This window comes from Streptomyces sp. NPDC043738 (genome assembly GCF_056436545.1).
This window is the reverse complement of the sequence record NZ_JBWKCJ010000001.1, coordinates 113,676-204,863: the sequence shown is the minus strand read 5'-3', so window position 1 is coordinate 204,863 and position 91,188 is coordinate 113,676. Positions and strand designations below refer to the sequence as shown.

General features: G+C 73.1%; 81 protein-coding genes, 1 tRNA gene and 1 pseudogene (1 of these 83 cut by a window edge). 45 read left to right on the top strand and 38 right to left on the bottom strand.

The window, feature by feature from the left end:
- Nucleotides 1–78 precede the first annotated feature (78 nt).
- Nucleotides 79–624: pseudogene (locus tag AC0680_RS00920) on the top strand (class I SAM-dependent methyltransferase); the annotation flags it as partial.
- A 27-nt stretch (nucleotides 625–651) separates the two neighbouring features.
- Here AC0680_RS00920 and AC0680_RS00915 read toward each other — a convergent pair.
- Nucleotides 652–1,164 (bottom strand): DUF6314 family protein, encoded by a 513-nt coding sequence (locus AC0680_RS00915; RefSeq protein WP_478623708.1) that lies wholly within the window; start codon nucleotides 1,162–1,164, stop codon nucleotides 652–654.
- A gap of 216 nt (nucleotides 1,165–1,380) precedes the next feature.
- Between AC0680_RS00915 and AC0680_RS00910 the strand changes: the two genes are divergently transcribed.
- Genes AC0680_RS00910 through AC0680_RS00900 form a run of 3 tightly spaced genes read left to right on the top strand, consistent with a single transcriptional unit; the run spans nucleotide 1,381 to nucleotide 6,007 of the window.
- Nucleotides 1,381–2,850 carry an aldehyde dehydrogenase family protein gene (locus AC0680_RS00910; protein ID WP_478624451.1) on the top strand — a complete coding sequence of 490 codons (1,470 nt, stop codon included), beginning with the start codon at nucleotides 1,381–1,383 and terminating at the stop codon, nucleotides 2,848–2,850.
- Complete coding sequence (locus AC0680_RS00905; protein ID WP_478623705.1) at nucleotides 2,847–4,430, top strand: APC family permease; 1,584 nt, start codon at nucleotides 2,847–2,849, stop codon at nucleotides 4,428–4,430. Before AC0680_RS00910 ends, AC0680_RS00905 begins: the two co-directional genes overlap by 4 nt.
- A gap of 14 nt (nucleotides 4,431–4,444) precedes the next feature.
- Complete coding sequence (locus AC0680_RS00900) at nucleotides 4,445–6,007, top strand: GMC family oxidoreductase (RefSeq protein ID WP_478623703.1); 1,563 nt, start codon at nucleotides 4,445–4,447, stop codon at nucleotides 6,005–6,007.
- Nucleotides 6,008–6,403: 396 nt separating this feature from the next.
- Here the strand turns inward: AC0680_RS00900 and AC0680_RS00895 are convergent.
- Nucleotides 6,404–6,491: transfer RNA gene (locus AC0680_RS00895), tRNA-Leu, on the bottom strand.
- 105 nt (nucleotides 6,492–6,596) lie between these two features.
- Here AC0680_RS00895 and AC0680_RS00890 point away from each other — a divergent pair.
- Nucleotides 6,597–7,934 (top strand): DUF2254 domain-containing protein, encoded by a 1,338-nt coding sequence (locus AC0680_RS00890; RefSeq protein ID WP_478623701.1) that lies wholly within the window; start codon nucleotides 6,597–6,599, stop codon nucleotides 7,932–7,934.
- Between the two features lie 76 nt (nucleotides 7,935–8,010).
- On the opposite strand, the gene AC0680_RS00885 is transcribed toward AC0680_RS00890, so the two are convergent.
- Nucleotides 8,011–9,570 carry an aldehyde dehydrogenase family protein gene (locus tag AC0680_RS00885; RefSeq protein ID WP_478623698.1) on the bottom strand — a complete coding sequence of 520 codons (1,560 nt, stop codon included), beginning with the start codon at nucleotides 9,568–9,570 and terminating at the stop codon, nucleotides 8,011–8,013.
- Between the two features lie 462 nt (nucleotides 9,571–10,032).
- Nucleotides 10,033–10,503, bottom strand: coding sequence for a pyridoxamine 5'-phosphate oxidase family protein (locus tag AC0680_RS00880; protein WP_478623696.1), 471 nt, complete (start codon nucleotides 10,501–10,503; stop codon nucleotides 10,033–10,035).
- A 147-nt stretch (nucleotides 10,504–10,650) separates the two neighbouring features.
- Here AC0680_RS00880 and AC0680_RS00875 point away from each other — a divergent pair, with 147 nt between their 5' ends.
- Nucleotides 10,651–10,812, top strand: a complete 162-nt coding sequence (locus AC0680_RS00875; protein ID WP_478623693.1) for a hypothetical protein — start codon at nucleotides 10,651–10,653, stop codon at nucleotides 10,810–10,812.
- Between the two features lie 129 nt (nucleotides 10,813–10,941).
- Here the strand turns inward: AC0680_RS00875 and AC0680_RS00870 are convergent, their stop codons facing one another.
- Nucleotides 10,942–11,328: a chorismate mutase gene (locus AC0680_RS00870; RefSeq protein ID WP_478623690.1), complete on the bottom strand. Its 387-nt coding sequence runs from the start codon at nucleotides 11,326–11,328 to the stop codon at nucleotides 10,942–10,944.
- 137 nt (nucleotides 11,329–11,465) lie between these two features.
- Nucleotides 11,466–12,149, bottom strand: coding sequence for a GntR family transcriptional regulator (locus tag AC0680_RS00865; RefSeq protein WP_478623687.1), 684 nt, complete (start codon nucleotides 12,147–12,149; stop codon nucleotides 11,466–11,468).
- A 300-nt stretch (nucleotides 12,150–12,449) separates the two neighbouring features.
- On the opposite strand from AC0680_RS00865, the gene fdhD reads away from it, so the two are divergent.
- A complete protein-coding gene (gene fdhD, locus AC0680_RS00860) occupies nucleotides 12,450–13,307 on the top strand; it encodes a formate dehydrogenase accessory sulfurtransferase FdhD (protein WP_478623684.1) in 858 nt (285 codons plus the stop codon).
- Nucleotides 13,308–13,442: 135 nt separating this feature from the next.
- On the opposite strand, the gene AC0680_RS00855 is transcribed toward fdhD, so the two are convergent.
- Nucleotides 13,443–13,886: a MarR family winged helix-turn-helix transcriptional regulator gene (locus tag AC0680_RS00855; RefSeq protein ID WP_478623681.1), complete on the bottom strand. Its 444-nt coding sequence runs from the start codon at nucleotides 13,884–13,886 to the stop codon at nucleotides 13,443–13,445.
- A gap of 146 nt (nucleotides 13,887–14,032) precedes the next feature.
- Between AC0680_RS00855 and AC0680_RS00850 the strand changes: the two genes are divergently transcribed.
- Entirely contained in the window at nucleotides 14,033–14,974 is a 942-nt protein-coding gene (locus tag AC0680_RS00850; RefSeq protein ID WP_478623678.1) for a quinone oxidoreductase family protein, read from the top strand.
- Nucleotides 14,975–15,232: 258 nt separating this feature from the next.
- Entirely contained in the window at nucleotides 15,233–17,200 is a 1,968-nt protein-coding gene (locus AC0680_RS00845) for an exo-alpha-sialidase (RefSeq protein WP_478623675.1), read from the top strand.
- On the opposite strand, the gene AC0680_RS00840 is transcribed toward AC0680_RS00845, so the two are convergent.
- Entirely contained in the window at nucleotides 17,083–18,288 is a 1,206-nt protein-coding gene (locus AC0680_RS00840) for a bile acid:sodium symporter family protein (RefSeq protein ID WP_478623672.1), read from the bottom strand. The genes AC0680_RS00845 and AC0680_RS00840 overlap by 118 nt on opposite strands.
- A 140-nt stretch (nucleotides 18,289–18,428) precedes the next feature.
- Here AC0680_RS00840 and AC0680_RS00835 point away from each other — a divergent pair, with 140 nt between their 5' ends.
- The 5 genes from AC0680_RS00835 (at nucleotide 18,429) to AC0680_RS00815 (ending at nucleotide 24,373) form a co-directional block, all read left to right on the top strand.
- Nucleotides 18,429–19,292: a LysR family transcriptional regulator gene (locus tag AC0680_RS00835; RefSeq protein WP_384432803.1), complete on the top strand. Its 864-nt coding sequence runs from the start codon at nucleotides 18,429–18,431 to the stop codon at nucleotides 19,290–19,292.
- A gap of 264 nt (nucleotides 19,293–19,556) precedes the next feature.
- On the top strand, nucleotides 19,557–21,383 hold the full coding sequence (locus AC0680_RS00830) for an AMP-dependent synthetase/ligase (RefSeq protein WP_478623669.1): 1,827 nt from the start codon (nucleotides 19,557–19,559) through the stop codon (nucleotides 21,381–21,383).
- Nucleotides 21,384–21,501: 118 nt separating this feature from the next.
- A complete protein-coding gene (locus AC0680_RS00825) occupies nucleotides 21,502–22,509 on the top strand; it encodes a hypothetical protein (RefSeq protein WP_478623667.1) in 1,008 nt (335 codons plus the stop codon).
- Between the two features lie 14 nt (nucleotides 22,510–22,523).
- The gene (locus tag AC0680_RS00820) at nucleotides 22,524–23,357 is read left to right on the top strand and encodes an aldo/keto reductase (protein WP_478623664.1); all 834 of its coding nucleotides are present in this window, start codon (nucleotides 22,524–22,526) and stop codon (nucleotides 23,355–23,357) included.
- A gap of 218 nt (nucleotides 23,358–23,575) precedes the next feature.
- On the top strand, nucleotides 23,576–24,373 hold the full coding sequence (locus tag AC0680_RS00815) for a VOC family protein (protein ID WP_478623661.1): 798 nt from the start codon (nucleotides 23,576–23,578) through the stop codon (nucleotides 24,371–24,373).
- Between the two features lie 102 nt (nucleotides 24,374–24,475).
- On the opposite strand, the gene AC0680_RS00810 is transcribed toward AC0680_RS00815, so the two are convergent.
- Entirely contained in the window at nucleotides 24,476–25,390 is a 915-nt protein-coding gene (locus tag AC0680_RS00810) for a class I SAM-dependent methyltransferase (protein ID WP_478623658.1), read from the bottom strand.
- Between the two features lie 120 nt (nucleotides 25,391–25,510).
- Here AC0680_RS00810 and AC0680_RS00805 point away from each other — a divergent pair, with 120 nt between their 5' ends.
- Nucleotides 25,511–26,557: a DUF1266 domain-containing protein gene (locus AC0680_RS00805; RefSeq protein WP_478623656.1), complete on the top strand. Its 1,047-nt coding sequence runs from the start codon at nucleotides 25,511–25,513 to the stop codon at nucleotides 26,555–26,557.
- Between the two features lie 204 nt (nucleotides 26,558–26,761).
- Complete coding sequence (locus AC0680_RS00800; protein WP_478623654.1) at nucleotides 26,762–27,706, top strand: YihY/virulence factor BrkB family protein; 945 nt, start codon at nucleotides 26,762–26,764, stop codon at nucleotides 27,704–27,706.
- A gap of 8 nt (nucleotides 27,707–27,714) precedes the next feature.
- Here AC0680_RS00800 and AC0680_RS00795 read toward each other — a convergent pair whose 3' ends face one another.
- Nucleotides 27,715–28,026: a 4a-hydroxytetrahydrobiopterin dehydratase gene (locus AC0680_RS00795; protein ID WP_478623651.1), complete on the bottom strand. Its 312-nt coding sequence runs from the start codon at nucleotides 28,024–28,026 to the stop codon at nucleotides 27,715–27,717.
- Nucleotides 28,027–28,200: 174 nt separating this feature from the next.
- Between AC0680_RS00795 and AC0680_RS00790 the strand changes: the two genes are divergently transcribed.
- Nucleotides 28,201–29,151 carry a Rho termination factor N-terminal domain-containing protein gene (locus AC0680_RS00790; RefSeq protein WP_478623649.1) on the top strand — a complete coding sequence of 317 codons (951 nt, stop codon included), beginning with the start codon at nucleotides 28,201–28,203 and terminating at the stop codon, nucleotides 29,149–29,151.
- A gap of 709 nt (nucleotides 29,152–29,860) precedes the next feature.
- Here the strand turns inward: AC0680_RS00790 and AC0680_RS00785 are convergent.
- Entirely contained in the window at nucleotides 29,861–31,225 is a 1,365-nt protein-coding gene (locus tag AC0680_RS00785) for an amino acid permease (protein ID WP_478623646.1), read from the bottom strand.
- A 371-nt stretch (nucleotides 31,226–31,596) separates the two neighbouring features.
- On the opposite strand from AC0680_RS00785, the gene AC0680_RS00780 reads away from it, so the two are divergent.
- The gene (locus AC0680_RS00780) at nucleotides 31,597–32,436 is read left to right on the top strand and encodes a hypothetical protein (RefSeq protein ID WP_478623643.1); all 840 of its coding nucleotides are present in this window, start codon (nucleotides 31,597–31,599) and stop codon (nucleotides 32,434–32,436) included.
- Between the two features lie 29 nt (nucleotides 32,437–32,465).
- Here the strand turns inward: AC0680_RS00780 and AC0680_RS00775 are convergent, their stop codons facing one another.
- Entirely contained in the window at nucleotides 32,466–35,348 is a 2,883-nt protein-coding gene (locus AC0680_RS00775) for an AfsR/SARP family transcriptional regulator (protein WP_478623640.1), read from the bottom strand.
- Nucleotides 35,349–35,657: 309 nt separating this feature from the next.
- Between AC0680_RS00775 and AC0680_RS00770 the strand changes: the two genes are divergently transcribed.
- Nucleotides 35,658–36,638: an alpha/beta hydrolase gene (locus AC0680_RS00770; RefSeq protein ID WP_478623638.1), complete on the top strand. Its 981-nt coding sequence runs from the start codon at nucleotides 35,658–35,660 to the stop codon at nucleotides 36,636–36,638.
- 15 nt (nucleotides 36,639–36,653) lie between these two features.
- Here AC0680_RS00770 and AC0680_RS00765 read toward each other — a convergent pair whose 3' ends face one another.
- Entirely contained in the window at nucleotides 36,654–38,741 is a 2,088-nt protein-coding gene (locus tag AC0680_RS00765) for a phage holin family protein (RefSeq protein WP_478623636.1), read from the bottom strand.
- A 146-nt stretch (nucleotides 38,742–38,887) separates the two neighbouring features.
- Between AC0680_RS00765 and AC0680_RS00760 the strand changes: the two genes are divergently transcribed.
- Together AC0680_RS00760 and AC0680_RS00755 are read left to right on the top strand one after the other, a co-directional pair.
- Entirely contained in the window at nucleotides 38,888–39,664 is a 777-nt protein-coding gene (locus AC0680_RS00760; RefSeq protein WP_478623634.1) for an MBL fold metallo-hydrolase, read from the top strand.
- A complete protein-coding gene (locus tag AC0680_RS00755) occupies nucleotides 39,661–40,347 on the top strand; it encodes a DedA family protein (protein ID WP_478623632.1) in 687 nt (228 codons plus the stop codon). The genes AC0680_RS00760 and AC0680_RS00755 overlap by 4 nt, the downstream gene beginning before the upstream one ends.
- 24 nt (nucleotides 40,348–40,371) lie before the next feature.
- On the opposite strand, the gene AC0680_RS00750 is transcribed toward AC0680_RS00755, so the two are convergent.
- From AC0680_RS00750 to AC0680_RS00740, 3 genes are all read right to left on the bottom strand, one after another.
- Nucleotides 40,372–41,601: an MBL fold metallo-hydrolase gene (locus tag AC0680_RS00750; RefSeq protein WP_478623630.1), complete on the bottom strand. Its 1,230-nt coding sequence runs from the start codon at nucleotides 41,599–41,601 to the stop codon at nucleotides 40,372–40,374.
- Between the two features lie 80 nt (nucleotides 41,602–41,681).
- Nucleotides 41,682–42,884 carry an aminotransferase class I/II-fold pyridoxal phosphate-dependent enzyme gene (locus tag AC0680_RS00745; protein WP_478623628.1) on the bottom strand — a complete coding sequence of 401 codons (1,203 nt, stop codon included), beginning with the start codon at nucleotides 42,882–42,884 and terminating at the stop codon, nucleotides 41,682–41,684.
- A gap of 115 nt (nucleotides 42,885–42,999) precedes the next feature.
- A complete protein-coding gene (locus AC0680_RS00740; RefSeq protein ID WP_478623626.1) occupies nucleotides 43,000–43,443 on the bottom strand; it encodes a GNAT family N-acetyltransferase in 444 nt (147 codons plus the stop codon).
- Between the two features lie 48 nt (nucleotides 43,444–43,491).
- Between AC0680_RS00740 and AC0680_RS00735 the strand changes: the two genes are divergently transcribed.
- From AC0680_RS00735 to AC0680_RS00725, 3 genes are all read left to right on the top strand, one after another.
- Nucleotides 43,492–45,006 carry a phosphatase PAP2 family protein gene (locus tag AC0680_RS00735; protein ID WP_478623624.1) on the top strand — a complete coding sequence of 505 codons (1,515 nt, stop codon included), beginning with the start codon at nucleotides 43,492–43,494 and terminating at the stop codon, nucleotides 45,004–45,006.
- 77 nt (nucleotides 45,007–45,083) lie between these two features.
- Nucleotides 45,084–45,899: a class I SAM-dependent methyltransferase gene (locus AC0680_RS00730; RefSeq protein ID WP_478623623.1), complete on the top strand. Its 816-nt coding sequence runs from the start codon at nucleotides 45,084–45,086 to the stop codon at nucleotides 45,897–45,899.
- A 125-nt stretch (nucleotides 45,900–46,024) separates the two neighbouring features.
- A complete protein-coding gene (locus AC0680_RS00725) occupies nucleotides 46,025–46,393 on the top strand; it encodes a VOC family protein (RefSeq protein WP_478623621.1) in 369 nt (122 codons plus the stop codon).
- 42 nt (nucleotides 46,394–46,435) lie between these two features.
- Here the strand turns inward: AC0680_RS00725 and AC0680_RS00720 are convergent, their stop codons facing one another.
- Entirely contained in the window at nucleotides 46,436–47,359 is a 924-nt protein-coding gene (locus AC0680_RS00720; RefSeq protein ID WP_478623619.1) for an NADP-dependent oxidoreductase, read from the bottom strand.
- 97 nt (nucleotides 47,360–47,456) lie between these two features.
- Nucleotides 47,457–48,113 carry a TetR/AcrR family transcriptional regulator gene (locus AC0680_RS00715; protein ID WP_478623617.1) on the bottom strand — a complete coding sequence of 219 codons (657 nt, stop codon included), beginning with the start codon at nucleotides 48,111–48,113 and terminating at the stop codon, nucleotides 47,457–47,459.
- 64 nt (nucleotides 48,114–48,177) lie between these two features.
- Between AC0680_RS00715 and AC0680_RS00710 the strand changes: the two genes are divergently transcribed.
- Complete coding sequence (locus AC0680_RS00710; RefSeq protein WP_478623615.1) at nucleotides 48,178–49,506, top strand: aldehyde dehydrogenase family protein; 1,329 nt, start codon at nucleotides 48,178–48,180, stop codon at nucleotides 49,504–49,506.
- A 17-nt stretch (nucleotides 49,507–49,523) separates the two neighbouring features.
- Here AC0680_RS00710 and AC0680_RS00705 read toward each other — a convergent pair whose 3' ends face one another.
- The gene (locus AC0680_RS00705) at nucleotides 49,524–51,590 is read right to left on the bottom strand and encodes a DUF5107 domain-containing protein (protein WP_478623613.1); all 2,067 of its coding nucleotides are present in this window, start codon (nucleotides 51,588–51,590) and stop codon (nucleotides 49,524–49,526) included.
- A gap of 108 nt (nucleotides 51,591–51,698) precedes the next feature.
- Entirely contained in the window at nucleotides 51,699–52,607 is a 909-nt protein-coding gene (locus AC0680_RS00700; RefSeq protein WP_478623611.1) for an arginase family protein, read from the bottom strand.
- Between the two features lie 119 nt (nucleotides 52,608–52,726).
- On the opposite strand from AC0680_RS00700, the gene AC0680_RS00695 reads away from it, so the two are divergent.
- Complete coding sequence (locus AC0680_RS00695; protein ID WP_478623609.1) at nucleotides 52,727–53,065, top strand: DUF6204 family protein; 339 nt, start codon at nucleotides 52,727–52,729, stop codon at nucleotides 53,063–53,065.
- Here the strand turns inward: AC0680_RS00695 and AC0680_RS00690 are convergent.
- Genes AC0680_RS00690 through AC0680_RS00680 form a run of 3 tightly spaced genes read right to left on the bottom strand, consistent with a single transcriptional unit; the run spans nucleotide 53,046 to nucleotide 54,968 of the window.
- Complete coding sequence (locus AC0680_RS00690; protein WP_478623608.1) at nucleotides 53,046–53,444, bottom strand: glyoxalase superfamily protein; 399 nt, start codon at nucleotides 53,442–53,444, stop codon at nucleotides 53,046–53,048. The genes AC0680_RS00695 and AC0680_RS00690 overlap by 20 nt on opposite strands.
- A 13-nt stretch (nucleotides 53,445–53,457) precedes the next feature.
- The gene (locus AC0680_RS00685) at nucleotides 53,458–54,027 is read right to left on the bottom strand and encodes a GNAT family N-acetyltransferase (RefSeq protein WP_478623606.1); all 570 of its coding nucleotides are present in this window, start codon (nucleotides 54,025–54,027) and stop codon (nucleotides 53,458–53,460) included.
- Nucleotides 54,028–54,050: 23 nt separating this feature from the next.
- A complete protein-coding gene (locus tag AC0680_RS00680) occupies nucleotides 54,051–54,968 on the bottom strand; it encodes a DUF2867 domain-containing protein (protein ID WP_478623604.1) in 918 nt (305 codons plus the stop codon).
- Between the two features lie 45 nt (nucleotides 54,969–55,013).
- On the opposite strand from AC0680_RS00680, the gene AC0680_RS00675 reads away from it, so the two are divergent.
- Nucleotides 55,014–55,619: a TetR/AcrR family transcriptional regulator gene (locus AC0680_RS00675; RefSeq protein WP_478623602.1), complete on the top strand. Its 606-nt coding sequence runs from the start codon at nucleotides 55,014–55,016 to the stop codon at nucleotides 55,617–55,619.
- A 66-nt stretch (nucleotides 55,620–55,685) separates the two neighbouring features.
- Here the strand turns inward: AC0680_RS00675 and AC0680_RS00670 are convergent, their stop codons facing one another.
- A complete protein-coding gene (locus AC0680_RS00670) occupies nucleotides 55,686–55,886 on the bottom strand; it encodes a hypothetical protein (protein WP_478623600.1) in 201 nt (66 codons plus the stop codon).
- A gap of 66 nt (nucleotides 55,887–55,952) precedes the next feature.
- On the opposite strand from AC0680_RS00670, the gene AC0680_RS00665 reads away from it, so the two are divergent.
- On the top strand, nucleotides 55,953–56,147 hold the full coding sequence (locus AC0680_RS00665) for a ferredoxin (protein WP_384491206.1): 195 nt from the start codon (nucleotides 55,953–55,955) through the stop codon (nucleotides 56,145–56,147).
- 11 nt (nucleotides 56,148–56,158) lie between these two features.
- Here AC0680_RS00665 and AC0680_RS00660 read toward each other — a convergent pair whose 3' ends face one another.
- From AC0680_RS00660 to AC0680_RS00640, 5 genes are all read right to left on the bottom strand, one after another.
- Entirely contained in the window at nucleotides 56,159–57,982 is a 1,824-nt protein-coding gene (locus AC0680_RS00660; RefSeq protein ID WP_478623597.1) for a CocE/NonD family hydrolase, read from the bottom strand.
- Nucleotides 57,983–58,142: 160 nt separating this feature from the next.
- On the bottom strand, nucleotides 58,143–59,075 hold the full coding sequence (locus tag AC0680_RS00655) for a S66 peptidase family protein (RefSeq protein ID WP_478623596.1): 933 nt from the start codon (nucleotides 59,073–59,075) through the stop codon (nucleotides 58,143–58,145).
- Nucleotides 59,072–61,099, bottom strand: coding sequence for a prolyl oligopeptidase family serine peptidase (locus tag AC0680_RS00650; protein ID WP_478623594.1), 2,028 nt, complete (start codon nucleotides 61,097–61,099; stop codon nucleotides 59,072–59,074). Before AC0680_RS00650 ends, AC0680_RS00655 begins: the two co-directional genes overlap by 4 nt.
- 43 nt (nucleotides 61,100–61,142) lie before the next feature.
- Complete coding sequence (locus AC0680_RS00645) at nucleotides 61,143–62,507, bottom strand: M20/M25/M40 family metallo-hydrolase (RefSeq protein ID WP_478623592.1); 1,365 nt, start codon at nucleotides 62,505–62,507, stop codon at nucleotides 61,143–61,145.
- A complete protein-coding gene (locus AC0680_RS00640) occupies nucleotides 62,500–63,333 on the bottom strand; it encodes a M55 family metallopeptidase (RefSeq protein WP_478623590.1) in 834 nt (277 codons plus the stop codon). The genes AC0680_RS00645 and AC0680_RS00640 overlap by 8 nt, the downstream gene beginning before the upstream one ends.
- Before the next feature lie 358 nt (nucleotides 63,334–63,691).
- Between AC0680_RS00640 and AC0680_RS00635 the strand changes: the two genes are divergently transcribed.
- The 3 genes from AC0680_RS00635 to AC0680_RS00625 all read left to right on the top strand — a co-directional run bounded on the left by AC0680_RS00635 (nucleotide 63,692) and on the right by AC0680_RS00625 (nucleotide 66,553).
- Complete coding sequence (locus tag AC0680_RS00635; protein WP_478623588.1) at nucleotides 63,692–64,570, top strand: helix-turn-helix domain-containing protein; 879 nt, start codon at nucleotides 63,692–63,694, stop codon at nucleotides 64,568–64,570.
- Nucleotides 64,571–64,706: 136 nt separating this feature from the next.
- Nucleotides 64,707–65,582 (top strand): serine hydrolase, encoded by an 876-nt coding sequence (locus AC0680_RS00630; protein WP_478623587.1) that lies wholly within the window; start codon nucleotides 64,707–64,709, stop codon nucleotides 65,580–65,582.
- Nucleotides 65,583–65,677: 95 nt separating this feature from the next.
- Nucleotides 65,678–66,553, top strand: coding sequence for a class I SAM-dependent methyltransferase (locus AC0680_RS00625; protein WP_478623586.1), 876 nt, complete (start codon nucleotides 65,678–65,680; stop codon nucleotides 66,551–66,553).
- Nucleotides 66,554–66,613: 60 nt separating this feature from the next.
- On the opposite strand, the gene AC0680_RS00620 is transcribed toward AC0680_RS00625, so the two are convergent.
- Both AC0680_RS00620 and AC0680_RS00615 read right to left on the bottom strand, forming a co-directional pair.
- Complete coding sequence (locus tag AC0680_RS00620) at nucleotides 66,614–69,073, bottom strand: MFS transporter (protein WP_478623584.1); 2,460 nt, start codon at nucleotides 69,071–69,073, stop codon at nucleotides 66,614–66,616.
- A 305-nt stretch (nucleotides 69,074–69,378) separates the two neighbouring features.
- A complete protein-coding gene (locus AC0680_RS00615; protein ID WP_478623582.1) occupies nucleotides 69,379–69,822 on the bottom strand; it encodes an SRPBCC family protein in 444 nt (147 codons plus the stop codon).
- 158 nt (nucleotides 69,823–69,980) lie between these two features.
- On the opposite strand from AC0680_RS00615, the gene AC0680_RS00610 reads away from it, so the two are divergent.
- Entirely contained in the window at nucleotides 69,981–71,018 is a 1,038-nt protein-coding gene (locus AC0680_RS00610) for an Rv2578c family radical SAM protein (RefSeq protein ID WP_478623580.1), read from the top strand.
- 55 nt (nucleotides 71,019–71,073) lie between these two features.
- Here the strand turns inward: AC0680_RS00610 and AC0680_RS00605 are convergent, their stop codons facing one another.
- Both AC0680_RS00605 and AC0680_RS00600 read right to left on the bottom strand, forming a co-directional pair.
- Nucleotides 71,074–71,433 (bottom strand): MerR family transcriptional regulator, encoded by a 360-nt coding sequence (locus tag AC0680_RS00605; RefSeq protein ID WP_478623579.1) that lies wholly within the window; start codon nucleotides 71,431–71,433, stop codon nucleotides 71,074–71,076.
- A gap of 87 nt (nucleotides 71,434–71,520) precedes the next feature.
- Nucleotides 71,521–72,312 (bottom strand): SDR family NAD(P)-dependent oxidoreductase, encoded by a 792-nt coding sequence (locus tag AC0680_RS00600; RefSeq protein ID WP_478623577.1) that lies wholly within the window; start codon nucleotides 72,310–72,312, stop codon nucleotides 71,521–71,523.
- 194 nt (nucleotides 72,313–72,506) lie between these two features.
- On the opposite strand from AC0680_RS00600, the gene AC0680_RS00595 reads away from it, so the two are divergent.
- The gene (locus AC0680_RS00595) at nucleotides 72,507–73,046 is read left to right on the top strand and encodes an N-acetyltransferase family protein (protein WP_478623575.1); all 540 of its coding nucleotides are present in this window, start codon (nucleotides 72,507–72,509) and stop codon (nucleotides 73,044–73,046) included.
- Here AC0680_RS00595 and AC0680_RS00590 read toward each other — a convergent pair.
- A complete protein-coding gene (locus tag AC0680_RS00590; protein WP_478623573.1) occupies nucleotides 73,013–73,708 on the bottom strand; it encodes a HEAT repeat domain-containing protein in 696 nt (231 codons plus the stop codon). The genes AC0680_RS00595 and AC0680_RS00590 overlap by 34 nt on opposite strands.
- 394 nt (nucleotides 73,709–74,102) lie before the next feature.
- Between AC0680_RS00590 and AC0680_RS00585 the strand changes: the two genes are divergently transcribed.
- The 9 genes from AC0680_RS00585 to pssA all read left to right on the top strand — a co-directional run bounded on the left by AC0680_RS00585 (nucleotide 74,103) and on the right by pssA (nucleotide 85,757).
- Nucleotides 74,103–75,923 carry a 3-hydroxyacyl-CoA dehydrogenase family protein gene (locus AC0680_RS00585; protein ID WP_478623571.1) on the top strand — a complete coding sequence of 607 codons (1,821 nt, stop codon included), beginning with the start codon at nucleotides 74,103–74,105 and terminating at the stop codon, nucleotides 75,921–75,923.
- 136 nt (nucleotides 75,924–76,059) lie between these two features.
- A complete protein-coding gene (locus tag AC0680_RS00580; RefSeq protein WP_478623569.1) occupies nucleotides 76,060–76,863 on the top strand; it encodes a TetR family transcriptional regulator in 804 nt (267 codons plus the stop codon).
- Between the two features lie 1,087 nt (nucleotides 76,864–77,950).
- Nucleotides 77,951–79,288 carry a crotonyl-CoA carboxylase/reductase gene (gene ccrA / locus AC0680_RS00575; RefSeq protein WP_478623567.1) on the top strand — a complete coding sequence of 446 codons (1,338 nt, stop codon included), beginning with the start codon at nucleotides 77,951–77,953 and terminating at the stop codon, nucleotides 79,286–79,288.
- 78 nt (nucleotides 79,289–79,366) lie between these two features.
- Complete coding sequence (locus AC0680_RS00570) at nucleotides 79,367–81,379, top strand: protein meaA (protein ID WP_478623565.1); 2,013 nt, start codon at nucleotides 79,367–79,369, stop codon at nucleotides 81,377–81,379.
- Complete coding sequence (locus tag AC0680_RS00565) at nucleotides 81,376–82,347, top strand: HpcH/HpaI aldolase/citrate lyase family protein (RefSeq protein WP_384432932.1); 972 nt, start codon at nucleotides 81,376–81,378, stop codon at nucleotides 82,345–82,347. Before AC0680_RS00570 ends, AC0680_RS00565 begins: the two co-directional genes overlap by 4 nt.
- Nucleotides 82,348–82,352: 5 nt before the next feature.
- Nucleotides 82,353–82,877: a MaoC family dehydratase gene (locus AC0680_RS00560; RefSeq protein WP_384432935.1), complete on the top strand. Its 525-nt coding sequence runs from the start codon at nucleotides 82,353–82,355 to the stop codon at nucleotides 82,875–82,877.
- 6 nt (nucleotides 82,878–82,883) lie between these two features.
- A complete protein-coding gene (locus AC0680_RS00555) occupies nucleotides 82,884–84,089 on the top strand; it encodes an acyl-CoA dehydrogenase family protein (RefSeq protein WP_478623561.1) in 1,206 nt (401 codons plus the stop codon).
- A gap of 170 nt (nucleotides 84,090–84,259) precedes the next feature.
- Nucleotides 84,260–84,907 carry a phosphatidylserine decarboxylase gene (locus tag AC0680_RS00550; RefSeq protein ID WP_030079423.1) on the top strand — a complete coding sequence of 216 codons (648 nt, stop codon included), beginning with the start codon at nucleotides 84,260–84,262 and terminating at the stop codon, nucleotides 84,905–84,907.
- Nucleotides 84,894–85,757: a CDP-diacylglycerol--serine O-phosphatidyltransferase gene (gene pssA, locus AC0680_RS00545; protein ID WP_478623558.1), complete on the top strand. Its 864-nt coding sequence runs from the start codon at nucleotides 84,894–84,896 to the stop codon at nucleotides 85,755–85,757. The genes AC0680_RS00550 and pssA overlap by 14 nt, the downstream gene beginning before the upstream one ends.
- Nucleotides 85,758–85,855: 98 nt before the next feature.
- Here the strand turns inward: pssA and AC0680_RS00540 are convergent, their stop codons facing one another.
- Entirely contained in the window at nucleotides 85,856–86,980 is a 1,125-nt protein-coding gene (locus AC0680_RS00540) for a glycerate kinase (protein ID WP_478624449.1), read from the bottom strand.
- A gap of 193 nt (nucleotides 86,981–87,173) precedes the next feature.
- Here AC0680_RS00540 and AC0680_RS00535 point away from each other — a divergent pair, with 193 nt between their 5' ends.
- Together AC0680_RS00535 and AC0680_RS00530 are read left to right on the top strand one after the other, a co-directional pair.
- Nucleotides 87,174–87,680, top strand: coding sequence for an NUDIX domain-containing protein (locus tag AC0680_RS00535; RefSeq protein ID WP_478624447.1), 507 nt, complete (start codon nucleotides 87,174–87,176; stop codon nucleotides 87,678–87,680).
- A gap of 123 nt (nucleotides 87,681–87,803) precedes the next feature.
- Nucleotides 87,804–88,592, top strand: a complete 789-nt coding sequence (locus AC0680_RS00530; RefSeq protein ID WP_478624446.1) for a nucleotidyltransferase domain-containing protein — start codon at nucleotides 87,804–87,806, stop codon at nucleotides 88,590–88,592.
- A gap of 18 nt (nucleotides 88,593–88,610) precedes the next feature.
- Here the strand turns inward: AC0680_RS00530 and AC0680_RS00525 are convergent, their stop codons facing one another.
- Nucleotides 88,611–89,246, bottom strand: a complete 636-nt coding sequence (locus AC0680_RS00525) for an NAD(P)-dependent oxidoreductase (RefSeq protein WP_478623556.1) — start codon at nucleotides 89,244–89,246, stop codon at nucleotides 88,611–88,613.
- A 121-nt stretch (nucleotides 89,247–89,367) separates the two neighbouring features.
- Here AC0680_RS00525 and AC0680_RS00520 point away from each other — a divergent pair, with 121 nt between their 5' ends.
- On the top strand, nucleotides 89,368–90,021 hold the full coding sequence (locus AC0680_RS00520; RefSeq protein WP_478623554.1) for a TetR/AcrR family transcriptional regulator: 654 nt from the start codon (nucleotides 89,368–89,370) through the stop codon (nucleotides 90,019–90,021).
- A gap of 50 nt (nucleotides 90,022–90,071) precedes the next feature.
- Here the strand turns inward: AC0680_RS00520 and AC0680_RS00515 are convergent, their stop codons facing one another.
- Together AC0680_RS00515 and AC0680_RS00510 are read right to left on the bottom strand one after the other, a co-directional pair.
- Nucleotides 90,072–90,632 (bottom strand): methylated-DNA--[protein]-cysteine S-methyltransferase, encoded by a 561-nt coding sequence (locus AC0680_RS00515; RefSeq protein ID WP_478623552.1) that lies wholly within the window; start codon nucleotides 90,630–90,632, stop codon nucleotides 90,072–90,074.
- 9 nt (nucleotides 90,633–90,641) lie between these two features.
- Nucleotides 90,642–91,188, bottom strand: the end of a protein-coding gene (locus AC0680_RS00510; protein WP_478623550.1) for an AlkA N-terminal domain-containing protein. It continues 926 nt past the right edge of the window; only the last 547 of its 1,473 coding nucleotides appear in the window; its start codon lies beyond the right edge, outside the window; it ends in the stop codon at nucleotides 90,642–90,644.

The following is a 91,188-nucleotide window of genomic DNA, read 5'->3' as shown; positions in this document are numbered from 1 at the left end:
AAGCCCGAATCACGTGGGGGGCTATCCTCCCCCCCGTTGGGTGTGGCGGCTCCCCGCCCCCCCCCCCCCCCCCCGTGCCGCCGGGTGGAGTTCGTCCAGGCGGATGTGCACCGGGCCGTGGAGGCACTGGGCGGCCGCCGGTTCGACGTGGTCTACACCGGCAAGGGGGCGCTGTGCTACCTGCCGGATCTGACGGCCTGGGCGGGGATCGTCAGCGCGCTGCTCCGGCCCGGCGGGACGCTGTACCTGGTCGAGTTCCATCCGCTGCTGGACGCCCTCGGTCCGGCGCCGAGCCCGGACCCGCGGCGCCAGCAACTGACGCTCCGTTACGACTACTTGGCGGGGCGCGGCGCCATCCGGAGCGATGCGCCCAGCACCTACACCGACGGGCCGCCGGTGCGGGGGGCGACGACCAGTTACGAATGGCGGCACGGGCTCGGCGAGGTCGTCTCCGCCGTGGTGGGCGCGGGGCTGACCGTCCAACTGGTGCGGGAGACCGAGCTGTTGCCCTGGAAGCGGTTCGACTCGATGGTGCCGGCCGACAACGGCTGGTGGCGGCTGCCGCCCTCGGAGCCGATCATCCCGCTGCTGTACGCCCTGCGTGCGGTGAAACCGGCGGCCTGAGCCAGCGGACCGGGCCCGCCGGGCGCCTCACGCCCGCCGGTAGAGCGAACGCAGCAGCTGGTCCTTGGCCGGCCCGGTGACCCGCCACCGCAGGTGCCACTCGTCGGCCGCGACGGCGGTGAAGGTCCCCGCGTAGCGGTCCGCGGAGCAGGGGTGGACGGCGTTCCACCGTCCGCCCCTGAGGTCGAGGTCGTGGAAGGGCCGGCCGTCGTCGAAGCGGATCTCGGCGGTGCCGTCGGGGCGGGGGCGAAGGCGCAGCGTGCGGCTCGCCGGGTACTCCGTGCCGTCCCACGTCAGCCGCCCCTCCTCGACGTGCAGCAGCTCCTCGCCCGCCGACGGCTCCCCGCCCCCGCCCGGCCGGAACTCCGCGGTCCCGCGGAAGCGGCCCTCGACGCCGGCTCGCAGGTCGTACACGGTGCGCTCGACGCGCCAGCAGCCGGCGAGGTATGCGGCGACGTCGGCGACCGGGTAGGGCACCACCTCCGGCGCGCACCGCGTCCCCGCCTGTGGCACCGGCCCGCTCGACGACATCCCCGACATGCCCCCATTCTCCCGCCCGCCCCCTGCCGTCACCCCATCGGCCCCGCCCCGCGCCGCGCTCCCCTCTCCCCGGCCCCTCGTACCGTGCGGACCCGCGGTGCCCGCCTTACGCTCGGTGCAGTGATCGTCACCGAGGTCCGGTGGCCGTACGCCGTCGGCCAGGGCGGCACGCCCGCTCGCCGCCGCCTCGTACGAGCCCGGAGACCGGAGGCCCCCATGCCGGAGCTGTTCATCGGCGGTCAGTGGACCGCAGCGGCCGACGGGCAGGTGCGGGAGATCCGCTGCCCGGCGGACGGCACGCTGGTCGCGACCGTCGACGAGGGCGGGCCGAAGGACGCGGCGGCCGCGATCGCCGCCGCCCGTCTGGCCTTCGACGACGGGCCCTGGCCGCGGACCCCGACCGACGAGCGCGGCCGGCTGGTGCTGCGCGTCGCCGAGCTGCTGGAGCGCGACAAGGACGCGCTGGCCCGGGCGGAGTCGCTGGACACCGGCAAGCGGCTGGTCGAGAGCGTCTACGACATGGACGACATCGCCAAGTGCTTCCGCTACTTCGGCAACCTGGGTGCGGCCGGCGGCACCGACCGGGTGGTGGACACCGGCATCGCGGAGACCGACAGCACGGTGCGGCACGAGCCGGTCGGCGTCTGCGCGCTGATCACCCCGTGGAACTATCCGCTGCTGCAGACCGCCTGGAAGGTCGCGCCCGCGCTGGTCACGGGCAACACGTTCGTCCTCAAGCCCAGCGAGCTGACCCCGCACACCGCCATCCACCTGATGCGGCTGCTGGCCGAGGCCGGGCTGCCGGCCGGCGCCGGCAATCTGGTGCTGGGCACCGGCCCGGAGGTGGGCGCGCCGCTGACCGAGGACCCGCGGGTGGACATGGTGTCGTTCACCGGTGGTCTGGCCACCGGCCGGCGCATCATGGCCGCGGCCGCCCCCACGGTGAAGAAGATCGCCCTGGAACTGGGCGGGAAGAATCCGAACATCGTCTTCTCGGACGCCGACTTCGACACCGCGGTCGACTACGCCCTGACGGCGGTCTTCCTGCACTCCGGGCAGGTCTGCTCGGCGGGCGCCCGGCTCCTCGTCCAGGACGAGCTGCACGATGCGTTCGTCGACGAGCTGGTCTCCCGCGCCCAGCGGATCCGGCTGGGCGGGCCGTTCGACGAGCACGCCCGCACCGGGCCGCTGATCTCGGCCGCGCACCGCGCGAAGGTCGAGGCGTATGTGGCGGCCGGGCTCGACGAGGGGGCCGTGCTGCTCTGCGGCGGCTCGGCGCCCGACGACCCGTCGCTGGCGCACGGCTTCTACTACCTGCCGACCGTCCTGGACGAGTGCACCCCGGACATGTCCGTCGTACGGGACGAGTCGTTCGGGCCGGTGCTGACCGTCGAGCGGTTCCGCGACGAGAACGAGGCGGTCTCGCTCGCCAACGACACGGTCTACGGGCTGGCCGGGGCGGTGTGGACGCAGGACAGCGAGCGCGCCCACCGGGTGGCGGCCCGGATGCGCGCGGGGACGGTGTGGATCAATGACTTCCATCCGTACGTGCCGCAGGCGGAGTGGGGCGGGATGAAGCAGTCGGGCGTGGGGCGGGAGCTCGGGCCCGCCGGGCTGGCGGAGTACCAGGAGGCCAAGCACGTCTGGCGCAATACCGCGCCACGGCCGCAGAGGTGGTTCGAGTGACGGATCCCGGGTCCGTGCACCCCCCGGCAGGGGACGATCACTCGCACGACGACGCCTCGCTCGCCGAACTCGGCTACAAGCCCGAACTCAAGCGCACCCTGGGCAACTTCCACACCTTCGCCGCCGGCATCAGCTACATCTCGATCCTCACCGGCACCTTCCAGCTGTTCTACTTCGGTGTCGCCCACGGCGGCCCGGCGTACTGGTGGTCCTGGCCGATGGTCTTCCTCGGGCAGCTGATGGTGGCGCTGTGCTTCTGCGAGCTGGCCGCCCGCTATCCGGTGGCCGGCTCGATCTACAACTGGGCCAAGAAGCTCGGCGGCCCGCACATCGGCTGGCTCGGCGGCTGGATGATGCTCACCGCGACCATGGTCTCGCTGTCGGCCGTGGCGCTCGCCTATCAGGTGACGCTGCCGCAGATCTCGTCGTGGTTCCAGTTCATCGGCGACGGCACCGGGCAGTCGGCGGCCGCCAACGCGGTGGTGCTCGGCACCGTACTCGTCACCTTCACCACCCTGGTCAACGCGTTCGGCGTCAAGCTGATGGCGCGGATCAACTCGGCCGGCGTGGCCATCGAGCTGATCGCCGCCATCGTCCTGATCGTGCTGCTCGCCGCGCACATCACCCGCGGCCCGGGAGCGGTGACCAACACCTTCGGGCTGGGCGAGGGCGAAACCCTCGGCTACTTCGGGGCGTTTCTGACCGCGTCGCTGGCCTCGGCGTATGTCATGTACGGCTTCGACACGGCCTCGTCGCTCGGCGAGGAGTCCAAGGACCCCGGCCGCAACGCGCCGCGGGCGATCCTGCGCGCGCTGGTCGCGTCCTTCCTCATCGGCGGGCTGATCCTGCTCTTCGCCCTGCTCTCGGTGCCCGACCTGCACGCCGAGGAGCTGTCCGTGGACGGACTGCAGTACGTCGTCCTCGCCACCCTCGGCTCTACGGTGGGGCAGATCGTGCTCTGGTGCGTGGTCATCGCGATCACCGTGTGCGAGCTGGCGGTGCACACCGCGGGCATCCGGCTGGCGTTCGCGATGGCCCGGGACAACAATCTGCCGGCCGCCTCGCTGCTCGCCAAGGTCAGTCCGCGCTTCCAGACGCCGGTGCTGCCCGCCGTCGTGATCGGTCTGGTGGCGATCGGCATCCTGGTGCTCAACGTCAACCAGCCGCAGATCTTCTCGGTGATCACCAGCATCGCGATCATCATGATCTATCTGGCGTATCTGTCGGTCACCCTGCCGATGCTGATCCAGCGGCTGCGCGGCAAGTGGACCCCGCTGGAGGGGAGGTTCTCGCTGGGCAGGTTCGGCGTGCCGATCAACGTCCTCGCCGTCCTCTGGGGCATCGGGATGTCCCTCAACCTCGCCTGGCCGCGCGCCGCCGTCTACAACGCGACCGGCCCGCAGCACTGGTATCTGCGCTGGGGCGCGTTCCTGTTCATCGGCGTCGTGGCGATCGGCGGCTTCACCTACTACTGGTTCGTCCAGCGCAAGCGGACCGGCGTCCTGGCCATGCACGCCGCCGTCGGCCCCGACGACGGCGGCCCGGGCGGCCCGGGCTCCCCCACCACCCCCACCCCCTGACGGGAGACGGCGCGATGCCCCAAGAGACCCCCGTGGAAGAGTTCGACTATGTCGTGGTCGGCGGCGGCACGGCCGGCGCCGTCGTGGCGGCGCGGCTGAGCGAGGACCCCTCGGTCACGGTCTGTCTGCTGGAGGCCGGTCCGTCCGATGTCGGCGACGACAACGTGCTGCGCCTGGATCGCTGGATGGGCCTGCTGGAGTCCGGTTACGACTGGGACTACCCCGTCGAGCCGCAGGAGAACGGCAACGACTTCATGCGGCACGCCCGTGCCAAGGTGCTCGGCGGCTGCTCCTCGCACAACTCCTGTATCGCCTTCTGGGCCCCGGCCGAGGACCTCGACGAGTGGGCCGCGCGGGGCTGCCAGGGCTGGAGCGCGGCCGACTGCTTCCCGCTCTACCAGCGACTGGAGAGCAACGACGCACCGGGCGACCACCACGGCCGCTCCGGCCCGGTCACCCTGCGCACCGTCCCGCCGCGCGACCCGTGCGGGGTGGCCCTCCTGGAGGCCTGCGCGGCGGCCGGCATCCCCACCACCCCGTTCAACACCGGCAGGACCGTCGTCCGCGGCGCCCACTGGTTCCAGATCAACTGCCGCCCGGACGGCACCCGTTCCTCCGCGTCGGTCTCCTACCTCCACCCCGTCATGGACACCCGCCGCAATCTCGACGTGCGCACCGGACTGCAGGCCAAGCGCCTGAACTTCACCCCCTCCCGGCGCTGCACCGGTGTGGAGTACCTCGCCCCCGACCTCTTCCACAGCCGTACCGTCAACGCCCGCCGCGAGGTCGTCGTCTCCTGCGGGGCCATCGACACCCCCAAGCTGCTGATGCTCTCCGGCATCGGCCCGGCCGACCACCTGAGGTCGATCGGCATCGAACCGCTCGTCGACGCACCGGGCGTGGGCGACAACCTCCAGGACCACCCCGAGGGCGTGATCATGTGGGAGGCCAGGCAGCCCATGGTGACCTCCTCCACCCAGTGGTGGGAGATCGGCGTCTTCGCCGACACCGAGCCCGGCCTGGACCGCCCCGACCTGATGTTCCACTACGGCTCGGTGCCCTTCGACATGAACACCTACCGCCGCGGCTACCCCACCTCGGACAACGCCTTCTGCCTCACCCCGAACGTCACCCGCGCCCGCTCGCGCGGCACCGTCCGCCTGCGCACCCGCGACTTCCGCGACAAACCCAAGGTCGACCCCCGCTACTTCACCCACGAACACGACGTACGGGTCATGACCCACGGCCTCCGCCTCGCCCGCGAGATCGTCGCCCAGGCCCCGATGGCGAGCTGGGCCGGCGTCGAACTCGCGCCCGGCCCCTCCGCCCACTCCGACGAAGACCTGCTCGCCTACATCCGCGACACCCACAACACCGTCTACCACCCGGCCTGCACGGTCCAGATGGGCGCTCCCGGCGACGACGCGGCCCCGCTCGACCCACAGCTGCGGGTCAAGGGCGTCACCGGCCTGCGGGTGGCCGACGGCTCGGTGATGCCGTTCCTGACGACCGTGAACCCCTGCATCACGACGATGATGATCGGGGAGAAGTGCGCCGACATGATCCGGGGCGGCTGATCGCGGCACCGCCGGCCGTCCTTGCGGATCCCGGCCGACGCGCGGATCCTGGGCGGGCCCAGCGGATCACGGCACGACCGGCACGACAAAGACCTACGAGGTGGGCTCCCTTCGCCGGCATTGTCCGGATCAGGTGCTTGGGGGTCGCCGTCCGGTCTCACGACCTTTCAGCCTCTCAGCCCGACCTTTCTTCTAGTCCTCGGCGAGAGCCAGAGCTCCCTTACCCCGAGGCCAGTCCGGTCGAACTCCCTCGCTCGCCCCGTAGGCCGGTCTTCAGGATACTCCCGGACAAGGGGAATGGAACAGTCAAATCGGATAAGTTGCCGGGATTTCCCGAAGGGCGCTCGCCCCGACCCCCAAAACGAAGAAAACCCCTGATCAACAGGGGTTTTTCGCTGGTGTCCGAGGGGGGACTTGAACCCCCACGCCCGATAAAGGGCACTAGCACCTCAAGCTAGCGCGTCTGCCATTCCGCCACCCGGACTAGGTGTGATCTTCGCGGGGCGTTCCCCGCGGCGACATGGACAACAATACCAAGGTTTCGGAGTGCCTTTCACCTGCGTATCCGTGCGGGGCATAACCTCGGTTTATGGGCAATGACGGACACATCGCTCATCTCACTGGGCCGCGCAGGCCACGGGCTCTCTCACCGCTGCGGGAGCATCTGCGGGACACCTTCTGGTTCGCTCCGACCGCGGGACTGCTCGGTGCGGTGCTGCTGTGGTGGGCGGCGTCGGCCGTCGACCTGGAGATCGTCGCGCTGCTGCAGCGCGAGCGGGCGTACGGCGCGGTCCGGGAGCTGATGGCGATCGCGGACGACGCCAAGACGATCGTGACGACGATCAGCGCGGCGATGATGACCTTCATCGGCGTGGTCTTCAGCATCTCGCTGGTCGCGGTGCAGATGGCCAGCGGGCAGCTCACCCCGCGGGTGGTGCGGATCTTCGTCCGGAGCCGGATCAGCAAGATCACGCTCACCGTCTTCCTGGCGACGTTCCTGTTCTCGCTGCTGGTGCTCACCTCCTACGAGAGCGAGAGCAGTGCGCGGGAGATCACCTCCGTACCGGTCGTGCAGAGCCTGCTGACGCTGGTGCTGGTCGGGCTGAGTCTGGTGCTGTTCATCGCGTATGTGTCCGCCACGCTGCGGCTGATGCAGGTGGGGCCGGTGGTGGACCGGATCACGCGGGAGACGCTGCGGATGCTGGCGCGGCAGGCTCCGGGCAGCGAGGACGGCGAGGACGATGCGGGGGTGCGGGCACCGGAGACCGGCTGGCTGGCGCATGAGGGGCGGGCGGGGGTGGTGCGGGATGTGCATGTGGCGCGGCTGGTGCGGGTGGCGCGGCGGCAGGGCGTCGTACTGCGGCTGATCCCACGCATCGGGGACTTCGTGACGCCGGGGACGCCGGTACTCGCGGTGCACGGCGGGACGCCGCCGCGGCGGGCGCTGTTGCGGTACACGGTCTCGGTCGGCGTCGAGCGCACCTTCCACCAGGATCTCGGGCTGGGGCTGCGGCAGTTGGCGGACATCGCGCTGCGCGGGCTGTCGCCGGCGGTGAACGATCCGACCACGGCCGTGCAGTGCCTGGACCGGATCGTGCAGATCCTGGCGGTGGTGGTGCACCGGCCGCTCGGGTCGGTGCACCACCGCGACCGCCGGGGTGTGGTGCGGCTGACGCAGCGGGTCCCGGGGTGGGCGGATCTGGTGGATCTGGGGCTGACCGAGGTCCGGGCCGCCTCCGTGCACAGCCCGCAGGTGACGCGACGACTGCTGGCCGGCATCGACGATCTGCTGCTGCTCGCACCGCAGGAGCGGCGGGAGCCCCTGGTGCGGCACCGCGAACTCCTGCTGAGGGCGCTGGAGCAGGCGGTGCCGGAGGCGGCGGACCGGCGGTTCGCCGCGCACCCCGACCGGCAGGGCATCGGTTAGGGGCGGGCTGGATGCGCGGTCCGCCCCGGTCCACCGGGCGGGCCCAGGGTGCCCGCCCCCCGTGGCCGGCGGCCGGCTACGGCATCAGGTGGTAGTCCGGGAAGTTGCCCGGCAGGCGCTCGGTGGCCGGACCCTCGGTCACCGCTCGGACCAGGAGCTCGCCGCCGACGAAGGCACCGCTCCAGGAGTTGCCGAAGCCGCCGAAGAGCTCATCGCGGTCGCCGCGGGAGCGGGGCTTGTTGTGGCCGACCTTGAAGGCGCGGATCTGGGGCGCGAGGCGGTCGTAGGTGTCCTTGTCGTCACAGGAGAGGCTCGCGACCAGGGCGCCGTTGCTGGCGTTCATGGCGGCGAGCAGTTCGGCTTCGGTGTCGACGAGGACGACGGTGTCGACGGGGCCGAAGGGCTCGGCGTGGTGGAGGGGCGAGGAGGGCGGCGGGGCCAGGAGGGTGGTCGGCGGGAGGTAGGCGGAGGTGTCCTGGTCGGGCAGGAAGTGGCCGTCGCCGAGGGCGCCCCGGTGCAGGGGGACGGCGCCCCGGGAGACGGCCTCGGTCGTGAGGTCGGCGAGTTCCTTGGCCTTGGCCGCGTTGATCAGGGGGCCGAAGTCGAGTTCGGGGAGCGGGTCGGCGGGGGCCGCGACGGCCAGGGGGTGGCCGAAGCGGACGCTGCGTACGGCCGGGAGGTAGGCGGCGAGGAAGTCGGCGAAGGCGTCGCGCTGGACGACGAAGCGGGGGTAGGCGGTGCAGCGCTGTTTGGCGTAGTCGAAGGTCTTGCGCAGCAGGGGGGTGAGGGCGGACCAGTCGGTGTAGTTCCAGATCCCCCAGGTGTTGAGGCCCTCCTGTTCGAGGATGTGGCGCTTGCCGAGGTCGGCGACGGCGGTGGCGACGCGGGCGCCGGTGTCCCGGCCGCCGACGAAGGAGACACAGCCGATCTCGGGCGAGCGGACGAGGGCGGGCGAGAGCTCACCGCCGCTGCCGCTGACGAGGGTGGCCGGGACCCCTTCCCGGGCGGCCAGCGCGCAGGCCAGGGTGAGGCAGACCAGGCCGCCGTCGGTGGGTGTCTTGGCGATCACGGCGTTGCCCGCCAGCGCCTGGACGAGCATCGCGTGGATCAGGACCGACATGGGGTAGTTCCAGCTGGCGATGTTGCTGACCGGTCCGGGCAGCGGGGTGCGGTCGGCGAGCATCCGGTCGATCTCGTCGACGTACCAGCGGACGCCGTCGATGGCGCGGTCGACATCGGCCTGGGCGAGCTTCCAGGGCTTGCCGATCTCCCAGACCAGCAGCAGCGCGAGCAGTTCGCGGTGTTCGGTGAGGGCGTCGAGGGTGGCGGAGATCCGGGCCTTGCGCTCGGCCAGGGGGACCTGTCGCCAGACGCGGTGCTGGTCGAGGGAGGCGCGTACGGCCTGCCGCGCGGTGTCCGCGTTCAGGCGGGGCGGGCCGGCGATGGGGGTGCCGTCGATCGGGCTGGTGGCGGGCAGCGGATCTCCGTCCGGGTGCCAGGAGGCGGCCCAGAGGTTGAGGGCGTGATCGTCGCGGAACGCCTCGGGGGCGGCCGCCAGGCTGCGTTGCCAGGCGTCCGGCCAGGACGTGCCGGGCTTCAGGGCCAGGGTCGGGGTGGTGTCGGGGGTGGGTGCCATCGGTTGTCTCCGCTCTCGGTGCACGGCCGGAGGGGCAGGGTGGTGGCGCTCGGGCGGCTCCCTGAGAAGCCGTTACCGGACGGTAGTGGGCGGGGTGGCACCGGGGGGCGGTCCGGCGTCAGGTTATGGCGAGTGTCACTCTTCGTGGGCGGCGGGGCCACCTGGGTGAGGCGAGTGGTGGGCGGATCGCTCCCGCCCCCTGGCCGGACGGCACCCACCCGCCCTCCGGCCGCCGGTGGCTCGTCCCCTGCCCACCCCGTGCGAGCAGGCCCGTGCCGGCCGCTCGACCCGACTGCTCGGCCCGACCGCCGCCGCCCCACCGGACATCGGCGATCCGATGCGGGAACCACACCTTCGACACCGGGAATCACGCCGAGGTGCTCGATCTCGTCGGCGTCCGCGGACTGCTCGTGGTGGCGATCCGCGCGTGCTTCTTCGAGGGCCCGCCGAAGAACTGAGGCCCTAGACCAGCCACTTCCCCTCACGCATGAGAGTCCGCCCCGTCATCTCCGGGACCGTTCCCCACGCCTGCAGAACCTCCGGCGTGACCTCGAAGAAGACATAGGAGGAGTGATCCTTCCGAGGATCCCAGCCGTCCTTGGCCGCGAAGGCATCGCCCACCTCGGCCGGCAGCTCCTCGCGGGTCAGCATGCGCGCGGTGCCGTGGACCAGGACCACGTCCCGGGTATGGCCGAAGGAAAGACGGACCCGTCCGTTGGCGGAAAGGTTGCGCCCCGTCGGGTTGGTGACGCGGGTGGCCAGCCACACGGCCTCCCCGTCCCACCAGAAGGCAAGCGGAACGAGGCACGGCTCGCCGGTGGCGTCGGCCGTGGCGACCCATACATCGTTGTCCCGCACGAGCCGTTCCAGCGCCTCGCGCTTGCGCTGCTCCGGGCTCCGGGGTCCGCGTGGAGGAGAATCGACTGACGTCATGGAGCGAGGTTATGGCGGGTGGCACCACCGCACATCGGTCAGCGGAACTAGGACTCGGGGCCGAGAGCCGGAGGGTCCGCACCCCGAACAGCCCAAGGGCGAGTAATCCGTGTGCGCTTGTCAGTGACTGGCCGTACGATTCGCGCCATGGCGACCACATGCGTCCCAGATGCCGCCGAGGCCAACGAGCGCATACGCGCGTTCATGGCCGCCCGCACCGGTCGGCCCCTGTGGCCCGACGAGCAGGCCGAGTACGAGCAGTTGCTCGCAGCATGGGCCGCTTCGGCACGAAGGGGAGCGAACCGCTGACGCCGAGCCGCCGCGGTTCGGAGCGTCTCCACGGTTGAACACCAACGCGCGGTCAGCGAGCTGACGGTGGGAAGGCTACGAGCCGGCCGTTCGTGATGCGACGTACGTCATGGTCACCGCGCCGCGTGATCAGCTCTCGGGTCCTGCGCCTGCGCCCTCGCGAGATCCGTTCGCGGCGGCGCCCTGGTTCGCGATCGCCTTATGGTGGCGCACCACTTCATCGATGATGAAGTTCAGGAACTTCTCGGCGAACGCCGGGTCCAGTCGGGCGTCCTCGGCCAGTCGGCGCAGCCGCTCGATCTGGGCGGCCTCGCGGGCCGGGTCGGCGGGCGGCAGGCTGTGCCGGGCCTTGAGCTCGCCGACCTGCTGGGTGCACTTGAAGCGCTCGGCGAGCAGATGGACCAGGGCGGCGTCGAGGTTGTCGATGCTGCTGCGCAGGTAGCCCAGCCGCTCGCGGGCCGCCTCGTCGGCGACGGAGGCCGCTTCGCCGGCCGCCGGTGCTGTCCCTTCGCTCATGTACCTCTCGCCATTCATGGTCGGTCGTGCGGTGCTTCGGTCCTGATCGGGTGAAGATTACCCGGCCGGCGGCAGGCGCCCGGGGCTGGTCTCGCGGATCGGACGCGTGGCGGGCGGGGGCCCGGGGCGGACCGTCCCTACTCCGTCTCGCGCACCCGCTCGTGGTACGTACGGCGGGTGTGCTCGGTGTGGGCGCGCATGAGGGCCGTGGCGCGCTCCTCGTCGCGGGCGGCGATCGCCGCGATCAGCTCGCGGTGCTCGATCCACGACGTGTTGCCGCGCTGCCGGGCGACCGGCGTGCAGTACCAGCGCGCCCGCCGCCCGACCTGTGCGGAAAGCTCCGCCAGTACCGCGTTGCCGGCCAGCTCCAGCACCTTGGCGTGGAAGGCGGCGTCGGCCGCCACCGCGTCGTCCACCGCGTCGTCCGCCACCGCGCGCTCGCCCTGGGCGCACAGCCGCTCCAGCTCGGCGATCCCCGCCGCGCCGGCGTTGGCCGCGGCAAGCCGGGCGGCCTCCGCCTCCAGCAGCGTACGGACCGTCAGCAGCTGGTCGGCCTCCTCCTCGGTGGGCTCGTGGACGAACGCCCCCTGTGCCGGCCGCAGATCCACCCAGCCGTCGGTGTGGAGCCGTTGCAGCGCCTCGCGGACCGGCTGCCGGGAGACGCCGAGGTGCCTCGCGAGCTCGCTCTCGACCAGATGCCGGCCGGGCCGAAGCGCACGGGTGGTGATCAGTTCGAGCAGCGCCTCATAGACGCGCTCGCGCAGCGGACCGGGGCGTTCGAGCTTCGGCACGGTGCCCTGCGGCAGCCCTTCGGACGGCATCGAGGTCCCCCTCTGTGGACGCGTGCGGCACCCTGCGGGTCGGCGAACGGCTCTTGCCGATGAGCGATTGGCTATCGTCTACAGTCTACCGGCGCGCCCCTCCACCATGCCGGACGACCGGGGCCACCTGCCCACCGCAGGCACCGCGCCCCGGTGGCGGCCAACCCCTGGGGGAACGAGGCTGGTTGGGCCCGGCCGGCCGAGGCGGCCGCACGCCGCGCCGCCGGCGGCCGGCACACCCGCCATATGCAGGACAATGGGGGCGCCAAGGTCACCGGAACGAGTGGGACTGATCAAGCCATGGGACGTGTCACGGAACGACGCAAGGTGATCCGTATCCGCGACGGTGCCGTGAGCACCCGCCCGGACACCCTCGTCGCCGAGGAGCCGATGGAGATCCGGCTCGGCGGCAGGCCGCTGGCGATCACGATGCGCACGCCCGGTGACGACTTCGCGCTGGCCGCGGGCTTCCTCGTCAGCGAGGGCGTCCTGGCGCGCGCCGACGAGCTGGCGAACATCGTCTACTGCGCGGGGGCGACCGGCGAGGGCGGCGCCAACACGTACAACGTCGTCGATGTGCGGCTCGCGGACGGGGTGCCGGTCCCGGACATCACCCTGGAGCGCAACGTCTACACGACGTCCTCGTGCGGGCTGTGCGGCAAGGCCAGCCTGGAGGCGGTGCGCACCACCACCCGCTGGCCGCTGGACGCCTCCCCCGGCACCCCGGCCCGCCTCGCACCCGCCACCCTCGCCGCCCTCCCCGACCGGCTGCGGTCCGCCCAGCGGGTGTTCGACCGGACCGGGGGTCTGCATGCCGCGGCGCTGTTCACCACCGACGGGGAACTGCTCGACGTACGGGAGGACGTGGGGCGGCACAACGCGGTGGACAAGATCGTGGGCCGGGCGCTGCAGCAGGGGCTGCTGCCGCTGTCCTCGTGCGTGCTGATGGTCTCCGGGCGGGCGTCGTTCGAGCTGGCGCAGAAGGCCGTGATGGCGGGGATTCCGGTGCTGGCCGCGGTCTCGGCACCGTCCTCGCTCGCCGTCGACCTGGCGCAGGAGACCGGGCTGACCCTGGTCGGGTTTCTGCGCGGCTCCTCGATGAACGTCTACGCGGGTGAGCACCGCCTCGCCCTGAGCGCCGCGGCCGCCACCGGCTGAGGCGGCACACCGGGGCCGGGCGGCCGGCTTCGCCGCCGGCAAGACGCGCCCCTGCGCACGTCAGCCGGGCGGTGTCCGTACCTCCCGTACGTCATCCGGAGCCCACCGGGCGGCAGCCGCTCCCCCAGCGGCAGCTCACTCCCCCGGCAGCGCGATCCGGGTCAGCAGCGCGATCAGCTGCTCGCGCTCGGCGGGGGTGAGCGCCGCGGTCAGCTCCGCGTTGGCCTCGTCGCCGAGCCGCTGGGTGCGGCGCAGGCGCCGCCTGCCGTCGGCGGAGATCTCGACGGCGTTCTTGCGCCGGTCCTTGGGGTCGGGGGTGCGGGTGACCAGGGCGTCCTTCTGCAGGTCGTTGACGATCGCGACCATGTCCTTGGGGTCGATGCCCAGGGTCCGGCCGAGCTCCGCCTGGGAGACCGGACCGAGCTCGTCGACCGCCGACAGGACGGCGTGGTGCATCATCCGCATGCCCTCGGCGGCGAGGGCATCGGCGACCAGGCGGTGGCCGCGGGCGGCGGCGCGGCCCAGGAGCCAGCTGGGGAGCGCGCGGATGCGGCTGGGGGCGTAAGAGGTGTCGGCCATGGATCCACCGTACCGAGAATCCATTGGGTCTCCCTACGAAAAGTCGCGGAAATCCATTGGCTTCCCCAACGACTTCGGCTTATCGTTGGGGGACCCAATGAAACGGCCGGTGTCCGCCGGTCCGACTCCCACGGAGGTGGCGACCCATGCGCCGAGTCCGATTCCATGCCTACGGCGGTCCGGAAGTCCTGCGCGTCGAGGAGGCCGAGCCCCCGGTGCCCGGCCCCGGTGAACTCCTGGTGCGCACCGAGGCGATCGGTGTGACGCTGCCGTGCGTACGGCGACTGCGCGGCGACGGCAAGGGCGGCGGCGATCCGCTCCCCAGTACGCCCGGCGGGGAGATCGCCGGCGAGGTCGTGGCGCTCGGCCCGGACGTCACCGGCTTCGCCGTCGGCGATCGTGTCACCTCGCTCACCCTCACCGGCTCGTACACCGAACTCGCCCTCGCGCCCGCCTTCCTGGCGAGCCGGATACCCGAGGGGGCGAGCGCCGTGGAGGCGGTCGCGCTGGTGCGCAGCGGGCATGTCGCGCTCGCCGCGCTGAGCACCGCCGCACCGCGGGGCACCGAATCCGTACTGATCACCGGTGCGGCCAGCGGCACCGGGCACCTCGCCGTCCAACTGGCCAAGCTCCAAGGGGTGCCGCGGGTGGTCGCCGCGGTCGGTTCGGCCGCCAAGGCGGAGTTCCTGCACGGGCTCGGGGCCGATGAGGTGGTGACCTACGACCAGGAGTCCTGGGGCGAGCCGGTCGACATCGTCCTGGACGGCGTCGGCGGGGAGCTGCTGCCGCGGGCGCTGGCCGCCCTGGCGGAGGGGGGCCGGCTGGTCTTCTTCAACTCCGGTGGCGGCACGGTCCCGGCGTATGAACTGCTGGCCGGCTCCAAGACGGTCACCGGACTGACGATGCGCCGGTTCGCCGCCGTCCACCGGGAGCTGTACGAGCAGCACCGCGCGCAGCTGTGGGAGCTGGCACGGTCCGGCCGGCTGCGGGCCGCCGTCCACGCCGAACTGCCGCTGGCCCAGGCCGCCAAGGCGCACGAGATCATCGAGGCCAGGGCCAATCTCGGCAAGGTGGTGCTGCGGCCGTGACGCACCGCGGGGGCGGACCGGGCGTGCCGTGTCACCCGCTCCTGCGGCACACCCGGCGCACCCGGCTCGCGCAGCGCACCAGGCCCACCCGGCGCAGTGCCTGCGGGCCGGGTGAGTGAATTCCGGCTGTGGCGCCGAGAACCGATGCAGGCTCCTTGTCGCGGTCCACACGCGGCAGTAGCTTCCGTCAGGGATGCACATAGGACGTGGGATGTCCTGATGACCCGACCGCCGATCCCTCGAAGGGCAGGCCGGACCATGACGTCAGTTCTCCGCGCACACCCCAGCCCCCGCCGCAGACCCCGGCACCACCGCACCACCGCCGCGCTCGCCGTGCTGACCGCCTCGGTCCTCGCGCTGCTGCCGACCGCCCCCGCACACGCCGTGCCTGACGGGACGTCGGGCGGCGGACCCGCCGCGACGGCGCCGCCCGCGGGCGGTTTCGAGCAGCAGATCCTCTTCAAGGCCTCCCAGGAACGGGGCTACTTCTGCTTCCGGATACCAGCCGTCGTGCGGTCCGCGCGCGGCACCCTGCTCGCCTTCGCCGAGGGCCGCCGGCACGACTGCGGCGACTCCGGCGACATCGACCTGGTGCTCAAGCGCTCCACCGACGGCGGCCGCACCTGGGGCCCGCTCCAGGTCGTCAACCAGGGCGGCGGAGACACCCACGGCAACCCGGCCCCGATCGTCGACCGCCGCACCGGCCGGATCGTCCTCGCCGAGACCTACAACAAGGGCCGCGACGACGGCCTCAGCTGCGATGTCCCCTGCGACCGCACCCCGCACCTCCAGTACAGCGACGACGACGGCGCGACCTGGTCCGCGCCCCGCGACCTGACCCCCGGCATCCGTCCCCCGCAGTGGAACTCCTGGTACGCCACCGGGCCCGTGCACGGCATCCAGCTCACCCACGGGCGGCACACCGGCCGGCTGGTCTTCGGCATCAACGCCGAGAGCTACGCGGACAACCGGGTCACCGCCAACCACGCCGCACTGATCCACAGCGACGACGGCGGCGCCACCTGGAAGGTCGGCGCGCTGGACAGCTGGCCCATCGCGGCGAACGGAACGTTTCGTCAGAAGCCCTCGGAGATGACCCTCCTGGAGCGCTCCGACGGCTCGATCTATGTCAACGGCCGTGAACAGGACGGCACCGACCTGGGCCATCGTGACGCCGCGGTCAGCCGTGACGGCGGCGAATCCTTCACCGCGCCGTTCCGCGCCCTGCCCGACCTCTACTCCCCCATGGTGCAGGGCTCGGCGCTGCGGCTGCCGCATCCGTACGGCGGCCGCGGCCGCACCCTGTTCGCGGCGCCCGCCGATCCCGACCGGCGCCGGACCATGACCATCCGCTCCTCCTGGGACGAGGGCCGCACCTGGGAGGGCGTCGACCGGGGCGCCCGGGTCACCACGGACTGGTCCGGCTACTCGGACCTGGTCGCCGTCTCACCCGACGTCATCGGCCTGATGTACGAGGGCGGCGCGGTCGACGCCCGGGACGAGATCCGCTTCGTCCGCTTCACCGAGGGCTGGCTCGGCCCGCGCCGCGCCCCGGACCCCACCACCCGCGACGCCGCCCCCGGCGCCCGGCCGGCCCTCGTCCTCGGCGGCGCGAGCACCACGGGCGGCCGGTTCGGCCAGGCCCTCTCCTTCGACGGCAGGGACGACGCCGTACGCCTGCCGTTCCGCGCCTCCCTCCCCCTGGGCGCCCACGACTTCACCTGCAGCCTGTGGTTCCGCTACGACGCCCGGACCGGCGAGCAGCCGCTGCTGTGGATGGGCGGCGTGGGCACCAGGAGCCCGCAGGTCGCGCTGACCGGCGACCCCCGCAACGGCCGGCTGCTGGCCCGCGTCACCGCCGTCGACGGTGCCTCTTCACCCGCCACCGCCCAGGCCGCGACCGCGGCGGCCTACAACGACGGCGACTGGCACCATCTGGCGCTGCGCCGCACCGGCGGCCGGCTGCTGCTCACCGTGGACGGCACCGAGACCAGCGTCGTGGCCGACGTCCCGGGCTCGGTCAGCCGCGGGTCGGTCTTCGGCGTCCACCTCGGTCAGAAACCGGACGCCCGCGCCCAGTTCACCGGTGCGCTGGACGCGGTACGGGTCTACCGGCGGGCGCTGACCGACGCCGAGCTGTCCGCCGTACGCACGGACGACGCCTCGGTGCCCGCGCCGCTGGTGCTGGGGCTGTCGCTGGACCGGGTACGCGGACCGGGCCGGTAGTACGCGTCCGCGACCGCCGCCGCGGCGGGACCGGCCTCCCGCCGCGGCTCCGGCTCCGGCTCCGCACCGGCCGCATACCGCCGCGCCAGCACCGCGCACACCATCAGCTGCATCTGGTGGAACAGCATCAGCGGCAGGACCATCAGGCCCGCCTGGGCGCCGAAGAGGACGCTGGCCATGGGGAGGCCGGCGGCCAGGCTCTTCTTGGAACCGGCGAAGGTGATGGCGATGCGGTCCGCACGGGGGAAGCCGAGCCGCTTCGCGCCGTACGAGGTGAGGGTCAGCATCAGCGCGAGCAGCACGGCCTCCACACCGAGCAGGCACAGCAGTCGCAGCCAGGAGACCTGGTGCCAGATGCCCTGGACCACGCCGGCGCTGAACGCGGCGTAGACCACCAGGAGTATCGAACCGCGGTCCACATAGCCGAGGGCCTTCTTGTGGCGGGCGAGGAAGCCGCCCTCCGGTCGCCCGCCGGCGTCCCGCCCGCCGCGCCGCGTCCGGCCCCTCCGGCTCCACCAGCGGCGCAGCACCTGCCCGGCGGCGAACGGGAGCAGCAGCCGGCCGACGATCGAGAGCAGCGAGTCGGCGGAGAAGCCGCCGCCGTCCCCGTGCAGCACGAGCCCCGCCAGCAGCGGTGTGAGGACGATGCCGGCGAGGCTGGAGAACGAGCCGGCGCAGATCGCCGCCGCCACGTTGCCGCGGGCGAGGGAGGTGAAGGCGATCGAGGACTGGACCGTGGAGGGCACCAGGCACAAGAACAGCAGCCCGGTGTAGAGGGTGGGCGGCAGGACGTACGGGACGAGGCCGCGGGCGGCCAGGCCGAGCACCGGGAAGATCACGAAGGTGGCGGCCAGGACGGTGAGGTGGAGCCGCCAGTGGCGCAGTCCGTCCATCGCCTCGCGGGTGGAGAGCCGGGCGCCGTAGAGGAAGAAGAGCAGTGCGACGGCTCCGGTGGCGGCGCCGTCGGCGACGGTGGCGGCCACTCCGCGGGCGGGCAGCAGCGCGGCCAGCGCGACGGTGCCCACCAGGGCCAGGAGGTAACCGTCCACGGGCAGCCAGGAAGGCGGCTTGAGGGAAGGGCGGCGCATGGTCTCTCTTCGGTCGTCGGACGGCTCTCGGGCGGCGGCGTGGACGGCGCCCTCGTCAGCGTGCCGGTCCGTGCGGCGATCGGGAACCCCTCTTACCGTGGTGACTGTCATCGCAAAGCATGATGAGCACCGGAGGGCCCATGTTCGAGCCCGCGCAGCTGCGCACCTTTCTGGCCGTGGCGCAGACGCTGAGCTTCACGCAGGCCGCGCACCGGCTCGGGCTGCGGCAGTCGACCGTGAGCCAGCACGTACGGAAGCTGGAGGAGGCCGCCGGCCGGCGGCTGTTCGCACGCGACACCCACGGCGTGGAGCTGACCGAGGACGGCGAGGCCATGCTCGGCTTCGCCCGCACGATCCTGGAGGCGAACGAGCGGGCCGCGGGCTTCTTCGCGGGTACCAGGCTGCGCGGCCGGCTCCGCTTCGGCGCGTCCGAGGACTTCGTGCTGACCCGGATGCCGGAGGTGCTCGAAGGGTTCCGCCGGGAGCACCCCGAGGTCGATCTGGAGCTGACCGTCGAGCTGTCGGGGACCCTGCACGAGCTGCTGGCGGCCGGGCGGCTCGATCTCGTCCTCGCCAAACGCCGCCCGGAGGACTCGCGCGGGCGCCTGGTGTGGCGCGACCGGCTGGTGTGGGTGGGCGCCGAGCGGCTGCGGCTGGACCCGGAGCGGCCGGTCCCGCTGGTGGTCTATCCGCCGCCGGCGGTGACCCGGGCCCGTGCGCTGGAGGCACTGGAGCGCCAGGGCCGGCAGTGGCGGATCGCCTGCACCAGCGGAAGCCTGAACGGACTGATCGCCGCAACCCGGGCGGGTCTGGGCGTCATGGCGCATACCAGAGGCATGATCCCGCCTGGTCTGGTCCAGATCCCGCCACGTGCCGGACTGCCGGAACTGGGCGGGGTCGACTTCGTCCTCCTGCACGGGGAGCGCGACCGCGCGGCGCGGGGCCCGGCGGAGGCGCTGGCGGACGCGATCCTCGCGGGCGGCGACCGACTGCAGCTCCCGTAGCCGCGGGCCGTTCCGGGCGGTTCGGACGACCGGGCGTCAAACCAGGTGTCAGGTGCAGAGATTTGGTGCAGATATGGTCCCGGCGTCGTGATCGTACGGCGTCGAAGTACCCGGATCATGTCCGCTCTTCTCCGAAGTAGCCCGATTTCTTCGCTTGGCCAGTTCCGGTGGGGGCGCGTTCACGCCGTGGTACTGCCCTGCCGGATGCCGTCCCCGTGGGGTACGGTCGCGGCCTTGTGAGCAACACCACGAGGAGCTGGGTCATTGCGCGAGTTCACCGTCCCGCCTTTGGCGACCGCGCCCCGGGTCGGCGGGCTGGCGGATGCCGTCTACGACCACGCCGAGGCCGACCCCGGACACATCGCCCTCGGGCGTAAGGACGACGCGGGCAACTGGCAGGACGTCACCTCCGGGCAGTTCCGCGACGAGGTCCTCGCGCTGGCCAAGGGCCTGCTCGCGCAGGGCGTCCGGTTCGGCGACCGCGTCGGGATCATGTCCCGTACGCGCTACGAGTGGACCCTGTTCGACTTCGCGCTGTGGTCGATCGGCGCGCAGTCCGTACCGCTGTATCCGACGTCCTCGGCCGAGCAGGTCTTCTGGATGCTGCACAACGCCGGCGTCTCGGCGTGCCTGGTCGAGCACGAGGACCACGCGATGACCGTCGGCTCGGTCATCGACCGGCTCCCGCACCTGCGCAAGCTGTGGCAGCTGGACGCCGACCCGCTGGCCGAGCTGACCGCGGCCGGCGCGCACATCGAGGACGACGTGGTGCACCGGCACCGGATGGCCGTCACCCCGGACGCCACCGCGACGATCATCTACACCTCGGGCACGACCGGCCGCCCCAAGGGCTGTGTCATCACCCACGCCAACTTCATGGCCGAGGCCGACAACATCGTCATGCGCTACGAGACGGTCTTCACCTCGAAGGGGGGCGAAGAGGCCGCGACCCTGCTGTTCCTGCCGCTGGCGCACGTCTTCGGGCGGATGGTGCAGGTCGCCGCGGTCCGCGGCCGGGTCAAGCTGGGCCACCAGCCCGAGCTGGCGGCCCGGGCCCTCCTGCCCGACCTGCAGGCCTTCCGGCCCACCTTCATCCTCGCGGTGCCGTACATCTTCGAGAAGGTCTTCGCCGCGGCCCGGCGGCAGGCGGAGACGGACGGCAAGGAAGGGCCCTTCGACAAGGCCGTCGACATCGCGGTGCGCTACGCCGAGGCGCAGGAGAACAAGGCGTTCGGCACCGGGTCCGGCCCCAGCGCCGCACTGCGGATGCAGCATCAGCTCTTCGACAAGCTCGTCTACAGCAAGGTCCGTACGGCGATGGGCGGCCGGATGCGGTACGCCATGTCCGGCGGCAGCGCGATGGAGCGCCGCCTGGGGCTGTTCTTCGCCGGCGCCGGAGTGCGGATCTTCGAGGGCTACGGCCTGACGGAGAGCACCGCGGCCGCCACCGCCAACCCGCCCGAGCGGACCCGCTTCGGCTCCGTCGGCACCCCCATCCCCGGCACCACCGTGCACATCGCGGAGGACGGCGAGATCTGGCTGTACGGCGGCCAGGTCTTCCAGGGCTACCACAACGACCCCAAGGCGACCGACGCGGTGCTGCACGACGGCTGGTTCGCCACCGGCGACCTGGGCGCCCTCGACGAGGACGGCTATCTGACCATCACCGGGCGGAAGAAGGAGGTCCTGGTCACCTCCGGCGGCAAGACGGTCTCGCCGGTGGGCCTGGAGGAGCGGGTGCGGGCGCATCCGCTGGTCGCCCAGTGCATCGTCGTCGGCAACGACCGGCCGTTCATCGCCGCGCTGGTGACGCTGGACCCGGAGGCGGTCGCGCACTGGCTGGCCATGCGCGGCAAGCCGGAGATGCCGCCGACGGACCTGGTGCGCGACCCGGACCTGGAGACCGAGATCCGACGCGCCGTCGTCGCCGCCAACACCCTGGTCTCCCAGGCCGAGTCGATCCGTACGTTCCGGATACTGGCCAACCAGTTCAGCGAGGAGCAGGGGCTGCTGACGCCGTCGCTGAAGCTCAAGCGCAAGGCGATCGAGACGGCGTACTCGGTGGAAGTGGACGCGCTGTACGGGTCGTGAGGGGGCGACCGGCCGCCCCGGCTCGTCGGTGCCGTGTGCCGCACCTCCGCCGCACGGCGGAGCCGGATCGTCCGCACGCCCGACGCCGACCGCACCGGCGCTCCGCAGACTCCGTTGCATGCCCTCTCGCCGTCTCACACTCCTGGGCCGGACGGCCGTCCTGGCCTGCGCCCCGTACCTGACCCTCAAGCTGCTGTGGGTGCTGGGCTTCGACGTCGGTGTCGTCGATCCGGATCGCATCGGCCGCGCCGTCTGGGTCGCGGCCAACGCCTTCACCTTCCTCCTCGACGCGATCGCGGCGGTGGTGGCCCACACCCTCACCCGCCCGACCGGCCGGCGGGCCCCGGCGTGGCTGCTGCTCCTGCCGCTGTGGGCGGCCTCCGGGCTGCTGGTCCCGCTGATCACCGGCGTCGTGGGCGGCAGCCTCGCCGGCCTGGTCACCGGCGCCCACAACCCGATGGGCTCCGACGACCTCATCGCCCCCTGGGTCTTCGGCGTGGTCTACGGCGGCTTCCTCGTCGAGGGAGTCACCCTGCTCGGCGCCTTCGCGGTGTACGCGCACCAGCGCTGGGGCGGTCTGCTGCGCGCCCCGCTGGGCGGACTCGCCGACACCGGTACCCGGACCGTGCAGCGGATCCTCCTCGCGCCGGCCGCGGTGCTGCTGGCGGCGCTGGGCTCGGTCCACATCCTGTGGGGCGCGGGCTCGACGCTGGGCGTGGACGCCTCCGAGGCGGCCGCCGGGACCGTGATCAGCTCGGCTTCGGACTGGTCGCAGGGCCTGCTCCTGCTCCTCGCCGCCGCCGGACTGCTGCTGCTCCTGTTTCCCCGCCTGACGCCCGGACTGCGGGTGCTTTGGCCGCTCGCGGCGGCCTGGACGGGCGGTGGCACGGCGTTCGCCTGCGGGGGCTGCATGTGGCTGGTGCGGGCGGTGACCGACGGCCTCCTCCCCGGCGCGCCCGCCGTCTCCGGTGGGCTTGCCGGCCTGGTCGGCGCGCTGGAACTCTGCGCCGGGCTGACGGTGCTGTGCGCCGGCGCCTTCACGCTCGGCGAACTCACCACCGACGTGCGCGGGAATGCACAGCGGCGGATGATCGTTGAACGACCTGGAACACGAACGTATACCTAAGGATCGATCCCCTCGTGAGCAAGGTTCCGTCCATCACGCTCAACAACGGCATCGCGATGCCCCAGCTCGGCTACGGTGTCTGGCAGGTCCCCGACGAAGAGGCGGCCACCGCGGTCGGCCACGCCCTGGCCGCCGGGTACCGCAGCATCGACACCGCCGCGATCTACGGCAACGAAGAGGGCACCGGCAAGGCGCTCACCGCCTCCGGCCTCCCCCGTGACGAACTGTTCGTCACGACCAAGCTGTGGAACTCCGAGCAGGGCTACGACTCCACGCTCCGCGCCTTCGACGCCTCCCTGGCCAAGCTCGGCCTGGAGTACGTGGACCTCTACCTGATCCACTGGCCGCTGCCGGCCAAGGACGCGTACGTCGACACGTACAAGGCCCTCGAGAAGATCTACGCGGACGGCCGCGCCAAGGCCATCGGTGTCTCCAACTTCCAGCCCGCCCACCTGGAGCGGCTGCTGGACGAGACCTCCGTCGTCCCCGCCGTCAACCAGATCGAGCTGCACCCACAGTTCCAGCAGGCCGAGTCCCGCGCCGTCCACGCCCGGCACGGCATCGCGACCGAGGCCTGGTCGCCGCTGGGCCAGGGCAGGGGCCTCCTCGAGGACCCGACGATCGCCCAGCTCGCCGCGAAGCACGGCAAGACCCCCGCCCAGGTGGTGCTGCGCTGGCACCTCCAGATCGGCAACGTCGTCATCCCGAAGTCCGTCACGCCCTCGCGCATCGCCGAGAACATCGACGTCTTCGACTTCACGCTGGACGACGCGGATCTGGCCACCCTCGCCGGTCTGGACACCGGCAACCGCCTCGGCCCGGACCCGGCCACGTTCGACATGGCCTGACGGCCCCGGCCCGACCGCCGCGCTCCCACGGCGCCGTCCGCTCGTACGGGCGGCGCCGTGGCGTACCCGAGTGGCGGGCTCGGCGGACGGCGGGAAGTGTGGAGGGTGAGCGCCACGCGGCCCCGCGGCGCGCCGGCGGGACCGACGAACGTGGCGCCCTGCCCTGCTTCCCTCCCCGCCGCACGGACGCGGCAGGCGCCCCCATCCAGGAGGCCACGATGCCCGAAGTCACCTCCGCCTATCAGCCCGGGACCCCCTGCTGGGTCGATCTCGCGGCCCCGGACCAGCAAGCCGCCATCGACTTCTACGCCAGCGTCTTCGGGTGGACCGGGGAGATCGGGCCGCCCGAGACCGGCGGCTACGCCGTGTGCGAGCTGAACGGCAAGCCGGTGGCCGGCATCATGGCCGCGATGGCCATGGGCGGCCAGCCCCCGCCGCCCACCGTGTGGACCACGTACCTGGCGGCGGCGGACGCGGACGCCACCTCCCAGGCCGTGAGCGACTCCGGCGGCACGATCCTGATGCCGGTGATGGACGTGATGACGCTCGGCCGGATGTGTATCGCCGCCGACCCCACCGGCGCGGTGTTCGGCGTCTGGCAGGCGGTGGACTTCCCCGGCGCGGGCATCGTCAACGAGCACGGCGCGCTGATCTGGAACGAGCTCAACACCACCGACCGTTCCGCCGCCGCTGCCTTCTACCAGGCCTCCTTCGGCATCGAGAGCACCGCCATGGAGATGGAGGGCGCCGAGAACTACTACGCGCTCAAGGTGGGCGACCGCCCGGTGGGCGGTATGCAGCCGATGTCCGAGCAGATGCCGCCCGACACGCCCTCGCACTGGCTGGCGTACTTCTCGGTGGCCGACACCGACGAGACCGTCGGCAAGGTGACCGCGGCCGGCGGGGCGGCACTTCAGGAGCCCTTCGACATGATGGCCGGCCGGATGGCCGTGGTGACCGATCCGCAGGGCGCCACCTTCGCCGTGATCACCCCGAAGCCGATGGGCCAGGGGTGACATCGCCGCGCCCCTGATTCCCTGTCCGACCGTCCTCCTCGGGCCCGGCCGGCGTACTTCCCGGCCGGGCGCCGGGTGGCGGGGCGGTCGGATCGGTCCGGCCTACCGCGCGCAGGCCGTGTGCACGGTCTGCGCGGACAGCAGGAAGACGTCGGGGCGGCGGGTGACGCCGGCCGCGTCGTCGGGGTCGGTGAGCCGGGCGAGGGTGGTGCGGTCGTCCGCGTCGAGGCGGTCGCCGTAGAGGTCGACGGAGCGGGTGAGACGGCTCTGGACGTATGCGCGGGCCTCGGCGGAGAGCGGGGCCGGGAGGTCCAGCAGGAAGCTGCGGGTGCGCGGGGTGCGCAGGCCCGCGTCGGCGAGGAAGGCGGGCCAGTCCTCGATGTCGTCGGCGGCGTCGGGCAGCGCCGTCCGCATCGCGCTGAACCACTCCTCGCCGGCCGCGTCGAGCCGGGACTGCAGCCCCGGGCGGCCGATGCCGATGTCGCGCGGCAGGTAGCGCGGGGCGAGGCCCCCCTCGCAGACGGCGAGCAGTCCGCCGGGCCGCAGATGCCCGGCGAGGGCGGCGACCGCGGCGCGCTGGTCGCCCACGTGGTGCAGGGCCTTGCTCGACCAGATGAGGTCGGCGCCGCCGAGGGCGTCGAGCCCGTCCGGGACCTCGGCGGAATGGGTGTGGATCCGGTCGCCGAGCCCGAGGCGGCCGGCCCGGGCGCGGGCCCGCTCCAGCAGCGCCCCGGCCGCGTCCACCGCGACCACCTCGGCCGCGGGGAAGACCTGGGCCAGCAGGCAGCTGACGACGCCCGGCCCGCTGCCGACGTCAAGCACCCGGCGCACCCCGTCGGGGCCGGTGCCGGCCACCCCGGTGAGCAGCTCCCGCAGCCAGGCCGCGATCTGCTGATGGAGCGGTGTGTGCAGTTCGGCGCCCCGTTCGAGGATCGGGCCGAGCGCCTCCCAGTCGATCTGCGCGCTGTCGTGGCGGGCGTGGCGGTGCCCGGGTCCGGTGCGGTCGTGGTCGCTCATGACATCGAGCCTCCGTTACGGGTGGCTTCGGTGCAATCTCCCCTGACGTCCCGGCAACCCCCGGTTCCGGCGGGCCGGGAGGTGATCGTAGGGTCTTGGCCTGTGGCTACTCCGGGATGGATGCCGCCGACCGATACCGAGCGGCGGCTGTGCGAAGCGACGGCGCGTGGTGATGTGGACGGCCAGGTCGCCGCGGTCGCCGGCGAGGACCTGTATTTGGCGGCGCCGCAGCCGGGGCAGGACCCGCTGCCCGTCTACGACGACCCGGTGACGGGCGGTAGGTGCATTCCCGTCCTGACCCGCGGCATGCTGCCGCCGTGGCAGCCGCAGCAGTTCTTCGACCGGGTCTCGCTGGAGGAGCTGGCGCAGGACTGGCCGAACGACAAGTGGCGGCTGGCGATCAACCCGGGGACGGGGTGCGCGGCGTATCTGGCGGCCGTCCCCCAGGCGCGCGCCGGCTGGCTGCGGCTGCGCGCCCAGGTCGGGGTGCGGCCCGGCGGTCTGCTCGTCACCCACTTCGGGGGCCCGCTGCACGGCCCCGTCGCACAGGGACTGGCGTGCGGCGCGCCGCTCGCGGTGCACCACAGCGTGCCGTGGAACGAGCTGGGTACGGCCTTCCTCGACCACGCCGCGGACGCCCGGACGCTGCACGACCAGTGGTCGGTGACCGACCCCGCCGGCTGGCAGCAGCGTCTGGACCAGCTCCTGGCCGGGCAGTTCGTACCGGCCGACACCGAACAGGCGCTGCGCGCACGGGCGGCGGCGGACCCGGAGGAGGAGAACGAGGGCGCCGCCGACGCGCCGGAGCTCCCCGAACTCGTCGCCCGCTACGAGGAGCGGTTCCGCACGGACGGGCTGCTGCCGGCCGGTGGCCGGGTGGTGTCCCTGCTCGCGCTGGATCTCGTGCACGCCGTCAATCTCGTCCGCTGGGGCCTGGGCGCCCGGCTGTGCGCGCCGCCGCAGGCCGAGCAGGCGGTGCAGCGGGTCGGCGCGCGGGCGAGGGAGGTCTACGGCTCGTGGGCCGAGTTCGCCGCGGGCTATCTGCTGGGCCGGATGCTGGCGTTCGACCACGGCTGGTTCGGCCCGCAGTACGCCGAGGCGGCGCACCTGCACCGCGTCCTCACGCAGGACCCGTCCTCGCCGTGGCAGGTGCTGCCCTTCGCGTGAGCGTGCGGGCGGGCCGCCGGCCCCTCGTCCATACGGGGGATCCGGCCGCGGAGAGCTGACGGGTGGCGGTGCGGACCGGGACCGTGAGGTGTGTCCACCGCCGGACGCGGCGGTGCCCCCGGCGGGCGGTGGCCGCCCGGTCGTCTTCGGACGGTCCTGGCGCGGGGGATGATGCAGGACGTATCGAGGAGAGGACGCAACGACATGGGCGACAGCGGTACGCGCCGGGGGATGAACCGGGCGCTGCTGGATCGTGCGCTCGGCGCGGCCGGGCCGAAGCCGCCGGCCGCCCGGCCGACCTGGGCCCAGTGCCGTACCGCGCTGCGCCGTACGCCGCTGTCCGTCTGGCACGACGATGTGACGGACTGGGCGGCGAGCCTGACGTACTACTCGGTGCTGGCGCTGCTGCCGTCGCTGATCGTCACGGTGTCGCTGATCGGGCTCGCCGACCCGGCGGCCACCGAGCAGCTCATCAACCAGATCAGCGCCATCGCCCCGGCCGAATCGGGCCCGACCGTCCGCCGGGCGCTGGTCGTCATGGCGCACCAGCGCACCGCCGCGTGGGTGGTGGTGGGCGGCGCCCTGGCCAGCGCCCTGTGGTCGTCGTGCAGCTATCTGGCCGTGTTCCGCCGGGCACTGCACGCCATGCACCGGACGAAGGACGACCGGCCGCCGTGGCGCAAGGCACCGCGGATCCTGGTGACGGCGCTGCTGCTGATGGCGCTGCTGATCAGCAGTGCGGTGGCGCTGCTGGTGAGCGGGCCGATCGCGACCGCGCTGGGCCGGGCGCTCGGGTTCGGTGAGGCGGGCGAGGCCACCTGGAACCTGCTGAAGTGGCCGCTGCTGCTGCTGTTGGCCACGGTGCTGGCGATGGTGCTGTTCCGTTCCGGGCCGCCCAGCTCGCGCGGGGTGCGGCGGGCGGCGCCCGGTGGTGTGGTCGCGGTGCTGCTGTGGCTGGTGTCGTCCGCGGGCTTCGCGCTCTACGCCTCGTACGTCGGCACCTTCAACCGGCTCTACGGCTCGCTGGCCGGACCGGTGGTGTTCCTGATCTGGCTGTGGTTCTCCCACCTGTCGCTGCTGTGCGGCGCCCAGTTCAACGTGGAGCTGGCGCGCGCGGGCCGGGTGGTCAGGCCGCGCTCGGGCGACTGACCCGCCGGTCAGCGGGCGCCGTGGGCCGCGGCGATCTCCTCGATCCTCCGGGCGAGGCCGAAGTCGAGGTGGGTGATCCGGCCGCCGGCGCTGTGGGTGTTCACCGCGACGGCGAGCCGGTCGTAGCCCAGGGTCAGCTCGGCGTGGTGGTCCAACTCCTGCTGGATCCGCGCGATATGGACGACCATCACGGCGGCCGGCAGGTGCCCCTGGAAGGAATAGGTCCGGCGCAGCAGGTCGTTCTCGGCGGACCAGCCGGGCAGCTCCGCGAGGCGGTCGTCGATCTCCTGGGCGCTGAGCGGTGCGGGCCGAGCGTTCACGGTGTTCTCCTCGCGCGGTGTGTCGACTGCCTCACGGCTCCAGCCTGCCACGACGCGGACGCTTCCGCCGGGTGCCGGGGATGCCGCGTCCGGCCGTCGGGGTGAGACGCAGACCATATAATCGGCGCTGACGGCCGATCAGTTTCGCTTCACCCCGGCACCTCGGAGATCAGCTTGGCAGCTTCCAGCCTTCCGGAACCTGATCAGGAATGCTTCTTCATCGCCCCCATCGGAGAAGAGGGTTCGGACATCCGCAACCGCTCCGACGGCATTCTTGAATTCATCGTGCAGCGTGCCGCACAGGAGATAGGTCTCACGGCGGTCAGAGGAGATCAGATCGCCGAACCGGGGCAGATCAATCTGCAGGTCCTGGACCACATCCTGCGGGCGAAGGTGGCGGTGGCGGATCTCACGGGGCTCAACCCCAACGTCTTCTACGAGCTGGCGGTGCGGCACACCGCCAAGCTGCCGGTGGCGCTGATCGCGGACAAGGCCTGCGACCTGCCGTTCGACATCGCCCAGATGCGCGTCATCCTCTTCGACCACACCGATCTGCGCAGCGCGGACAACTGCCGGCAGCAGATCGTCACCCATCTGAACCAGGCACTGACCAGCGGCAATTCGGAGAGTCCGATCTCCACCACCCTCGACGTGCAGTCCATGCAAATGGGCAGTCCCGTGGAGCGGAGCGTGGCGGAGATGGTGACCAGCGTCGAGGAGATCGCGCGGGCCCAACGCCATATCGCGGTGGACCTGAACCGTATCGCGCAGGGGCGGAAGGAAGCCGAGCGCGAGGATTTCGCGCTGCGCTACGCCCTCAAGAAGCTGAAGACGCTCCGCGAGAACGTCGCCGATATGAGTCCGGGCGAGATCGAATACGTCCTGGGTCAGGCGGCCGAGGCGATCTGGTCCGCGACGTCCCCACGCATGCAGTTGAACCCGCTCAACGAGCGGACCACCGGGCGCGTGCCCGAGGAGCGGACGTCTCAGCCGGACAACCTCAACTCGCTTGTTCTGGCGGAGCTTCAGCAGGTGGCCTCGGCGCTCGGCATCAGGGGCACGGCACGCATGCGGAAGTCCCAGCTGATCACGTCGATCAGGGAGATGCAGAGCAACAAGAACTGACCGGGCGGGCGGGGTGGAACGGCCGCCGCGCCGCGGAACGACGACGGCGGGGTGGAGCCAGCCCCACCCTTTGGTGGCGGTAACCCCCCGGCCGGTCCGGGGGTGCGCCGGCTGTCGGGCCGCGGGCCGGGGCGGAAGACTCGCCGGTATGACGACGGGGCTTGGGCGGCGGTCATTGGCGGGTGCGGAGCTCGCCGGGGGCTGGGCGGTGTTCTTCACACTGGGCGACAGCTGGTGGCAGCCGGCGGTGGCCGGGCTCGTGGCGCTGGTGTCCGGGCAGGTCGCGCTGGTCATCCGGGAGACGGCGGGTCGGCGGGTGCGCCGGGGCCGGCGGTCGAGCGGGATCGGCGGGCGGCTGTGGGGGAACCTCGGCATGGGGATGTCGTACGGCTGGTGGATGAGCGTGCGGCCCCGGCACCCGGACGGGGCGCCCCGGCTCCGCGGGCGCCCTCAGGCGGGGCTGCCCCTCCCGCTGCTGGCGCTGGAGGGGTTCCGGCTGCGGGTGGCGAGCGTCAGGGCGCTCCGTTCCCCCACGATGCCGGCATGGGGGACGGAGGCGGTGCTGCTGCTGGCGCACATCACGCTCTACCTCTGCGCACTGTTCCTGGTGCTCTCGCCCGGCAAGGCGCTGGTCTTCCTCCTGGTCCATCAGGGCGCCTTCGGCGTCTGTCTGAGCCGCCACAGCGGCTCGGACGGCTGGACGCTCCCTTCAGGAGACCTTCTCGGGGACCGCGTCACGGTGCGGCCGGTGGGCGGGCTGCGCCTCCGAGGCGCCCGCCTGGTCCTGACGGGCCGCCCGGCGGGCCGCCATCAGGGCGTAGACGAGGATGCCGGCGAAGAGGAACAGCACGCCCTGGTAGATCGCGGCGTAGCCGGCCCCGGCGACGAGCCAGAAGGTGAAGCCGAACGCGACGAGGGCGAGGGTCAGGTCCCGGGCGAAGCGGGCGGGGCGGACCTTGTCGCGACGGCCGGTGAGCAGGAAGTAGACCTGCGCGCCGGCGGCGAGGAGGTAGGGCACGGTGGCGGAGAAGGTGGTGATCAGGACGAGGATCTCGAAGACGCCGCCGCTGCCGATGAAGTAGTTGATCACCGTCAGGACACTGGCCAGGACGGCCGCGGCCAGCACGCCGAAGGTCGGTACGCCGCGCCGCTTGGTCAGGAACGGGGCCGGGAAGAGGCCGTCCTTGGCGGCGGCGTACGGCGACTGGGCGCTCATCAGGGTCCAGCCGTTGAGCGCGCCGATGATCGAGACGACGGCCGCGCCGGCGACGAGCGTGCCGCCCCAGTGGCCGCCGAACATCGCGTCCACCGCGTCCGAGAACGGCGCCTTGGAGTTCACCAGCTTGTCGTGCGCGACGGTGCCGAAGACGGCGAGGGTGCCCAGGAGGTACACCACGGCGGCGCCGATGGTGCCGAGGACGGTGGCCCGGCCGACGTTCCGCTCCGGGTCGCGGACCTCGCCGGCGCTCATGGCGGCGGACTCCACACCGACGTACGAGTAGAGGAGGATCGCGGCGGCCGCCGACATCCCGCCGACCGCGCTGCCGCCGCCGGCGTTGAAGGAGCCGAGGTTGTCGGGGTCGAAGAAGAACAGTCCGACCACGGCGATGAAGAGGAGCGGGACGAACTTCAGGACGGTGGAGACCAGCTGCACGGCGCCCACGTAGCGGGTGCCGGCGAAGTTGGCGACGGCGGGGAGCCAGAGCGCGCCCAGGGCGACCGCGAGATCGGTGCCGGCCGAGGCACTGCCGGGGAAGAGGACGTGGACATAGCCGACGGCGGCGACCGCGAGGGCGGCGTTGCTGACCCAGGTCATGGTCCAGTACGACCAGGCGGAGAGGAAGCCGGCGAAGTCGCCGAACGCCTCGCGCGCGTAGACATACGGGCCGCCGGTGTCCGGATGGCGCTCGGCGAGCCGGCCGAAGACCAGGGCGAGCGCGACGGCGCCGATCGTCAGGACGCCGAAGGCGACCAGGCTGACGGTGCCGAACGGGGCCACCGAAGCCGGCAGCAGAAAGATGCCGCCGCCGATGATGTTGCCCATCACCAGGCAGGTGGCTGTCAGCAAGCTCATCCGAAACGGCTGCTTGGCTTGATTGTGCAGGTCAGAGCCGGTCTCGGGGTCCTGAGCGGCAGGGCTGCGGTGCATGGATCGTGCGTCTCTCGTCGTGCCGGTGCCCGAGGTCGCCGGGCCATGGCACATGGTCACTGTCTGGAGGGCACGCTCCAAATCGCCGGTAATACTCCGGCCGCGGGCACCTCGGAGCGAAGGATCTTCGGCCCGACGGGCACCCGGCAGCAAGCCCCACCCGGACCGCGCACCGGGCCGACCGGCGCCGACCACTGCCACCGGCACTACTATCGGCCTTCGTCCTACGGGCGGGCCCCGGAGGGGCGCGGCCCCGAAGACGGGCTTCCAGCGCCGTCCGCCCTCCGGGAGTGCCCGTGTTTCCCCCCACCGTCGTCATCGGCCTGCACGGGACCCTCACGCGGCATCCGTGGTTCGACCGGGTCGTCGAGCAGGACGCCGGAGGCACCGTCGAGGAGGACCTGCTCGGCCGGGCCGTCGATCGGGCCGGCTCCTACGGCTGGCAGACCGTCAGCAGCGCGCTGCACGAGGACGGACGGATCACGGCCCGCCATGAGCCCACGGCGTGGGCCCATGAAGAGGTCGGCGGCGACTGGACCCAGGACGGCGCGGTCCGCCAACTGGCCTGGCTGCAGGCGGGGGTGCTGACCGATCCGCCGCGCCCCGGTCTTCCCGTCCGGCCCGTCGTCCTGGTCCTGTCCGAGACGCTGGCCCGTGTGGGTGCGGTGACGTTCACCGGTCTGCACGCCTTGCTCCCGTTGCAGGCGGTCGGGCGCAACACGGCCTTCCACCAGATCGAGTTGGCGGCGTGGTTCGGCCTGGCGGATCCGGACGCCCGGCACGAGGTGGTGGTCACGGTCGCGCGCCGTACCGGCGTCGCGGGCGGGGTGGGCGCCGACGACGCGGTGGCCGTGTGCGAGGCGGTGCGGCACATGGCACAGGGGACGGTGGAGGTCTTCGTGCCCGTGGCTAAGGACACCGCGGCCGGCGGGGACCTCGCGGGAGTGGACCTCGACCTCGACGGTGCCCTGCACACCGAGGGGATGCGTGAGGTGCTGCGGCTGGGCTGCCGTACGCGGGAGTGGTCGCCGGATGTCGCGGTGTGGCTGCTGGAGATGGTGGCCGAGGGGGTGCGCGGGGTGGGGCGGCCGGCGCCGGTGGTGGTGACCGTCTCGCTGGTGTCCTCGCCGGCGTAACCCCTCCGGGCGGTGGGCGCGGCGCGCGTTCAGTCGTCGCCGCACTCGTCGAGCCCCGCGGTCGCCAGCGCGTGCTCCACGGGGTGGTCGGCGGCTCCGGGCACGGCGAGCGCCGTCCGGAACTGCGCGCGTGCCTCGGCGACGCGGCCCGCCGCACGGTAGGCGCGGCCCAGCCTGGAGCGGATGTCCATCTCCAGCCGGTCGTACTGGGGTTCGGTGAGCGGGGACAGCGTCTGGTGTCGGGAGAGGGCCTGGTGGTGGAGGGCCGTGGCGGCGCTCAGGTTCCCCTCGCCCTGCTCCGCCGTGCCCAGCCGGGTCAGGACGATCGCGTACAGGAGGGCGTCCCCGACCCGCTGCGCCAGCTCGGCCGCGTGGCGGTACAGGGTCTTGGCCTCGCCGTAGTGGCCGAGGTCGAGGTGGACGCCGGCGGCGTTGGCCAGCGCCATCCCGATCACCCGCGGCCGGCCGTTGGTCTCGGCGTGGGCGCGGGCGGCGGCGAAGCAGCCGAGCGCCTCCTCGGAGCGCTGCCGGCTGTGGTGGACGGCGCCGAGGAGGGAGAGTCCCATGGCGGCGACCCAGTCGTCGTCGAGCCGCCGGGCCAGCTCCACCGCCTCGGTCAGCGGGGGGATCGCCTCGTCGGCCCGGCCCAGGTTCAGGTCGGCGGCCCCCAACCCGCCCAGGGCCACGGCCTCTTCGCGCCGGTCCGCGCGGCGGCGGCTGAGGTCCAGCGCCTCGGCGAACCAGACCCGCCCCTGGGGAATGCGCCCCTGGTAGATGTCGGCGATGCCCAGGCAGTTGCGCAGTGCGGGGGCCATCCGCCGGTCGGTGGCCCGGTCCGCGTGCGCGAGCGCGCTCTCCAAGGCCGTCCGGCCCTCGTGGTAGCGGCCCCGGCGGGTGAAGTAGTCGCTCAGGGCCTCGGCGATCCAGCACGCGTAGTCGGCTTCACCGCGCGCCGCGGCGTGCCCGACGACATCGGCGAGCTCCGCGCCGGCCGCGTCCAGCCAGCCCTCGGCCTCCTTCCAGTCCGCGAACGGCGCACCGCCGGGTCGCGGCCCGGTGGGGAAACCGCCGGGGCCCCAGTCGCTGGTGGTCCGGGCCGCGTCCAGGTAGAGCCGGAGGGCGGCGGTGCGCGCCGCGCGGGCTTCGGCGGGTGCGGCCTCCGCGAGCCGCCGTGCGTGCACCCGGACCAGGTCGTGCAGGCGGTAGCGGCCCGGGCGGGGTTGCTGCACCAGGCTCGCGTCGACCAGGCTTTCCAGGATCCGCTCGGCGTCCCGGGGGGACCGGTCCAGCATGGCCGCCGAGGTCAGCGCGTCGAACTCGACCGTCGGCGACAGACCGAGGGTGCGGAAGGCGAGCCGCTGCTCCGGCGTGAGCTGGTCGTACGACAGGCGGAAGGCCGCCTCCACGCTGCGGTCCCCGGCAGTGAGCTCGCCGAGACGGTGCTCGTCGCCCGCCATCCGCTCCACCAGGTACGCCAGCGTCCAGGCCGGACGGGTCTGCAGCCGCGCCCCGGCGATGCGCAGTGCCAGCGGCAACCCGTCGCACAGCCGGACCAGTTCGCGGGTCGCCGCCGGCTCCCGGTCCGCGCGCTCCTCCCCCACGATGTGCCTGAGCAGGGACAGCCCCTCGCCGGTCTCCAGGGGTTCCAGGGTGACCCGTCGGTCGGCGTCCAGCCCGGCCAGCCGCCGCCGGCCGGCCACCAGCACCGTGCTGCCCGGTCCGGCGGGCAGCAGCGGCCGTATCTGCCGCGCGCCGGGAACGTCGTCCAGCACGAGCAGCAGCCGCAGCGGACTGGTCGCGGCCCGCCACGCCGCGGTGAGCTCGTCGGGGTCGTCGGGCACCTCGCTGTCGGCGGCGCCGAGCGAGCGCAGCAACCTGCGCAGCACGCGCTGCGGGGAGACTCTGTGCCGTCCGGCGCTGTGCGCCCGCAGGTCCACGAACAGGCAGCCGTCCGGGTGGTGGGCACGCAGCACACCGGCCGCGTGGACGACGAGCGCGGTCTTGCCGACCCCGGCGGCCCCGTCCACCGCCACGACCGACACGGATGCGGACGGCGAGGGCGCGGTCAGCAGCGCCAGCTCGCGCTCCCGGCCGATGAGGCGGCCGGTGCCGCCCGGCAGTTCGTTGACCGCGCGGCGCGGCCGGCGCGGCACGGCGGCCGGGCGTGCCGCCGGGCCGAGGAGCCGTGCGTCGTCCCGGCGCAGCACCGCCTGGTGCACCCGGCTGAGTTCCTCGCCGGGATCGACCCCGAGTTCGTCGCGCAGCCGCGTGCGCATGTCCTGATAGGCGCTCAGCGCCGCGGCCTGGTGTCCGCTGCCGTACAGGGCGCGCATCCGCAGCGCGGTCAGCGACTCGTCGTACGGATCGGACGCGGACAGGGCGGCGAGGCCGTCCAGGGCGTCGGCGGAGCGGCCGAGCAGGACCAAACATTCGAGGTTGTCCCGCCGCAGGGCGCGCCGGCGCTGCGACAGCCGCCGCCGCTCGTCCTGCGCGAACGGCCCCGGCAGCCCGGCCAGCGGCTCGTCCCGGAACAGACCGAGCGCCTGGGAGGACCGGGCCATCGCGGTGGCCGGGTCGTCCGACGCCCGCGCGCGCTGCACCTCGCCCAGCCGTTCGGCCAGTTCGGCCACGTCGAGCCGTACCCCGTCGCCGACGAAGCGGTACCCGCCCCGGCCGCCGCGGATCACCGACCCGGCCGGTCCGGCGCCCGCCGCGTCCAGCGTCTTGCGCAGCGGATAGACGTAGCTGGGCAGTACCCGGTGACCGGTCTTCGGCGGCTGGGCGCCCCACACGTCGACGAGCAGCTGCTCATGGCTGACCAGCGTGCCCGGCCGCAGCACCAGCGCGGCCAGCACCGCCTGCCGCCGGATCGGACCCAGGTCAAGTGGCGTACCGTCACGCCAGGCACGCACCGGGCCGAGCACCTCGATCCGAAGCCGCTGGGGGGATCCCCCGTCCACAGCCAACCCCTCCGCCCCCCGTGCCGCCGTCGGCATCACCGCGATTTCATCGGCATTTCAGCGTCTCCCGCAAGGGTTGGCAAGTCACCACCGAGAACCGCGGGGAAGCGGGGGGATGGGCGCGGGCGGGAAGGGACCGGGCGTGGCGCGGTGCCTTCCCGCCCGCGACACGCCGGGCGTCGCGCCGTCCCTCCGCGGAGATCACCGCGGCGGCCGACGGCACGCCATGCGTATGTGTCACATCCCGACCTGGAGGTCATCTTGAGCGAGCACCGCCCCACCCGCAGAAGCGTCTTGAGGGCCGTCGGCGGGGTCTCCGCTGCGATGGCCCTCGGCGGCGCGAGCGTCCTCGCAGCGGCCTCGCCGGCCGGTGCGGCCGACGACGGGCTGCGCGTCGTGGACCGCAGGGAGGACGACCCCCGCATGTGGTACTACCGCTTCGCGACCGACGCGATCGGCTGGGAGCCCGCCGTCAACGTCCTGCTCCCCGACGACTACCACTCCGGCGGACGCACCTACCCCGTCCTCTACCTGTTCCACGGCGGCGGTACCGACCAGGACTTCATGACCTGGGACCGCGCGGGCATCCGCGACCTGACCGCCGGCAAGCCGATCATCGTGGTGATGCCCGACGGCGGTCACGCGGGCTGGTACTCCAACCCGGTCAGCTCCCACACCGGCCCCCGCAACTGGGAGACCTTCCACATCGCCCAGCTGCTGCCGTGGGTCGAGGCGAACTTCCGGACGTACGCCGAGTACGACGGCCGCGCCGTCGCCGGGTTCTCGATGGGCGGCTTCGGCGCGCTTAAGTACGCGGCCAAGTACTACGGCCACTTCGCCTCGGTGAGCGCCCACTCCGGCCCGCCCAGCCTGCGTCGCGACCTCGGTGCCGTCGCGCACTGGGCCAATGTGTCCTCCGCGGCCCTGGACCTGGCCGGCGGCACGATCTACGGCGAGCCGTGGGACGAGGCCAGGGTCAGCGCCGACAACCCGATCGAGCACATCGAGCGCTACCGCGACAAGCGGGTCTTCCTGGTCGCCGGTACCAGTCCCAATCCGGTCGACCCGTTCGACCTGCTCAACGAGACCGAGGTGCTCGCCGGCCAGCGGGAGTTCCGGGCCGAGCTCGACAAGGCCGGCATCCCGCACGAGTCGCACGAGCAGCCCGGCGGGCACTTCATCCGCCCCGAGATGTTCACCCGCGACCTCGACGGCATCCTCGACCGGCTCCGCAAGGCATAGGCCGCGCGCGGGCGGTCACCCCTGGTCCGGTGGTGGCACACCGTCGGGGGCGGCCGCCCGGTGCCGGGCCGCGTCCCGGGCGGGGCCGACGGACCGTTGCGGGCCGTCGGCCTCGCGCAGCCAGCGCCGCAGCACCCGGTGCACCTCCTCGGCGCCGGTCGGCGTCCGGCCCTCCGGGGCCGGCGGGGTCAGTTCGGCGGGCCAGAGGAGGAAGGGCCGGCTCTGGGCGCCGCCCAGCCCGCCGTGTGAGCCGATCTGCTCCTCGAAGGCGTGGACCGCGCCGGTCGCCGGGTCGTAGGCGGAGTTGACCATGAGGTCGGCGGCGTGCGGGAAGCGGGCGGTGCGGCGTACGGCCTCGGCCGCGCCGGCGCCGAAGGGGGCCAGCGGGTCGCTGCCGGTGATACGGCCGGTGTCGAGGTGGTGCTCGGCGCCGGCCGGGCCGAGCACCACGGGGCCGTGCGCGGCCGAGCGGATCAGCAGGAAGCCGATGCCGGGGTGGTTGGCGAGGGTGCCGAGCAGGGCGGGGTGCCGCCGGTCCAGCTCCTCGCGGGTGATCCGGCCGGGCACGTCCGGGAAGGACACCAGCCCCAGGTTTCCGGAGGCCAGTACGACGGGCTGGGTGGTGGCGCGGTGGCCCTGCGCCCCCTCGGGGCGGTGGAGGGCGGCGCGGGCGGCTTCCCTGGCCTCGGCCCCGCTCGGGGTGCGTCCGGCGCGGCGCGGCACCGGCAGGCCGCACCCGGCGCGTACCAGGTCGCCCAGGCTCAGCCCGTAGCGCTCCAGGAAGGTCGGGCCGTGGCTCTGTCCGTGGTCGGAGAGCAGCACGATGCGGTACGGGCGCGGGGCGTGCCGGGCGGCCTTGGCGATCAGCGCGACGGCCCGGTCGAGGCTGCGCAGCACCTGGTGGGTGTCGCGGTGCGCGGGCCCGGAGTGGTGGGCCACTTCGTCGTAGCCGACGAGGTCGGCGTAGACGGCGCGCCGGCCGGCGATCAGGTCGCCGATGACGGCGGCGACCACCACGTCGCGCTCGACGACGGTGGCGAAGGCCCGGATGACGGGGTAGAGGCCGCCGCGCTTGACCCGTGGCCGCTCGCGCCGCAGGCGGCTGCGCAGCGACTGGACGATCTCGCGGACGACCTCGGCGCCGAAGGAGACGGCCGTGCGGGTGGCGTTGGCGGGGTCGGAGAAGTAGGCGAAGTATCCGGCCCGGGAGCGGTTGTGCCGACCGCGCCGGGCGGCCACCGACATCACCAGCGCGACCTGGCCGGCGCCACCGCTGAAGAGGTTGCCGCGGCTGGCACCGTCGTGGGCGAGCAGTCCGCCGTCGCCGGTGCGCTCGACGGCGCGGCGCTGCAGTTCGGCGGCGCTGCTGGGCCGGTTGCTGACGACGAGGGTGCCGGTGTCCTTCTCGTACCAGCGGAAGGCGGGCAGGTCCTCGTTGCTGCCGTGCAGGATGGCGAGCTGGCTGGCGCCGGTCTGGCTGGACCAGTCGGTGCGCCAGGGGGTGAGGCGGTGGGTGTCGCCGATCCAGCGGGCGACGGTCGCCATCAGCGGCCGCTCGCCCCGGGTGGCCTCCCGCAGCAGCTCGTGGCCCAGGCCGTCGAGCTGGAGGAAGAGCGTGCCGGGGGTGTCCGGGCGGGGTGCGGCGCCGCCGCGGCGGCGGCCGGCGAGCCGTACCAGCCGGCGGTGGTAGGCGTCGTCGTTGCGTACGGCGAGGAAGGCGGAGGTCGCCGAGGAGGCCGCGGACATCGCCGCCGCGACGATCACCGCGGTCTGCGGGGCGGCCTGGCCCTGCCCCTCGGGGATCAGATCGAGCGCGAGCAACAGCAGTGAGCCGTTGAGGACGAAGACCAGCAGACCGAGGACGAGCGCCGGCACCAGCAGCAGCGCGCGTACGAGGATCGGCCACACCAGTGCGCTGAGCAGGCCGAACGCTCCGGCGCCCAGGGCGGCGGCGAGGGCGGTACGGGTGAGGCTGTCCCCACCGGCGGACTGCAGCCGGAAGTCGGGCAGCAGCGCGGCGAGCACGAGCAGGGTGAGGCTGGAGACGACCCAGACCGCGAGCACCCGGAACAGGGCGCCGCTGAGGGACTTCCACCGCGGCATCCGCAACGCCGTCCCTCCTCCCGCCCCGGCCCGCACCGGCTGCGCGGACCCGCCGCCCAGCGTGTCACAAAGCGTCTGACACCCGAGTTATGCCCGGTGTACGGCGTACGCCCGTCGTTCCCGGCCGGATGGTGGAAGATCGAGGGATGGAGGTCACCTGGTGGGGGCACGCCACCACGACGGTCGAGGACTCCGGGGTGCGGGTGCTGACCGACCCGCTCTTCGTGCGCCGGCTGGCTCATCTGCGGCGCCGCCGGGGCGCGCTGCCGCCGCCGGAGGCCGCGCGGGCCGATCTCGTCCTGGTCTCGCATCTGCACGCCGACCACCTCCACCCGGCGTCGCTGGCCCGGCTCGCGCCGGGGACCTCGCTGGTGGTGCCGCGCGGGGCGATGGCGGCGGTGCCGGGGCTGCGCAGGGTGGCCGCGGCCCGCAGGCTGCGGGTCGTCGAGCTGCGGGCGGGCGAGGAGTGCCGGGCCGGTGCGGTGACGGTACGGGCGGTGCGGGCGGCGCATGACGGACGGCGGCTGCCCTGCGGGCCGCGCCGGGTGCCGGCGCTGGGCTATGTCGTGCACGGCCAGGCGCGCACGTATTTCGCGGGCGACACCGGCCTGTTCGAGGAACTGGCGGAGGAGGTCGGCCCGTGCGATGTGGCGCTGCTGCCGGTGGGCGGCTGGGGGCCGTTCCTCGGACCGGGCCATCTGGACGCGCGGCGGGCGGCGCAGGCGGCGGCCCGGCTGGCGCCGAGCTGCGCGGTCCCGGTGCACTACGGCACGTACTGGCCGATCGGGCTGGACGCCGTGCGGCCGCATGAATTCCATGCGCCGGGCCTGGAGTTCGAGCGCCACATGCAACTGATGGCGCCGCAGGTGACGGTCCATCGGCTGGGGCACGGGGAGTCGGTGCGCCCGGAGGCGGTGCGATGAGCGCGCCGGCGGCGCTGACGGGGCTGGTCGCGCTGACACCGGCCGGTGGGCTGCTGCGGAGCGTGCCGCCGGAGTCGACGCAGCAGGCGGTGGGCTACCCCTCGTTGTTCCTGCTGGTGATGCTGGGGGCGCTGGTGCCGGTGGTGCCGACCGGGGCGGTGGTCAGCTCGGCGGCGGTGGTCGCCTTCCACCACGCCTCGCCGTTCTCCCTGCTGATGGTCTTCGCGGTGGCGTCGTGCGCCGCGTTCCTCGGCGATGTGCTGCTGTACTGCCTCGGGTCGCGCGGCAGTCACTCGCGGGGCGGCTCGCGCTGGCTGTCGCGGCTGCGCGCCCGCGCCGCGCCGGAACGGCTGGAGGTGGCCCGGCGCAAACTGCGCGAGCACGGGGTCCTGGTGCTGGTGCTGTCCCGGCTGGTGCCGGCCGGACGGATCCCGGTCATGCTGGCGTGTCTGCTCGCGGCGATGCCGCTGCGGCGGTTCGTCCGGGGTGCCGCTCCGGCGTGTCTGGCCTGGGCGGCGACGTACCAGCTCATCGGGCTGCTGAGCGGTTCACTGTTCAGCAAGCCGTGGGCGGGTGTGGCCATGGCGATCGTGGTGACGATGGCCATCGCCGCCGTGCCGGCCGTCTGGCGGCGCGTCAGACCGGCCGGGGACGGGGACGGAAACGGGGGCGGGGACGGCTAGCCGGAACCCGGCCCGTACCTTCCGTCAGCGCTCGGCCAGCACCCGTGACGCGCCGACCGGCAGATCCCACAGTTCCTCGCGGGGCCGGCCGGTGGCGGCCCAGGCGGCGCGCACCCGGTGCAGCGGCTCCAGGGGCGGCTCGCCGGAGAGCAGGAAGGTCGACCAGTGCATCGGGACCAGGGACCGGGCGCCGAGGTCCTGGCAGGCGCGTACCGCCTCTTCGGGGTCGGTGTGCACCGGGCGCAGCATCCAGCGCGGGTCGTAGGCGCCGATGGGCAGCAGCGCCAGGTCGATGCCGGGGTAGCGGCGGCCGATCTCCTCGAACCAGTGGCCGTAGCCGGTGTCCCCCGCGAAGTGGATCCGCCGCCCGTCGGGGGCGGTGAGCAGCCAGCCGCCCCACAGGGAGCGGCAGGTGTCGGTCAGGGTCCGCTTGCTCCAGTGGTGGGCGGGGACGAAGTCGAGGCGTACGGGGCCGCCGGGGGCGGGCAGTTCGACCGCCTCCCACCAGTCCAGGTCGGTGACGTGGGTGAAGCCCCGCCGGCGGGCCCAGCGGGCGAGTCCGGCGGGGAGCAGCAGCGGGGTGTGGCGCGGCAGCCGCTTGAGGGTCGGCGCGTCGAGGTGGTCGTAGTGGTTGTGGCTGATCAGGACGGCGTCGACCGGTGGCAGGTCCTCCCAGCGGACGCCCACGGGGGTGACCCGGGCGGGGGTGCCGAGGATCTTGCGGGACCAGACCGGGTCGGTCAGCACCGTCAGACCGGCGATCCGGATGACCCAACTGGCGTGCCCGGCCCAGGTGAGGGCGATGGTGGTGGCGGTGGCGGCCGGCATCGGGCCTGGTTCGAAGGGGAGTTGCTGGATCTCCAGGAGCGTCTCGGGGGGCGGGCGCAGCTTGCCCTCCCGGGCGATCCTGGCCAGTGCCCGCACTCCGGGCAGGGGTGCGGTCAGCCGGTCGGTGAAGTCCCGTGGCCAGCTGCGTGGTGCGTTCAGCGGGCGGGGTTCGGCCAGCGGGGGCGGGGTGGCGTGCGGCAGGGCCGGCGCGGCGACGGCGGCGGGACCCTCGTCGGCGGTGGCGGGACCCGCGGCGGCCGGGCTCCGGCTGCGGTCCGCTCCCCCGCCCGCCGCGCCCTCGCCCTGATCCGTACCGGTTCCTGCGCCGGCATCGCCGCCCCGGTCGGCGCTGCCGGGCTGGGCGTGCGGGAGTCGCTCGGTGCCGGAGGACTGCTCGGCGAGGGAGCGCTCGGTCTGCTCGGTCATCGAGGGGCCCTTTCGGTGGACGGAACGATGGTGGGTGCGGGGCGGTTCGGGGGCGTGGGCGGCGTTCGCGGGCGGGCGGATCAGCCCGCCGCGGATGCCGTGAGGGCGGCCAGTGCGCGCGACAGCGCGGTCAGCGCCTCGGTGATGTGCGGCAGGTCCAGCGGATCCGGCGCGTCCAGGACGCGTTGCCGCAGCTCCCGTTCGGCGCCCAGCAGCGCCTCGGCGCCCAGCCGTACCCGCAGGGCGCCCGGGTCGTCGCCGAAGCGGTACCCGCCCAGCGCCGCCCAGGGAGCCAGCCTCCGCTCCAGCGCGGTGGATTCGACGATGCCTCGGGCGGCCAGGGGGCGGCGCAGCGGTTCGAGGTCGGCGTAGAGGTGGCTGCCGGAGCGGGGCGGGCGGCAGACCGCACCGGCCTCGGTGACGACGTGGTGCAGGGCCGCGGCGAGCGTGCCGTAGACCCGGGCGGTCGCGGCCGTTCTGGCGCGCAGGGCGTCGGGCTCGCCCAGTGCGTGGGCGACGACGCAGCCGACGGGGCCCGGCAGCGGCGTACCGAGCGCGGTGAGCGCGTCCAGCGCGGCGGCCCGCAGGACGGCGCCGGGGTCGGTGGCCGGGAAGCGGGCCAGCGCGGCGGGCCAGGAGGCGGGCACGAGCGTGGCGCCCAGGTCGGTCAGCACCACGACCTCGTCGGGCAGTATCTCGGCGGGGCTGAGCAGCACGGTGTCGTGCGGATCGTGCAGCAGATCGCGGCGGCTCTCGTCGCTGAGGACCCACATCCCCTCCCCGGCCGCCGCCTCGCAGACCTCGTGCAGCTGTTCGGGGGCCGGGCAGGTGCCGGTCGGGTCGTCGGCGACGGACAGGACCAGGACGCGTGGGGTGTCCCCGTGCATCCGGGCCCGTCGGACGGTCTCCAGCAGCGCGAACGGGTCGGGCACCCCGCCCGACTCCGCCGGTACGGGCGCCAGGTGCACCTGCCGCCCGAGCAGCCTGGCGGGTGGCGCGTACACCTCTGAGCAGGGGCGCGGCAGCACCACCCCGCCGTCGGCCGCCGCGTACAGCGCGAGCAGCAGGGCGGCCAACCCGGGTGCGGCGAGCACCTGAGCGGGGTCGGTGACCAGGCCGCGGCGGGCCCAGTAGCCGCAGGCGGCGGTGCGCAGGGGGGCGGCACCGCCCGGGGGTTCGGGTTCGGTGCGGTCGGCGGCCGCGGAGAGGTGTGCGGCGAGGTCCGGGAGGACCGGCAGGCCCACCGGCGGTTCCGGCCGCGGATCCGGGGCGGTCCGCTGCATCCGTACCTCCACTCCACGACGGCGGGTCGATCGTGGGCCCATCACATGATGGGCGGCCCCGACCACCTTTGCAGATCCTTGGGGTGGCGCCCGGGGACGACACGTCAGCGGCGGCCTAATGGCCCGAGCGCGCCCTCTCATAGCGGTGCACCGCCACCACCTCGCCCGCGCCCCACTCCTGCCGCTCGGTGGCGCGGCGGACCCAGCCCAGGCGCTCGTAGAGGGCGATGGCCGCGGTGTCGGTGGTCTTCACCTCCAGTACGGGGCGCAGCCCGCGGGCGGCCGCCTCCTCCTCGACGGCCCGCAGCAGGCGGCCGCCCAGGCCCGCGCCCCGGGCCGCGGGGGCGACGCAGAGCCGGCTGACCTCGCGGCCGCACAGCGCCACATGGCCGACGACCCGGCCGGCCGTCTCGGCGACCCAGGCCGCGGTCAGTCCGTCGGGGGTCAGCCAGCGCACCGGGTCCTGCGGCCAGTGGTGCGGATAGCCGCTGTGGGTGTGCACCTGGGCCAGAACGTCCACACAGGCCTCGAGGTCGGTTTCGTGTCGTCTCCGGATCATCGGGGAATCGAAGCACGGTTTCACACCCCACGGGGTACAAGGAGGCCCATGCGATCACTACTGACCCGTCTCGACCGTCGGACCTTCGCTCTCATCGCGGCCCGCGAGTGGCCGGGGGCCCAGCAGGTGCTGCCCCGGCTGACCCGCAGCGCCAACCACGGATTGCTGTGGTTCGGCATCGCGGCCGGTGCGGCCGCGCTGGGCGGGCGGCCGGCCCGCCGTGCCGCGCTGCGCGGTGTGGCCTCGCTGGCCGTGGCGTCGGCGACGGTGAACACGCTCGGCAAGCGCTCCGTACGGCGCCGGCGCCCGCTGCTGGACCCGGTGCCGGTGATACGGCAGCTGACCCGTCAGCCCTTCACCTCCTCCTTCCCGTCCGGGCACGCGGCCTCGGCGGTGGCCTTCGCGTCCGGCGTCGCGTTCGAGAACAAGTGGTGGGGTCTGGCGCTGGCGCCGCTCGCCGTGTCGGTGGCGTTCTCCCGCGTCTATACGGGCGTGCACTATCCGGGTGATGTGCTGGCGGGGGCCGCGCTGGGGGCGGGTGCGGCGTTCGCGGTGCGGGGCATCGCGCCGACCCGCGCCCAGTTGGCGCCGCCCGCCCGGCCGCGGGCGGAGGCGCCCGCGCTGCCCGGCGGGCGCGGCCTGGTCGTGGTGGCGAACCAGGGCTCGGGGCAGCGCACCGGCCCCCGCCCGGACCGGGTCGGTGAGGTGCACGGGGTGTTGCCGGACGCCGAGGTGACGGTGTGCGGCGGGCCGGGCGGCCTGCCGCTGGACGAGGCGCTCACCCGGGCCGCGGAGCGGGCCCGGGAGCTCGGCGGCGCGCTGGGGGTGCTCGGCGGGGACGGCAGCGTCAACGCCGCGGCGGCGGTGGCGGTGCGGTACGGGCTGCCGCTGGCTGTGCTGCCCGGCGGGAGCCTGAACCACTTCGCGTACGACCTGGGGATCGAGACGTATGCGGCGGCGGCGCACGCCGTGGAGAGCGGGGAGGCCGTCGCGGTGGATCTGGCGCGGTTCGGGGGCGGTCCGCATCGGGAGACGCGGTACTTCCTCAACACCTTCTCGGTCGGCGTGTATCCGGAGCTGGTGCGGATCCGGGAGCGGTGGGCCGGCCGGATCGGGGCCTGGCCGGCCGGGGTCCTCGCGGCGTGGGAGGTGCTGCGCACCGCCGAGCCGCTGACCCTGCGGATCAACGGTGAGCGGCGCGCCGTGTGGATGGTGTTCGCGGGCAACTGCCAGTACCGGGGGCTGGGGGTGTCGCCGGTGCGCCGGCACGACCTGGCGGACGGGGTGCTCGACGTGCGGGTGGTGCACGGCGGCCGGCTGGCCCGCACCCGGCTGCTCGTCGCCGCCCTGACCGGCTCCCCGCGCAGCACGCCGGTGCTCGGCGAGGCGCGGTTGACGCGGCTGCGGCTCTCCGGGCTGCCGCAGGGCGCGACCGTCGCGTTCGACGGCGAAGTTGCTTCCGGGGAAGGGGAGTTGACGCTGGAGAAGGAGCGCGAGGCGCTGACGGTCTATCGGCTGCTGCCCGACCGGCCGACCGCCACCCACCCTTCGCTGCCCGAATAGCGAGACGCCACTCTCATGATGCGAGATACGCGCGTACGGTGAAGACACCCGCCGGAGCACGCGAAGGAGAGTCGGTCATGCCGCAGGAGTCCGCCGTCTACACCCACGGCCACCACGAGTCCGTACTGCGCTCCCACACCTGGCGCACTGCCGCCAACTCGGCCGGATACCTGCTGAGTTCCCTGAAGCCGCATATGCAGGTCCTGGACGTCGGCTGCGGTCCGGGCACCATCACCGCCGATCTGGCGGCGCTGGTGCCGCAGGGGCGGGTCACCGGGCTGGAGCGGGCGCCTGAGGTGCTGGCGCAGGCGCGCGACACCGCCGCCGGGCGCGGCCTGGGGAACGTCCGCTTCGAGGTCGGTGACGTCCACGCACTGGACTACCCCGATGACACCTTCTGTGTGGTGCACGCCCATCAGGTCCTACAGCACGTGGGCGACCCCGTCCAGGCGCTGCGCGAGATGCGCCGGGTCACCAGGCCCGGCGGGATCGTCGCCGTCCGCGACGCGGACTACTCGGCCATGACGTGGTACCCCGAGGTCGCGGGGATGGCCGACTGGCAGCGGCTGTACCTGCGGGTGGCCCGCGCCAACGGGGGCGAGCCGGACGCCGGACGCCGGCTGCACGCCTGGGCCCGGCAGGCGGGTTTCGCGCCGGACGCCGTCACCGCCACCGCCGGCACCTGGTGCTACCGGACACCGGACGAGCGGTCCTGGTGGAGCGAGTTGTGGGCGGACCGCACGGTCGGATCCGGGTACGCGCGGATCGCGGTGGAGGGCGGACACGCCACCGAGGAGGAACTGCGGCGGATCGCGGCGGCCTGGCGGGCCTGGGGCGCCGAGGAGGACGGCTGGTTCGCCGTCCTGCACGGCGAGATCCTGTGCCGCGTCTGAACGGACTTGCGCCACCCGGCTCTTGGGCTCCGTCCGACGGGTCATGCCGGGGTCCGCGGCGAAGATCGGATGGATGCGGCCCAAGTGATCGCGTACCGGCGGGCCGCCCAACTAGGGTTGCCCGTATGGACATTCTGGGGACCTCATTGCGGGTGTGCGTCGGTGATCTCAATGCCGCGATCGGCGTCTACGAGCGGCTGACCGGCGCCGAGGCGATCCGCTTCCAGCGCGGCGGGGTGGCGGTCGCGGCCGTCGGGTGCTTCTTCCTGATGAGCGGGCCGGAGGCGGAGTTGTCGGTACTGCGGAAGATCACCGCGACCCTCGCCGTCAAGGACGTGGACGAGGCCCTGGCCGATCTGACGGCGGTCGGCGCGGACATCATCGCCGGCCCGCTGCCGACCCCCATCGGCCGTAATCTCGTGGCCCGCCACCCGGACGGTTCGATCTTCGAGTACGTCGACCGCAAGGACGGAGAGCAGGGTGCGGAGGCCTGAGCGGCCTCCGCACCGTCCCGGCCCGTCGTCGCCGACCGGCCGTCAGGACACCTCAAGGACGATCTTGCCGCGGGACCGGCCGGCCATGCTCCGCCGGAACGCCTCGGCGGCCTCGGACAGCGGGAAGACCGCGTCGATGGGAACGGTCAGCTTCCCGGAGTCCGCGAGCGCGCCGAGCGCGGCCAGGTCGTCGGCGTTCGGGCGCACCCACACCATGTGGCCGCCCTTCGCCGTGACCTCGCCGTCGGCGACGGACACCACCCGGCCGCGGTCCTTGAGCAGCTCCTGCGAGACGTCCACGGCGCCGCCGCCGACGAAGTCCAGGGCCACATCGACGCCTTCGGGTGCCAGCGCCCGCACCCGGTCGACGAGTCCGTCGCCGTAGGTGACCGGCTCGGCGCCCAGGGACCGCAGGAAGTCGTGATTGGCCTCGCTCGCCGTGCCGATGACGCGGGTGCCCTGGGCGACCAGGATCTGCACGGCGAGCGACCCGACGCCGCCGGCGGCCGCATGCACCAGGGCGGTCTCGCCGGCCTTCGTGCCGACCCGCTTGATCGACTGATAGGCCGTCAGTCCGGCGAGCGGCAGCCCGGCGGCCTGCTGCCAGCCGAGCGCGGCGGGCTTGGGCGCCAGGGTGCGCACCGGCGCGGCGACCAGCTCGGCGAACGTGCCGTGCTGGACCTCGTCCTTGCGGACATAGCCGATGACCTCGTCACCGACCTTGTACTCGGTCGCGTCGGCGCCGACCGCCTCGACGACGCCCGCCACGTCCCAGCCGGGGACGAGCGGGAAGTGGCTGTTCATGATCGGGTCCAGATAGCCGGCGACGATCTTCCAGTCCACGGGGTTGACCCCGGCCGCCCTGACCCGGATCAGGACCGAGTCCGGAGCCACCTTCGGGTCGGGCAGGTCGGAGTGGACGAGGACTTCGGGGCCGCCGTAGCTGTTGGTGCTGATTGCCTTCATGGTCCGCCCCAACGCGGGACGGCCGGGGAACATTCCGGCGGGTGCCGACGATCACTGGATCGGCGTACGAGGTGGCACCGAGCCGTCGGAGCGGCCCTCATCGGCCCGGCTGCGCCCCCAGCGAGCGCAGCAGGAACGGCAGCAGCTCGCGGATCGCGGCCTCGCCGGAGGAGGGGCCGTCCGCGGCCGGGCGGTGCGCCGCGTCGGGCGTCAGGAACAGGCGGCTGACCATCGAGCCCACCACCAGATCGGCGAGCACATGGGCGTCCTCCAACGGCGGGATGTCCCCTCGGGCGACCGCGCGGCGCACCACGGTGGCGGCCCGGTCGCGGACCGGCTGGATGATCGCGGTGTCCAGCACCCGGGCCAGCGCCTCGTTGTGCGCGGACTCGCCGATCAGGACGTGCAGCAGCCGGCCGCCGGGACCCTCCAGCGTCTCGGCCTTGTCCCGCAGCAGCGCCGCCAGGTCGCCTTCGAGGGCGCCGGTGTCCGGCTGCGGTCCGAGGTCGCTCACCCAGCGGACGGCGGTGCCCACGACCAGGTCCTCCTTGGAGCGCCAGCGGCGGTAGAGGGTCGCGGTGGAGACGCCGGCCCGCTTGGCGACCGCCGCCGTGGTCAGCCCGCCGTAGCCGCTCTCCTGGAGGACCTGGACGGTGGCCTCCAGCAGGGCCCGGTCGCGTTCGGCGTCCCGCGGGCGCCCCCGGCCGCGCGTCGGCCCGGCTGCGGTCTGGTTGCTCTCGGTACGTTCGCCCACACCGGGAGTCTACCGACCTCCAATTGCGAAACGAAAAATTTTCGTTTCGTGTAGCCTCGGCGCCATGACATCCCACGCCTCCACCCCCGACCTGGACGCCGCCGCCGTCGTCGAGCGGCTCCGCGCCACCTTCGCCACCCGCCGCACCGCCTCCCCGGACTGGCGGCGCGGACAGCTGACGGCGCTGCGCACGCTGCTCACCGACCACCGCGACGACCTCCTCGCCGCGCTCGCCACCGACCTCGGCAAGGGCCCCGAGGAGGCCTACCGCACCGAGATCGGCTTCACCCTCAACGAGATCGACCACACCCTCGGCCGGCTCGACGACTGGCTGGCGCCGCGCCCGGCGGAACTGCCCGAGCGGCTGCTCCCGGCGACCGCCCGGGTCGTCCGCGAGCCGCTCGGCGTCGTCCTGGTGATCGCCCCCTGGAACTACCCGCTGCAGCTGGCGCTCGCCCCGCTCGTCGGCGCGCTGGCCGCGGGCAACTGCGCCGTCGTCAAGCCCAGCGAACTCGCCCCCGCGACCTCCGCCGCGATCGCCCGGCTGCTGCCGCGCTATCTGGACCCCGAGGCGGTCACCGTCGTCGAGGGGGCGGTCCCGGAGACCACCGCCCTGCTGGCCCAGCGCTTCGACCACATCTTCTACACCGGCAACGGAGCCGTCGGCCGGATCGTGATGGCCGCCGCCGCCCGGCATCTGACGCCCGTCACGCTGGAGCTGGGCGGCAAGAGCCCAGTCGTCCTGGACGCCGGCACGGACCTGGCCGCGGCCGCCCGGCGGCTGGTGGCCGGCAAGTTCCTCAACGCCGGCCAGACCTGCGTCGCCCCCGACTACGTCCTGGCGATCGGCGAGACCGCCCGGGCCGTCGAGCCGCACCTCGCCGAGGCCGTACGCGAGGCGTACGGGACCGATCCGGCCGCCGCGCCCGAGTACGGGCGGATCGTCAACGAACGCCACTTCGACCGGCTGACCGCGCTGCTCGACAGCGGCCGCACGGTGGTCGGCGGCACGCACGACCGCACCACCCGCTATCTGGCGCCCACCGTCCTCGCCGAGGTCTCCCCCGACTCCCCCGTCATGCGGGAGGAGATCTTCGGCCCGGTCCTGCCGATCGTGGCGGTGCCCGACCTGGACGCGGCGATCGCCTTCATCAACGACCGCGACAAGCCGCTGGCCCTGTACGCGTTCACCGACTCCGACGACACCAAGCACCGGCTGCTGACCGAGACCTCCTCGGGCGCGCTCACCTTCGGCCTGCCGGTCGCCCATCTCACCGCGCCCGGCCTGCCGTTCGGCGGGGTCGGCGAGAGCGGCATGGGCAGCTACCACGGCGAGTACTCGCTCGACACCTTCAGCCACACCAAGGCGGTGCTGGACAAGCCGCTGGGGTGACGGCAGGGGCCCGGCGATCAGCCCCCGGCGGGATCCGGCTCGGCCCCACCCGGTGCCGGCACCGGCCGCATCCGGTACTCGTACCGCTCCGGGAGCGGATGTACGGACCGGGCCGTGGCGCGGACCTCCTCGGTGACCGGCCCGCCGGCCGCGACCAGCTGCTCGGCGACGGCGTACCAGGTGTCGCTCAGCGTCTCGTCGCCCTCCCGCAGACCGGCGATCTCGAAGCCGGCGTCGAAGACCGCGCGGGCCGCGGCCGGCCGTCCCTGGGCGAGCGCCACCCGTGCGGTCAGCAACCGGAAGCGGCCGTCGGCCAGTTCGGCCGGCGGCAGCCCGGACAGCAGCCGGGCGGCCTCCTCGGTGCGGCCGGCCGCGAGCAGCGCCGGCACCGCCTCCCGGGCGAGCGCGGTGCGTACCGCACGCCAGGCGCGCGCCCGGGGGCCGTTCGCCGCGGCCGCCTGTGCCGCCACGGCGCAGGCCTGCGCGAACCGGTCGGCCGCACGGGCCGGCTCGCCCGCCGCCAGCTCCGCGACGGCCAGGCAGTACATCGGCAGCGCACCACCGCCGCACCCGGTCGCGCGCTCCCAGCTGCGGACGGCCTGGGCACGGTCGCCGGCCTGCCACTGGGCGAGGCCCAGGTGGTAGTCGGTGGCCGGGCCCGGCGGTGCGGACTCCAGCAGATCGCGCCAGGCCGGTGCGGTCAGCACCGGTCCGGGCGCCGGCCCGGCGGCCGGCAGGTCACCGGTCCGCAGCAGCGTCAGCCACGGCTCCTGCTCCGGGCCGAGGGTGGCCGCGTCGAACGGCGTGCCGGGCAGGTCGAGGCCGGCCCGGGCGACCTCCAGCGCGCCCCAGCCCGACCCGGTGGCCAGCGGCTCCTTGGGGTCCCGGTCCGCGTACGGAAGCCAGGCGGCGTGGGCGGCGTCGACGTCGGCGCGCGGCAGGGCCTTCTCCAGTCGGGCGGCGACCTCGCCGCGGGCCGCCGCCCAGTCGGCGCCGTGCACCGCCGAGGGATCGGCGGCCAGCGGCCCGTAGGCCTCCAGCCAGGTGAACTCCCCGCCCCCGTCGAGCAGCAGATGCTCCAGCTGGGTGCGGGCCAGCCCGGCCTGGATCTCCGCGTAGCCGCCGGTACCCGGCTCGGTGAGCCACCGCTGCCAGCGGCGCCCGGCCCGCCCGGCACCCCACAGGAAGAGCTTGCGGCCGCGCAGCGCGTCCGTGGAGGTCTGCACCAGCCCGCGGCCGTCCTCGCCGAGCGCGGTGACCCAGCGGCGGGCGCCGTCGGGCACCTCGTAGAAGTAGTCCGCCGGAAACTCGCTGCGCAGCGGGTAGGTCCGGTCCACGCCGCCGGAGTCGGGGACCGGCACCCGGCGCAGCACCCGCTCGTAGCCGAAGTGCCAGGCCTCGTCGGCGGGCGCCAGTACCCGGCTGCCGGCCGCCTCGGGGACCGCGATGTTGGACCACCAGTAGACCGGGACGGTGTGGTGGTGCGGATTGCGGATCCGCACGCCCACGTACAGGAAGTCGGAGCCCTCCGGGAGCCACAGGTCCACTTGGAAGGGCAGATCGCGCAGCCGCTCCCACTCCCACAGGCGCAGCATCTCCCCGCCGTCCGGCGCCGGGACGCGGGCGGCGTGCAGCGGGGCGCAGGAGAGGGTGGTGTGGCCGGTGGCGCCGATGTTCCATTCGATACCGCCGGAGAACCAGGCGCCGTTGAGCGCGAAGGCGGCGGGCTGCAACACCGGGTTGCGGTAGAGCAGTTCGCGGTCGGTGGGCTTGTGGTGCAGGGAGTACACCCGCCCGCCGAGGCCGGGCAGGACGGTGGCGCGCAGCCGGTCGTTCTCGACGACCAGCGCGTCGAGGTCGGTGCTGCGGCGGGTACGGCCGTATCCGTCGCGCATGGCGGTCGGCAGGATCGAGCGCAGCGGCCGACAGCCGATCTGACGGGCCATGTCGGCGGGCAGCCGGGCGTCCCGGGGGATCTCGACGCGGTGCGGGTCCTGGCCGCCACCGAGCGCCGGAAGGGGGTTGTCCGGACCGAGGGGGGCGGCGGGGAGGGTCAGGGTGGTGCGTCGCACAGTCGTGGCCACGGCTGCCTCGCAATGCTGGACCGGGCCGCCTCGGCTGCGGCGGCCTCCGATTGCCCATGGAACCGCGCGATCGCCGGTCTGAACAGGCCTTCTTGCGGCCGGCGGAGGTCAGGGTTGCGCAAAGACACCCTCAAGGAGGCCGGTGAGCAGGGCGGCGCCGGTCCCCTCGGGGTCGCGGTCCGGGTCGTAGATGGTGACGTTGATGCCGACGCAGCGCGGCGACGCGGCCAACGGGCCCAGCAGTTCGGCGAGTTCGCCGGTCAGCAGGCCACCCGGATCGGGACTGTCGACGGCGGGCATGACGGACGGGTCGAGGACATCGGCGTCGAGATGGATCCAGAAGCCGTCCAGCGGCGGCTTCTGGAGGTGGGCGAGCGCCTCCCGCGCCACCGCTTGTGCGCCGCGCCGCCGGATCTCGCCGACCGGGGTGTGGCTGATGCCCAGCCCCGCCAGTTCCTCCTGGTCCTCGTCCGCGTCCCTGATGCCCAGCAGGCTCACGTCCTCGTCCCGCACATACGGCCGCAGCCCGTCGATGTCCGTGAGATCCGCCTGCCCCCGCCCGGTGATCTGCGCGACGCCCTCCCCGGCCGCGGCCCCCAGCGGTCCGCACAGCGCCACGTTCCCCGGATGCCGGAAGTCGCCGTGCCCGTCCAGATAGGCCACGCCGTACCGCCCCAGCCGCCGCAGCGCGAGCACCGCCCCGAGCAGGATGCTGCAGTCACCGCCGAGCACCACCGGGAAGTCCCCACCGCGTACGTGCCCCTCGACCCGCGCCGCCAGCTTGACGGTGTACGCGGCGATGGCGGCGGCGTTGAAGTCCCCGTCCTCGCCCTCCCGCCAGTCCCCCAGGTCGTAGCGCGGCGGCACCACCACACCGCCCTCCAGCGCCCCGAGCCGGCGCAGCAGTCCCTGTTCGCGCAGCGCGCCGGCGAGCTTGTGGCAGCCGGGCACGGTACCGGGCGCGGGCGGGCGCAGTCCCAGGTTGGAGGGGGCATCGATCACTACGGTGCGGCGCATGCGGAAATCGTCACACAGGGGCCCCGGGAAAATGGAGCGCTCCCGGAAGATCAGCCGAAATACCCTGTCGGTCCGACCCGGTCACCAACAGCCGCACAGGCGGACGGAAGAGGACACCGATGAGCAGCACCCAGCACACCTACCGAGTGATCGTCCGCGGCAGGTGGGACGGTCTGACGGACGGGGCCCGGGCGAAGCTGCTCTCGGAGGCGGCCGACCACGGTCTCGCGCAGCTGCGGTTCACCCCCGAGGGCTCGCTGGCCTACGACGCCACGCTGACCTCCTTCACCTACCGCTACGTCGTCGTCTCCGACGCGGCGGACGGCGAGGAGATGGCGGCCGCACTCGCCGAGGACCGGGCCGAGACCGCGCTGCGCGCCGCCGGCCTGGGCTTTCGCGAACTGCGGTCCACGGCCACCGACATGGACACCATGAAGATCAATCGCAAGGGCCGGTAGCACCGGCGTCGTCCGGACCCGGCTCGTTGAATCGCAGCCGGTTGCCGAAGGGGTCGGTCAGGGTCAGGCAGGTGCCGATCTCGTCGTGCTCCAGTCCGGGGCGCAGATACGGATAGTCCTTGCCGGCCAGCTCGGCGTGCAGCGCGCGTACGCCGCTCAGCTCGGTGTAGACGGTCGAACCGGGCGTCGCGTCACCGTGGTGCTCGGACAGGTGCAGCACCAGGCCACCACGGGAGACCTGCGTGTACAGCGGCATGCCCGGCTCGAAGCGGTGCTCCCAGTCGACGCTGCAGCCGAGGTAGTCGACGTAGAACTCGTGGGCCTTGGCCACGTCGAAGATCCGGAAGACCGGCACGGTGCGGCGGAAGACGATGTCCATGCCGGACAGGCAATCACATCTGCTCGCCGGGTGCCTGCTCGGCGTCGGGCAGCATCTCGGCGGTGATCGCCCAGCGCTCGTGGTCACGCCAGGCGCCGTCGATGAACAAGAAGTCCGGGGAGAAGCCCTCCAGGCGGAAGCCGGCCCGTTTGACCAGGGCGATCGACCGTTCGTTGGCGGGCTGGACGTTGACCTCCAGCCGGTGCAGGCCCAGTTGCCCGAAGGCGTGGTGGAGCACGAGCCGCAGGCCCTCGCCCATCAGTCCGCGACCCGCCGCGTGGGCGAAGGCGCCGTAGCCGAGCGCGCCGCAACGGAACGCGCCGTGCACGATGTTGTTGATCGTGACGTAGCCCGCGATCCGTCCGCCGGCGAGCTCGCAGACCAACAGGCCCTCGCGGGACGGCTCCTGGAGCCTTTGCAGATAGGCGTCGTAGGCGGCGTCGGTGGCCGGCGGGAAGAGCCACGGGTGGTGTATCCCGGCGCTTTGGCGTGCGGCGGCGGTGAACTCTTCCCGGTCGGCGGCGGTGAAGTGCCGGATGCCCACCCGCGGGCCCCGTGCCAGGTAAGGGTCGCTGATCGTCATCGGCAGATCGTACGCGCCCGATGTCAGCCGTGCGCCGCGTCCCGTTCCGCGGCGCTCGGTGCGGTGAGCGCCAGCCGGCGGTGGGTGCGGCGCAGCATCGTCCGGGCCATGAAGGGGTGGATGCGGCGGACGACGGCGAAGTAGAGCCGGCCCGCGGTGTTGTGGACCCGGACGACCGTGCCGAGCGTGACCCGGCCGTCGGCGACCAGGATCGAGGCGCGGAAGTCCAGGTGCCGGGCGTCCTCGCCGAGCAGTATCTCGCCCCCGGCCGCCGCGGGGTCCCCGAAGTCGGCGCGCCCGACTTCGGGGAAGGACGCGCCCCGCAGCACGCCCCGCCAGGCCGCCGGCTCGTGCGGCATGCCGGGCAGCAGCTCCATCTGCCAGGCATCCTGGAAGTCGGTGCGCGGGAAGGCCTGGTGGGCCAGTCGGGCGGCGGCGGGCAGCGCGACGGCCCGGGGCCGGGCCCACAGCAGGCGGTGGAGCAGCCGGACGCGCGGTGAGCGGCGGACCGGTGCGGCGAGGCGGCCGGTGGCGGCCCGTTCGATGTTGTCGAAGACCTCCTCGACCATGGTGGCGTGCACCGGGCGGATCGCCGTGCTCCACAACAGCAGCCGCCCGAAGGGGAGCCGGTCCTCCAGGACGTGTTCCACCCGGCAGCTGTCGGGCCCCAGGGGCCGCACGCCGATCTCGTGCCGGCCGCCCGCTCCGTCGGTGAAGTCGAAGCGGATCCGGCGGCCGGGCTCGTAGGCGCCGACGCGGTAGCGGATCCGGCCGTGCCCGCCGTCGGCGCCGACGCCCAGCGGGCGGTCCAAGCGCAGCGCCGGCCACACGGGCGTCGGGAAGAGCGGGTCGCGGTCGCTGCCGATCCGGTCGAGCAGGGCGCCGACGGATGCGGCCGGGGCGGCGACGGTGCGGACATGGACGTCTCGGACGGTACGCACGGGACACCTCCATACGGTGGCGTATGTTTTTCCATACGGTACCGTATGGACATGGTGCGACAGCGAGCGAAGGAGACCGGCGGCAGCGGCGCACGGCGGCGGCTGACCGCCCGGGACTGGGCCGATGCCGCCCTGGCGGCCATCGGCGAGGGCGGACTCGCGGCGGTGGCGGTGGAGCCGCTGGCCGCCCGGCTGGGCACCACGAAGGGCAGCTTCTACTGGCACTTCGCCAACCGGGACGCACTGGTCGAGGCCGCGCTGCAGCGCTGGGAGGAGCTCGGCACGGAGGCCGTGATCAGCGAGGTCGAGGCCGAGCCCGACCCCGTCGAGCGGCTGCGCCGGCTGCTGCACCGCGCCACGGACTCGGCCGCCGAGGACCCCCTGGAGGTCTCCCTGCTGGCGACCGCCGCGCAGCCGCGGGTGGCCGCCGCGCTCGCCCGGGTGACCGAGCGGCGCATCGGCTATCTCGCCTCGCTCTTCACGGAGCTGGGCTTTTCGAAGGACGAGGCACGGCGCCGCGGCCTGATGGCCTACACCGCCTACCTGGGGCACACCCAACTGGGGCACGCGGTCCCGCAGTCCCTGCCGGCCGGCGCCGCACGCGACCGCTACCTGGACGGCGTGATCGACACCCTGGTGCGCCCGGCTTGACCGCCACCGGGCGACGGGATCTCGCCGACCGTCCCCCTGATCAACCGCGACGCATCCGTCTGTGCGTCACCCGACCGGCTGGACCTGCACCGTTCGGCCCGCCACCACCTCGCCTCCGGCTTCGGCAGCCACCAGTGCCCGGGCCGGAACCTGGCCCGCGCGGAGCCGGGGATCTCGCTGCGCGCCCTGTTCACCAGGATCCCGGCTCTGCGACTCGCCGTACCGGCCGACGAGGTCCTCCACAAGTCCGGTGACGATACTGTGCAAGGCCTGATCGAACTGCCGCTGACCTGGTAACAGCCAGGTCGGGAGACGGAAGGAAAGGGGTCAGGAATGCGGATCACCATCGACAGCGAGGTCTGTATCGGCTCCGGTCAGTGCGCTCTGACCGCGCCGGAGGTGTTCACCCAGGACGACGGCGGATACGGCACGGTGCAGCCCGGCCGTGAGGACGGCGCGGGCGACCCGCTGGCGCGCGAGGGCGCCCGTGCCTGCCCCGTGCAGGCCATCACGATCACGGACGACTGAGCCACCGTCCGCTATCGCAGTGCCCCTCGGGTGACGGGGAGTTCGAGGACGCCGGTGTCCTCGGGCGTGCTGGTGACGGTCACCGGCTTCACCCCCCGATTGCCCGCATAGGCGTCGTCGCTCGCGGCGATGACGAAGCCGAGCCGGTGCCCCGGCTCGTAGCGGTGCACGATCCCCGGCAGCTCGACGGAGAAGCTCCGGGTCACATCGGACACCCGCGCCGGGGCCACCAACCGGTGCACCAGGGTCTTCGTGCCGTCCGGCGCGATGTCGTAGAGCTTGGCGAAGAGCACCAGCCGGTCGGCCGCGTCCGGGGATTCCTGGGCCCGCTCGGCTGCCGGTGAGTCCACCTTGAGCGTCACCCTGGGCGCGCCCACCACGTCCACCGGACGGCCCACCACCGGCTGGGAAGTCCAGGCCAGATGGGTGCCCGCGGCGTCGGACGGCGGCGGGTCCGGCAGCCCCAGCATGCTGGACAGCGAGCTCTCCGAATGGCTGGTGGCCATCGGCAGATTGCGGTACGTACGGCTGCCGGGCACCACCTTGGCGCGGTCGTCGACGAGCGTGCCGTCCCCGGAGAGGTACAGCCGCTGGCCGTCGCCCGCCGGGACGGTCGACGAGGTGGCGTAGGCGGGCCCGTCGGTCACCCAGTCCCGGTAGTAGGCGAAGGCCGGGCCGGTGTCGGTCTTCTTGTGGTGGTGCAGATAGCGGTCGAACCAGGCGAGGATCCGCCGCCCTACGTAGCTGCTGCGCATGTTGCCCTGGGCCAGGTCCAGTTCGCCCGCCGCCGGCTTGCGCATCCCGCCGCTGTGGCCCCACGACTGCCAGATCATCTTGGCCGGGGTGCCCTGTGCGGCCAGGGTGCGGTAGGTGGCGGTGGCCTCGTTGAGGTTGAACAGGGTGTCCGCCTGCCCCTGGACCAGCAGCGTCGGTGCCGTGACCGACTTCAGGTACGAGACCGGGGAGACGCTGCGCGCGTAGCCGAGCATGGCCTGGGTCTGCTCGGCCGGGTACGACCCCGAGTCCAGCAGCCGCTTGGTGGCACAGGCCCGCTCGACGAAGTGCAGACACCCCGCGCCACCGGTCCGCGACACGTCCAGATTCGGGTGGAGGAGCCCCTGCGACTCCCCCAGGAGGAAGAACGCGTTGGTCCACTGCCACTTGTAGGCGCCGGGCAGCGGCCCGCTGACGCCCTCGGTGCGGCCGGCGTGGTTGGGGGCGAGGGAGTAGGAGAGGTCGTTCCAGGTGATGAGCGGGACCAGGGCGTCGACGCGGTGGTCGACGGCGGCGGTGGCCATCTGGATCGCCCCGCCGTAGGACGCGCCGATCATGCCGACCCGCGGATCGCTGTCGCCGTCCTTGGTGACGTAGTCGACGCGGGTCCCGTCGTCGGCCTTGCGGGTGCCGGCCAGCATGTCGAGCAGCCGGCTCGCCGTCCGGCCGTCGACCCGCGGGTCGTCCAGCGAGATCGGGCAGCCGGTCTTGCCGAAGCCGAGGCCGGAGTAGGCCAGCGCCACGTAGCCGCGCGAGGCGAAGGCCCTGGCGATGGCGTCGGTCGCGCCGTCCGCCTTGCTGCCGCCGAAGCCGTTGGTGGTCAGCACGGCCGGCGCGGGGTGTGCGGCGTCGACCCCGGCCGGGCGGTAGACGTCGGTGTCCAGGGTGCAGCGGCGGTCGCCGGCCCGGACCGTGACCTTCAGCTGGGTGACGGTGTACGGGTCCGCGGCGACGACCGCGGCCGCGGGGGCGGAGAGCGGCGCAGCGAGGGCGGTGCCGGCCAGCAGGGCGAGGGATGTGCGGAGCAGGGAGCGGGAGAGTGCTCGGGACTCGCTGGGCACCAGGACCTCCACAAGGACACGTCGTACCAACCAGTCGGTAACGGCGCGCTCATGTTGTGACACGAGTAACTGTCGAGTCAACGCTTGTGGTCGGCGTTTCTGAAAGGACATCAGTTCGCAGGCGTCCGACGGGCGGACGGGGAGTCCGGCGGCCGCCGCGTCAGACCAGCGCCGGCCCCGTGAAGCGCAGCGTGCCGGCCGTCGCGTCCAGCTCCGCGGCGACCCCCAGCGGGACGGTCAGGGCGGACTCCCCGTGGCCGAAGCCGAACTCCTCGGCCACCGGCACGCCGAGCCCGCCCAGCCGGTCCCCCAGCACCTCCCGGACCCGCTCGTAGGGGCCGCAGCGCGCCCAGGAGCCGAGCACGACCCCGGCGACGCCGTCCAGCCAGCCGGCCCGCAGGAGTTGGGTGAGCGCGCGGTCGATCCGGTACGGCGGCTCGCCCACGTCCTCCAGCAACAGCAGGCCGCCCCCGGCGCCGCGCCTGGCCTGACGGGTGCCCAGCTCACTGGCGAGCATGGCCAGGCAGCCTCCGACGGTGACCCCGCGGGCCCGGCCCGGCACCAGCGGCCGGGCCGTGGCCGAGGTCAGCGTGCGGACGGTCTCCGGCGCGAAGAGCGTGCGCCGCAGCTGCTCGCGGGTGGCCTCGTCCTTGAGGAAGACCTCGCCGGCGACGGCCGGGCCGTGCAGCGTCGAGACGCCGGCGCGGACCGCGAAGGCCTCGTGCAGCACCGTCACATCGCTGAAGCCGATCAGCGGTTTGGGGGCCGCGGCCCGGAGGGCGGACCAGTCCAGCAGGTCGACCATCCGCTGTGCGCCGTAGCCACCGCGGGCCGCGAACACCGCCTTGACGGCGGGATCGCACCAGGCGGCCTGGAGGTCGCGGGCGCGGTCCTCGTCACCGCCCGCGAGGTATCCCAGCGTGCCGTGCGTGCCCAGGACATGGGGCGCGGCGACCGGATCGAGGTCCCAGCCGCGCAGCACGTCCAGCCCGCGGTCCAGCCGGTCGGCCACGATGGGGCCGCTGGGCGCGACCACCGCCACCCGGTCGCCGGCCCGCAGCCGCGGGGGCCGGCGCAGCGCTGCCGCCGTCATCCGCGCAGCTCCAGCGCCGGGATGTCGCCGCGGGTGAAGCCGAAGGCCTGGGCGTAGAGGGAGAGTTCGGCCTCCACGGCGCGGACGATGGTGTCCGCGCGGCGGAAGCCGTGGCCCTCGCCGGGGAACGCCAGATACGCGTGCGGTATGCCGCGCCCGGCGACCGCGGCGAGGAAGCGTTCGCACTGGACGGGTGGGCAGATCACGTCGTCCAGGCCCTGGAGCAGCAGGAACGGTGCGGCGATCCGGTCCGCGCGGTGCAGCGGCGAGCGCTCGCGGTAGCGCTCGGGCACCTCGGCGAGCGGGCCGACCAGCGACTCCAGATACTGCGACTCGAAGTCATGGGTCTCGCCGTCGGCCCAGCCGGTGAGGTCCAGGATCGGATAGCTGATGGTGCCGCAGGCGTAGAGGTCGGTGGTGGTCAGCGAGGCGGCGGTGGTCCAGCCGCCGGCGCTGCCGCCGCGGATCGCCAGCCGGGCGGGGTCGGCGGTGCCCTCGTCGGCCAGGGCCCGGGCGACGGCCGCGCAGTCCTCGACGTCCACCACGCCCCACTGGCCGCGCAGCCGCTCGCGGTAGGCGCGGCCGTAGCCCGTCGAACCGCCGTAGTTGACCTCGGCGACGCCGATGCCCCGGGAGGTGAAGTAGGCGATCTCCAGGTCGAGCACCAGCGGGGCACGGCCGGTGGGGCCGCCGTGCGCCCAGACCACGAAGGGCGGCAGCTCGCCCTCGGGGGCGGTGTGGTCGGGGCTGTGCGGCGGATGGATGTGGGCGTGGACGTCCCGCCCGTCGGGCCCGGTGAAGGTGCGGCTGTGCGGTCGCGGGTAGTAGGCGGGGTCCAGCACGTCGACATGCCGGCAGGCGATCGCCCGGGCCCGTCCGGTGCAGGTGTCCAGCTCGACGATCTCGTAACCGCGGTGCGGGCCGGCCGCGATGCCGATGACGCGGCTGCCGTGCACGGCGAGGGAGGGCGCCCACTCCGTCCAGGGACCGGCCGCGTCGACCAGGTCGCCGCTCACGGGGTCGAGGATGCCCAGGGCGGTCGCGCCACGGCCGTGGACGACCGCGAGGGTGCCGTTGTCCAGGGGCAGGAACCAGCGCTGGCCGACGTTCCACAGCGGGCCGCCGAACTCCTCCTCCCGGGCTGGGCACAGCGCGCGGCTCGCGACCACGCCGTCGCCGGCCGGGTCGGGGTCGATGCGCTGCAGTTCCCACCAGCCGCTGAGGTCCGAGACGAACAGCAGCGAGCCGTCGGCGGCCCACTCGATCTGCGCGACGGACTCACCGCTCTCCGCGTCGCCCCGGGCGTCGGTGCCCAGATCGCCGACGAGCGGCCGGATGTCCTCGAACGTGCCCCCGCCGGTGATCCCGGCGACCATCACCACGGTGCCGTCCCAGGGCATCCGGGGGTGGTCCCAGGCGATCCAGGCGGCCCGGCGCCCGTCCGGGGAGATCCGCGGACCGGTGACGAACCGATGCCGGTCGTCGCTCAACTCCCGTACCGCGTCGCGGTCCTCGGCCGCCGAGCCGTCGAGCGGCACGGCCGCGATCACCCGGCGGACATCCGTCGGCCGGTCGCCGGTGAACTCCTCCAGGACGCACCACACCTCGCCGAGCTCCGGACGCAGCACCGGGTCGACCCAGCGCAGCCCGTCACCGACGCCGGAGAGCGGGGTGAGCGGGCGCGGCGCGGCGCCGCCGTCCGTCTCGTAGGCGTACAGCCGCTGGTCGGCGAAGTCGCTGAAGACGACCAGCGGGCCGCGGTCGGTGACGGTGCCGGCCCAGGGCTGGCCGCCGTACTCCAGCACCCGGCTGCGGACGTTCCAGGGCGCCGGCAGCACCGGCCGTCGGGTGCCGTCCGGCAGCCGGCGGACCAGCTCCCGCCGACCGCCCTCGTCGGGCCGCGGCTCGGTCCACCACACCTCGTCGCCGACCACACCGACGAAGGCCGGCCGGCCGTCGTGTGCGGCGACCGTGCGGGCATCCATCGGGGATGCCCAGGTGCCGTAGGGAGCGGTGGTCACCATGCAGCAGTTCCTCTCGTGCGCCGGTCGGGCAGGTCCCGTCCGGTCAGGCCAGGCGCAGGAAGTGGTCCAGCACCCGGACTCCGAAGTGCAGTCCCTCGACCGGTACCCGCTCGTCCACGCCGTGGAAGAGCGCCTGGTAGTCGAATCCCTCGGGCAGCTTCAGCGGTGAGAAGCCGTAGCCGGTGATGCCCAGCCGCGAGAACTGCTTGGCGTCCGTACCGCCGGACATGCAGTACGGGACGACATGGCCGTCCGGGTCGAAGCGCTCGATCGCGGCACGCATCGCGGCATAGGTCGGGGAGTCGACCGGGGCCTGCAGGGCGACCTCGCCGTGGTGGTACTCCCAGCTCACGTCGGGCCCGGTCAGCTCGTCCATGGTCGTACGGAACTCCGCCTCACCACCGGGGACGACCCGGCCGTCCACGTAGGCGACGGCGGACCCGGGGATCACATTGACCTTGTAACCGGCCGTCAGCATCGTGGGGTTGGCGCTGTTGCGTACCGTCGGCTCGACGAGTTTGGCGCACGGGCCGAGCGCGCCCAGCAGCGCGTCGACGTCGAAGTCGGGCGCCTCGACGTCGACGTCGACGGCGCGCAGCGCGGCGAGTTCACGCAGCGCGGCGCGGACGGTCGGGGTCAGCCGGACCGGCCAGGAGTGCGCGCCGATCCGGGCCACCGCGGCGGCGATCCGGGTGACGGCGTTGTCGGGGTTGACCTTCGAGCCGTGCCCCGCCCGGCCCTGGGCGGTCAGCTTCAGCCAGGCCGTACCGCGCTCCCCGGCCGCGATCGGGTACAGCTGCATCCCGCCGCCGGCGTGGAAGGTGAACGCACCGGACTCGCTGACGCCTTCGGTGCAGCCCGCGAAGAGACCGGCGTGCCGGTCGGCCAGGAAGCCCGATCCGTCGTCGGCGCTGGCCTCCTCGTCGGCGGTGAAGGCCAGCACGATGTCGCGCCGCGGCCGCACGCCGGTGCGTGCCCAGTGCCGTACGACGGAGAGCACCATCGCGTCCATGTTCTTCATGTCGACCGCGCCCCGCCCCCAGACCACGCCGTCGCGGACCTCCCCCGAGAAGGGGTGCACGCTCCAGTCGGAGGGCTCGGCGGGCACCACGTCCAGGTGGCCGTGGACCAGCAGGGCGTCGGCCGCGGGGTCGGTGCCCTCGATGCGGGCGACGACGTTGGTCCGGCCCTTGGTGCGCTCCAGCAGCGTCGGCTCCAGTCCGGCGGCGGCCAGGTGCTCGGCGACGTACTCGGCGGCCGGCCGCTCCCGGCAGGCGCCGTCGCCCGCGTTGCTGGTGTCGATCCGGATCAGTTCCGAGGTGAAGCGCACCACCTCGTCCAGCGCCCGCTGGTCGACGCCCGGGGCGGGCTGGGCCGCGGGGTTCGTCATGAGGTCCACCTCAGCCATACGCTTCCTCCACGGCCGACGACACGACGGTGGTGACCGTCTTGAAGCACCGGATGGCTTCGTACATGTTCTGACTGGTATACGCGACGCGGCGTTCCCCGCTGCGCTCCACGCCGGGCACACAGGTCGCGACCACCACCAGATGCTCGGCGTCGAACTCCAGCTCGAAGCGGTGCGGTCCGCGCCGGACGGGTTCGTGGCGCACCGCGAGCGACGCCCCCTTGCGCGCCCCGGCCCGGATGTCGGCCGCCGTACGGGCCGGTGGTCGGCAGACCGCCGCATAGCGCGACACATAGTCCTTGACCGCCACACCGGGCGCCTGCGGGGCGTAGCCCAACGCGTCCTGGCAGGTGCGGTCGTCGCCGGTGACCAGCACCACCGGCACGCCGTACTCGGCGACCACCAGGGAGTTCAGATAGCCCTCGCTCGCCCGGGTGCCGTCGACCCAGACACCGGTGAGCGTGTTGGCGAGGTAGGTGTGCGCGAGGACGCCTTCGGTGCCGGCCGCGGTGTGGTAGCCGACGAAGGCGATGCCGTCGACATCGCCGTGCTGTACGCCCTCGACCATGCTGAGCGACTTGTGCTTGCCGGTGAGCATCTGCGCGCGCTCGTCGAGCTGTTCCAGCAGCAGATTGCGCATCGACCAGTGCGCCTCGTTGACCAGCACCTCGTCGGCGCCGCCGTCGAAGAATCCGGCGATCGCCGCGTTCACGTCGGACGTGAACATCCGGCGGCAGCGCTCCCACTGCGGGGTGCCGGGCAGCACGTCGGCGGGCCAGGTGACACCGGTGGCGCCCTCCATGTCGGCGGAGATGAGGATCTTCACATTCACCAGTCCTATCGCGGCTAGGCGGCGGTACGCACGGTTCCCGACATCACTCGTCAACAACAGTTTCGAGGCGGCGAACGGATTCCCCACCCTAACCAGGGCCTTCGGTGTGACGCCCCGTCCAGCACCTTCCAGGACCGTCCAGTTGGCCGCAAAGGCGCCGTCCGGACGGCACCGACGCACCGGAACGCTCGCGCGGCGCCGCGACCTACACAGTTTCTGTCGCAAAGCGGAACGTCTTCCGCCAGAATTCGGACTGAGTTCCGACGGACATCTGTCAGCTGCCGTCGGCACTTGCCGGGTGAGATAGAACAGCCCGGACCGGCCTCCCACATGATGAGACAGAGGCAGAACGATGAGCAATGCACTCAACGGCGTCTGGTTAGCGCAGCCCGGCGACACGCGGGCCGACGACACCGATCAGCTCGCGATCCTCACCGACCTGATCGCGCAATCACTTTGCGACCGCAATCCGCGCTTCCGGGATTGCCTGGAACACGACACCCGCACGCAGGTCACCCGGCTGATCGAGGAGGTACTGCGCAACGGCCGCCCGCTGCCCGAGACCGTACGAGCGGTCATGCTCGGGACCGGTACCGACATCCACCTCGTGGCGTCCGCACTGGGCGACTGCCTCGTCAGCGCGCCCGGCGAGGCACCGGGTCTGCTGATCCCCGGCGCGCTCGCCGACGACAGCGGCGGCCGCGCCCGGCTCAAGGGCGTGCTGCGGCACCGCGCCGCCGCGGTCGGCCATGCGGTGCCGGCGCACGACGCCGCCGCCTCCGTACGGTCCGCGGCCCGCCTGCTGACTCTGGCGTCCGCGCACGACGGCCCCGACGCCGGGGTGATGTTCGTCGACGACCACCTCTCCTCCCTCGTCCTGCTGCAGGACGAATCACTGGCCCGCACGCTCGTCGCGCGCCGCCTGCGCCCGCTGGCGGGCCTGTCCCCGGAGCGGTGCGAGCGCCTGGAAGCCACCCTGCTGGCATGGCTCGGCGGGATGGGCGCCCCGGAGATCGCCAAGGCGCTCGGCATCCATCCGCAGACCGTGCGCTACCGGATGCGCCAACTGGAGAAGCTCTTCGGCGCCCGGCTCCGCGACCCGCTGGCCCGCTTCGAGATCGAGATGGCGCTCCGCAGCCGCCGGCTGCTGGGGGCCGCCCACCGCCGCCGCGCGGCCGCGACCCGCCGACGAGCCGCGATCGGGACCCGGCGGCCGCTGCCGCGCCCCTAGAGCGGCCCGCCGAGGACTCCGCACTCCCCCGTGTCCGGTTTGGCGAATCTCACACGCCACCCCATACCGTCAAACTCGGACAATCCACCCCAAGTGTTCGGAGGCGCCGCGCAGCCGCCCCGTATCGTCCAGCCCCATGCACAGATCACGCATATCGACCTGCGCGCGCCGCGGGCTGGCCGCGGTCGTGGCTGCCGGGTCGCTGCTCACGGTGCTCACCACGGCGACCCCGGCCGCGGCCGGCACCGCCAGCACGCCGGTGGACGGCGCCAAGGTCGTGTGCACCTCGCAGAAGCCGGGCCTGGCCCCCGCCCTGTCCCATGACATAGCCGCCACCCTCGACAGCCACGAGGGCGCTTCGGCGCTGGCCGTCTACGACCGGCGCACCAGGACCCGCTGCGACTTCAAGGCCGGTGCGCACTTCGACTCGGCGAGCGTGGTGAAGGTCACCGTGCTCGGGGCGCTGCTGCGGCAGGCCGAGGAGGCGCACCGCCGCCTCACCCCGCGCGAGGTACGGCTGACCACCGACATGATCACCAAGTCGGACAACGCCTCGACCGACGCGCTGTGGCGTCAGGTCCGCCCCGCCGGCGTCCAGCACTTCCTGACCCTGGCCGGGATGCGGCACACCGTCCCCGGCACGGGCGGGGCCTGGGGCCTGACCCAGATCACCGCCGCCGACCAGCTCACCCTCATGCAGCTGCTGACGACGGACAACCCGGTGCTCACCCGGACCTCCCGCGGCTACGCGCTCGCCCTGATGGGGCGCGTCGTCCCCGACCAGCGCTGGGGGGCGCCCGCCGGCGCGCCGGCCACGGCGACCGTCCACGTCAAGAACGGCTGGCTGCCGCGCAAGACCGACGGCTGGCGGGTGAACAGCGTCGGCACCTTCACCGGCGGCGCCCACGACTACGGCATGGCGGTGCTGTCCACCGGAAACCGCACCATGGACGACGGTGTGGACGCCGTGGAGAGCGCCGCCCGCGTCATCCACCGCGACCTGTCTCGCTGACCGCTCGGGTCCCTGCGATACGACTTTGCACTCCCCAGGGTGACCGGCGCCCCGATGTCCACCACGGGCGGCGCGACCGGCGATATCAACGCCGCATGATCAAGGCAGACCTCACGGGAGTTCCCGAAACGGCGTTGTGGACCCTCTATCACCGGGCCACCGAGGCCGCCCGCCCCGACACCGTGCTGCCCGACCCCCGCGCCGTACGGCTCGTCGCCGAGCTGGACTTCCCCTTCCGGGAGCGGCTGGGCGCCGCCCGCCCCTGGGTGGCGCAGGCCGTCGCCCTGCGCGCCCTCGCCTTCGACCAGGTGGTGCGGGCGTTCCTCGCCACCCACCCGGACGGCACCGTGATCGCGCTGGGCGAGGGCCTGGAGACCCAGTTCTGGCGGGTGGACAACGGCCGCGCCCGATGGGTCACCGTCGACCTGAGCGACCCGCTGGAGCTGCGCGGGCGCGTCCTGCCCCACGGCGCGCGGCAGCGGCTCGTCGCCTGCGACGTCCGCGACAGCCGGTGGACGACGGGCGTCGACGCCGCGCGCGGGGTCCTGGTGACCGCTCAGGGGCTGCTGATGTACCTGCGGCCCGCGCAGGTGACCCAGCTGATCGCCGCCTGCGCCGAGGCGTTCCCCGGCGGCACGCTGGTGTTCGACTCCGTCTCCCGGCGCTTCTCCGCCCGCACCCGCGCCGGCGCGAAGGGGCCGGGCGGCCACCGCCTGCCCCCGATGCCCTGGGGCATGGACGCGCACGAACGGGACCGGCTCCGCGGTGCCCACCCCGCCGTCGGCGACGTGGTCGACGTCCCGCTCCCCGCGGGTCGCGGCCTCCTCGGCTACCTCGCGCCCCGCCTCGCGTCCCTGCCCCTGCTCCGCGGCGACCGGCCCCTGGTCACCCGGCTGAGCTTCCGTGCCGACGCCGCCCCGCACCGGCTGCCGCAACCCGCTCGGCGCGCCGCTCCGGACGCTCCGCGCTGACCGCGGGCGACGTCCCGGTGGGGCGGCGGGCCCGCCGGCCGCCGCCCCGGGGCGGGCGCTTCAGTCCTCGTGCCCCAACTGCAGGTCGCGTTCGGTCCGACCGCCGCCGGCCATCTGCAGGACGGTGGCCACCGGTGGGTACCCTGCGGCGATCACGGTGTACTCGCCGGCCGACAGGTCCACGAAGCGGAACAGCCCGTCGGCACCGGTGGTCGCGGTGTCGACGACATTGCCGGCGGTGTCCAGGAGGGTCACCCGGGCGTCCTCGACGGGGCGGCCGCCACCGGCCCGTACGGTGCCGCGCAGCACCGCGCCACCGGCGAGTTCGACGTCCTGGCGGGTCTCGCGCGACGCCTGGACGGTGACCGGCAGCGCGGTCGGCCGGAACGCCGGGGCGCTGGCGGCGAGGGTGTACTCCCCGGCCACCAACTCCCCCATGACATAGCCTCCTTCACGCCCGGAGCGGGTGGTCGCGACCACCTCGCCGCGGACGTCGGTGAGGGTGACCATGGCGTCGCGCACGGGCGTGCCGTCGGCGGTGGTGACGGCACCGGCCAGGCGCCCGGCGCCGCCGAGGACCACGTCCAGCTCGACCGGCCGCTCGCCGACGGTGACGCTGACGGCCTGCGGCTGGTGCCCGCCGGCGGCCGCGACCAGCACATACGAACCGGCGCCCGGTGTGCTCAGGGCGTACCGCCCGTCCTCGCCGGTGGCGCCGCGGCCGATCTGCCGTCCGTCGACGTCGATGAGGGTGAGCGCGGCGCGCGGCACGATGGAGCCGTCGTGGTGCTGGACGGTGCCGCACACGGGAACGCCCGGATGCCCCGTGGCGGGCTGGGAGCGAGGCCGGGCGTACGCGGACGTGCGGCCGGACGAGCCGACGGCCGCCGCGTCGGCGGCGGGGCGGGCCGGGGGTACGGCGGCGGGGGCGGCCGGTTCGCCGTACGGGGCGTGCGGGGTCGGGGAGGCCTGCGGGGCAGGAGAGGCGTGGGACACCAGCGGTTTCTCTTTCAGGAAGAAGGCGAGCACAAGGCCCAGGACGAGCACCGGCACGAGGTAGAAGAAGATCCCCGGCACGGCGTGCGCGTAGGCGGCCACCTGGCCGTCGCGCAGCGAGGCCGGCAGCGCCCGCACGAGGTACGGGGTGATCGACTCCGGGTCGGGCAGCGGGGCCGACCCCGGCAGCCGGTCGCCGAGCCGGCGCAGGAGCCGGTCGGCGAGGAGCGTGCCGAAGAGGGCCGCGCCGACGCTGCCGCCGATCTGCCGGAAGCAGTGGTCGGCGCTGGTCGCGGTGGCGCGGTCGCGGCCGCGTACGGAGGTGCGTACGGCGAGCACCAGGATCGGCACGACCAGGCCGATGCCGAGGCCGAGGAGGCCCGTCCACAGGCCGTACACCTCGCGTGGGGTGTCCGGCCGCAACCGCGACAGCGGCCACATCGCCGCCGCGGCCACCGCGCAGCCCAGGACGGGGAAGGCCTTGTAGTGGCCGGTGCGGCCGATGAGCCGGGCGGAGACGGCCGTGGCGAGCACGATGCCGCCCGTCACCGGCAGCATCAGCAGCCCGGACTCGGTGGCCGAGGCTCCGCCGGCCGCCCGGAGGAAGGTCGGCAGACAGTCGGCGGCGCCGAAGAGCGCGAGGCCGACGACGGCGCCGATCAGACCGGTGACGTGGAAGACCGAGTCGCGCAACAGCCGCAGCGGGATCAGCGGTTCGGCGGCGAAGTACTCGACGGCGAGGAACAGCAGGGCGGTGCCGAGCGCGCCGGCGCCGAGGCCGAGGACGGTCCGCGAGTTCCAGGCGTACTCGGTGCCGCCCCAACTGGCCAGCAGGACGAGGCAGGTGGAGAACGCGGCGAGCAGCAGCGCGCCGGCGACGTCGGGCCGGCGGCGGCCGGCGGGCCGGGGCAGCCTGAGGGCGAAGGCGAGGACCAGGAGGGCCGGCACGCCGAGGGGGACGTTGAGGTAGAAGCACCAGCGCCAGGAGGCGTGGTCGGCGCAGAGGCCGCCGACCAGCGGCCCGGCCGCGGCGGCGAGGCCGAAGGTGGCGCCGATCAGGCCCATGGCGCGGCCGCGGGCCGGTGCCGGTACGACGTCGGCGGTGATCGCCTGGGCGCCGATCATGAGCCCACCGCCGCCGAGGCCCTGCACGGCCCGGAAGACGATCAGTTCGTCCATGGTGCGCGACCAGCCGGCCAGCGCCGAGCCGGCCGTGAAGACGACGATCGCGAAGAGCAGGACGGGCTTGCGGCCGAACAGGTCGCCGAGTCTGCCGTGGAGGGGCAGGGCGACCGCCGACGCCAGGAGGTAGGAGGTCACCGCCCAGGACATCCGGCCCGGGCCGGGCAGCTCACCGACGATCTTCGGGAGCGCGGTGGCGACCGCGGTCTGGGCGAGGGCGGCGAGCAGCAGGGTCACCAGCAGGCCGGCGACGACCGTGCGGACGCGGCGGGGGCCGAGCGGCACCGGCGCCGCGCCGGGAGCGGGCGCGTCGGTCCGCTCGCTCAGGGTGGTCCCGCCCACGTGCTGCTCCCCTCGTCACGCCTGCTGCCGCCCAATTTCTCGCATTGGGCGACAACAGCGTTCAAGCGCGGCGAAAGGGTGCGTGCGGGGCGGGAACGGACGTCAAGTGCCTTTCCCCGGAGGCCTATTGGGCCCCCATCAGGGCTTTCCGGACGGAAGCGAGCCGGTGGGCCGGACACTTGGGCCCACCGGAAACCACCCGAACCGGTGAGCGTGACGACACACACTCAGGGTGACGGAAGTGACGACGGATCACTCCTCTTCACCGTCGTCTCCGCGTGCGGCCGCCCTTCCGCACCGGGGGGTCACTTCTCCATACGGGAAGCAAGATTGGCGAGGATGGCGTCGTAGATCCGGCCGAGCCCCTTGGGTGCGAAGGTCCGCTCGAAGAAGCCGCCGATACCGCCGGCGCCCTGCCAGGTGGTGGTGACCACGACCCTGGCCCGCTTCTCGCCGGCCGGAGTGACGACCCAGGTCGTGACCATGGAGGAGTTGCGGTCCTTCTCGACGAGCTGGCCGTCGGTCGGCTCGTCGACCTCCAGCAGGCAGTCGCGCACCCGCTTGCTCGTGGCCTGGAGCTTCCAGTGGACGAGGGTGCCCTTGCCGTCGCCGCCCTCGCGGACCTCGTACTCGCTGAAGTGCTCGGGCAGCAGCTGCTGGCGCGTGCCGGTGTAGTCGGCGAGCGCGTCGAACACGTCCTCCGGGTCCGCCGCGATCTCGCGCTGCGTGGTGGCCTCGACCTGACCCATGTGTGTCTTCCTCCAGTAGTCGGCTGCCGGTCCTGCGATGCGCCGCCAAGCCAACCACCACTGGGGGGCACGCCCAAAATCCGGGCCGCCGGACCACAAGGGAACACTTGTTCTATTATTGCGACCGGGGGGCTCGGCAGCACGCAGAAGGAGGCCCGATGCGCTGGGACAATCTGGGCGAAAGCCGATCCGCCCTGTTCGGCACGGACGTCGTCAGCCGCACGATCGACACCCCCGAGTTCCGCGGCATCACCTTCCACGAGGTGCGCGCCCGCTCGATCGTCAACCGCGTCCCGGGCGCCTCCCGGATGCCGTTCGAATGGACCGTGAACCCCTACCGCGGCTGCAGCCACGCCTGCGTCTACTGCTTCGCGCGCAAGACGCACAGCTACCTCGACCTCGACACCGGGCTCGGCTTCGACTCGCAGATCGTGGTGAAGGTCAACGCTCCCGACCTCCTGCGCCGCGAGCTGGCCGGGCGACGCTGGCGCGGTGACCACATAGCCATGGGCACGAACGTCGACTGCTATCAGCGCGCGGAGGGCCGCTACGGCCTGATGCCCGGCATCATCGCGGCGCTGCGCGACCACGCCAACCCCTTCTCGATCCTCACCAAGGGCACGCTGATCCTGCGCGATCTGCCGCTGCTGCGGCAGGCCGCCGAGGTCACCGACGTCGGCATCTCCGTCTCCGTCGGCTTCCTGGACCGCGAGCTGTGGCGCACGGTCGAGCCCGGCACGCCCGCCCCGGAGCGCCGGCTGGACGTGGTGCGCACGCTCACCTCGCACGGGATCCCGTGCGGTGTGCTGATGGCACCGGTCATCCCCTTCCTCGGGGACGCGCCGGAGCAGCTGCGCGCCACGGTCCGGGCCGTCGCGGAGGCCGGCGCCGGGTCCGTCACCCCGCTCGTCCTCCATCTGCGGCCCGGCGCCCGCGAATGGTTCATGGCCTGGCTGGGGCACCACCATCCGCGGCTCGTACGGCGCTACGAGACGATGTACGCGGACGGCGCCTACGCCCCGAAGTGGTACCAGCGCCGGATCACCCGCCAGGTCCATGAACTCGCCGCCGAGTACGGGATCGGGCCCGCCCGCCCCGGCGAGCACCGCCGGATCACGCCACCGCCCCCCGCTCCCGCACCCGGCGAGCACACCCCCGACGCCCCTGCCGAACCCGTCCAGTTGACGCTGCTGTGAGCCCCGGCGCCCTCCACAAGGGCGCGGTGCGCCCCGCTCCGCGCCGGCCGGACGCCTACGCCGAAGTGGCCGGGACCGCCTCCAGGGCCCGCGCCAGGCGGTCGCGCGCCGCCAGCTGGGCGGCTATCCGCTCGTCGATGGCGGCGAGCCGCTCACGGGCGATGCGCAGGCCCTCGGGGGACGGCGGGGCGGCGGCCATGTCCCCGTCCAGGCAAGGGCCGAAGCACCGGACGTCGGCGAGGGTCAGTCCGGCCTCCAGGAGATGCCGTATGTTGCGCACCCGTACGGCCGCGCGCTCGTCGTAGACCCGATAGCCGTTGGCCGCCCGCTCCGAGGCGATCAGCCCCTCGCGCTCGTAGTTGCGCAGCGCACGCGTCGACGCCCCCGTGAGCGCCGCCAGCTCGCCGATCCGCACCGGTCCCCTCCCGTCCACGACCGCCGACAGCGGCCGGCCCCTCCTGCCTGCCGAGTGAACTCCTGGCGCCGGACGCTGGTTCCCGGATCAGCCCACCACCGCTCCCCCGTCGACCGGGAGGACCACCCCGGTCACGAACGACGCGGACGGCGCGGCGAGCCGGGTGACCGCCCAGGCAACCTCCTCGGGACGGCCGATCCGCCCCATGGGGGTGTGCTCGATCTGCCACTTGCGGATGGCCGTCCGCTGCTCCGGCGACCAGCCCTGGTGCAGGGCGATCGGGGTGTCGATCGCGCCGGGGGCGACCGCGACGACCCGTACGCCCCGCGGCGCGAGCTCCACCGCCCAGCTGCGGGTGAGGAGTTCGAGCCCGGTCTTGGTCGCCGCGTAGACCGAGTTGCCCGGCCACCCCCGCTGGCCGACCGAGGTGCTGATGTTGACCACGACACCGCCGGTCCGTTCCAGGTGGGGCACCGCTTCCTGGGTCAGCAGCACGGGCGCCACGAGGTTCGTCGCCAGCTGCGGCGCCATGCCCTCCTTGGTGTAGGTGCCGAGCGCCCCGCCGCCCACCACCGCCGCGTTGTTGACCAGGACGTCGAGTCGGCCGTAGGTGCCGACGGCGTGGCGCACGAGGGCCTCGGGCGCGCCGTCCGCGGTGATGTCCGCGGCGTACGGGACGATCTCGCCGCCCGCGCTCCCCTCCTCCGCCGCCGTCTCCGCCAGCGGCTCGGTCCGGCGCCCCACCGCCAGCACGCGCGCCCCCTCCGCCGCGAAGGCACGGGCGGTCGCGCGCCCGATTCCCGTGCCGGCCCCGGTGATGATCACGACCCTGCGGTCCGTTCCGGGCACGGTCGGCCCGGTGTGCGTGAGGTGTTCCATGCCGGGAGTCTCGAACCTTGACGCCTGGGGCAAGGTCAAGCGGACACCCTCCGGGACGCGCTTTCCTCGGCCCGAAAACCCCTTTGACCGGCCTCCTAGGCTTTTGCGTCATGAACGGGTCCATGAACGGGGAACTGGACGGACCGCCCGGCGGGTCCGGTGCGGGGCGACCGCACCGGGTTCGGATACGGGAGATGACCGAGGCCGACATCGACGCGGTCTCCGCCGTGCGTGTCCGCGGCTGGCAGGCCGCGTACCGGGGGCTGATGCCGCAGGCGTATCTGGACGCGATGAGCGCGGCGGCGGATGCCGCGCAGCGGCGCTCGTGGTTCGCGCGTCGATCGCCGGCGGTCTCGGACCTGGTGGCCGAGCGGGACGGCGAGGTCGTCGGCTGGGCGTGCGTCGGGCCCTGCCGCGACCCCGATGTCGCCCCGGGCGCCGATGAGTCGGCCGCGGCCCGCCCGGCCGCGGGCGAGCTGCTGGCCCTGTACGTGGCGCCCGGGCTGATCGGCACCGGTGTCGGGCGCGCCCTGATGGCGGCCGGTACGGCACGCGCACGGGCGGGCGGATTCCGCGCGCTGTACCTGTGGGTGCTGCGCGACAACACCCGCGCCCGGCGCTTCTACGAGCGGGCCGGTTTCGTGCCGGACGGGGCGCAGGAGGCGTTCGAGGTGGCGGGCAGCAGCGTCCCCGAGGTGCGCTACTGGCGCCCGCTGGAGCCCGGCCCGCGCTGAGCGTCGTCGGCCCCGTCCCGGCCGCCGCCCCCCTTCGCCTCGGGCCCGTCCTGCCCGGGCACCTCATGGACCCCCAGACGCGCCAGCGACGCCGCCGCGGCCGCCGCGAGCCGGGGGTGGGCGACGGCGGCGGCCAGCGCGGGGACGGCGCGCCGGTCACCCAGCGCACCCAGGCCCTCGACGCAGGCGAGCGCCACCCGCCAATAGGGGGTGTGCGGGGTCAGCAGCCGCTCCAGGGTCGCGATCAGTGCCGGTACGGACTGCGGCGCGCGGAGCTCGGCGAGCAGCCGGACCGGGTGCAGGGCGTAGGCGGTGCGCAGCGGGTTGGTGGCGAGCGCGGCCGCGGCGCGGGCGGTGCGCGGGTCGCCGAGCCGGCTCAGGGCGTGCGCGGCGGTGGCGCAGCGCACCGGGTCGCGGTAGTTCAGCAGCAGTACGAGCGTCTCGAAGGCGCGCTTGTCCCCGGCGCAGCCGAGAATGAAGGCGGCGATCTCCCGGGCCCACAGAGGGCGTTCGACGGCGACCAGCATCCGGGCCAGTTCCTCCCGCCCGGCGGGGGTGTTCTTGCGGGCCAGCCCCAGTAACCGTTCGTAGGCGACCAGATCCTGCGGGGAGCGGAGTTCGGCCCGCACCCGGTCCGTCAACTCGTGGAATTCCTCTTCCATTTGTCGCTCCCTCCCGCCGGGCCGCCCCGGTCCCTGCGACGTGGCCTGCACCACAGCCTAATGACCCGCACTACCCCTGGCGCTCCGGTTACCCACCGGTTAACCTGCTGGAACGAGCAGCACCACTGCTCAGGCGGCCTGGTGACGCAGCCGCCACAGAGTGAAGTCGGTTCGGCACCGCACAGCACGACACCAGTACGGAGCGACGGCACGGCCCCGGGACAGGGCCCGCCGCACCTCCGCCACCGCCGGCGCTGCCAGCAGCGCTGCGGCTCTCTCGGCCCACCGCCGTATTTCCCGCCGCTGCGTTTCGCTACGCCTCGCGTCCGCGCGGACACCCCTCAGTCGTCACTTTCTCCCCTGCCCTCAGGGGAACACCCTCAGGAGTCTCGCGATGGGCCCTCAGTCCACCCCAGATCTCTCAACTGAAGCCTCCCCACCGTCCCTTTCCACCGTGGCCGTCGTCGGTCTGGGCACCATGGGCACCGGTATCGCCGAGGTGCTGACCCGGGCCGGCCGCGAGGTCGTCGGCATCGACACCGACGAGGGCGCGGCCCGGCACGCCGTCGCCACGCTCGAAGCCGCCACCGCCCGCGCGGTGCAGCGCGAGCGGATCACCGAGCGCGAGCGCCAGGACATCCTGGCCCGCTTCCGCACCTTCACCGACCTGCAGGCGGCCGCGGACGCCGACCTCGTCATCGAGGTGGTGCCCGAGGACTACGAGCTCAAGCGGCAGGTCTTCGCCGGACTGGACGCCGTGGTGCGTCCGGACGCCATCCTGGCCACCGGCACCAACGCGCTGTCCGTGACACGGCTGGCCGCCGACTCGCAGCGCCCCGAGCGGGTGCTCGGCGTGCACTTCTTCAACCCCGCACCGGCCATGAAGCTGGTCGAGGTGGTCTCCTCGGTGCTCACCGCGCCGACCGCCGTCGCGGCCGTCACCCAGCTCGCCCGCGACCTGGGCAAGGACCCGATCTCGGTCGGCGACCGGCCCGGTTTCGTCGCCGACGGGCTGCTCTTCGGCTATCTGAACCAGGCCGCGGCGATGTACGAGTCGAAGTACGCGACCCGCGAGGACATCGACGCCGCGATGCGGCTCGGCTGCGGTCTGCCCATGGGCCCGCTCGCGCTGCTCGACCTGATCGGCGTGGACACCGCCCGTACGGTCCTGGAGGCGATGTACGCCGAGTCCCACGACCGCCTGCACGCCCCCGCGCCGATCCTGGGCCAGCTGGCCGAGGCGGGGCTGACCGGCCGCAAGGCGGGGCGGGGCTTCTACACGTACGAGGCTCCGGGCAGCCCCACGGTGGTTCCGGATGCCGAGAGCCCGGCAGCGGCCGGCGGGGACGCCGCCGGGCGGGCGGTCTCCAGTGTCGGCGTCGCCGGCTCCGGGACGATGGCCAGCGGCATCGCCGAGGTCTTCGCCAAGGCCGGCTACTCCGTCGTGCTGGCCGCCCGCAGCCTGGAGAAGGCCGAGAAGGCCAAGGCCAGGATCGCCAAGTCGCTGGGCCGCTCGGTGGAGAAGGGCCGGCTGACCGCCGAGGCCCGGGACGCCGCGCTGTCGGCGATCACCCCGGCCGGCTCGCTCGACGCGTTCGCCGACGTGGACCTGGCGGTCGAGGCGGTGGCCGAGGACCTGGCGGTCAAGCAGGAGCTGTTCAAGGCGCTGGACAAGGTCGTAAAGCCGGGCGCCGTCCTGGCCACCACGACCTCCTCGCTGCCCGTCGTCGCCTGCGCCCGCGCCACCTCGCGCCCGCAGGACGTCATCGGGATGCACTTCTTCAACCCGGCACCGGCCATGAAGCTGGTCGAGATCGTCCGTACGGTCCTGACCGCCGACGACGTGCACGCCACGGTGCGGGCGGTGTGCGCCAAGGTCCGCAAGCACCCGGTGGACTGCGGGGACCGGGCCGGCTTCATCGTGAACGCGCTGCTGTTCCCGTACCTGAACAACGCGATCAAGATGGTCGAGGAGCACTACGCGTCCCTGGACGACATCGACGCCGCCATGAAGCTCGGCGGCGGCTATCCGATGGGCCCGTTCGAACTCCTCGACGTGGTTGGTCTGGACGTGTCCCTGGCCATCGAGAAGGTGCTGCACGCCGAGTTCCGCGACCCGGGGCTCGCCCCGGCCCCGCTGCTGGAGCACCTCGTCGCCGCGGGCTGCCTCGGCCGCAAGACCGGCCGCGGCTTCCGTGAGTACGCCCGGCGCTGACGCGTGGCGGCGCCCCCGCCCGGGAGGGGGAGGCTGGGGTGGACTGCTGGAGCCCGACGGCGGTCCACCCCCGCTCACAAGGGCGGAGGCGGCACCTCATGCCGCAGGTCGCGTAAATATGCAGTACCGTCCCCACATGTCCCAGCCCGCTCGCACGCAGCCCTCCGAGACCCCCGAGACCAGCACTCCCGGCACCCGCCGGGCGGCCGCGCAACGGCTCAAAATGCGCCGCGAACTGTCGGCGGCGGCCATGGAGCTGTTCGCGACCAAGGGCTACGAGGCGACCACGGTCGACGAGATCGCGGCGGCCGCGGGCGTCGCCCGGCGCACCTTCTTCCGCCACTTCCGTTCGAAGGAAGAGGCGATCTTCCCCGACCACGACGACACCCTCGTACGGGCCGAGGCCGTCCTGGACGCCGCCCCGCCGCACGAGAACCCCCTCGACACGGTCTGCCGCGGCATCAAGGAGGTCATGCGGATGTACGCGGCCTCCCCGGCCGTGTCGGTCGCCCGTTACCGTCTGACCCGCGAGGTACCCACCCTCCGGGAGGCCGAGATCGCCTCGGTGGCCCGCTACGAGCGGCTGTTCACCCGTTATCTCCTGGGGCACTTCGACGAGGGCGCCCACCGCGAGGGCGACGACGACCCGCTGCTGGCCGAGGTCGCCGCGTCCGCCGTGGTGACCGCGCACAACCACGTACTGCGCCGCTGGCTGCGGGCCGGCGCGGAGGGCGACGTCGAGGCGCAGCTGGACCACGCCTTCGAGATCGTCCGCGAGACCTTCGGCGCCGGCATCGGCGCCGGCCGCACCACCACCGGGGAGCAGCCGCCGGCGTCCGTCTCGCGGGAGGGCGAGGTCCTGGTAGCGGTGGCCCGCACGGACGCGCCGCTGGACGAGGTCATGCGCACGATCCGCAAGGCGATCAAGGACCGGAAGTGATCTCGTGACGGCCTGACGGACCCGGCTCGCTCGTGCTGTCCACGGGGACGTGGCGGACGCGAGCGGGGCGGGCCGAGCCGGCCCCCGCCCGGCGCACCTGGACCAAGCCGTCGCGCTCTGCGGCGACTTGCCGCTGACGCTCGACGTAGTGACGGGTCGGCTGCGCAGCGGTGACGACAACACGCAACGGGTCCTGCCGCGTTACGTCCGCCCGGCGAGCGGCTCGCCGAACTCGCCCCGGTACGGCAGGCGTTCGAGGCTTCGTACAGGGGCTGGACGACCCGGACGGGCGCATACCGCGCCGCCGGGCGCTGCGCCCCGGCACCAGCATCGACGCCGAGTCCGCGTCCGGGCCGGGGTGCGCTCGCCGGAGCTGGACGACGACCTCGGCGAGCAGGCGGCGGAGCACGGCGACCACGCGGCCGCGGCGACCACTACGGGCGGGCCGTGCACGGCGGCCTGGCGGCGGTGCGCAGGTCGAACGACGTACGAGCGACGACCGAGGCGCCGGCGCTGCCGTCCGAGGCGGAGATCGAGGGCGGGCGGGGGTCCGCGAGCGGCCAAGGTGCCGGCGCCGGCGCCGACCGGGCCATAACCCGAATGGCCTAACCACCGCAGCGTTGACGCCGGGTGCATGCATGATTTCCCTGTGTGTCCAATACGCCTCCGATCGGGCCATCCGTTGCTCATGCGTGCCGCCCGGATGACATCTGAGAGAAATTCCTGGCACTCAGTGTCTTGTCGACTGGCACGCGGTGTCATACGTTGAGGGTGTCCGGGCGGCCGGCGCGTAGCGAACCCACGCGCGCCGGCTGTCCCACCAGCCCTACGTGGCTGTCCGCCCGGACGCCTGCGTCACAGGCGAAAACCCAGCTGCGGCTGGACCCGCGCACACCAGCGCTGCCAGGCACCGCGTCCGACGACTCCGCGCCCCCGCGGAGACGACGGAGACGGCGCCACCCCCGGCCGAACCGACGGCACCACCTCCGCTCCACCCCCGACGTTCCCTCAAGCCGTTCCCTCAACGGTTCCCCAAGCTCTCGGCTGCGCTCGAGCGAGGGGAGGCCCCAACCGCCGGAGGCACCCCGTGAACGAAATCCTGGACGCAATCCTCGCGCCTGACACCACCAGCGCCGACTTCGCCGCGCTGCCCATCCCCGAGTCCTACCGCGCGGTGACCGTGCGCAAGGACGAGGTCGAGATGTTCGACGGCCTCACCACCAAGGAGAAGGACCCCCGCAAGTCGCTGCACGTCGACGACGTGCCGGTGCCCGAGCTCGGCCCCGGCGAGGCGCTGGTGGCCGTGATGGCCTCCTCCGTGAACTACAACTCGGTGTGGACCTCGATCTTCGAGCCGCTGTCGACGTTCGGGTTCCTGGAGCGCTACGGCCGCCTCTCCCCGCTCGCCAAGCGGCACGACCTGCCGTACCACGTCATCGGCTCCGACCTGGCCGGTGTCGTGCTGCGCACCGGGCCCGGCGTCAACGCCTGGAACCCCGGCGACGAGGTCGTGGCGCACTGCCTGTCCGTCGAGCTGGAGTCCTCCGACGGCCACAACGACACCATGCTCGACCCCGAGCAGCGCATCTGGGGCTTCGAGACCAACTTCGGCGGTCTGGCCGAGATCGCCCTGGTCAAGTCCAACCAGCTGATGCCCAAGCCCCAGCACCTGAGCTGGGAGGAGGCGGCGGCGCCCGGCCTGGTCAACTCGACCGCCTACCGCCAGCTGGTGTCCCGCAACGGTGCCGGGATGAAGCAGGGCGACAACGTCCTGATCTGGGGCGCGAGCGGCGGGCTGGGCAGCTACGCCACCCAGTTCGCGCTGGCCGGCGGCGCCAACCCGATCTGTGTCGTCTCCAGTGAGCAGAAGGCGGAGATCTGCCGGAAGATGGGCGCCGAGGCGATCATCGACCGCAGCGCCGAGGGCTACAAGTTCTGGAAGGACGAGCGCACCCAGGACCCGAAGGAGTGGAAGCGCTTCGGCAAGCGCATCCGCGAGCTCACCGGCGGCGAGGACATCGACATCGTCTTCGAGCACCCCGGCCGGGAAACCTTCGGCGCGAGCGTCTATGTCACCCGCAAGGGCGGCACCATCACCACCTGCGCCTCGACCTCGGGCTACATGCACGAGTACGACAACCGCTACCTGTGGATGTCGCTGAAGCGGATCGTCGGCTCGCACTTCGCGAACTACCGCGAGGCGTGGGAGGCCAACCGGCTGATCGCCAAGGGCAAGATCCACCCGACCCTCTCCAAGACCTACACCCTCGAGGAGACCGGTCAGGCGGCGTACGACGTGCACCGCAATCTGCACCAGGGCAAGGTCGGCGTGCTGGCACTGGCGCCCGAAGAGGGTATGGGTGTGCGCGACGAGGAGATGCGCGCCAAGCACCTGGACGCCATCAACCGGTTCCGCGACGCGTAAGCGGCGCGGACCCACAGACACCGGCCGGAACGCCTGAGACACCTCGGACGTTTCGAACCTCGAAGATTCGGGCCTGATATGACTGAGCGTCAGAAGGATCGTCCGTGGCTGATGCGGACCTACGCCGGGCATTCCACCGCCGAGGCGTCCAATGAGCTGTACCGGCGCAACCTCGCCAAGGGGCAGACCGGGCTGTCGGTCGCGTTCGACCTTCCGACGCAGACCGGCTACGACCCCGACCACGTCCTCGCCCGCGGCGAGGTCGGCCGGGTCGGGGTCCCGGTGTCGCACCTGGGTGACATGCGGCGGCTGTTCCAGGACATCCCGCTGGACCAGATGAACACCTCGATGACCATCAACGCGACGGCGATGTGGCTGCTGGCGCTGTACCAGGTGGTCGCCGAGGAGCAGGGTGCCGACATCACCAAGCTGTCGGGGACCACCCAGAACGACATCGTCAAGGAGTACCTCTCGCGCGGGACGCACGTCTTCCCGCCGGGGCCCTCCCTGCGACTGACCACCGACATGATCACGTACACGGTGGCCAGCATCCCCAAGTGGAACCCGATCAACATCTGCAGCTACCACCTGCAGGAGGCCGGGGCGACGCCGGTGCAGGAGATCGCGTACGCGATGTCCACCGCCATCGCGGTGCTGGACGCGGTGCGCGACTCCGGGCAGGTGCCGCCGGAGAAGTTCGGCGACGTCGTGGCCCGTATCTCGTTCTTCGTGAACGCCGGTGTCCGGTTCGTCGAGGAGATGTGCAAGATGCGCGCCTTCGGCCGCATCTGGGACCGGATCACCCGCGAGCGCTACGGCATCGACAACCCCAAGCAGCGCCGCTTCCGCTACGGCGTCCAGGTCAACTCGCTCGGGCTGACCGAGGCGCAGCCGGAGAACAACGTCCAGCGGATCGTGCTGGAGATGCTCGCCGTCACCCTCTCCAAGGACGCCCGCGCCCGGGCCGTGCAGCTCCCGGCCTGGAACGAGGCACTGGGCCTGCCGCGCCCCTGGGACCAGCAGTGGTCGCTGCGCATCCAGCAGGTCCTGGCGCACGAGAGCGACCTGCTGGAGTACGAGGACATCTTCGCCGGCTCGCACGTCATCGAGGCCAAGGTCGACGCCCTGGTCACCGACTGCTTCGCCGAGATCGAGCGGATCCAGGAGATGGGCGGCGCGATGGCCGCGGTGGAGTCCGGCTACCTCAAGTCGCAGCTGGTCTCCGCGCACGCCGAGCGACGGGCCCGGATCGAGGCGGGCGAGGAGAAGATCGTCGGCGTCAACTGCTTCGAGTCCACCGAGCCCAACCCGCTCACCGCGGACCTCGACACCGCCATCATGACCGTCGACCCGGCCAATGAAGCGCGGGTCGTGCAGGCCCTGCACGACTGGCGGGACAACCGCGACGAGGTGCGCGCCCAGGAGGCGCTGTCGGCCCTGAAGAAGACCGCGGCCGGTGACGCCAACCTCTTCGCGGCCACCCTGGAGTGCGCCCGCGCCGGTGTGACGACCGGCGAGTGGGCCTGGGCCCTGCGGGACGTCTTCGGTGAGTTCCGGGCGCCCACGGGTGTCTCCAGCGCCCCCCTGGCGGTCGCCGCCGAGGAGGGCAGCCCGCTGGCGGCGGTCCGCGAGAAGGTCGCCAAGACCGCGGCCGAGCTCGGCAGCGGCAAGCTGCGGCTGCTGGTCGGCAAGCCCGGCCTGGACGGGCACAGCAACGGCGCCGAGCAGATCGCCGTACGGGCCAGGGACGCCGGCTTCGAGGTGATCTACCAGGGCATCCGGCTCACCCCGGAACAGATCGTCTCGGCGGCGGTCGCCGAGGACGTGCACTGCGTCGGCCTGTCCATCCTGTCCGGCTCGCACGCCGAGCTGGTCCCGGACGTACTGGCCCGGCTGCGCCGTACCGGCGTGGACGACATGCCCGTCATCGTCGGCGGCATCATCCCCTCCGCCGACGCGGCCGCGCTCAAGGAAGCCGGAGTGGCGGCCGTCTTCACACCGAAGGACTTCGGTATCACGGAGATCATCGGCCGTATCGTCGACGAGATCCGCAAAGCGAACCAGCTCGACCCCCTGGAGGTCCCCGCATGACAGCGCCAGCGCCTGTCAGCCGACTGCGGCCGCGCCGCTCGTGCCTCGCGGTCCCCGGCAGCAATCCGCGCTTCCTGGAGAAGGCCCAGGGCCTCCCCGCGGACCAGGTGTTCCTGGACCTGGAGGACGCCTGCGCCCCACTCGCCAAGGAGGGCGCGCGGCACACCATCGTCGACGCGCTGAACGGCGGCGACTGGACCGGCAAGACGCGGGTCGTACGGGTCAACGACTGGACGACGCACTGGACGTACCGCGATGTCGTCACGGTCGTCGAGGGCGCGGGGCAGAACCTCGACTGCATCATGCTGCCGAAGGTCCAGGACGCCCAGCAGATCGTGGCGCTGGACCTGCTGCTGACGCAGATCGAGAAGACCATGGGCTTCGAGGTCGGCCGGATCGGCATCGAGGCGCAGATCGAGAACGCCAAGGGCCTGGTGAACGTCGATGCGATCGCCGGTGCCTCGCCGCGCCTGGAGACCATCATCTTCGGCCCGGCCGACTTCATGGCGTCCATCAACATGAAGTCCCTGGTGGTCGGCGAGCAGCCGCCCGGCTATGGCGCGGACGCCTATCACTACATTCTGATGCGCATCCTGATGGCGGCACGGACCTACGATCTGCAGGCAATTGATGGTCCGTACCTTCAGATCAAGAACATTGACGGCTATCGCGAGGTGGCCGGCCGCGCCGCCGCGCTCGGCTTCGACGGCAAGTGGGTGCTGCACCCGGGTCAGGTCGAGGCCGCCAATGAGGTGTTCTCCCCCTCCCAGGAGGATTACGACCACGCCGAGCTGATCCTGGACGCCTACGAGTGGCACACCTCGGAGGCGGGCGGGGCCAAGGGTTCCGCGATGCTCGGCGACGAGATGATCGACGAGGCGAGCCGGAAGATGGCGCTGGTGATCGCCGGCAAGGGCCGGGCCGCCGGCATGATCCGTACGTCCAAGTTCGAGGCCCCGGAGGCATAAGCGCGATGCAGTTCGGCCGTACCTATGAAGAGTTCACCATCGGCGACGTGTACAAGCACTGGCCGGGGAAGACCGTCACCGAATACGACGACCACCTCTTCTGCCTGCTCACGATGAACCATCACCCGCTGCACATGGACAGCAACTACGCGGAGCAGACCACCGACTTCGGAAAGAACGTCGTCGTCGGCAACTACATCTACTCACTGCTGCTGGGCATGTCGGTGCCGGACGTCTCCGGAAAGGCCATCGCCAATCTGGAGATCGAATCGCTGAAGCACGTGGCGCCGACCTTCCACGGCGACACGATCTACGGCGAGACCACGGTGCTCGACAAGACGCCGTCGAAGTCCAAGTCCGACCGCGGCATCGTGTACGTCGAGACCAAGGGCTACAAGCAGGACGGGACCCTGGTCTGCGTCTTCCGGCGCAAGGTGATGGTCCCGACGGCCACCTACATCAAGGAGCGCGGCGGCGAACAGCCCGGCCGCCCGGAGCTCAAGGCCCCGCCGGCCAAGAAGGAGAAGTAAGTCACCATGAGCCGTCTTGCGCAGACCGAGGGCCTGACCGACATCCAGCGGGAAATCCTCTCCACCGTCCGCGACTTCGTGGACAAGGAGATCCTGCCGGTCGCCACCGAGCTCGAACACCGCGACGAGTACCCGACGCAGATCGTCGAGGGCCTGAAGGAACTCGGCGTGTTCGGCCTGATGATTCCGGAGGAGTACGGCGGGCTGGGCGAGTCCCTGCTCACCTACGCGCTGACCGTCGAGGAGATCGCCCGCGGGTGGATGAGCGTCTCCGGCATCATCAACACCCATTTCATCGTGGCGTACATGCTCAAGCAGCACGGCACGCAGGAGCAGAAGGACTACTTCCTGCCGAAGATGGCGGCCGGTGAAATCCGGGGCGCCTTCTCGATGTCGGAGCCGGCGCTGGGCTCGGACGTTTCGGCCATCTCCTCCAAGGGTGTGCGGGACGGCGACGATTACGTCCTCAACGGCCAGAAGATGTGGCTCACCAACGGCGGTTCGTCCACCCTCGTGGCGGTGCTGTGCCGTACGGACGAGGGCCACCCGGAGGGCACCGCTCCGCACAAGTCGATGACGACCTTCCTCGTGGAGAAGGAGGCCGGGTTCGGCGAGGTGCGCCCCGGCCTGACCATCCCGGGCAAGATCGACAAAATGGGCTACAAGGGCGTCGACACCACCGAACTGATCATGGACGGGCTGCGCATTCCCGCCGATCGGGTGCTCGGCGGCCAGACCGGACGTGGCTTCTATCACATGATGGACGGCGTCGAGGTCGGCCGGGTCAATGTGGCGGCACGGGGCTGCGGCGTCGCCCAGCGCGCCTTCGAGCTGGGCGTTTCCTACGCGCAGCAGCGACACGCCTTCGGCAAGCCGATCGCCCAGCATCAGGCCATTCAGTTCAAATTGGCAGAAATGGCGACAAAGGTCGAAGCAGCCCATGCGATGATGGTTAACGCCGCTCGCAAAAAGGACTCGGGCCAGCGAAACGACCTCGAGGCGGGCATGGCGAAGTACCTGGCCTCCGAGTACTGCAAGGAGGTAGTGGAAGACGCGTTCCGCATCCATGGCGGGTACGGCTTCTCGAAGGAGTACGAGATCGAGCGCCTCTACCGCGAGGCCCCGATGCTCCTGATCGGTGAAGGTACCGCCGAGATCCAGAAAATGATCATTGGTCGCCGGCTACTGGAGGAGTACCGAATCCAGGGGTGAACGCCCGGTTTGGGCCGATTTACCCTAGACGAAGATCACACCCCGTCATCCTACTTCGGCCACGGATTGGCGCTGGCTCTTGGCCAGTTGCCGCTCGCAACCGATAGCATCCTTGGAAAGCCGCCGTCCCCCGTATCCATACGCGGCATCCTCCGCTACGAAGGTCATCCATGCCCCACAGCCAATCCTCTGCACAACGCGGTCGCGTCCGCCTCGCGCGCGGAGCGTCGCCGTGGCTCCTGCCGACCGTTGCCACGGCAGCGGTCAGCCTCGCCCGGTCCCGCCGGTCGGGTCGCTGGGCCGCCGTTGCCGTGCCCACCACTGCTCTGGCGGCGGGCATGCTGTGGTTCTTCCGCGACCCCGAGCGGGAGATCGCTCAGGGTCGCGTCATCTCTCCGGCCGACGGCGTGGTGCAGAGCATCATGCCGTGGAAGGACGGGCGCACCCGCGTCGCGATCTTCATGAGCCCGCTGAACGTCCACGTCAACCGCGCGCCGCTGGCCGGCACGGTGACCTCCGTCGAGCACATCCCCGGCGGGTTCGTTCCGGCGTTCAACAAGGAGAGCGAGAACAACGAGCGGGTCGTCTGGCACTTCGACACCGAGCTCGGCGACATCGAGATGGTGCAGATCGCCGGTGCGGTGGCCCGCCGCATCGTCCCCTACGTGCCCGAGGGCACCAAGGTGGAGCAGGGCGAGCGGATCGGTCTGATCCGCTTCGGCTCGCGCGTCGACGTCTACCTCCCGGAGGGCGTCGAGGTGGCGGTCGAGGTCGGCCAGGCCACCACCGCGGGGGTGACTCGACTTGACCGTGATTGATCCCGAGACACAGGCGGGCTGGGCACCCGAGACCGACGAGGACGAGGACGACATGCCGCTGTCCACGCGGCTGTCAATAGCGGACACCCTCACCCTCGGCAACGCGATCTGCGGCTTCATGGCGGTGTACTTCACCACCACCGGAGTCCTCATCCCGCACCTCACGGGGACCGAGGACGGCGGGATGGCCCGGCACAGCGCGGCCATGGCCGTGATCCTGATGCTGCTCGCGTCGGTCTTCGACCTCTTCGACGGGCTGGTGGCACGCAAGCTGCGGGCCTCGGCGATGGGGGCCGAGCTCGACAACCTCTCGGACCTGATCAGCTTCGGGCTGGCGCCCGCGTACTTCGTCGTGACCTGGGGCATGGTCGCCCTCCAAAGCGCGCACCAGCGGGTGTCCCTGGTGGCCGCGGTCGTGGTGCTGCTGGCGGTGGTGCTGCGGCTCGCGCGGTTCTCCTGTGTCACCCTGCGCGACGGGATCTTCCAGGGCATGCCGAGCCCCTTCGGCGCCCTGAGCGTCGTGGCGATCGTGCTGCTGGAGCTGCCGTTCCTGCCCACGCTGCTGGCGATCATCGGGGTGGCCTGGCTGATGGTGAGCCGGGTCGAGTACCCCAAGCCGCGCGGCAGGCTCGCGGTGGCGATGCTCAGCTGGATCGTGCTCAGCATGGGCATGCTCGCGGCCTGGGCGCTGGACGCCCCCGGCGGCCAGCTGCTGCTGCAGACCGGCTGCTCCCTCCAGGTGGTCCTGGGCGCGATGATCCCGCTGTTCGCGACGGCCCGGAGGGTCAACACCTTCCGCGACAACCGCCGCGAGTCGCGGGCCGAGTCCCGCGCCGCGCAGCTGCCCTAGCGCAGACGCGGCATCCCGTAACGCAACGCCGAGAGCCCCGAGCGAACGATTCGCTCGGGGCTCTCGGCGTTGCTGCGGCGTGTGCGCCGGGGCCGGCCTCAGACCAGGAAGTCGCGGGCCAGGTCCTGCGCCGCCCGCTCCAGCAGCGGGCCCGCCTCGGCCATGCAGCGGGCCGGGTCGGACTCCAGGTCCGTCAGGGCGTACGCGCGCTGGATACCGGCCCGGCTCAGGGCCTCCTGCGGCAGCTGGAGCCGGCCGCAGACCGCGACCACGTCCAGGCCGGCCGCCCGGGCGGCGGCGGCGACACCGGCCGGTGCCTTGCCGTGCAGGGTCTGCTCGTCCAGCGAGCCCTCGCCGGTGATCACGAAGGTGGCCTTCGCCAGGGCCGGGGCGAAGCCCAGCACATCGAGCATGACCTCGATGCCCGGCCGGAAGGCCGCGTCCAGACCCACCAGCGCCCCGTAGCCGATGCCGCCGGCCGCGCCCGCGCCGGGCGCCAGGGCGTGCTCGGCGGCCTTGGGGCCGACCGCGCGCGCCAGCACCTCGGCGTAGTGCGCGAGGGCGGCGTCGAGCGTGGCCACGTCGTCCGCACTGGCACCCTTCTGCGGCCCGTAGACCGCCGGGGCGCCCTTGGGACCCGTCAGCGGATTGTCGACGTCGCTGGCGAGCACGATCTCGGTCTTGGCCAGCCGGGGGTCCAGGCCGGACAGGTCGGCCGTGGCCAGATCGCGCAGCGGGCCGCCGCCGGGGGCGACCGGCGCACCGTCCGCGTCGAGGAAGCGGGCGCCAAGCGCCGCGAGCATGCCCGCGCCGCCGTCGGTCGTGGCGCTGCCGCCGACGCCGAAGACGATGGTGGTCGCGCCCGCGTCCAGGGCCGCCAGCAGCAGCTCCCCGGTGCCGTACGTGGTCGCCGTCAGGGGGGCGAAGACGCCCCCGGGCAGGTGCTGGAGGCCGGACGCCTCCGCCATCTCCACCACCGCGGTGCCGTCGTCGCGCAGCGCGATGGTGGCCGTCACCGGCACGCCGGTGGGGCCGGTGACCCGTGCCTCATGGCGGGTGAAACCCGCCGCGAGCGCCGCCGCAACCGTGCCGTCGCCGCCGTCCGCGACCGGGACGGCCGCCACGTCCAGATCGGGGACCACGCGCCGCAGACCGGCCGTGACGTGCTCGGCGACCTCGACGGCCGTGAGCGAACCCTTGAACTTGTCCGCGGCGATCAGCACATGTGCTGTGTGTGTCCTTGCTGCGTCCGCCACCGTGTTTCCCCTTGCTTTCGAACTGGCAGTCGCGCCGCTGTGACCTTATCCGGCCGGCGGCCCGGCGAACAGGGCACATCGGTCGCGGGCGCTCCCGAACGCACCAAAGTGCGCCCTCGAAGATCAGCCGGGCAGGCTCTAGGCTCGCGCCGTGACGACCATGGATTACGCCACGTACCTTGCCGGACTGCCCCGTGTTCTCGCGGGGGCTGGAGCGATCTTCCGTGACGCGGAGGGTCGCATTCTGCTCGTGGAGCCCAACTATCGCGACACCTGGATCCTGCCGGGCGGGACCGTCGAGTCGGACCGCGGCGAGTCGCCCCGCCAGGCCGCGCGCCGCGAGACCGCCGAGGAGATCGGCCTGGACGTCGAGCTGGGCCCGCTGCTCGCCGTCGACTGGGTGCGCGGGGAGGGGCGGCCTCCGTTGGTGTCGTACCTCTTCGACGGCGGAGTGCTGGACGCGGACCGGCTCGCCGCCATCCGGCTGCAGGAGGAGGAGCTGCTGTCGTGGCGGCTGGTCCATTGGGACGAGGCGCAGACCCTGGTGAACCGGGCCATGGCGCTGCGCATCGGCGCCGCCCTCAAGGCCCTCGCGGACGGCCGCGGACCGGCGGAGCTGGAGGACGGGGTGCCGCCGGTGGTCGCCGGCGGCACGTGGGGAAGGTGAGCCGGCGGTAGCCGGGAAAATGACGTGAACCGCGGCCGCCCGCGCGCCTAGATTGCTCCTGTGGAAGACACCGTGGGAGAGATCGCCGCCAAGGTCGCGCGGGTGCCCGGAGTGGTCGGGGTGATGCTCGGGGGGAGCCGGGCGCGGGGGACGCACCGACCGGACTCCGACTGGGACCTGGGGCTCTACTACCGGGGCGAGCCGGATCTGGCGGCGCTCGGGACGCTGGCCGCGGAGCTGACCGGCGAGCCCGTCGAGGTGTACGCGCCGGGGTCCTGGGGCGCGTGGGTCAACGGCGGTGCCTGGCTCGTGCTGCCTGACGGGAGCCGTATGGACTGGATCCTGCGGGACGTCGACCGGGTGTGGCGGGTGTGGGAGGAATGCCGCGCCGGCCGCTTCGAGATCGGCGTCCAGGCCGGTCATCCGCTCGGCTTCTGGTCACCCGCCTACCCGGGTGAGGCGGCGCTGGGCCGGGTGCTCGCCGACACCGACGGCGAGCTGGCCCGTCTGAAGAAGGCGGCCCAGGACTACCCGCCGGCGCTGCGCACGGCGCTGACCGGTGCCGCGGTCTGGGACGCCGGGTTCTCGACGGCGATGGCCGGCCGGTCGTACGCGACGCGGGACGTGCTGCACGCGGCGCTGTGCCTGTCCCGCGCCGTCGGCCACCTCGTCCAGGCGCTGCACGCGCACCACGGTGTCTGGTGCCTCAACGAGAAGGGCGCGCTGGCGGCGGCCGCGGCGCTGCCGCGGACACCGTCCGGCTTCGGGGACCGCGCCGCCGCCGTGCTGTCCCGGCTCGGGCCCGCGGAGGAGGAGTTGCGCCGTGCGCTGGCGCAGGCGGAGCGGCTGGTGGCGGAGGTGCGGGCGGTGGTGGACGGCCAGAGTCCGCCCACCGCGTCGGCGGCGGACTGAGCCCGGCCCGGCGGTGGCTCAGCGGCTGATGCCGACCGTGTGGCCGTAGGTCCGCGGATCGGCGAGGAAATCGAGCATGGCGCGGGCCACGTCGGCGCGGGCGATGGACGCTCCGGCCGGGCCGGCTTCGACGGCGTGGCGGTAGCGGCCCTCGCCCGGCTTGTCGAGCAGGCGGGGCGGGCGGACCGCGGTCCAGTCCAGGCCGCTGCCGCGCAGTACGGCCTCCATGCGCTCCAGGTCGGTGTACAGCTCCTTGAGGACCGCCCACAGCAGCGGCCCGAACACCCGGTGGCTGACGAACGGCTGGCCGGTGCCGGCGCGGTTGAGCGGGCCCGCGCTGATCATGAGCACGCGCCGTACGCCGGTGGACTTCATCGCCTCGACCACCGCGCGGGCCGAGGTGGAAGCGGGCCGCAGCGGGTCGTGCCGGCCGACCTGGCCCATGCCGGAGAGCACCGCGTCGGCCCCGTCGACCACGGCCTCGACGGAGGCGGCGTCGAGCGCGTCCGCGCGGACGACGGTCAGGCGGTCGTGCCGCTCGGTGAGCTTCTCCGGGCTGCGCAGCGCGGCGGTCACCTCGTGTCCGTCGGCCAGCGCGTGGCGGACGAGGTACCGGCCGACGCCGCCCGACGCGCCGAGAACGGTGAGCTTCATGCCTCTCCCGGGATGAGTGGGTGTCGCGTGGATGCGGGATGCACACGCCAGGTGAGTGGGTACTCACTCACCGAGGAGTGTGAGTGAGTACCCACTCACCTGTCAATGTAGGATCGGGGCCATGCCCCAAGACGCCGCCGCTCCGCTGACCGGAGGCGCCCGCACGCGCGCCCGCATCCTCGACGCCGCCGCCACTCTGATGGCGACCGTGGGGCTGACCCGCACGACTACGAAGCAGATCGCCCGGGAGGCCGGGTGCTCCGAGGCGGCGCTGTACAAGCACTTCCGCAACAAGGAGGAGATCTTCGTCCGGGTGCTGCACGAGCGCGCCCCGCGGTTCTCTACGGCGCTGGAGCAGCTGCCGGACGTCGTGGGCGACGAACGCGGCCCGGCCGGGCACCTCCAGGAGGTGGCGCTGGCGGCCGTCCGCTTCTACCGGCGTGCCTTCCCGATGGCGGCGTCGCTCTTCGCCAGTCCGGAGCTGCTGGCGACGCACCGCCGCAAGCTGGACGAGCTGGGCACCGCCGGGCCGCAGAACGCCAGCCAGCATCTGGCCGGCTACCTGCGGGCCGAGCAGGCGCTGGGCCGGGTCTCGTCCACCGTCGACCCGCACGCGGCCGCCACACTGCTCATCGGGGCCTGCTTCCACCGGGCCTTCCTCGACCTGTTCTTCGGCACCGAGGCGCCGGCCGGCGCACTGCTGCCCGAGACCGAGGAGGAGTTCGCGGCACAGACCGCACGGGCCCTGCTCGACGGCCTCACCCCGCGGACCTAGGAGCGCCTTCGCCTGCCCCACCGGGGCACCCCCGTGGCACAGGGCTCACGTCAGCCGCACGCCTCCGCCGGGAACAGCGTGTCCGCTGCCTCGGACCGTTCGAAGGCGAGCAGCCGGCGCTTGCGGTCCAGGCCGCCGCCGTAGCCGGTGAGGCTGCCGTCGGCGCCGACGACGCGGTGGCAGGGGACGATGATGCCGATCGGGTTGCGCCCGTTGGCCAGGCCGACCGCACGGGCCGCCGACGGCGCCCCGATCCGTTCGGCGAGCTGCCCGTACGAGAGCGTCTCGCCGTACGGGATGGTGCACAGCGCCGCCCAGACGCGGCGCTGGAACGGCGTACCGCGCAGCGCGAGCGGCAGGTCGAAAGTGGTCGATTCGCCGCGGAAATAGGCCCGGAGCTGGGCGATCGCCGCGGCGAACGGCGGCTCGCCGGGGTCCGCCGGGCTGCCGAAGGTCTCCTGGGGCGGGCGATGGCGCTGGTCGGTCATGTAGAGGCCGGTGAGCGCCTCTCCGGCGGCGACGAGGGTGAGGGGTCCCACCGGGGTGCCGGTCAGGACGGTGTGGGTGAGGGGGGCTGCGTCGTCCCGGGGTTCGGGTGTGTGCACGGTCATGGCTGCGGCTCAGTTCGTCGGGAGGTGGTTGATGGGGTGGTCGTCGGTCGCCCAGAGGTACTGGACGGCGTAGGCGCGCCAGGGGCGCCAGACCGCGGAGTGCCGCACCAGGGCCGCCAGGGTGTGCGGCAGGCCGAGGCCGGCGGCCGCGCGACGCAGTCCGAGGTCGGTCGGGGTGAAGGCGTCCGGGTCGCCGAGGCCGCGCATGGCGATGCATTCGACGGTCCAGGGACCGACGCCGGGCAGCGCGGCGAGCTGGGCGCGGGCCTCGTCCCGGTCGCTGCCGACGCCGAGTCGCAGCGCTCCGGAGCCGAGAGCGGCGATGACTCCGGTGAGCGTGGCGCGGCGGGTGCGGGGCATGGCCAGGGACTCCGGGTCGAGCTCGGCGAGCGCGGCGGCGGACGGGAAGAGGTGGCCAAGGCCGCCGCCCGGGTCGTCGACCCGCTCGCCGTGGGCGTGCACCAGCCGTCCGGCGTGGGTACGGGCGGCCGCGGTGGAGATCTGCTGGCCGAGGACCGCGCGGAGGGCGAACTCGGCGGCGTCGACGGTGCGCGGG

Bases quoted from the DNA above. Each gene is read 5' to 3' on its own strand.
- AC0680_RS00915 (WP_478623708.1), bottom strand. From the start codon at position 1,164: ATGTCGGGGATGTCGTCGAGCGGGCCGGTGCCACAGGCGGGGACGCGG.
- AC0680_RS00910 (WP_478624451.1), top strand. From the start codon at position 1,381: ATGCCGGAGCTGTTCATCGGCGGTCAGTGGACCGCAGCGGCCGACGGG.
- AC0680_RS00900 (WP_478623703.1), top strand. From the start codon at position 4,445: ATGCCCCAAGAGACCCCCGTGGAAGAGTTCGACTATGTCGTGGTCGGC.
- AC0680_RS00890 (WP_478623701.1), top strand. From the start codon at position 6,597: ATGGGCAATGACGGACACATCGCTCATCTCACTGGGCCGCGCAGGCCA.
- AC0680_RS00885 (WP_478623698.1), bottom strand. From the start codon at position 9,570: ATGGCACCCACCCCCGACACCACCCCGACCCTGGCCCTGAAGCCCGGC.
- AC0680_RS00880 (WP_478623696.1), bottom strand. From the start codon at position 10,503: ATGACGTCAGTCGATTCTCCTCCACGCGGACCCCGGAGCCCGGAGCAG.
- AC0680_RS00875 (WP_478623693.1), top strand. From the start codon at position 10,651: ATGGCGACCACATGCGTCCCAGATGCCGCCGAGGCCAACGAGCGCATA.
- AC0680_RS00870 (WP_478623690.1), bottom strand. From the start codon at position 11,328: ATGAGCGAAGGGACAGCACCGGCGGCCGGCGAAGCGGCCTCCGTCGCC.
- AC0680_RS00865 (WP_478623687.1), bottom strand. From the start codon at position 12,149: ATGCCGTCCGAAGGGCTGCCGCAGGGCACCGTGCCGAAGCTCGAACGC.
- fdhD (WP_478623684.1), top strand. From the start codon at position 12,450: ATGGGACGTGTCACGGAACGACGCAAGGTGATCCGTATCCGCGACGGT.
- AC0680_RS00855 (WP_478623681.1), bottom strand. From the start codon at position 13,886: ATGGCCGACACCTCTTACGCCCCCAGCCGCATCCGCGCGCTCCCCAGC.
- AC0680_RS00850 (WP_478623678.1), top strand. From the start codon at position 14,033: ATGCGCCGAGTCCGATTCCATGCCTACGGCGGTCCGGAAGTCCTGCGC.
- AC0680_RS00845 (WP_478623675.1), top strand. From the start codon at position 15,233: ATGACGTCAGTTCTCCGCGCACACCCCAGCCCCCGCCGCAGACCCCGG.
- AC0680_RS00840 (WP_478623672.1), bottom strand. From the start codon at position 18,288: ATGCGCCGCCCTTCCCTCAAGCCGCCTTCCTGGCTGCCCGTGGACGGT.
- AC0680_RS00835 (WP_384432803.1), top strand. From the start codon at position 18,429: ATGTTCGAGCCCGCGCAGCTGCGCACCTTTCTGGCCGTGGCGCAGACG.
- AC0680_RS00825 (WP_478623667.1), top strand. From the start codon at position 21,502: ATGCCCTCTCGCCGTCTCACACTCCTGGGCCGGACGGCCGTCCTGGCC.
- AC0680_RS00815 (WP_478623661.1), top strand. From the start codon at position 23,576: ATGCCCGAAGTCACCTCCGCCTATCAGCCCGGGACCCCCTGCTGGGTC.
- AC0680_RS00810 (WP_478623658.1), bottom strand. From the start codon at position 25,390: ATGAGCGACCACGACCGCACCGGACCCGGGCACCGCCACGCCCGCCAC.
- AC0680_RS00805 (WP_478623656.1), top strand. From the start codon at position 25,511: ATGCCGCCGACCGATACCGAGCGGCGGCTGTGCGAAGCGACGGCGCGT.
- AC0680_RS00800 (WP_478623654.1), top strand. From the start codon at position 26,762: ATGGGCGACAGCGGTACGCGCCGGGGGATGAACCGGGCGCTGCTGGAT.
- AC0680_RS00785 (WP_478623646.1), bottom strand. From the start codon at position 31,225: ATGAGCTTGCTGACAGCCACCTGCCTGGTGATGGGCAACATCATCGGC.
- AC0680_RS00765 (WP_478623636.1), bottom strand. From the start codon at position 38,741: ATGCCGCGGTGGAAGTCCCTCAGCGGCGCCCTGTTCCGGGTGCTCGCG.
- AC0680_RS00760 (WP_478623634.1), top strand. From the start codon at position 38,888: ATGGAGGTCACCTGGTGGGGGCACGCCACCACGACGGTCGAGGACTCC.
- AC0680_RS00755 (WP_478623632.1), top strand. From the start codon at position 39,661: ATGAGCGCGCCGGCGGCGCTGACGGGGCTGGTCGCGCTGACACCGGCC.
- AC0680_RS00750 (WP_478623630.1), bottom strand. From the start codon at position 41,601: ATGACCGAGCAGACCGAGCGCTCCCTCGCCGAGCAGTCCTCCGGCACC.
- AC0680_RS00745 (WP_478623628.1), bottom strand. From the start codon at position 42,884: ATGCAGCGGACCGCCCCGGATCCGCGGCCGGAACCGCCGGTGGGCCTG.
- AC0680_RS00740 (WP_478623626.1), bottom strand. From the start codon at position 43,443: ATGATCCGGAGACGACACGAAACCGACCTCGAGGCCTGTGTGGACGTT.
- AC0680_RS00735 (WP_478623624.1), top strand. From the start codon at position 43,492: ATGCGATCACTACTGACCCGTCTCGACCGTCGGACCTTCGCTCTCATC.
- AC0680_RS00730 (WP_478623623.1), top strand. From the start codon at position 45,084: ATGCCGCAGGAGTCCGCCGTCTACACCCACGGCCACCACGAGTCCGTA.
- AC0680_RS00725 (WP_478623621.1), top strand. From the start codon at position 46,025: ATGGACATTCTGGGGACCTCATTGCGGGTGTGCGTCGGTGATCTCAAT.
- AC0680_RS00720 (WP_478623619.1), bottom strand. From the start codon at position 47,359: ATGAAGGCAATCAGCACCAACAGCTACGGCGGCCCCGAAGTCCTCGTC.
- AC0680_RS00710 (WP_478623615.1), top strand. From the start codon at position 48,178: ATGACATCCCACGCCTCCACCCCCGACCTGGACGCCGCCGCCGTCGTC.
- AC0680_RS00700 (WP_478623611.1), bottom strand. From the start codon at position 52,607: ATGCGCCGCACCGTAGTGATCGATGCCCCCTCCAACCTGGGACTGCGC.
- AC0680_RS00695 (WP_478623609.1), top strand. From the start codon at position 52,727: ATGAGCAGCACCCAGCACACCTACCGAGTGATCGTCCGCGGCAGGTGG.
- AC0680_RS00690 (WP_478623608.1), bottom strand. From the start codon at position 53,444: ATGGACATCGTCTTCCGCCGCACCGTGCCGGTCTTCCGGATCTTCGAC.
- AC0680_RS00685 (WP_478623606.1), bottom strand. From the start codon at position 54,027: ATGACGATCAGCGACCCTTACCTGGCACGGGGCCCGCGGGTGGGCATC.
- AC0680_RS00675 (WP_478623602.1), top strand. From the start codon at position 55,014: ATGGACATGGTGCGACAGCGAGCGAAGGAGACCGGCGGCAGCGGCGCA.
- AC0680_RS00665 (WP_384491206.1), top strand. From the start codon at position 55,953: ATGCGGATCACCATCGACAGCGAGGTCTGTATCGGCTCCGGTCAGTGC.
- AC0680_RS00655 (WP_478623596.1), bottom strand. From the start codon at position 59,075: ATGACGGCGGCAGCGCTGCGCCGGCCCCCGCGGCTGCGGGCCGGCGAC.
- AC0680_RS00650 (WP_478623594.1), bottom strand. From the start codon at position 61,099: ATGGTGACCACCGCTCCCTACGGCACCTGGGCATCCCCGATGGATGCC.
- AC0680_RS00645 (WP_478623592.1), bottom strand. From the start codon at position 62,507: ATGGCTGAGGTGGACCTCATGACGAACCCCGCGGCCCAGCCCGCCCCG.
- AC0680_RS00635 (WP_478623588.1), top strand. From the start codon at position 63,692: ATGAGCAATGCACTCAACGGCGTCTGGTTAGCGCAGCCCGGCGACACG.
- AC0680_RS00630 (WP_478623587.1), top strand. From the start codon at position 64,707: ATGCACAGATCACGCATATCGACCTGCGCGCGCCGCGGGCTGGCCGCG.
- AC0680_RS00625 (WP_478623586.1), top strand. From the start codon at position 65,678: ATGATCAAGGCAGACCTCACGGGAGTTCCCGAAACGGCGTTGTGGACC.
- AC0680_RS00615 (WP_478623582.1), bottom strand. From the start codon at position 69,822: ATGGGTCAGGTCGAGGCCACCACGCAGCGCGAGATCGCGGCGGACCCG.
- AC0680_RS00610 (WP_478623580.1), top strand. From the start codon at position 69,981: ATGCGCTGGGACAATCTGGGCGAAAGCCGATCCGCCCTGTTCGGCACG.
- AC0680_RS00600 (WP_478623577.1), bottom strand. From the start codon at position 72,312: ATGGAACACCTCACGCACACCGGGCCGACCGTGCCCGGAACGGACCGC.
- AC0680_RS00595 (WP_478623575.1), top strand. From the start codon at position 72,507: ATGACCGAGGCCGACATCGACGCGGTCTCCGCCGTGCGTGTCCGCGGC.
- AC0680_RS00590 (WP_478623573.1), bottom strand. From the start codon at position 73,708: ATGGAAGAGGAATTCCACGAGTTGACGGACCGGGTGCGGGCCGAACTC.
- AC0680_RS00585 (WP_478623571.1), top strand. From the start codon at position 74,103: ATGGGCCCTCAGTCCACCCCAGATCTCTCAACTGAAGCCTCCCCACCG.
- AC0680_RS00580 (WP_478623569.1), top strand. From the start codon at position 76,060: ATGTCCCAGCCCGCTCGCACGCAGCCCTCCGAGACCCCCGAGACCAGC.
- AC0680_RS00570 (WP_478623565.1), top strand. From the start codon at position 79,367: ATGACTGAGCGTCAGAAGGATCGTCCGTGGCTGATGCGGACCTACGCC.
- AC0680_RS00565 (WP_384432932.1), top strand. From the start codon at position 81,376: ATGACAGCGCCAGCGCCTGTCAGCCGACTGCGGCCGCGCCGCTCGTGC.
- AC0680_RS00560 (WP_384432935.1), top strand. From the start codon at position 82,353: ATGCAGTTCGGCCGTACCTATGAAGAGTTCACCATCGGCGACGTGTAC.
- AC0680_RS00555 (WP_478623561.1), top strand. From the start codon at position 82,884: ATGAGCCGTCTTGCGCAGACCGAGGGCCTGACCGACATCCAGCGGGAA.
- AC0680_RS00550 (WP_030079423.1), top strand. From the start codon at position 84,260: ATGCCCCACAGCCAATCCTCTGCACAACGCGGTCGCGTCCGCCTCGCG.
- AC0680_RS00535 (WP_478624447.1), top strand. From the start codon at position 87,174: ATGGATTACGCCACGTACCTTGCCGGACTGCCCCGTGTTCTCGCGGGG.
- AC0680_RS00530 (WP_478624446.1), top strand. From the start codon at position 87,804: ATGCTCGGGGGGAGCCGGGCGCGGGGGACGCACCGACCGGACTCCGAC.
- AC0680_RS00525 (WP_478623556.1), bottom strand. From the start codon at position 89,246: ATGAAGCTCACCGTTCTCGGCGCGTCGGGCGGCGTCGGCCGGTACCTC.
- AC0680_RS00520 (WP_478623554.1), top strand. From the start codon at position 89,368: ATGCCCCAAGACGCCGCCGCTCCGCTGACCGGAGGCGCCCGCACGCGC.
- AC0680_RS00515 (WP_478623552.1), bottom strand. From the start codon at position 90,632: ATGACCGTGCACACACCCGAACCCCGGGACGACGCAGCCCCCCTCACC.